The 115,343-nt window shown below is 45.5% G+C and carries 104 protein-coding genes, 1 tRNA gene and 1 riboswitch (1 of these 106 running past the window's edge); of the genes, 74 read left to right on the top strand and 31 right to left on the bottom strand.

Features of this window, described 5'->3' with window-relative positions:
- On the bottom strand, positions 1–808 hold the 5' portion of the coding sequence (locus ACL9RM_RS17630; protein ID WP_250267857.1) for an MFS transporter. The gene continues 464 nt to the left of window position 1, outside the view; the window shows 808 of its 1,272 coding nt (coding positions 1–808); its start codon is at positions 806–808; its stop codon lies beyond the left edge, outside the window.
- Positions 809–1,331: 523 nt separating this feature from the next.
- On the opposite strand from ACL9RM_RS17630, the gene ACL9RM_RS17625 reads away from it, so the two are divergent.
- From ACL9RM_RS17625 to ACL9RM_RS17615, 3 genes are all read left to right on the top strand, one after another.
- The gene (locus ACL9RM_RS17625) at positions 1,332–4,223 is read left to right on the top strand and encodes a 2-oxoglutarate dehydrogenase E1 component (RefSeq protein ID WP_250267858.1); all 2,892 of its coding nucleotides are present in this window, start codon (positions 1,332–1,334) and stop codon (positions 4,221–4,223) included.
- 5 nt (positions 4,224–4,228) lie between these two features.
- Positions 4,229–5,527, top strand: a complete 1,299-nt coding sequence (gene odhB / locus ACL9RM_RS17620) for a 2-oxoglutarate dehydrogenase complex dihydrolipoyllysine-residue succinyltransferase (protein WP_250267859.1) — start codon at positions 4,229–4,231, stop codon at positions 5,525–5,527.
- A gap of 139 nt (positions 5,528–5,666) precedes the next feature.
- Entirely contained in the window at positions 5,667–6,197 is a 531-nt protein-coding gene (locus ACL9RM_RS17615) for a YfiT family bacillithiol transferase (RefSeq protein WP_250267860.1), read from the top strand.
- A gap of 96 nt (positions 6,198–6,293) precedes the next feature.
- Here the strand turns inward: ACL9RM_RS17615 and ACL9RM_RS17610 are convergent, their stop codons facing one another.
- The 4 genes from ACL9RM_RS17610 to ACL9RM_RS17595 all read right to left on the bottom strand — a co-directional run bounded on the left by ACL9RM_RS17610 (position 6,294) and on the right by ACL9RM_RS17595 (position 10,006).
- Complete coding sequence (locus ACL9RM_RS17610) at positions 6,294–7,301, bottom strand: alpha/beta fold hydrolase (RefSeq protein ID WP_250267861.1); 1,008 nt, start codon at positions 7,299–7,301, stop codon at positions 6,294–6,296.
- A gap of 25 nt (positions 7,302–7,326) precedes the next feature.
- Complete coding sequence (locus ACL9RM_RS17605; protein ID WP_250267862.1) at positions 7,327–8,301, bottom strand: type I phosphomannose isomerase catalytic subunit; 975 nt, start codon at positions 8,299–8,301, stop codon at positions 7,327–7,329.
- 169 nt (positions 8,302–8,470) lie between these two features.
- On the bottom strand, positions 8,471–9,052 hold the full coding sequence (locus ACL9RM_RS17600; protein WP_250267863.1) for a class I SAM-dependent methyltransferase: 582 nt from the start codon (positions 9,050–9,052) through the stop codon (positions 8,471–8,473).
- Entirely contained in the window at positions 9,053–10,006 is a 954-nt protein-coding gene (locus ACL9RM_RS17595) for a TIGR01212 family radical SAM protein (RefSeq protein WP_250267864.1), read from the bottom strand.
- A 306-nt stretch (positions 10,007–10,312) separates the two neighbouring features.
- Here ACL9RM_RS17595 and ACL9RM_RS17590 point away from each other — a divergent pair, with 306 nt between their 5' ends.
- Positions 10,313–10,510 (top strand): hypothetical protein, encoded by a 198-nt coding sequence (locus ACL9RM_RS17590; protein WP_013309373.1) that lies wholly within the window; start codon positions 10,313–10,315, stop codon positions 10,508–10,510.
- Between the two features lie 104 nt (positions 10,511–10,614).
- On the top strand, positions 10,615–11,328 hold the full coding sequence (gene trmB, locus ACL9RM_RS17585; protein WP_250267865.1) for a tRNA (guanosine(46)-N7)-methyltransferase TrmB: 714 nt from the start codon (positions 10,615–10,617) through the stop codon (positions 11,326–11,328).
- A gap of 41 nt (positions 11,329–11,369) precedes the next feature.
- Here the strand turns inward: trmB and ACL9RM_RS17580 are convergent, their stop codons facing one another.
- Together ACL9RM_RS17580 and ACL9RM_RS17575 are read right to left on the bottom strand one after the other, a co-directional pair.
- Positions 11,370–12,503 (bottom strand): MGDG synthase family glycosyltransferase, encoded by a 1,134-nt coding sequence (locus ACL9RM_RS17580; protein ID WP_414126425.1) that lies wholly within the window; start codon positions 12,501–12,503, stop codon positions 11,370–11,372.
- 51 nt (positions 12,504–12,554) lie between these two features.
- Positions 12,555–13,082, bottom strand: a complete 528-nt coding sequence (locus ACL9RM_RS17575; protein ID WP_250267866.1) for a phosphatase PAP2 family protein — start codon at positions 13,080–13,082, stop codon at positions 12,555–12,557.
- A 610-nt stretch (positions 13,083–13,692) separates the two neighbouring features.
- Here ACL9RM_RS17575 and ACL9RM_RS17570 point away from each other — a divergent pair.
- The 9 genes from ACL9RM_RS17570 (at position 13,693) to ACL9RM_RS17530 (ending at position 22,110) form a co-directional block, all read left to right on the top strand.
- Positions 13,693–14,931: a glycosyltransferase family 2 protein gene (locus ACL9RM_RS17570; protein ID WP_069291469.1), complete on the top strand. Its 1,239-nt coding sequence runs from the start codon at positions 13,693–13,695 to the stop codon at positions 14,929–14,931.
- Between the two features lie 310 nt (positions 14,932–15,241).
- Positions 15,242–15,739: a translation initiation factor IF-3 gene (infC, locus tag ACL9RM_RS17565; protein WP_013309378.1), complete on the top strand. Its 498-nt coding sequence runs from the start codon at positions 15,242–15,244 to the stop codon at positions 15,737–15,739.
- Positions 15,740–15,759: 20 nt separating this feature from the next.
- Complete coding sequence (gene rpmI / locus ACL9RM_RS17560; protein ID WP_013309379.1) at positions 15,760–15,960, top strand: 50S ribosomal protein L35; 201 nt, start codon at positions 15,760–15,762, stop codon at positions 15,958–15,960.
- A gap of 52 nt (positions 15,961–16,012) precedes the next feature.
- A complete protein-coding gene (gene rplT, locus ACL9RM_RS17555; protein ID WP_007429517.1) occupies positions 16,013–16,372 on the top strand; it encodes a 50S ribosomal protein L20 in 360 nt (119 codons plus the stop codon).
- Between the two features lie 378 nt (positions 16,373–16,750).
- Positions 16,751–17,788 (top strand): BMP family lipoprotein, encoded by a 1,038-nt coding sequence (locus ACL9RM_RS17550; RefSeq protein WP_061829124.1) that lies wholly within the window; start codon positions 16,751–16,753, stop codon positions 17,786–17,788.
- A 141-nt stretch (positions 17,789–17,929) separates the two neighbouring features.
- Positions 17,930–19,468 (top strand): ABC transporter ATP-binding protein, encoded by a 1,539-nt coding sequence (locus ACL9RM_RS17545; RefSeq protein ID WP_250267867.1) that lies wholly within the window; start codon positions 17,930–17,932, stop codon positions 19,466–19,468.
- Positions 19,461–20,540 carry an ABC transporter permease gene (locus ACL9RM_RS17540; protein WP_039269736.1) on the top strand — a complete coding sequence of 360 codons (1,080 nt, stop codon included), beginning with the start codon at positions 19,461–19,463 and terminating at the stop codon, positions 20,538–20,540. The genes ACL9RM_RS17545 and ACL9RM_RS17540 overlap by 8 nt, the downstream gene beginning before the upstream one ends.
- 1 nt (position 20,541) lies before the next feature.
- Positions 20,542–21,501, top strand: a complete 960-nt coding sequence (locus tag ACL9RM_RS17535) for an ABC transporter permease (protein ID WP_010349245.1) — start codon at positions 20,542–20,544, stop codon at positions 21,499–21,501.
- A 261-nt stretch (positions 21,502–21,762) separates the two neighbouring features.
- Complete coding sequence (locus ACL9RM_RS17530) at positions 21,763–22,110, top strand: hypothetical protein (protein WP_023987757.1); 348 nt, start codon at positions 21,763–21,765, stop codon at positions 22,108–22,110.
- A gap of 34 nt (positions 22,111–22,144) precedes the next feature.
- Here the strand turns inward: ACL9RM_RS17530 and ACL9RM_RS17525 are convergent, their stop codons facing one another.
- Positions 22,145–22,585, bottom strand: coding sequence for a GNAT family N-acetyltransferase (locus ACL9RM_RS17525; protein WP_250267868.1), 441 nt, complete (start codon positions 22,583–22,585; stop codon positions 22,145–22,147).
- Between the two features lie 613 nt (positions 22,586–23,198).
- Between ACL9RM_RS17525 and ilvB the strand changes: the two genes are divergently transcribed.
- The 15 genes from ilvB to zapA all read left to right on the top strand — a co-directional run bounded on the left by ilvB (position 23,199) and on the right by zapA (position 44,893).
- Entirely contained in the window at positions 23,199–24,944 is a 1,746-nt protein-coding gene (gene ilvB, locus ACL9RM_RS17520) for a biosynthetic-type acetolactate synthase large subunit (protein WP_061829126.1), read from the top strand.
- Position 24,945: 1 nt separating this feature from the next.
- Complete coding sequence (gene ilvN / locus ACL9RM_RS17515) at positions 24,946–25,431, top strand: acetolactate synthase small subunit (protein WP_023987760.1); 486 nt, start codon at positions 24,946–24,948, stop codon at positions 25,429–25,431.
- Positions 25,432–25,594: 163 nt separating this feature from the next.
- Entirely contained in the window at positions 25,595–26,587 is a 993-nt protein-coding gene (gene ilvC, locus ACL9RM_RS17510) for a ketol-acid reductoisomerase (protein WP_013309387.1), read from the top strand.
- A 124-nt stretch (positions 26,588–26,711) separates the two neighbouring features.
- Positions 26,712–28,253, top strand: a complete 1,542-nt coding sequence (locus ACL9RM_RS17505) for a 2-isopropylmalate synthase (protein ID WP_025724101.1) — start codon at positions 26,712–26,714, stop codon at positions 28,251–28,253.
- A 204-nt stretch (positions 28,254–28,457) separates the two neighbouring features.
- On the top strand, positions 28,458–29,534 hold the full coding sequence (gene leuB / locus ACL9RM_RS17500; protein ID WP_076158045.1) for a 3-isopropylmalate dehydrogenase: 1,077 nt from the start codon (positions 28,458–28,460) through the stop codon (positions 29,532–29,534).
- A gap of 321 nt (positions 29,535–29,855) precedes the next feature.
- The gene (locus tag ACL9RM_RS17495) at positions 29,856–30,395 is read left to right on the top strand and encodes a peroxiredoxin (protein ID WP_023987763.1); all 540 of its coding nucleotides are present in this window, start codon (positions 29,856–29,858) and stop codon (positions 30,393–30,395) included.
- Between the two features lie 261 nt (positions 30,396–30,656).
- Positions 30,657–31,073, top strand: coding sequence for a hypothetical protein (locus ACL9RM_RS17490; protein ID WP_013309391.1), 417 nt, complete (start codon positions 30,657–30,659; stop codon positions 31,071–31,073).
- Positions 31,074–31,410: 337 nt separating this feature from the next.
- Complete coding sequence (locus ACL9RM_RS17485) at positions 31,411–32,514, top strand: ATP-binding protein (protein WP_061829128.1); 1,104 nt, start codon at positions 31,411–31,413, stop codon at positions 32,512–32,514.
- A gap of 341 nt (positions 32,515–32,855) precedes the next feature.
- Positions 32,856–34,997: a bifunctional diguanylate cyclase/phosphodiesterase gene (locus ACL9RM_RS17480; protein WP_322162686.1), complete on the top strand. Its 2,142-nt coding sequence runs from the start codon at positions 32,856–32,858 to the stop codon at positions 34,995–34,997.
- A 107-nt stretch (positions 34,998–35,104) separates the two neighbouring features.
- Positions 35,105–35,175: transfer RNA gene (locus ACL9RM_RS17475), tRNA-Gly, on the top strand.
- A 309-nt stretch (positions 35,176–35,484) separates the two neighbouring features.
- Positions 35,485–36,486, top strand: coding sequence for a polysaccharide lyase family 1 protein (locus ACL9RM_RS17470; protein ID WP_231109407.1), 1,002 nt, complete (start codon positions 35,485–35,487; stop codon positions 36,484–36,486).
- A gap of 365 nt (positions 36,487–36,851) precedes the next feature.
- Entirely contained in the window at positions 36,852–38,702 is a 1,851-nt protein-coding gene (gene abc-f / locus ACL9RM_RS17465) for a ribosomal protection-like ABC-F family protein (RefSeq protein WP_414126431.1), read from the top strand.
- A gap of 449 nt (positions 38,703–39,151) precedes the next feature.
- Complete coding sequence (pheS, locus tag ACL9RM_RS17460; RefSeq protein WP_323873148.1) at positions 39,152–40,183, top strand: phenylalanine--tRNA ligase subunit alpha; 1,032 nt, start codon at positions 39,152–39,154, stop codon at positions 40,181–40,183.
- A gap of 28 nt (positions 40,184–40,211) precedes the next feature.
- The gene (gene pheT, locus ACL9RM_RS17455) at positions 40,212–42,659 is read left to right on the top strand and encodes a phenylalanine--tRNA ligase subunit beta (RefSeq protein ID WP_250267870.1); all 2,448 of its coding nucleotides are present in this window, start codon (positions 40,212–40,214) and stop codon (positions 42,657–42,659) included.
- A 209-nt stretch (positions 42,660–42,868) separates the two neighbouring features.
- The gene (gene zapA / locus ACL9RM_RS17450) at positions 42,869–44,893 is read left to right on the top strand and encodes a cell division protein ZapA (protein ID WP_250267871.1); all 2,025 of its coding nucleotides are present in this window, start codon (positions 42,869–42,871) and stop codon (positions 44,891–44,893) included.
- Between the two features lie 150 nt (positions 44,894–45,043).
- Here zapA and ACL9RM_RS17445 read toward each other — a convergent pair whose 3' ends face one another.
- Positions 45,044–45,403 (bottom strand): phage holin family protein, encoded by a 360-nt coding sequence (locus tag ACL9RM_RS17445; protein WP_023987773.1) that lies wholly within the window; start codon positions 45,401–45,403, stop codon positions 45,044–45,046.
- A gap of 152 nt (positions 45,404–45,555) precedes the next feature.
- On the opposite strand from ACL9RM_RS17445, the gene ACL9RM_RS17440 reads away from it, so the two are divergent.
- From ACL9RM_RS17440 to ACL9RM_RS17425, 4 genes are all read left to right on the top strand, one after another.
- Positions 45,556–47,925, top strand: a complete 2,370-nt coding sequence (locus tag ACL9RM_RS17440) for an endonuclease MutS2 (protein WP_250267872.1) — start codon at positions 45,556–45,558, stop codon at positions 47,923–47,925.
- 58 nt (positions 47,926–47,983) lie between these two features.
- Positions 47,984–48,397: a DUF350 domain-containing protein gene (locus ACL9RM_RS17435; protein WP_013309402.1), complete on the top strand. Its 414-nt coding sequence runs from the start codon at positions 47,984–47,986 to the stop codon at positions 48,395–48,397.
- A gap of 54 nt (positions 48,398–48,451) precedes the next feature.
- Positions 48,452–49,159, top strand: coding sequence for a hypothetical protein (locus tag ACL9RM_RS17430; RefSeq protein WP_250267873.1), 708 nt, complete (start codon positions 48,452–48,454; stop codon positions 49,157–49,159).
- Between the two features lie 116 nt (positions 49,160–49,275).
- A complete protein-coding gene (locus ACL9RM_RS17425) occupies positions 49,276–50,529 on the top strand; it encodes an MFS transporter (RefSeq protein ID WP_250267874.1) in 1,254 nt (417 codons plus the stop codon).
- Between the two features lie 71 nt (positions 50,530–50,600).
- On the opposite strand, the gene ACL9RM_RS17420 is transcribed toward ACL9RM_RS17425, so the two are convergent.
- Positions 50,601–51,839, bottom strand: coding sequence for an NAD(P)/FAD-dependent oxidoreductase (locus ACL9RM_RS17420; RefSeq protein WP_250267875.1), 1,239 nt, complete (start codon positions 51,837–51,839; stop codon positions 50,601–50,603).
- A 114-nt stretch (positions 51,840–51,953) separates the two neighbouring features.
- Between ACL9RM_RS17420 and ACL9RM_RS17415 the strand changes: the two genes are divergently transcribed.
- The 12 genes from ACL9RM_RS17415 to ACL9RM_RS17360 all read left to right on the top strand — a co-directional run bounded on the left by ACL9RM_RS17415 (position 51,954) and on the right by ACL9RM_RS17360 (position 60,683).
- Entirely contained in the window at positions 51,954–52,190 is a 237-nt protein-coding gene (locus tag ACL9RM_RS17415; protein WP_061829136.1) for a hypothetical protein, read from the top strand.
- 31 nt (positions 52,191–52,221) lie between these two features.
- Complete coding sequence (locus ACL9RM_RS17410) at positions 52,222–52,608, top strand: spore coat protein (RefSeq protein ID WP_029516490.1); 387 nt, start codon at positions 52,222–52,224, stop codon at positions 52,606–52,608.
- 143 nt (positions 52,609–52,751) lie between these two features.
- Positions 52,752–53,252, top strand: coding sequence for an Lrp/AsnC family transcriptional regulator (locus tag ACL9RM_RS17405; RefSeq protein ID WP_013370105.1), 501 nt, complete (start codon positions 52,752–52,754; stop codon positions 53,250–53,252).
- Positions 53,253–53,264: 12 nt separating this feature from the next.
- Positions 53,265–54,476: an aminotransferase class I/II-fold pyridoxal phosphate-dependent enzyme gene (locus ACL9RM_RS17400; protein ID WP_061829137.1), complete on the top strand. Its 1,212-nt coding sequence runs from the start codon at positions 53,265–53,267 to the stop codon at positions 54,474–54,476.
- A 114-nt stretch (positions 54,477–54,590) separates the two neighbouring features.
- Positions 54,591–54,797 (top strand): aspartyl-phosphate phosphatase Spo0E family protein, encoded by a 207-nt coding sequence (locus ACL9RM_RS17395; protein ID WP_061829138.1) that lies wholly within the window; start codon positions 54,591–54,593, stop codon positions 54,795–54,797.
- 101 nt (positions 54,798–54,898) lie between these two features.
- Entirely contained in the window at positions 54,899–55,468 is a 570-nt protein-coding gene (locus ACL9RM_RS17390) for a hypothetical protein (protein ID WP_069291480.1), read from the top strand.
- An 18-nt stretch (positions 55,469–55,486) separates the two neighbouring features.
- Positions 55,487–56,050 carry a cob(I)yrinic acid a,c-diamide adenosyltransferase gene (locus tag ACL9RM_RS17385; protein WP_061829140.1) on the top strand — a complete coding sequence of 188 codons (564 nt, stop codon included), beginning with the start codon at positions 55,487–55,489 and terminating at the stop codon, positions 56,048–56,050.
- A gap of 21 nt (positions 56,051–56,071) precedes the next feature.
- Positions 56,072–57,031, top strand: a complete 960-nt coding sequence (locus tag ACL9RM_RS17380) for an RluA family pseudouridine synthase (protein ID WP_250262098.1) — start codon at positions 56,072–56,074, stop codon at positions 57,029–57,031.
- A gap of 43 nt (positions 57,032–57,074) precedes the next feature.
- On the top strand, positions 57,075–57,440 hold the full coding sequence (locus ACL9RM_RS17375; RefSeq protein ID WP_069291482.1) for an arsenate reductase family protein: 366 nt from the start codon (positions 57,075–57,077) through the stop codon (positions 57,438–57,440).
- A 72-nt stretch (positions 57,441–57,512) separates the two neighbouring features.
- On the top strand, positions 57,513–58,409 hold the full coding sequence (locus ACL9RM_RS17370; RefSeq protein WP_080710677.1) for a 5'-3' exonuclease: 897 nt from the start codon (positions 57,513–57,515) through the stop codon (positions 58,407–58,409).
- Positions 58,410–58,631: 222 nt separating this feature from the next.
- Entirely contained in the window at positions 58,632–59,510 is an 879-nt protein-coding gene (locus ACL9RM_RS17365; protein WP_250267876.1) for an ROK family protein, read from the top strand.
- 165 nt (positions 59,511–59,675) lie between these two features.
- A complete protein-coding gene (locus tag ACL9RM_RS17360; RefSeq protein ID WP_250267877.1) occupies positions 59,676–60,683 on the top strand; it encodes an HRDC domain-containing protein in 1,008 nt (335 codons plus the stop codon).
- A 161-nt stretch (positions 60,684–60,844) separates the two neighbouring features.
- On the opposite strand, the gene corA is transcribed toward ACL9RM_RS17360, so the two are convergent.
- A complete protein-coding gene (gene corA / locus ACL9RM_RS17355; protein WP_023987788.1) occupies positions 60,845–61,780 on the bottom strand; it encodes a magnesium/cobalt transporter CorA in 936 nt (311 codons plus the stop codon).
- A gap of 551 nt (positions 61,781–62,331) precedes the next feature.
- A riboswitch (SAM riboswitch) is annotated at positions 62,332–62,457 on the top strand.
- Positions 62,458–62,575: 118 nt separating this feature from the next.
- Here corA and metA point away from each other — a divergent pair.
- From metA to mqnC, 4 genes are all read left to right on the top strand, one after another.
- Entirely contained in the window at positions 62,576–63,493 is a 918-nt protein-coding gene (gene metA / locus ACL9RM_RS17350; protein ID WP_061829145.1) for a homoserine O-acetyltransferase MetA, read from the top strand.
- Positions 63,494–63,618: 125 nt separating this feature from the next.
- Positions 63,619–64,803, top strand: coding sequence for a PLP-dependent transferase (locus tag ACL9RM_RS17345; RefSeq protein WP_250267878.1), 1,185 nt, complete (start codon positions 63,619–63,621; stop codon positions 64,801–64,803).
- Complete coding sequence (locus ACL9RM_RS17340; protein ID WP_165176141.1) at positions 64,800–65,978, top strand: aminotransferase class I/II-fold pyridoxal phosphate-dependent enzyme; 1,179 nt, start codon at positions 64,800–64,802, stop codon at positions 65,976–65,978. The genes ACL9RM_RS17345 and ACL9RM_RS17340 overlap by 4 nt, the downstream gene beginning before the upstream one ends.
- 432 nt (positions 65,979–66,410) lie before the next feature.
- On the top strand, positions 66,411–67,544 hold the full coding sequence (mqnC, locus tag ACL9RM_RS17335) for a cyclic dehypoxanthinyl futalosine synthase (RefSeq protein WP_061829148.1): 1,134 nt from the start codon (positions 66,411–66,413) through the stop codon (positions 67,542–67,544).
- A 96-nt stretch (positions 67,545–67,640) separates the two neighbouring features.
- On the opposite strand, the gene ACL9RM_RS17330 is transcribed toward mqnC, so the two are convergent.
- The 4 genes from ACL9RM_RS17330 to ACL9RM_RS17315 form a co-directional block, all read right to left on the bottom strand.
- Complete coding sequence (locus ACL9RM_RS17330) at positions 67,641–68,504, bottom strand: YitT family protein (RefSeq protein ID WP_165176725.1); 864 nt, start codon at positions 68,502–68,504, stop codon at positions 67,641–67,643.
- Positions 68,505–68,588: 84 nt separating this feature from the next.
- Positions 68,589–69,815 carry a cation:proton antiporter gene (locus ACL9RM_RS17325; protein WP_023987794.1) on the bottom strand — a complete coding sequence of 409 codons (1,227 nt, stop codon included), beginning with the start codon at positions 69,813–69,815 and terminating at the stop codon, positions 68,589–68,591.
- Positions 69,816–69,819: 4 nt separating this feature from the next.
- Positions 69,820–70,314 carry a cation:proton antiporter regulatory subunit gene (locus ACL9RM_RS17320; protein ID WP_013309426.1) on the bottom strand — a complete coding sequence of 165 codons (495 nt, stop codon included), beginning with the start codon at positions 70,312–70,314 and terminating at the stop codon, positions 69,820–69,822.
- A 206-nt stretch (positions 70,315–70,520) separates the two neighbouring features.
- The gene (locus ACL9RM_RS17315) at positions 70,521–70,916 is read right to left on the bottom strand and encodes a hypothetical protein (RefSeq protein ID WP_069291487.1); all 396 of its coding nucleotides are present in this window, start codon (positions 70,914–70,916) and stop codon (positions 70,521–70,523) included.
- Positions 70,917–71,156: 240 nt separating this feature from the next.
- On the opposite strand from ACL9RM_RS17315, the gene ACL9RM_RS17310 reads away from it, so the two are divergent.
- The 12 genes from ACL9RM_RS17310 (at position 71,157) to ACL9RM_RS17255 (ending at position 83,920) form a co-directional block, all read left to right on the top strand.
- Complete coding sequence (locus ACL9RM_RS17310) at positions 71,157–72,038, top strand: putative sporulation protein YtxC (protein ID WP_165176137.1); 882 nt, start codon at positions 71,157–71,159, stop codon at positions 72,036–72,038.
- A 61-nt stretch (positions 72,039–72,099) separates the two neighbouring features.
- A complete protein-coding gene (locus tag ACL9RM_RS17305) occupies positions 72,100–72,675 on the top strand; it encodes a 3D domain-containing protein (protein ID WP_061829151.1) in 576 nt (191 codons plus the stop codon).
- Between the two features lie 84 nt (positions 72,676–72,759).
- A complete protein-coding gene (locus tag ACL9RM_RS17300; protein WP_069291489.1) occupies positions 72,760–73,068 on the top strand; it encodes a hypothetical protein in 309 nt (102 codons plus the stop codon).
- Between the two features lie 195 nt (positions 73,069–73,263).
- On the top strand, positions 73,264–74,850 hold the full coding sequence (locus ACL9RM_RS17295; protein WP_061829154.1) for a S1C family serine protease: 1,587 nt from the start codon (positions 73,264–73,266) through the stop codon (positions 74,848–74,850).
- A 149-nt stretch (positions 74,851–74,999) separates the two neighbouring features.
- On the top strand, positions 75,000–75,689 hold the full coding sequence (locus tag ACL9RM_RS17290; protein ID WP_069291490.1) for a response regulator transcription factor: 690 nt from the start codon (positions 75,000–75,002) through the stop codon (positions 75,687–75,689).
- A 1-nt stretch (position 75,690) separates the two neighbouring features.
- The gene (locus ACL9RM_RS17285; RefSeq protein WP_069291491.1) at positions 75,691–77,169 is read left to right on the top strand and encodes a sensor histidine kinase; all 1,479 of its coding nucleotides are present in this window, start codon (positions 75,691–75,693) and stop codon (positions 77,167–77,169) included.
- 111 nt (positions 77,170–77,280) lie between these two features.
- Positions 77,281–78,237: a 4-hydroxy-3-methylbut-2-enyl diphosphate reductase gene (locus ACL9RM_RS17280; protein ID WP_013309434.1), complete on the top strand. Its 957-nt coding sequence runs from the start codon at positions 77,281–77,283 to the stop codon at positions 78,235–78,237.
- A 264-nt stretch (positions 78,238–78,501) separates the two neighbouring features.
- Positions 78,502–79,539 carry a 3-deoxy-7-phosphoheptulonate synthase gene (gene aroF / locus ACL9RM_RS17275; protein ID WP_013309435.1) on the top strand — a complete coding sequence of 346 codons (1,038 nt, stop codon included), beginning with the start codon at positions 78,502–78,504 and terminating at the stop codon, positions 79,537–79,539.
- Positions 79,540–79,810: 271 nt separating this feature from the next.
- Positions 79,811–81,235 (top strand): type I glutamate--ammonia ligase, encoded by a 1,425-nt coding sequence (glnA, locus tag ACL9RM_RS17270; RefSeq protein WP_061829159.1) that lies wholly within the window; start codon positions 79,811–79,813, stop codon positions 81,233–81,235.
- A gap of 265 nt (positions 81,236–81,500) precedes the next feature.
- Entirely contained in the window at positions 81,501–82,592 is a 1,092-nt protein-coding gene (gene serC, locus ACL9RM_RS17265; protein WP_250261956.1) for a 3-phosphoserine/phosphohydroxythreonine transaminase, read from the top strand.
- 238 nt (positions 82,593–82,830) lie between these two features.
- Positions 82,831–83,295 (top strand): tRNA (uridine(34)/cytosine(34)/5-carboxymethylaminomethyluridine(34)-2'-O)-methyltransferase TrmL, encoded by a 465-nt coding sequence (gene trmL, locus ACL9RM_RS17260; protein WP_061829161.1) that lies wholly within the window; start codon positions 82,831–82,833, stop codon positions 83,293–83,295.
- Positions 83,296–83,671: 376 nt separating this feature from the next.
- A complete protein-coding gene (locus ACL9RM_RS17255) occupies positions 83,672–83,920 on the top strand; it encodes an AbrB/MazE/SpoVT family DNA-binding domain-containing protein (protein ID WP_013309439.1) in 249 nt (82 codons plus the stop codon).
- Between the two features lie 98 nt (positions 83,921–84,018).
- On the opposite strand, the gene ACL9RM_RS17250 is transcribed toward ACL9RM_RS17255, so the two are convergent.
- Positions 84,019–85,086, bottom strand: coding sequence for a phosphodiester glycosidase family protein (locus ACL9RM_RS17250; RefSeq protein WP_250267880.1), 1,068 nt, complete (start codon positions 85,084–85,086; stop codon positions 84,019–84,021).
- Positions 85,083–85,490: a hypothetical protein gene (locus ACL9RM_RS17245; protein WP_013309441.1), complete on the bottom strand. Its 408-nt coding sequence runs from the start codon at positions 85,488–85,490 to the stop codon at positions 85,083–85,085. Before ACL9RM_RS17245 ends, ACL9RM_RS17250 begins: the two co-directional genes overlap by 4 nt.
- A gap of 275 nt (positions 85,491–85,765) precedes the next feature.
- On the opposite strand from ACL9RM_RS17245, the gene ACL9RM_RS17240 reads away from it, so the two are divergent.
- Positions 85,766–86,422 carry a response regulator transcription factor gene (locus tag ACL9RM_RS17240; protein ID WP_220027414.1) on the top strand — a complete coding sequence of 219 codons (657 nt, stop codon included), beginning with the start codon at positions 85,766–85,768 and terminating at the stop codon, positions 86,420–86,422.
- Positions 86,423–86,472: 50 nt separating this feature from the next.
- A complete protein-coding gene (locus ACL9RM_RS17235; protein WP_250261955.1) occupies positions 86,473–87,726 on the top strand; it encodes a PLP-dependent aminotransferase family protein in 1,254 nt (417 codons plus the stop codon).
- A 20-nt stretch (positions 87,727–87,746) separates the two neighbouring features.
- Here ACL9RM_RS17235 and ACL9RM_RS17230 read toward each other — a convergent pair whose 3' ends face one another.
- The gene (locus ACL9RM_RS17230; protein WP_069291494.1) at positions 87,747–88,580 is read right to left on the bottom strand and encodes a DUF2161 domain-containing phosphodiesterase; all 834 of its coding nucleotides are present in this window, start codon (positions 88,578–88,580) and stop codon (positions 87,747–87,749) included.
- A 283-nt stretch (positions 88,581–88,863) separates the two neighbouring features.
- Between ACL9RM_RS17230 and ACL9RM_RS17225 the strand changes: the two genes are divergently transcribed.
- Together ACL9RM_RS17225 and ACL9RM_RS17220 are read left to right on the top strand one after the other, a co-directional pair.
- Entirely contained in the window at positions 88,864–90,759 is a 1,896-nt protein-coding gene (locus ACL9RM_RS17225) for a PrkA family serine protein kinase (protein WP_165176125.1), read from the top strand.
- Positions 90,760–91,054: 295 nt separating this feature from the next.
- Positions 91,055–92,077: a globin-coupled sensor protein gene (locus ACL9RM_RS17220; RefSeq protein ID WP_061831409.1), complete on the top strand. Its 1,023-nt coding sequence runs from the start codon at positions 91,055–91,057 to the stop codon at positions 92,075–92,077.
- 38 nt (positions 92,078–92,115) lie between these two features.
- Here the strand turns inward: ACL9RM_RS17220 and ACL9RM_RS17215 are convergent, their stop codons facing one another.
- The 7 genes from ACL9RM_RS17215 to ACL9RM_RS17185 all read right to left on the bottom strand — a co-directional run bounded on the left by ACL9RM_RS17215 (position 92,116) and on the right by ACL9RM_RS17185 (position 98,916).
- Positions 92,116–92,994, bottom strand: a complete 879-nt coding sequence (locus ACL9RM_RS17215; RefSeq protein WP_250267882.1) for an arylamine N-acetyltransferase family protein — start codon at positions 92,992–92,994, stop codon at positions 92,116–92,118.
- A 245-nt stretch (positions 92,995–93,239) separates the two neighbouring features.
- On the bottom strand, positions 93,240–94,136 hold the full coding sequence (locus tag ACL9RM_RS17210) for an aminoglycoside phosphotransferase family protein (protein WP_250267883.1): 897 nt from the start codon (positions 94,134–94,136) through the stop codon (positions 93,240–93,242).
- Between the two features lie 18 nt (positions 94,137–94,154).
- A complete protein-coding gene (locus ACL9RM_RS17205) occupies positions 94,155–95,165 on the bottom strand; it encodes an aminoglycoside phosphotransferase family protein (protein ID WP_250267884.1) in 1,011 nt (336 codons plus the stop codon).
- Positions 95,166–95,569: 404 nt separating this feature from the next.
- The gene (locus ACL9RM_RS17200) at positions 95,570–96,121 is read right to left on the bottom strand and encodes a PepSY domain-containing protein (RefSeq protein WP_414126424.1); all 552 of its coding nucleotides are present in this window, start codon (positions 96,119–96,121) and stop codon (positions 95,570–95,572) included.
- Positions 96,122–96,240: 119 nt separating this feature from the next.
- A complete protein-coding gene (locus ACL9RM_RS17195) occupies positions 96,241–96,834 on the bottom strand; it encodes a PepSY domain-containing protein (RefSeq protein ID WP_250267886.1) in 594 nt (197 codons plus the stop codon).
- A gap of 22 nt (positions 96,835–96,856) precedes the next feature.
- Positions 96,857–98,218 carry a sensor histidine kinase gene (locus ACL9RM_RS17190; RefSeq protein WP_250267887.1) on the bottom strand — a complete coding sequence of 454 codons (1,362 nt, stop codon included), beginning with the start codon at positions 98,216–98,218 and terminating at the stop codon, positions 96,857–96,859.
- Positions 98,215–98,916, bottom strand: a complete 702-nt coding sequence (locus ACL9RM_RS17185) for a response regulator transcription factor (protein ID WP_076294949.1) — start codon at positions 98,914–98,916, stop codon at positions 98,215–98,217. Before ACL9RM_RS17185 ends, ACL9RM_RS17190 begins: the two co-directional genes overlap by 4 nt.
- Before the next feature lie 326 nt (positions 98,917–99,242).
- Between ACL9RM_RS17185 and ACL9RM_RS17180 the strand changes: the two genes are divergently transcribed.
- From ACL9RM_RS17180 to ACL9RM_RS17150, 7 genes are all read left to right on the top strand, one after another.
- Positions 99,243–99,938, top strand: a complete 696-nt coding sequence (locus ACL9RM_RS17180) for an AroM family protein (protein WP_235307895.1) — start codon at positions 99,243–99,245, stop codon at positions 99,936–99,938.
- Positions 99,939–99,964: 26 nt separating this feature from the next.
- Positions 99,965–100,915, top strand: coding sequence for an aminopeptidase (locus ACL9RM_RS17175; protein ID WP_235307896.1), 951 nt, complete (start codon positions 99,965–99,967; stop codon positions 100,913–100,915).
- Positions 100,916–100,931: 16 nt separating this feature from the next.
- Positions 100,932–101,558 carry an aspartate/glutamate racemase family protein gene (locus ACL9RM_RS17170; protein WP_250267888.1) on the top strand — a complete coding sequence of 209 codons (627 nt, stop codon included), beginning with the start codon at positions 100,932–100,934 and terminating at the stop codon, positions 101,556–101,558.
- Between the two features lie 258 nt (positions 101,559–101,816).
- Positions 101,817–103,352 (top strand): PucR family transcriptional regulator, encoded by a 1,536-nt coding sequence (locus tag ACL9RM_RS17165; protein WP_250267889.1) that lies wholly within the window; start codon positions 101,817–101,819, stop codon positions 103,350–103,352.
- 34 nt (positions 103,353–103,386) lie between these two features.
- A complete protein-coding gene (locus ACL9RM_RS17160; RefSeq protein ID WP_250267890.1) occupies positions 103,387–104,073 on the top strand; it encodes a response regulator transcription factor in 687 nt (228 codons plus the stop codon).
- Positions 104,070–105,653, top strand: a complete 1,584-nt coding sequence (locus tag ACL9RM_RS17155; protein ID WP_250267891.1) for a sensor histidine kinase — start codon at positions 104,070–104,072, stop codon at positions 105,651–105,653. Before ACL9RM_RS17160 ends, ACL9RM_RS17155 begins: the two co-directional genes overlap by 4 nt.
- A gap of 126 nt (positions 105,654–105,779) precedes the next feature.
- Entirely contained in the window at positions 105,780–106,961 is a 1,182-nt protein-coding gene (locus ACL9RM_RS17150) for a WD40 repeat domain-containing protein (protein WP_250267892.1), read from the top strand.
- Here the strand turns inward: ACL9RM_RS17150 and ACL9RM_RS17145 are convergent.
- From ACL9RM_RS17145 to ACL9RM_RS17125, 5 genes are all read right to left on the bottom strand, one after another.
- The gene (locus ACL9RM_RS17145; protein WP_250267893.1) at positions 106,948–107,979 is read right to left on the bottom strand and encodes an aromatic ring-hydroxylating oxygenase subunit alpha; all 1,032 of its coding nucleotides are present in this window, start codon (positions 107,977–107,979) and stop codon (positions 106,948–106,950) included. The genes ACL9RM_RS17150 and ACL9RM_RS17145 overlap by 14 nt on opposite strands.
- Before the next feature lie 215 nt (positions 107,980–108,194).
- Complete coding sequence (locus ACL9RM_RS17140) at positions 108,195–109,637, bottom strand: SpoVR family protein (RefSeq protein ID WP_250267894.1); 1,443 nt, start codon at positions 109,635–109,637, stop codon at positions 108,195–108,197.
- Positions 109,634–110,800 (bottom strand): sporulation protein YhbH, encoded by a 1,167-nt coding sequence (yhbH, locus tag ACL9RM_RS17135; RefSeq protein ID WP_025723949.1) that lies wholly within the window; start codon positions 110,798–110,800, stop codon positions 109,634–109,636. Before yhbH ends, ACL9RM_RS17140 begins: the two co-directional genes overlap by 4 nt.
- Positions 110,801–111,159: 359 nt before the next feature.
- Complete coding sequence (locus ACL9RM_RS17130; protein WP_039269810.1) at positions 111,160–111,483, bottom strand: AzlD domain-containing protein; 324 nt, start codon at positions 111,481–111,483, stop codon at positions 111,160–111,162.
- The gene (locus ACL9RM_RS17125; RefSeq protein ID WP_061831425.1) at positions 111,480–112,205 is read right to left on the bottom strand and encodes an AzlC family ABC transporter permease; all 726 of its coding nucleotides are present in this window, start codon (positions 112,203–112,205) and stop codon (positions 111,480–111,482) included. The genes ACL9RM_RS17130 and ACL9RM_RS17125 overlap by 4 nt, the downstream gene beginning before the upstream one ends.
- 388 nt (positions 112,206–112,593) lie before the next feature.
- Between ACL9RM_RS17125 and ACL9RM_RS17120 the strand changes: the two genes are divergently transcribed.
- Positions 112,594–112,923, top strand: a complete 330-nt coding sequence (locus ACL9RM_RS17120; RefSeq protein ID WP_250267895.1) for a hypothetical protein — start codon at positions 112,594–112,596, stop codon at positions 112,921–112,923.
- A 284-nt stretch (positions 112,924–113,207) separates the two neighbouring features.
- On the opposite strand, the gene ACL9RM_RS17115 is transcribed toward ACL9RM_RS17120, so the two are convergent.
- Positions 113,208–114,224, bottom strand: coding sequence for a TniQ family protein (locus tag ACL9RM_RS17115; protein WP_250267896.1), 1,017 nt, complete (start codon positions 114,222–114,224; stop codon positions 113,208–113,210).
- A gap of 453 nt (positions 114,225–114,677) precedes the next feature.
- On the opposite strand from ACL9RM_RS17115, the gene ACL9RM_RS17110 reads away from it, so the two are divergent.
- Positions 114,678–115,055, top strand: a complete 378-nt coding sequence (locus ACL9RM_RS17110; protein ID WP_250267897.1) for a hypothetical protein — start codon at positions 114,678–114,680, stop codon at positions 115,053–115,055.
- Positions 115,056–115,343 lie beyond the last annotated feature (288 nt).

Here is a 115,343-nt window from a genome sequence, read left to right as displayed (position 1 = left end):
TCCAAACCATATACTGCTCATAGTTGCCTGGAGCTAGCTTATATTTAAGAATAAACATCGGTAAAACGCTAAAACCACCATTTAAAATACCGAACATAAAAAAGCCTGAAACCAACCAAAGCAATAGTCTGTTGCGTAGTATGTAAAGAAACCCTTGTTTAAAATCGATCATGACAAGTTTGAATTTTAATTGTTTGAATTGATGTGCCCCGTTCGGAAGGCGTACTTCCTTTGGGATTTTGCAGGAACGAATAAGCAGTGCAGACACAATAAAAGAAATAGCATCAATTAGGATGGCTCCAGTAATTCCAAAGTGCCAGTAGACGACGGCCCCCAGAGTTCCTCCAAATAACATGAAAAGACTCCCCATCATTTGATTGAGGCCTGCGGCAATGGTGTAATCATCTTCGCTTAATATCCCCTGTATAATGGCACTTTCGGCTGGGAAGAAGAATTTGGAGGCAGCACTACGAATGAAGAGGAGGGCAAATATCAAAGGAATCGAATCGACCCAAATAAAAATAAGCAAACATAAGGATAAAAAAGCGCTGATCCAGTCACAATTAACAGCAATTTTTTGTCTGTCCATCCGATCTGCCAGCACTCCAACCACGAGAAATACTACCAGCATCGGGAGCGAATACATTAACTCGGCAAGCGTTGCATAGTATGGCTGATTTGTAAACCGTTTCAACAAATAAAACATGAATGCAGTAACCCCGATAATTCCTCCCATTTGTGAGGCGAAGGTTGCCAGAAAAAACCTGATATAATTCTTGTTTCTGAGTACTTGTTTTAATCCAGTCACAGTTCCATCCCTTTCGCTTTCAAAGCGGTTTTTAGATGCCTAATTAAAATAATAGTGAAAAGTAGGAATATTGTACAGAAAAGTGACTTTAATGTCACTTTAAGTTTGAATTTGCATCGTATAGGACCCTCTGTCTTTCAAATTCTGCTGTTAACGATAATCATAGTGGGGTGGACTGGGAAGTTGTTTTCAAAATGGTTTGGCGTAGTATGAGGAGCAATATAATCTTAAATAACCAGCCGGCGGTAGAGATCCGACGGCTGGTTATTTAAGTTGCCAGGTGTTTGATTACAGATTAGCCCGATTCATCTCATTTACGCATGGATATGTTGAGAAAAAGGAAATGCTCATAGCTAGAAAACTTTATACAATGGAAGAGGAATAAGAATTGTGAAATTCGACTTTTGATGAAGGATTTCATATAATGTGATCATATTGTGAACAACTTAAATTGAAGACTTAATAAAAAATGAAAATGATTTCCGTCCAGCTATGAATTTCAAAATTTGACGGAGGGAACGAGATGACAATGGAAGAGAGCAGCAGACAGGTACCTTGGCAGGCGTATTATGGACCTAATCTAGGTTATGTGCAGGACCAGTATGAAAAGTATGTAGCGGACCCCGGAACGGTTGATCCGGCTTACCGCGAGCTGTTTGATCAATGGGGTGAGCCGCCACAATCCGAATATTCGGCTGCTTCCATGATAGACAACAAATTGCAAGGCCCCCCCACAAGTGCTTTGGGGCACCTTGATTCAAACACATTACAGAAAGCGGTTACAGCGGGGAAAATGGTGTGGAATATCCGTGAGTACGGACATTTAGCCGCCCAAATCGATCCGCTGGAACTGGATGCAGAGCAGGATACACGCTTGCTTAATCCAGCATCTTACGGTTTAACTGAACAAGACTTGAAGGCTTTTCCAGCCTCTTTAATATGGGATAACGCTCCTGCGGGAACACTTAACGGATGGGAAGCCATTCAACGGTTACGTGTAGCATACACAGGTCCGATTGCCTATGAATTTAGTCATATTCATAACGAGGAGGAACGCCGCTGGCTGAACAGCTATGCAGAATCTGGCTGGTCCTCCAAGCCACTTACAACACAGGAACGCAAGTCGTTGCTAGGCAGATTGGTAGAAGTAGAACAGTTCGAAGAGTTTTTGCATAAAACATTCGTCGGACAGAAACGTTTTTCCATCGAGGGTAATGATGTGCTTGTCCCTGTTCTCGACGAGATTATTCGTCTAACGACAAATGCGGGAGCAAGTCATGTCCTGATGGGTATGGCGCATCGCGGCCGTTTGAATGTACTGGCTCATGTGCTGGGCAAGCCTTACAGTAAAATTTTCTCTGAATTTCATCATTCGCCGAATAAGGATTTGATCCCGTCAGAAGGTTCCACAGGAATTAACTACGGCTGGACTGGCGATGTGAAATATCATCTGGGTGCTGATCGTTTTGTAAAAGATGGGGAAGCAGTGCAGGCCCGTCTGACATTGGCGAATAACCCGAGTCACCTGGAATATGTAAATCCGGTAGTACAAGGATTTTCACGAGCTGCACAGGAAGACCGCAGTGAGGCTGGTTATCCGAAGCTGGATGTGAGCAAGGCAGCTACAATTATTATGCATGGTGATGCGGCTTTCCCAGGTGAAGGTATCGTGGCAGAATCACTTAATTTCACAAATTTGCGTGGCTTCCGTAATGGCGGCACGGTCCATATTATTGTGAATAATCGTTTGGGTTTTACGACAGAGAGTGTCGATTCACGTTCGACCCGTTATGCCAGTGATTTGGCTAAAGGCTATGAAATTCCAATTGTACATGTGAACGCGGATAATCCTGAAGCCTGCATTGCAGCGGCACGTATGGCTGGTGAATATCGCAATCGTTTCAAGAAGGATTTTTTGATTGATCTGATTGGTTACCGTCGTTATGGTCACAATGAATCCGATGACCCGGAAACAACACAACCGCTTGTATACCGTAAGGTGAAGAATCATCCGACGGTGAGCAAATTATATGCTCAAAAGCTGATGAAGCAGGGTATAGTGGATGAAGCGTTTAGTGCCGGTCTCATTGAAAAGGTCCAAAACAGACTGAAGGAAGCGCATGAGCATGTGAAGAATCAACCGGAACAAGAGCCGGAAATGAGTCCTGTGAAGGCGAAAAAGAATCAGAATTCTATGGTACGTACTGCAGTGGAATTGAAAAAGCTGCGCCAAATCAATGAAAACTTACTCAAATGGCCACAGGCTTTTCATGTATATCCGAAGCTGGATCGAATTTTACAGCGTAGAAAAACCGCTCTGAACGAAGGGGAAAAGGTAGATTGGAGCTTGGCGGAGACGCTGGCTTTGGCCACCATTCTTGCAGACGGCAAGCCTATTCGTATGACAGGTCAGGATGCGGAGCGAGCTACATTTGCTCACCGTAACCTTGTGCTGCATGAGCCTGAAACAGGCCGTACACATTGCCCGTTGCATACATTGCCGGAAGCACGTGCTTCATTCAGTATTCATAACAGTCCATTGTCTGAGGCATCTGTCCTCGGCTTTGAATATGGCTATAACGTGTATTCTCCTGAAACGTTAGTGATTTGGGAAGCACAATTCGGCGATTTTGCTAACTGTGCACAGGTTATTTTTGACCAATTCATCTCCGCAGGCCGTGCTAAATGGAGACAGAAATCGAGTCTAGTGATGCTGTTACCGCATGGTAGCGAAGGACAAGGACCAGAGCATACAAGCGCACGTCTGGAGCGTTTTCTCCAGTTGTCCGCACAAAATAACTGGACTGTCGCTAATTTGAGCAGTGCCTCACAGTATTTCCATCTGCTGCGCCGTCAGGCTGCATTAAGCGAAAGTGAGGAAGCCCGCCCGCTTGTGATGATGTCGCCGAAGAGCCTGATTCGTAATAATCGTGTCGCTTCGCCTGCTTCTGAATTCAGCGAAGGAGCGTTCCGTCCTGTGTTGGAACAGCCTGGTCTGGGTGCACGTCCGGATCGTGTAGAGCGCATTGTACTGTGCAGTGGCAAGATTGCCATCGATCTCGAAGAAGCATTGGAAAAGGATAAGAATGAGGCAGAAGAGCGTCTGCATATTATTCGTGTGGAGCAGCTATACCCTTTCCCGGAAGAAGAAATTCGGAATATTTTCGGTCGCTTCCCGCATGTTAAGGAGTTCGTATGGGCTCAGGAAGAACCTAAAAATATGGGGGCTTGGAGTTACATTGAACCTCGTCTGCGGAATGTTGTGCCACAGGGAGCGGAAATTCGTTACGCAGGCAGACCAGATCGTTCAAGCCCGGCCAGCGGTTATCAGCAAGTACACAGCCTAGAACAACAGCGAATTATTCAATCGGCGTTGAAGCAGGATTCCAAAAACAATATTACACTTGGGAGGTAGCGGCTGTGAGCGATATTATAGTGCCAGCAATGGGAGAATCCATCACGGAAGGAACAATCTCCAAATGGCTTGTGAAGGAAGGGGATTCCGTAGGACAGGGAGATGTTCTATTGGAGCTGGAAACCGATAAGGTCAATCTGGAAATTAGTGCGGAAGAAGCAGGTGTGGTCCAGAAAATCCTTCGTCAGGAGGGAGATACTGTGGTCATCGGTGAAGCTGTTGGTTTGATCGGAAGCGGCAGTGGTGGTGCGGAATCAACCGGTGCTGGAGAAGTTGCAGCGACTCAAGCGCCTGAAGCACCGTCCGTAGCGACTTCACCGTCTTCCGTAGAAGGCGGCGGTAAAGCTGAAGAAAAGTCTGCACCGCCTATTTCATCGAATGGCGACGGGAATGGCCAGACGGCATCACCATCCGCCCGGAAGTTGGCGCGTGAGCGCGGGATTGATCTTGAGCAGGTACAGGGAAAGGACCCGCTCGGACGTGTTTTCAAGGAGGACGTAAAAACGCATAACAGCTCTGAAGTGTCACGTGCAGCATCTGTACCTGCGTCTCCCGCTACTAGCAAGCCTGCGCCTCCGTCTCCAGCACAAACGGAGTACAGCAAGCCTGTGGAACGCCAGCGGATGTCTCGGCGCAGAGCGACGATCGCTAAGCGTCTTGTTGAAGCACAGCAAACAGCTGCCATGCTCACCACTTTTAATGAAGTGGATATGACCGCCATTCTCGATGTGCGTAAACGCCGTAAAGATAAGTTTAAGGAAAAACATGATGTAGGCTTGGGTTTTATGTCCTTCTTTACAAAGGCAGTGGTTGGTGCACTCAAGCGCTTCCCTACCGTGAATGCAGAGATTAATGGCGATGATATCGTACTGAAAAAATACTATGATATCGGGATCGCTGTATCTGCCAAGGAAGGTTTGGTCGTGCCAGTTGTACGAGATGCTGATCGTCTTGGCTTTGCTGAGATCGAGAAAAGTATTGCAGATTTGGCTGGCAAAGCACGCTCCAATTCGCTTTCTCTGGCCGACTTGCAAGGAGGAACGTTTACTATAACCAATGGAGGTATTTTCGGTTCCCTGCTGTCTACGCCAATTCTCAATACACCGCAAGTGGGTATTTTGGGAATGCATAAAATCCAACTTCGCCCGATTGCCATCGACGAGGAACGCATGGAAAATCGTCCGATGATGTATATCGCGTTGTCCTACGATCACCGGATTATTGATGGTAGCGAGGCGGTTCGTTTCCTGGTAACGGTCAAAGAATTGCTGGAAGATCCGGAATCATTGTTACTGGAAGGATAAAATAAATCGGGCAAGTGTATCTCCTCTTTACGTGTATGACAAAAGCAGACTCTTGCGAGCCTGCTTTTTTTCCTGCATAGTTATAACATAAGGCAACTGACATTACAGGCAGTAGATGTAGAGAAGGGAGGAAACTGTTTTGGACAAAGACTTGCGCTATCCGATAGGATCATTCGTTGTTCCAGATACCATTACAAAAGAACAGCTTATCGCATGGATTCACGACATTGCTGAATTGCCTGCACAGCTGCGTCAGGCGGTGGAAGGACTGAATGAGCAGCAGCTCAATACGCCTTATCGCGAAGGGGGCTGGACGATTCGGCAGGTAGTTCATCATGTGGCAGATAGCCATATGAACAGCTATATCCGTTTTAAGCTGGCACTGACGGAGGATACGCCGACGATCAAGCCATATGATGAGGGGCGTTGGGCCGAAATACCAGACGCCAGGGAGCTTCCACTAGAACCTTCGTTGCAATTGCTGGAAGGACTGCATGAACGGTGGGTGACCGTGTTACGATCGTTGGGAGAGGATCAGCTACACCGAACATTTATTCATCCTGAATCGGGCCAGACGATCCGCCTGGAACGAAACATCGGCATCTATGCCTGGCATGGCAAGCATCACACAGCTCATATTACTTCCCTGAGAGAACGGAATGCATGGTGATTTTTAAAACTATATCCAAATGAATATAAGGCAATAAAAAAGAAACCTTCAATCCCACTTTAATCGTGGTTTTTAAAGGTTTCTTTTCTTATTTCCTCACAAGGATGATGACTTGGGCGAGGTTGAATGTCCAGGTGCCTCGGAGTCTCCAGACAATGCGGAAACAGAGGCCACCCCTGTGTTAACATGACGGTCGAGCCAGTCCACGATGTCACTCATCACCTCGTCACGGTTTGTTTCATGAAGCATCTCATGGCGACCGTCAGGATAGAGGCGATATTCGATGTCCTGAAGCTCTAGGCTTAGATACATTTCCACTAGTGACAACACACCTTTACCGAACAAACCCACTGGATCACGATCCCCGGCAAAAATATAAACTGGCAGTTTGGGATTGATGCGTTTCAGCGAGGAAGGCCAGTGGATTTCTTGTAATAGCCTGAAAAAATCCAGAAAAAAGCCTGTCGTGCATATAGCTCCACATAATGGGTCGTGCACGAATTGATCTACTTCCTCAGGATCACGGGACAGCCAGTCGAACGCCGTACGCACCGGACGGAAGGCACGGTTAAAGCCGCCAAAGACCATAGCGTTGAGCAGCATGCTGCGATGATCCATTCCTTGCAGCTTGGCTTGCAGTAGAGCAACTTGCTCTCCGAGTTTTAGGAGACCACGTCGTCCGTTGGTTCCCGATAAAATAAACCCGTGATACGTTTGCCGATCATCATACATAATTTTCTGGGTTAAAAAGGACCCCATGCTGTGACCCAGCAAAAAACGAGACTGATCAGGGAATTCCTTAGCTGCAATTTCGCCTAGCTCCAGCATGCCGTTTGCCATTCGATTAAACGCATTAGCTCCCGGCATACCCAGCTTATCAGGATCACCAGCCGTGCGCCCGTGACCGATATGATCGTTGGCATACACGCCATAACCGCAAGCAGTAAGCTTTTCGGCCAGTCGGATGTAGCGATAGGACGTCTCGCACATACCATGCGAAATTTGAACAATCCCCTTAATGGGCAAATTCTGATCAGGCAGCCAGCGGTAGGCAAAAAGCTCTGTTCCGTCATTTTCAGCGATGGTGAAGGTGTATTCCCGCATAATTAGACATCACATCCTTTAAGCATTAAGGAAGATAAGATCTAAGTACGGTCATTCCGTCATTCAGCGTGTAATCGCTCAGGTTAGCGGGCAACAGGAAGCAATCTCCAGCTTTACAGGAAAGAGACTCGGTATTATTGTTCCATGTTATGGTCCCACTGCCTTCACAAATCACGAGAATGGTGAAGCTGTCTTCCGTTGTAGAAAGTGCCCAACTTCCATCTACGATACCCTTTTCCACAACAAAATACTCACAGGCTGCCAACTGGAGCCATTTACCAGGCTGTAAGCCGTCCGTTTTCATCGTTGTTGCGCCTGCACCTTCGTAGGAGGTTACATTGAGGGAATCCTCGATATGCAACTCACGAGGCTTGCCGTCCAGTCCGGGGCGATTGTAGTCATATAAGCGATAGGTAGTATCCGAATTTTGCTGGATTTCAGCAACGACAACGCCTGCACACAGTGCATGTACGGTTCCGGCGGGGATGAAGAACGTATCGCCTGCTTCGACTGGAACCTGGCGCAAACTGCCGAGGATATCCCCACTTTCAAGAGCTGTGCGCAGACTCTCGCGGGTTACACCTTCGGTCAGACCATAAATAATCTTGGCATCTGGCTTGGCATCAAGCACGTACCACATTTCAGTTTTTCCTAATTCTCCGGCTGGAAGTCCTGCGTAATCATCTGTCGGATGCACCTGAACGGATAAGTCATCATTACAATCCAGTAGTTTGATTAAAAGTGGGAATCGTCCGCCTTTTTCCGATACACCCTTGGCCCCGAGCCAATCCTGCCCGTAGGTCTCGCGGATTTCATCCAGTCCTTTGCCTGCCAGCTCACCATTGATAACCGTTGTTGTTCCGTTTGGATGATCGGCAATCATCCATCCTTCCCCGATATGTCCTTCTGGTGGGGTTAGACCAAATTGCTCTAAGGCCCGTCCTCCCCAAACTCTCTCTTTGAACTCAGGTTGAAATTGCAGCGGGTATGGCTTTAGCATAATTTCTCTCCTCCATATTGAGTAATGAGTGCGACCTAACAGAATAGGGAAATCAATAACGTGCCGCTGTGGCAATAAACTGGGATGAATAGTGCCCAAACGAGCTTGAAAAATAATATATGTAAGGCGGCTTAAAAAGCCGCTCATAACCTGAGTTTAAAATCCGACATTATTTCTTCTCAACCGCCACTACGAAAGGCGAAGCGGCTCGTTGTAATTGACGATAAATAATGCTTTGACCACTGGAGACCGGGAGAGCAGAAGCCCATTGAAGAACGGCATCTGCTTCTTCACTGCCTCCGGCGTGTCCTGGATATAACACGGCAGTCAGAATGCCGCGTGGTCGCAGCAATTGTAAGGCAGCATCAAGTGCGACGAGCGTGCTGTCTGTATGGGTGATGACAGTAGGATCGGCGCCTTCGGAAGGCAAGTAGCCGAGGTTAAACATGACCGCAGCGACTTTGCCATGCAGCATGTCCGGAACGGCCTCCCGCATTTGCTCATGACCTTGTAGCAGTAGCGATACTTCTGCTAATGAAGGAGAAGCGTTTTCTTCCAGTCGACGACGGGCGCAATGCAGTGCTTCTTGTTGGATGTCGAAGCCATAGACACGGCCCCGTTTACCAGCAGCTTTTGCCAGAAACAACGTATCTGCTCCTGTGCCGACGGTGGCGTCTATAGCAGTATCGCCTGGCTGCACCCGCGCAGCCACCAATTGATGAGCGTAGCCCAGGACGGATAGGAAGCCCATTTAAGGTTGCCTCCAGTATTTTCCCTGCCACGTTTCACGTGACTTCAGTTCATGATCAATGGCATTAAGCACTTCCCATTTTTTAAGCGACCAAATGGGTCCCATTAGCAAATCGCGTGGGGCATCTCCGGTTAACCGATGAACGATCATTTCGGGAGGTAAAAACTCCAGCGTATCAACTATCAGCTTAACGTATTCGTCCTTTTCCAGAAAGCGTAGCAATCCCGCTTCATACTGCTTGACCATGGGCGTTTTGCGCATGAGATGCAGCAGGTGGATTTTGATGCCCTGCACATCCATAGCGGCTACCGCCCGTCCCGTATCGAGCATCATTTCATGCGTCTCTTGGGGCAGACCATAAATAATGTGGGCGCACACGCGGATATTCCGCTTGCGCAGCTTTTCCACCGCATCCAGATAGCATTGAGTATCATGAGCGCGGTTAATCAGCTCTGAGGTCGATTCATGGACAGTTTGCAGACCCATTTCGACCCATAGGTACGTGCGTTCGTTTAGCTCGGCAAGGTAATCCACTACATCGTCAGGCAGGCAATCAGGACGTGTAGCGATGGACAGACCGACAACACCGGGCTGCTCCAGAATAACCTCGAAGTATTCTCGCAGTTCCTCAACCGGGGCATACGTATTAGTATAGGCTTGAAAATAGCCAATATATTTGGCGTTTGGCCATTTTAGATGCTGCCGATCCCGAATCGTATTGAACTGGGTGACCAGATCATCACGACGACGCCCGGCAAAATCACCCGATCCGCGTGCGCTACAAAAGGTGCAACCCCCTTTAGCGATGGAGCCATCGCGATTCGGACAGGTAAAACCGGCATCCAGCATGACTTTGAACACTTTATTTTGAAATTGCTCACGCATTTCGTAATTCCAAGTATGGAACCGTTTATCTCCCCACAGGAGAGGAGCAGGCAATAAATCTGTTTTCATGGGTGTACTCCTTTTTTTACGATCACCCTATTGTAACAAAAATCAGTCTTCATTGGGAATCATTTGACCGAACTAGTCAATAAAATGTGCGTATTTTATGGCGTTGCGGATTGAAAAAGGTTACACAATGTGTTATATTGTAAGCGGTACCAGACATACAATAAAAGGACTGTTTTCGATCCTGAAGATAAAAGTTATCCGTTGCTAATGATTATTCTTCAGGGAGGCAGCTATGCTGTTTCTATCGCCTGTTTTAGGGTAAGTGCACGTCGGTTCCATCACAAATAACCCGTGAGGTGATCTTTTATGAATGCGCAGGATAAGACGCGTATGGATAAAGTTACTGTTGAGTTAACCTTTGATGAGGCGTTGGCATTGACTGGTGTCCGTTTTGGGCAGGATCGTCAGATTGGAACGACCGCACGTCAAAAAATCAGAGCGGCTTGCCAAAAGACAATTGATTTTTCACCTGCTGATGGGGTAGACTATGAACAATTAAATTAGTTGGACCCCAATCCAAATATATTGAAAAAGGAATTTCATTTCCGTATCTTCAAGCGGGGGTGAAATTCCTTTTTCCTTGATAACAGAGTATATGGAGGAGTAACATGCGTTTACGCGGAAGAAAAGGAATTCGGGAAAGTCTGGAAGAACAGCAGGACCTAGTCATCTTGGAGCCAGCACAGTATAAGGGGAAATGGCAGCAGCTTTTTGGTAATGATCGTCCCATTCATGTAGAGTTCGGTATGGGTAAAGGGCAATTTATAAGCCAAATGAGCTTCCGGAATCCGGAGGTTAACTATATTGGCTTTGATATGTATGATGAGCTGGTTCGCCGTGCAACAGAAAAGTCTCGTCTGGCCTGGAGTAATTCAGAGGTTGATACGCCGCCTAATATCAAATTGGCACTGGCAAACATCGAACAGATCGAAAATGTTTTTGAACCAGGAGAGATTGAACGCATTTATCTGAATTTTAGTGATCCCTGGCCTAAAGCCAAACATGCACGTCGTCGTTTGACGCATCCGCGTTTTTTGGACAAGTACCGTCAGCTTTTGAACAGCAAAGGACAAATTCATTTTAAGACCGATTCGGAGACACTGTTTGAGTTTTCTCTGAATTCGTTTGCCGATAGCGGTTTGCAGATGACGAATATTTCGTTAAACCTTCATCGTGAGGGGATTAACGAGGAGCATGTCATGACGGAATATGAACAAAAGTTTATGGGCAAAGGTATGAATATTCATCGAGTCGAGGTGCTGATCGGCAAAGATGCTTTGAAAGAGTACGAAAAAACACGCCTTGAAAAGTACGGGAAATAAAAACAGATCAAATGGATAAAATAAGACAGGGTGCTTCCTTATTAGGAAAGCACCCTGTTCGGTTCCAGTATATCCAAAATACTCTGTGCGCTCTGAAGAGGATAATATCGCGCTACATTATGGACGTGCTCCTGCCGCTTACGGACGATTTCTGGAAAATCGTGTAGCAGTCGGTTCATCCATTTAACGACAACATCCAGCGAAGTAATCGGTTCTCCGAAGCCTTGAGCCGTAAAGTATTGACAATTTTCCTCCTCCTGTCCAGGGAGAGGTTTGTGAAACAGCATCGGAATCCCTTTGGCCAATCCCTCGGTGCATGTCATTCCGCCGGGTTTGGTGATGAGCAGATTCGATACCTCCATTAATTTGTCGATTTCCCGTGTAAATCCGAAGATATGAATATTTGGATGATTAAACCTGGGATCCAACTGCATTTTACGACGAATTTTATCATTATGCCCCAAACAAAAAATAAATTGAATGTTATCTCTCCACTGAGTAAGCGAACGATGTATGACTTCGTCATTCATAAGGCCCCAGCCGCCACCCATAACGAGTACGGTCGGGATGGGTTTAAGTCCAAATTGTTCTCTAATTTCATCGTGCCCAGGATGTTCCCAAAAATTTGGATGAACGGGAATACCGGTCACCTGGATTTTCGAGACGGATACTCCGCGTGCGCGCAGCTTACGCATGACTTCAGGCGTAGATACAAAGTACCGGTCAACCTCGGGACTAATCCATGTTCCATGTGCATCGTAGTCTGTAATGACAGTACAAAGCGGAACATGTAAGCCTAAGCGCTTCAAACGTGAAATTACCGCGCTTGGGATGGGATGAGTACATACCACCAAATCGGGACGAAGCTGCCGGAGAATGTTTCGGGTCTGCGTGTAGAACAGACGGTGCAAAGCGAGCGTTGTAAGACGGTTTAATGATTTTTTGTACTGATGACGGTAAACCAATCCGACTAGACGAGGCTGCGATACAACAGTCTTCTTGTATGCTGTAATAATAAGCGGGGCCATTCTTGGATTCAAAAAACTCCCCAGCTCCAGCACTCTGGTCTGCACATTCGGAGAAAGCTTTCGCAAACTGCTTGAGAGCGCGTAGGCAGCTTGAGTATGTCCGGCACCGAAACCTTCCGATAATAATAACACTCGTTTTTTAGCCACTCTCATTTCACCTGTTCCTGCTGGGATGTTCTCAATCATACCATATCGGCTTTAAGGCCAGAATGCAACCGTTCCTATTGCTGCAGACGTTCCGATGACCGCTCCTGCGAGTACATCCGTTGGGTAGTGAAGACCCAGATAAATTCGAGAAAAACCAACAATTGTCGCTACAGGCAACAGCAGCAATGTTAGCATCGGTGACTGTAGCATGAAAGGCACGGTAGCTGAAAAAATAGCGGTCGTGTGCCCTGAGGGAAAAGAATGGTCCGACAAGGGGTTGCGGAATGTATTTGTACCTGGTAGCGCCAAATACGGGCGAATCCGCGGGTACAGCTTTTTAACGATAGCTACGGGGATGTGACTAACCCCGAGAGCGATGGCTCCCTTCATACCGGTATCTTTCCACGGATTCGGAGCGAGCCACCAAATAAGGAGTGTGGAGGCTATAGTAGAGGTAGCCCCGCCTAAATGTGTGAGATAATAAAGCCAGAAGTTCAAAAAACGGTTGTGTAAGCGTCCGTTGATCCATTTGAACAACTGCTGCTCCAGATTTACAAGTTTTACGACTAGACGTTGCATTTGGTTTCCTCCGGTTGCCGGTTCAGGTCAGTCGGCAAATATTTTGAGTCATTTTGACATAATCAGACCATAAGTAATTATTCTCTTGCTCTCATCATATTTTTAAACGCTGTTCATTTCAAGAATCACTAAAGATTCAAACTTACTTGGTTCAATTCTACACAAAAATGTTAATGGAATATAAGCCAAATTGTATAACTTTCTTTGCGTTCATCCGTCTAATAAGATAGAGTGTTTAGAAGTGGTTGCTAATTGGCCCACAAAAAGGAGGGACCAAAGAAATAAAAAGTTAGCAAATGGATGAAAATAAGACCTAAGCGTCATCAATGAGAAGACCAGCGCCGCATTCCCGGTTCAAACGGGAGTTTGTTGTGTTTTTTTGCTGCTGAGACCGGTTTAAGGGCTTTGACAAAAGATTGAAAACCAACGAAAATCGTAATGGCATTCCTGTGTCAGCCAAAAGGGGGCTGCGCACAGCCAATGAAGAAAGCAAGGGTCGGGTCAAAAACTACAGAAAAGGCGCGCAAAGCGCCGCAACTTGCGCTACACAGATAGAAAACAAACAAACGCAAGATTTTAAGGGGTATAAAAAAGGGGGTAACAAGAGATCATGTTAGACGCTATTTTTGTGACGCTCCAGGTCATACTGGCGGTGATCGCAGTCTATCAGTTTGCATTCTCCTTGTTCGGATTGGTTCGCAAGAAAAGGAAAGAGCACGCGGCTCCAGAAAAATCATTTGCCATTTTAGTCGCTGCCCACAATGAAGAACAGGTTGTCGGAGCATTGATGGAAAATTTGAAACAACTTGATTATCCGAAGGAACTTTACGATGTGTTCGTAATCTGTGATAACTGCACAGATAAGACTGCGGATATTGTTCGCGCTCACGGCATGAATGCTTGTGAACGTACGAATCCAAATCTGCGTGGTAAAGGCTACGCTATTGAGTGGATGCTCAAGGAATTATGGGCTATGCCGCGCCAATATGATGCCATTGTCATGTTTGATGCTGACAATTTGGCGCATACCAATTTCTTGAGTGAAATGAACAATGATCTGTGCACAGGTGCCCGTGTTATTCAGGGGTACATTGATACTAAGAATCCTGAGGATTCTTGGATTACAGCGGCATACGGGGTATCTTATTGGTACATCAACCGTTTGTGGCAGCTGTCACGTCACAATCTGAACATGGCTAATTTCCTCGGTGGTACAGGCATGTGCTTTGAAACAAATCTGCTTAAGGAAATGGGCTGGGGTGCAACAAGTCTCGTAGAGGATTTGGAATTCACCATGCGCTGCACACAACGCAACGTATATCCAAGATTTAATTACGATGCCAAGGTATATGATGAAAAGCCGTTGACATTCAAAGCTTCGTCCAGACAGCGTCTGCGCTGGATGCAAGGTCATTTCACGGTTGCTCGACGTTATTTCTTCCCGTTGCTGTGGCAAAGTATCAAGCATAGAAGCCTGATTAAATTCGATATGGCTCTTTATGGTCTAAACGTGTATATCGTACTGCTCACCTTCTTGATGACAGTAGCTATGTGGATAGATATAGCGTTATTTGGTGGACCTAATATCGAAAATATTTATGTACAATTCCCGGCTTGGACGGGTGTTATAGCTGTGGGTCTGAATATTACTACCTTTGTGATCGCGATGATTTTGGAAAAGGTCACGTTCAAAAAAGTATATCTGTACCTGCTGCTATTTCCGGTATATCTGGTCTCGTGGTATCCGATTACGTTCTATGCGTTCTTTACACAGAACAACAAGCAATGGAGCCATACCCAGCACACGCGTGTCGTTCGCCTGGAAGAGGTTCAGAGCAAGCAAGGTTAATTGGACGGTGAAATAGGACTGAAGATCGGTGTCATTCATTTTCTATTAAAGTGTTGACACCTCGATTGCACCGTGATAAGATATTCGAGTATGTTAATTGAAAAGTATGGATTAACAAGTAGAAGGTCCGACTTCTCACCTGCCCGGTATTGCCGGCTGGTCATGATCCAATGATTTGTGAATTGAACTTTCATGATGAATTGAGTATCAGACAGGGATGTCGGCTGTATAGTCGTCATCCCTTTTTTGTGCTTAAACACAATACAACAATAACAGGTTCTGGAGGTGGAGGGTTATTAGTAAGGAACATATGATCAATGATGAGATTCGGGTGAGAGAAGTACGTCTAGTTGGTGCGAATGGGGAACAAATCGGGATTACACCGACGCGTGAAGCTTTGCAAATGGCGATTGACGCAAACTTGGATCTCGTAAACGTGGCGCCTCAAGCGAAGCCGCCCGTGTGTCGGATTATGGATTACGGTAAATTCCGCTATGAGCAACAGAAGAAAGAAAAGGAAGCCCGTAAAAACCAGAAGATCGTTGACATCAAAGAGGTATGGTTCCGTTCCAACATCGAGGAACATGACTACCAAACCAAGTTTCGCAATGTGGTAAAGTTCCTGAATGAAGGGGACAAGGTGAAATGCTCCGTTCGTTTCCGCGGTCGTGAAATTACCCATGCTAATGTGGGTCAAAAAATTCTCGAACGTGTGAAATTGGAAGTTGCTGATCTTTGTACCGTGGAGCGCCAACCCAAGCTCGAAGGACGCAGCATGATTATGATATTGGCTCCAAAGAGTCAATGACAAATTAAGGAGGAAGTTCAATGCCTAAAATGAAAACACATAGCAGCCTTAAAGGCCGCTTCAAAATTACCGGTACTGGTAAAGTAATGCGTTACAAAGCTTACAAAAACCATTTGCTTTCCCACAAATCCAAACGTGCAAAACGCGTTCTGGGTACTAACCCTGAGATGGCACCTGGGGACGTTAAGCGTCTGAAACAAGGTCTTGCTAACCTGAAATAGCACTAGCACTGCAATGAATGAAGCATAAACATTATTTGGGAGGTCTATTGATATGGCAAGAGTAAAGGGCGGATTCGTCGTTCGTCGTCGTCATAAAAAAGTATTGAAGCTTGCTAAAGGTTATTTTGGTTCCAAACACCGCATTTTTAAAACAGCTAACGAGCAGGTAATGAAATCGCTTGTTTACGCATACCGTGACCGTCGTCAGACGAAACGTAACTTCCGCAGACTGTGGATCGTGCGTATCAACGCAGCAGCTCGTTTGAACGGTTTGTCTTACAGCAAATTGATGCACGGCCTGAAATTGGCTGGTGTGGACATTAACCGCAAAATCTTGGCTGATCTTGCAGTCAATGATATTAATGCATTCAACTCTTTGGCAACTGTTGCTAAAGGCAAAATCAACGCTTAATTATTAATAATGAAGGCGTGGAAACCGCGAAAGCGGTAAAAAGGTATCCCAAGCAGTACGCTGTGTAGGGATGCCTTTTTTTGTACATACTCAATGTTACGGAAAAGACTTCGTTTTCTCCAAAATACGAATAAATATAACGTGAGATGGAAGAATGTATGTTTTTTTTAACTTTGTAACGCTTACATTGATGAGATTTTAAAAAAAATTGACCCAAGGTTATTAATTGTCTAGATTTTAGCCGATCATAATTGTATAATCTCTAAAGTAAGTCTTCTGTACGATCTGTCTCGTCAGTAAATGACATGCATGAGCATGTACATGTTCATAGAAAAGAGACAGTCCAGGGATCTAACACTAAGGGGGAACAGTATCAGCATGAAGAAAATGTTCAGTATGTCTTTGGTTATGCTGCTGGCGATCTCGGTCATTCTCGCAGGCTGCGGTAACAAAAATCAAGGTGCGTCCAACGCAAATGGTGGAGACACAGGTGGTTCTGCCAAAACATCGAATGTCCAAATCGGCATGGTTACAGATGTGGGTGGAGTAAACGACAAATCGTTTAACCAATCTGCTTGGGAGGCACTACAAGCCACTGAGAAAGAATCGGGCGTTAAAGTTAAATACCTGCAAAGTAAATCCGATCAAGATTATATTCCTAACCTGAACCAATTTGTTAAGGGTGATTTTAACCTGACTTGGGGAATCGGTTTTAATCTGGCGAATGCGATTGGACAAGTAGCGAAAGACAACCCAAGCAAGAATTTGGCGATCATTGACAGTGTAGTGGATGCGCCTAACGTAAAATCGGTTGTTTTTGCTGAAAATGAAGGTTCCTTCTTGGTGGGGGTTGTAGCTGGTAAGCTTACCAAAACAAACAAAATTGGTTTTGTGGGTGGACAAGACAGCCCATTGATCAAACGTTTTGAAAAAGGATTCGAAGCAGGAATTAAAGCTGTAAATCCAAATGCAAAATTGGAAGTTAACTACACAGGTGCATTTGATAAGCCGGACCTGGGTAAAGCAGCAGCAGCGACGATCTATAACAGTGGTGCGGATATTATTTTCCATGCAGCTGGCGGATCTGGAACAGGTGTATTTAATGAAGCACTCGCACGTAAGCAACAAGGTCAGCAAGTATGGGTTATTGGCGTAGATAAAGACCAATCACTTGAGTTTGGTGACGACGTAACATTGACTTCGATGGTAAAACGTGTAGATGAAGCTGTAAAACGCGTATCTAAAGAAGTAATTGATGGTAAATTTAAGGGTGGTGTCGAGACACTGGCTCTGAAGGATAATGGTATTGGTTTGGCAGACACATCAACGAAAAACGTACCTAAAGACGTGCTTGATCTTGTAGAACAATACAAGCAAAAAATTATTAAGGGCGAAATTACAGTTCCTTCGAAATAAGTTTTGGCTTGAAGAACATAGAAGTAGCGACAAGGCTGGTTCATAAGACTAGCCTTGTTCTTACGTCTGGAGTTATATGGATTATAACGGGCAAAATCAGCTCATTGGAGCACATACTATAAAGTGTATAAGGGTGATCTCATGGATGCAGCGACCCCCGTCGTTGAGTTAAAGCAAATTACAAAACGATTCCCCGGCATCGTTGCCAACGACTCCATCAGCATCAAGCTGCATAAGGGAGAAATTCATGCCCTTTTGGGTGAGAATGGCGCGGGTAAATCTACGCTTATGAATATTCTTTTCGGACTGTATCAGCCGGATGAAGGGACAATTGAAATCGGAGGTAAACCCGTACAGATTGATAGTCCAAATAAGGCGATTGATCTGGGGATTGGCATGGTGCATCAGCATTTTAAACTCGTACAGCCGTTTACCGTTACCGAAAATATTGTCCTGGGCTCGGAGCCACGTAAGGGTCTGAAAATCAATTATAAAAAGGCTGCCGCAGAAGTACAGCGGTTGTCTGAGCAGTACGGTCTTCAGGTAAATCCGAATGCCAAAATTGAGGATATATCTGTTGGTATGCAGCAACGTGTAGAAATTATCAAAACGCTCTATCGCGGTGCAGATATTCTGATTTTCGATGAACCTACAGCTGTACTGACACCGCAGGAGATCACTGAGTTGCTGGACATTATGAAGCGCTTGGTCGCTGAAGGCAAATCAATTATTCTTATTACTCATAAACTTAAAGAAATCATGCAAATTGCAGATACCGTTACGATCATTCGCCGAGGTCAGGTTATTGATACGATCAAGACGTCTGAAACAACACCAAATGAGCTGGCTGAGAAAATGGTGGGCCGTCGCGTGTCCTTTAAAGTGGACAAGCAGCTTGCGCAACCAGGACAAACAGTACTGGAAATGAACAATGTAATTTCTAAAAACAAGGATGGCATTAATGTTCTAAATGAGTTGAACCTGCAGGTCAAGGCGGGCGAGATTTTGGGGATTGCCGGAGTAGATGGAAATGGACAGAGTGAGCTGATTGAAGCTTTGACAGGCTTACGCAGGGTGGATGGCGGAAGCATCCGTTTGCTCGGACAAGATGTGGCCAATCAGCCACCACGCAAAATTTCAGAGGCAGGCGTTTCACATATACCGGAGGACCGTCATAAGCATGGGTTGGTGCTCGATTTTTCTATGAGTGAAAATATGGTGCTGGAGACGTATTACCAGGCGCCTTACAGTAAAAATGGCTTCTTGAACAAAGATGCTATAGAGAAACAGGCCAAAAGTCTTATCGAAAAGTTTGATGTAAGGACACCGGATATTCACACGAAGGCAAGAGCGTTATCTGGTGGGAACCAGCAGAAGGCTATCATTGCGCGTGAAATTGATAAAAATCCAGACCTTCTCATTGCAGCACAGCCTACACGCGGTCTGGATGTCGGAGCTATTGAATTTGTCCAGAAACAACTGATTGCCCAGCGGGACCAAGGTAAAGCAGTGTTGCTCATATCTTTTGAACTGGATGAAATTATGAATGTATCCGACCGAATTGCTGTCATCTATGAGGGCAAGATTGTCGGGGAAGTGCTGCCAGAAGAAACGAATGACCAGGAACTGGGACTGATGATGGCAGGAAGTGCAGTGAAGAAAGGAGTAGAGAATGGCTAATCTATTGAAAATATTCACAAAAGACTCCTTTGTACTGGCGCTGGTCTCTATTATTTTGGGTCTCCTTCTGGGTGCTATTGTGATGCTGATTGGCGGGTATGACCCTATTGTGGCCTATTCTGCTTTGTTTAGCCGTGTATACGGAGATTCTTATAACTTTGGAGAGGCTATCCGTGAGATGACTCCGCTGGTTTTAACGGGGTTGGCATTTGCTTTTGCGGCCCGCGCCGGATTGTTTAATATTGGCGGCGAAGGTCAGTTTCTGGTAGGTATGACAGCTGCTTCGATTGTGGGCATTAAACTCCATGGGTTGCCAGCTATCATACATGCACCGTTGGCTGTGATTGCAGGTGCAGTTTTCGGAGGCCTGTGGGCTGCGATTGCTGGCTATTTGAAGGCCAAACGAGGCGTGAATGAAGTTATTACATGTATTATGATGAACTGGATCGGTCTGTATTTGGCTAATTTGGTGATCAATCAGTTCGCACTTATGGATGGTGAAAATCGTTCTGTGGATATTCAGCCTTCTGCTTCAATTTCCATCGAATGGCTGTCCCAGATGATGGGGAATGCTCGGGTACATTGGGGTACGGTTATTGCTGTGCTGGCGGCAGTCTTTTTCTACATTTTCATGTGGAAAACAAAGCAAGGCTATGAGCTACGGGCTGTCGGATTTAATCAGGATGCATCCCGCTATGCAGGTATGAATGTAAATCGTAATATCATAAAAGCGATGTTCATTAGTGGAGTTTTTGCCGGATTGGCAGGTGCCTTTGAAGTACTGGGAGTATTCCATTATCAATCTGTTATGGCAGGATCACCGGGAACCGGCTTTGACGGTATCGCTGTAGCTCTGATTGGGATGAATAACCCCTTCGGTGTGCTGCTCGGTTCTGTTTTGTTCGGAACGCTTACGTATGGTTCTGCGGGGATGAGCTTTAGCGCAGATGTACCGCCCGAAATTATCCGGGTTGTCATTGGCTCGATTATTTTCTTCATTGCGGCCCAAGGTATTGTACGTTGGGTTGTGAAGCCGCTCTACTCCAAGCGGAAGAAAGAGAAGGTGTTGTAAAATGAGTTGGTTAACACTTGGTGAATTAATCCATACAACGCTCGTTTTTGCGACGGCGATTATTTTTGCGTCTCTCGGCGGAGTTTTTTCAGAAAAATCCGGTGTAACGAACCTCGGGTTGGAAGGACTTATGGTATTCGGAGCGTTTGCAGCGGGTGTTGGCGGATTTTATGCCGAGCAAGCTGGACTAGGAGGCACCTCTGCGGCTTGGGTAGGTGTGCTGTCAGCTGCGGTCTTCGGTATTCTGGTTTCGCTAATTCATGCTGTAGCCTCTATTACGTTTAAAGCCGATCAGGTAATAAGTGGTATAGTTATCAACTTTTTGGCAGCAGGTAGTACACTGTACATGGTCAAGCTTTTATTTGAGGGTGATGGTGACACGGGTCGGATTCAGGGTTTCAACGAAATATCCATCCCTTACCTTGTGGATATCCCGATTGCAGGAAAAGCCTTTTTCCAAGCCTATCCAACGACATACTTAGCCATTCTATTAGTTATTATTGGCTATTTTACTTTGTATAAAACACCGTTTGGCTTGCGTTTGCGTTCCGTTGGGGAGCATCCAGGAGCGGCCGATACAGTGGGTATTAAAGTAAATCGTCTTCGGTATATTGGTGTTATGATCAGTGGGGCGTTGGCTGGGATTGGTGGAGCTACCATCACCCTGACTACAACCAACATGTTCTCGCACAATACAGTTTCGGGGCAGGGATATATTGCTATTGCCGCTATGATTTTCGGTAAATGGAATCCGCTCGGCGCTTTTGGCGCAGCAGTGTTTTTTGGTTTTTCACAAGCCATTCGCAACTATGTGCAGCTGTTCGCATGGTCCCAAAGTATTCCCCAGGAAATTATTTTTATGTTGCCATATCTCCTGACGATTATTGTACTGGTAGCGGCTGTCGGACGTTCGCGTGCTCCGGCCGCTTTGGGTCAACTTTATGATCCAAGCAAGCGTTAAAACTTATAAATAGCTGATGTGTATGTTTTGAAAATGTACATTGGTGTATAAAAAATCTGGTATCTGCATGTGCAGGTACCAGATTTTTTTATATTGTGCAGGCATTTAAACATACGCCACTGGCATGAATGGAATAGACTGTGCTATGCAGATTGGACGGGACGCTCGGCCCCTGTCAGCTCCGGTCTATTTTGTGGTGGTGATGAGCTATCAAGGAGCCGTTCAATCTGTCCATCCGTTGAGAAAGAAGGAGGAAATACGATGAAACAGGCAGTAACCAGAAAGCAGGTGGAGAAGCTTGTTGGCAAAGTCATCTTTGCTACTCGCAAGGATGGTTCCCAGGTCAGCGGCAAGCTGATTCGCATTTCGGGTAACCGACTGGTTCTTCAACCAAACCGCAAGAAAAAAGTAAACACGAAGGCGATTATTCCTCTGGTGCTGTTTGACTTGCTTGCCATCGGCACAGCTCCATACATTGGTGCCTATGGTGGGGGATATGGTGGCTACGGTCCAGGTTATGGAGGACCAGGATATGGTCCGCAGCCAGGCCCGTATACAGACGGGGGGTACCCCGGAGTAGGATATCCGTATTACCCTAATTTATTTTAGTCATACAAAATCTTGAGCTCGAAAAAGATACTTTTTACAGTGACTTTTCGAGTTCGTGGCATCGGCTCAGAGCTACGTAGCGCAGCATTTGATATTGATGACGCAGATAAAAATGGATCCCCCTGATATTGTCTTCGTCCACCATAACTTTAGCCCGCTTGCAGCGACGCAGTCGTCCGTAGTGTTCGGCATGCTCCAGCAGTTTTTTTCCGTATCGCATACCTTGATGAGCCGAAGAGATTGCGATCAAATCAATGTATAATAGTTCGCCATGCAGCATAACATGAATAAAGCCAACAACCTGTGCATTATCCGGTCTGCAAGCTACAAAAGTGATGCCCCGGTTTAAGCGCCGGGGTAATTCTTTGCGTATTTGTTCCATTTCTTGGGCACTTAAATGCGATAGAGGGACAAGCTCTTGCTCGATGAGACGAAAGATGATGGTGTCATCTTGATAGCTGCGTTTTCGAATCATAAACGGGCCTCCTTTTCTACCCTTTTAACAAGATAAGACGTGGCTTTGGAGGAGTGCACTGTCTCACCGTGTGGTCTTTTTTATAATATGCGGGTACCTCTTACAAGCGTGCGACTCTGAGGTGCTTCAGAAAAGAAACATGAATTTTTATGAAATATGGGTATTGACTATCCCAGATGAGAGACATATAATGTGTCTAAACATTTGAAAGAATGACATGAACTCAACGGCAATGAAGAGGACGAAGTGATTAGGGCTCTTTTGTTCAGAGAGTGAGGCATTAGCTGCAAGCTTCACCAAAATCCCTTTTTAACGAGCTCACCTTGGAGCTGTTTTCCTGAAAAGTATTTGGGCCCGATGATATTAACGGTGCGCTGAATCACCTATTAGGGAAAATCGTACGGTCTACGTTACAGACGCCAGATATGGAGATCCTTTGTGATTTCTGTACCTGCCAAGGTTCGATATTGCGAAATATCGGGCAAACACGGGTGGTACCACGGAAGCTACAGCCTTTCGTCCCTCAGTAACAGCAAGTCTGTTCTAGGGATGAAAGGTTTTTTTGTTTTTACAAATGTCAGATGTATGTAAATTTTGTAAAGGAGGATGACCAATGAGTGCACAAATTCCTGAAGTTAGGTCAACCAATGAATTACGTGAAAAGTGGATGAAGCCTGAAGTGATTACAGGTTCGGAAATTTTACTCCGTAGCCTGTTGCTGGAGGGAGTAGATTGTGTCTTCGGATATCCTGGTGGTGCAGTGCTTTATATCTATGATGCCATGTATGGCTTTAAGGATTTCAAGCATGTCCTCACTCGTCATGAGCAAGGAGCTATTCATGCGGCAGATGGTTATGCACGGGCGAGCGGTAAAGTGGGTGTCTGTATCGCCACTTCCGGACCTGGAGCGACAAACCTGGTAACTGGTATTGCGACGGCTTTTATGGATTCGGTGCCGTTAGTGGTCATCACGGGTAACGTTATATCTTCCCTGATCGGTACGGATGCTTTCCAGGAAGCCGATATCACGGGAATTACAATGCCGATTACGAAGCACAGCTATCTGGTAAGAGATGTGGAGGATCTGCCGCGAATCATCCATGAGGCATTTCATATTGCCAACACAGGGCGCAAGGGACCGGTGCTGATTGATATTCCGAAGGATATTTCTGCAGCCCAGACGTTGTTTGTTCCACAAACAGAACCTGTGACCATGCGGGGTTATAACCCGAAAGTGATACCCAACAAAATTCAACTAGACAAGCTAACTCAAGCTATTTCCGAAGCAGAACGTCCATTCATTCTGGCTGGTGGAGGAGTTGTATACTCCGGTGGACATGAAGCACTTTACGAGTTTGTTCGTAAAACGGAAATTCCTATTACGACAACATTGCTCGGATTGGGTGGTTTCCCAAGTGGACATGAACTGTGGACGGGGATGCCGGGGATGCATGGAACATACACCTCCAATCAAGCGATTCAACAGTCAGATCTGTTGATCTGTATCGGAGCCCGCTTCGATGATCGGGTAACAGGCAAGTTGGATGGGTTTGCTCCTCAAGCTAAAATCGTCCACATTGATATCGACCCTGCTGAAATTGGAAAAAATGTTGCAGCAGATATTCCTATCGTGGGTGACGTGAAGGCAGTGCTGGAATTGCTGAATCAGGATGTGAAACGTGCGGATCGAGCTGATGCATGGAGAGCGCAAATTCAGCATTGGAAGAAAGAGAAACCTTATTCATATAAGGATTCTGAAACAGTGCTTAAACCACAATGGGTTGTTGAGTTGTTGGATGAAACTACCAAGGGCGGCGCAATCGTAACGACGGACGTGGGACAGCATCAAATGTGGGCAGCACAGTATTACAAATTCAATCAGCCACGTTCATGGGTCACCTCTGGTGGACTCGGTACGATGGGATTTGGTTTCCCTTCTGCAATCGGTGCTCAGATGGCCAATCCCGACAGATTGGTAATATCGATTAACGGGGACGGCGGTATGCAGATGTGTTCGCAGGAATTAGCCATCTGTGCAATCAATAACATTCCGGTTAAAATCGTAATTATCAACAACCAGGTTCTTGGAATGGTTCGTCAATGGCAGGAATTGATCTATAACAATCGGTATAGTCACATTGACCTGGCTGGAAGTCCGGATTTTGTGAAACTTGCCGAAGCATACGGAGTTAAAGGACTGCGTGCTACGAATAAGGAAGAGGCACGTCGGGCTTGGCAGGAGGCGCTTGATACACCCGGACCGGTCGTTGTCGAGTTTGTAGTCAGCAAGGAAGAGAATGTATATCCGATGGTGACGCAAGGTTCGACAATTGATCAAATGCTGATGGGGGACGAGTAAAATGACAACAAAAAATACCATTGCTGTACTGGTAAATGATCAACCCGGCGTTTTGCAACGTGTGTCCGGCCTGTTCGGTCGCCGAGGCTTTAACATTGAGAGCATAACTGTGGGACAATCGGAAGAAGTTGGATTATCCCGTATGGTCATTGTGACTGTAGGGGATGAGAACAACTTGGAGCAGATTGAAAAGCAGCTTTACAAGCTGGTTGATGTGATCAAGGTCATCGATCTCAGTTCCAAGCCGATGGTAGCTCGGGAATTGGCGATGATAAAGGTAAAGGCAGAACCGCCTCAGCGGCCAGAGATCATGGGTGTGGTAGAAACATTCAGAGCAGCTGTAATTGATGTTGGAACGACGAGCTTGATCGTACAGGTCATTGGCGATACAGAAAAAATTGATGCCATGATCGAGTTGTTGAAGCCTTACGGTATTCGGGAGTTGACTCGAACCGGGGTTACAGCTATGATACGTGGCAATGCTTAATATGAAGCTTTAACGAATTACCGCTTATAGCGCATTACATCAATAAAGAACCGCCCGCATAAGAGCGGGGGCTCGAAGAGATTTTTGGATACTGAGCACGAGGGAAAGTCTCTTGGGGTACCCGCTCATTATGAAGGGTCCAATTAAAAGGAGGAAATTAACCATGGCAGTTACAACGTACTACGAAAAAGATGCAGAACTCAGCGTATTGAAAGGAAAGACAGTGGCCGTTATTGGTTACGGTAGCCAAGGACATGCTCAAGCACAAAACTTGCGTGACAGTGGTGTGAATGTTGTTATTGGTTTGCGTGAAGGCAAATCAGCTGATGTCGCAAGAAACGACGGTTTTGAAGTTCTGAACGTAGCTGATGCAACAAGCCGTGCAGATGTGGTTCAAATTTTGTTACCTGATGAAACTCAAGCTTCTGTGTACAAAAATGAAATTGAACCTAACCTGAAAAAAGGCGCAGCTCTTTTGTTCTCCCATGGTTTCAACGTTCATTTTGGACAAATCGTAGCTCCTAAAGATAGCGATGTATTGCTGGTTGCTCCAAAATCCCCAGGACATATGGTACGTCGTACCTATGTAGAAGGGTTTGGAGTACCGGGGTTGATCGCAATTGAGCAGGACGCAACGGGTCAAGCCAAAGAAATCGGTCTTGCATACGCAAAAGGCATTGGCTGTACACGTGCGGGCGTAATTGAAACCTCCTTCCGTGAAGAAACGGAGACGGATCTGTTCGGTGAGCAGGCGGTATTGTGTGGCGGCGTGAGCGCACTCGTAAAAGCGGGCTTTGAAACATTGACTGAAGCAGGATATGCTCCTGAGATGGCATACTTTGAATGCTTGCATGAGCTTAAGCTGATCGTTGACCTGATGTATGAAGGTGGATTGGCAACGATGCGTGATTCCATCAGTAATACAGCGGAATATGGCGATTATGTAACTGGACCACGCGTGGTAACGGAAGATACGAAGAAAGCCATGAAGGATGTATTGACTGACATTCAACAAGGTAAATTTGCTCGTGACTTCATCCTTGAAAATCAATCTGGACGTGCATTCCTGACGGCTACTCGTCGTAATGAGGCTAACCATCCGATTGAAGTGGTGGGCGGACAATTGCGTGAAATGATGCATTGGATCAAAAAGTAATAATCTTTTGTACTATGAACTCGACAACATGAATTATTTATAAATATTAATTACAATGCGGCCCTGCTTATTGCGTGAGCCGCATTGTAATTTAAGGGTCCTAATCCTGAGGAGGTGCGTTAGGTTGCGCAAAATATATATATTTGACACAACGTTGAGAGACGGAGAACAGTCACCTGGCGTGAACTTGAATACTCGTGAGAAAGTGGAGATCGCTCATCAGTTGGAGAAGCTGGGAATCGATCGTATGGAGGCTGGGTTCCCGGCTGCTTCTCCGGGTGATCTGGCGGCTGTTAATGCAGTAGCAAAAGCTGTGAAAAATTCGACGGTTATTGGTCTTTCGCGTGCAAGGGAACAGGATATTGATGCGGTTCGCGAGGCACTCAAGGGAGCTCAGGACCCGTGTATCCATATCTTTTTGGCAACTTCTCCTATTCACCGTCAGCATAAGCTGCGGATGGAGAAGGCACAGGTATTGGAAACTGCTCGTGCTGCCATACGCTATGGGTTGAAATATTTGCCTAAAGTGGAGTTTTCTTTGGAGGATGCAGGTCGTACAGAGCTTGATTTTGTGGTTGAAATGGTCACCATGGCTGTACAAGAAGGGGCTTCTGTTGTCAACATTCCAGATACGGTAGGTTACTTGACACCCTACGAGTATGGGAATATATTCAAACACATTAAGGAAAATGTGGTCGATGTGGAGAAGATTCAATTGAGTGCACATTGCCACAATGACCTGGGAATGGCTACTGCTAATACACTCGCTGCCATCCTGAACGGTGCGGATCAGATCGAGGGAACCATTAACGGTATTGGTGAACGCGCTGGAAACACGGCCATTGAGGAAATCGCCATGGCACTGGAGACGAGACAAGAATTTTTTCAGGCCAAAACATCTCTGCAATTGTCTGAAATTGCGCGCACAAGCCGTTTGGTTAGCCGTTTGACGGGGATGGTAGTGCCGGGCAACAAGGCGATTGTTGGAGCCAATGCTTTTGCGCACGAATCAGGTATTCATCAAGACGGCATGTTGAAAGAGAAAACGACTTATGAAATCATGACACCAGAAAGTATCGGTCTGAAAGAAAGCAAGCTGGTACTGGGCAAGCATTCAGGACGGCATGCTTTCCGTGAGCGTTTGATCGAGTTGGGCTACGAATTGAACGAAGAAGATCTGAATCGCGCTTTTGGGCAGTTCAAGGATCTGGCTGATAAGAAGAAGGAAGTTTCGGACGATGATATTTTGGCATTGCTGGAAGAAAAATTGGCCGATGCACCTGAAGTTTTCAAGCTGGAAACGATTTTTGTTACCTATGGAAACAAAGCTACGCCTTCCGCACAAGTGCGTCTGGTTAACGATGAAGGTCAGGTTATCGAGACAGAAGCTGAAGGAAATGGTTCAGTCGATGCGATCTACAATGCGATTGACCAAGCCAGCAGCGAAAGCGTTGTACTTTCAGATTACTCCATCAAGTCAGTTACCCATGGTAAGGACGCCCTGGGTGAAGTCCATGTAGTGCTGACGCAAAACGGACTGTCTGTGCAGGGACGCGGGGTAAGTACCGATATTCTGGAAGCAAGTGCTCGGGCTTACGTAGATGCGCTAAATGGTTTGATCGACAAGCGTAAAAATTACAGTAATCGCGTAGATTATAAATCTTAATTTTATGCAGACTTAAGAGTTGGATATATACAGGATCGGATATTTCCGGTCCTGTTTTCTTTTTCTCTGATGAAAAAATCAACTTATAGGCTGTGCCTATTGAATTGATAGATTCTATATCTTGGTCAAAGTCCTGCCATGTATGTTACAAAGAAGGTATGAAAAATACGGTTGTATAGCTGTATAACAAGAGGAGTGTACGTGATGGCAGACGTTAAAAAGATTGCGGTAATAGCGGGAGATGGAATTGGACCTGAAGTGGTCGCAGAGGCAGAGAAAATTTTGAAACGTACGGAAGAAGTGTTCGGCCTTTCATTTGAAACGGAGCATGCGCTGTTCGGCGGGATTGCGATTGATAAGAAGGGCACACCATTGCCGGAAGAAACACTGGCAGTATGTCAATCTGCAGATGCCGTTCTGCTGGGAGCGGTAGGAGGACCACAATGGGACAACAATCCAAAGGAGCTTCGTCCTGAAACTGGACTGCTGGGCATTCGTAAAGAGCTCGGTCTGTTTTCGAATCTTCGTCCTGCTGTCGTCTTTGACTGTCTCAAGGACGCATCTACATTGAAACCGGAAGTGTTGGAAGGAACGGACCTGATCGTGGTGCGCGAACTGACGGGCGGCATTTATTTCGGTGAGAAGTTCAGACGAGAAAGTCCTCAGGGTGAGGAAGCAGTCGATACTTGTGCATATAATGTAACAGAAGTAGAGCGTATAGTGCGCCAATCTTTCGAAATTGCACAAAAACGTCGCAAGAAACTAGCATCGGTGGATAAGGCTAATGTACTGGAAACCTCCCGTTTATGGCGTGAAGTCGTTAACCGGGTTGCTGTAGACTACCCGGATGTCGAGCTGGAGCATGTATTGGTTGATAATTGCGCCATGCAATTGCTGCGTCGTCCATCTAGCTTTGACGTCATCGTGACGGAAAATATGTTTGGTGACATTCTCAGTGATGAAGCGGCTATGCTGACCGGATCCATCGGCATGCTCTCCTCCGCATCACTTGGAGAAGGCAGCTTCGGCCTATACGAGCCGGTACATGGCTCGGCGCCTGACATTGCAGGTCAAGGGCTGGCGAATCCCATTGCAACGATTTTGTCCGTTGCTTTGATGTTCCGCCTCACCTTCGGGTACGAGAAGGCAGCTGATGCCATTGAGAAAGCGGTAGCTGAGGTATTGGATGCAGGGCACCGTACGGCGGATATTGCGGTGGATAAATCTCAAGCGATCTCGACAACTCAAATGGGAGATCTGATCGCAGCAGCTATTCGTTAAAAGCTCCGCAAATCACCTGTTCTGAAAAAAAGCTTCCTATTATATAGTAAGGTTATACAGTACAGCCTTTTCGACAAATGTTTAGCACAGTAGCTCCTGAGCAATCAGGAGCTACTTGTATATTCAAAAGTTCAAAATGTGAATAAAGCGTGAATTTTTAAGCTAGTTTAAAATAATTATAAAAAAGTAATGGTTATAATATTGACTTTGATTTCAGCGAATGATAACATTTATCAAGTAAGTTGTTCATTACAATACAGATGATTGAGGAAAACACATTCGGTGTTTTTCTTACATATTTTAAAGGAGGATTTCATTATTATGGCAGAAAGATTGGTAGGAAGACCCGCCCCTGATTTTGCATTGGAAACAGTGACTGGAGACGGTCAAGAATTTGGTTCGGTGAAGCTTTCCGATTACCGTGGCAAGTGGCTCGTATTTTTCTTCTATCCACTGGATTTCACTTTTGTGTGCCCTACGGAAATTACAGCGTTGAGCGATGCTGCTGACCAATTCAAAGAGCTGGATACTGAAATTCTGGGTATCAGTGTAGACTCCGTGCACAGCCACAAAGCATGGATCAACACAGCTAAAGAAAACAATGGTCTGGGCAAACTGAACTTCCCATTGGCTTCTGACATCACGAAGAAAACAGCGAGCGATTATGGCGTTCTGATCGAAGAAGAAGGCGTTGCATTGCGCGGCTTGTTCATCATTGATCCAGAAGGCGAATTGAAATATCAAGTGGTTAACCACAACGACGTAGGCCGCAGTGTGGAAGAAACTTTGCGTGTGCTGCAAGCTTTGCAATCCGGTGGCTTGTGCCCAATGAACTGGAAACCAGGCGATCAAAATCTGTAATATAAGCTTCACAAGTTGAAATTAAACAAGCAAGCCCCCAACTAGCGGTTACTCTGCCGTTATTGGGGGCTTGCTTGTCTGCTCTGTGCCAGCGCAAGATGTGAGGATATCCTGTTTAAATAAGACAATATAGAGTGAAGTAACAAATAATTATGGAAATGTTGTTGTGTTCTGGAGGAATTTTGCCTGATGAAAGCGAATAAGGTATTGTAGAAGATAAACAAGGCAGAACAGGTTTTGTTCAGAGGAGGCTGAGCCCGGATGAGTTATTGCTGTGGAGCAAGCATGGTAGGAACCAAGGGAACGCTGAAGCATTACCGCACCCAAGTTCATAATGTTCCTTTGCTGTTTTGCCCGGTATGTCGTCGCATTGAAGTTCATTATAAAGTCGAAAATGAGTATGAAATTCTGGCTGAATATGCACATGGAGATGGGGCAACCGAGATTGATTTTCAGGATTATGTCATGGAAGACGATGATACGATATTTGAAAATTGTGTGAATCGTGAAAGTGAAGATGCCTTTGAAATTGTGAAGCGTCAAATTGACATATCTCTGGATTTATTGATGGTAGCCAAACAGATGAATGATGAAAAATGGCAGGGAGAGCTTAAGAGAAGACTGGCCGTTATGAGCCAAAGACGATCCCGACTTCAACATAATAAGAGCGGCAGTTGACATCCTACACACCAAAGAAGCTCTCAATTCTGGAGAGCTTCTTTGGTGTGTAGGGCGCTTGTTCCTAACGTAATCTTTCATTTTGGTAATGTTGCGCAGATATTATGACGAAAGAAAACAGGATAAAAATTTGGATTCGACACTTTTTCCGATTGACTGCGATCCTTAATCTTGTCTATCATAAAATAAGACTCGAATTGGAAAGAGATGGTCGGATTTCTGTGAAACTGTTTTCTACATCATTGAAGGGTAGTCGATAGATGCCTTTCTCTTCTTCAAGATTATTACGCGTCCGAAACGGCCAGTTTGTCATTCCGAAACAAGGGGGAAGCCTGGCATGATCAGTGAATTCCAAGAAGCCTTGCTTGATACCGTGGGAGCTTGTCCTTCCACACAGATCGCCAATAACAAGTATGAAAATGTGCTGGAGAACCTGGATAGTGGTATCATGCTGTTTGACAGTGACGGGGTACTGACCTTTATTAACGTGCAAATGGCGAAATTGCTGGAGCTACCACGGAGTTCGCTAGCAGGTCGCAATTTGATGCAAATTTTGCATCATCCTGAGTTAAGTCGGTTTAAGAAGAAGAAAATCATGCGGATTTATAAAGAAACTATCTTTCATAGAAAGCGCTATCACGAGTTGATTGATGAGTATGGTCGGCATTGGTTGATAACAGTGACCTATGGTGATCAGATGGATGGGGATTTTTTGTTTAGCGTCAAGGATGTGTCGGATTATAAGCAGATTGAGCAGACGGCGTATCAAAACGATAAGCTGGCGATGCTGGGACGCATCTCTGCCTCTATCGCCCATGAAATCCGTAACCCGCTTACCGCAATTCGGGGCTTTATTCAATTGCTTCGGCCACATTTGGTGGAGTTGGGCAGGGACGAGTATGCCCGCATTATATTAACAGAGATTGATCGTGCGAACGACATTATTTATGAGTTCTTAAATTCGTCCAAGCCTTCGGCTCCGCAAAAAACAGCTGTATCTGTGATGGGCTTGCTGAAAGAGGTAGTGATGCTGACAGAAAGCGAAGCATTAATGAAGGGTTGCCAGATTGCATTGGACGAAAATGATGAGCTCATGAAGGTTTCCATTGATGTGAAGCAGATTAAGCAGGTTATCCTCAATATGATTAAAAATGCGATGGATGCCATTGAAAGCATCAGTGGGGAACGAGAGGGCTTCATCGATATCCATACAGTGCTTGAGGGTAATTATGTCCACATTTGTATTGAAGATAACGGATTAGGTATGGATCACAATACATTGGCGCGTTTATTTGATCCTTTTTTTACAACAAAAGAAAGTGGAACCGGATTGGGATTGGCTGTGAGCTATCGAATTATCAAAAATCACGGAGGCTTCATACATGTAGACAGTAAACATGGAAGTGGCACACAATTCAAAATCACGCTTCCTGTAGTTTAATATGGGGAGGTTTTCGCAGAGGGGTCCTGTACATACTATTTCTTTTATGTTGTGCAGCGTTGGGGTATAGGTATCACCTTTTTGGAAAAGGTTGTCTGAAGCGCATAATCTGACAAGATGATGCGCTTTTTTGGTGCTGTAAGCTCGGTTATTTGCGTAAATGCGAAAATGAATTCATGAATTTAAGACAAAAAAATGATTCACCTTTCACAGATTAAATGCTATTATATACCAGAATACAACATTATTTTTGATACTATAGACTTAAACAACGGCTTCCAAAGCTGTCAAACGTCTTAGATGATCGGAATCTCCGATATGCAGGGGGCTGAAGAGGCTGAATGAGTATACGGCTGGAAGTAAAAAAAACGATAGGTATCGGCATTGCTTCGATAGTTTTGTTTGTCTTGGTTCAGTTATTTCACGTAACTTTGAATAAGATATACTCCCATAATGTTTTTTTCTTGTTATATCCGATTGTAGGATTTTCCTGTGCTGCGATTTGTTTTTCTATTTTTTATCAGTCCTGGTCCGTTTTACTGGAACAGTTATCCTTGCAGAGACTTTTTATTGCCCCGACGTTTTTGGTGGCTGGTCTGCTTTACCTTGTTCATATTGTTTCGTTTAGTTTCGTAAGCCTGACGGACTTTGCTTTGTCTCCGGGCATTTCGTTATGGCTGCTATTTGTAAATCGTGCCGTTACTTCTGTCTTGCTCTTATGTGTTTGTTTCCTCCCGTTTAGCAAGACGAAGTCTGAATACAAGACAGTGGCTTTGTGGGCAGGGATAGGCTGCACTTTGCTGATTCTAGGAGTTATTAAGACATTTGGTGCAGACTTACCGGATCTACGTATACGATACGAAATAGGCAACTTAGGCTGGACATTAAATCTGGCTGTCATGTTACTGCTTGTGCTCACTTTTATTTTCGGGGTGCGAAAATATCGGAAAGCCCGCCCGGCGGAGTTGGGCATGTTGCTTATTGTTCGTGGGATTGGGCTGTGTGTTGTGAGTCAGTTGTTCTATTTATTTTCTGAGCAAATGAGCGATATTAATCACCTTTTGGGACTTTTGACCAACGCGGTAGCATTTTATAATATGTTGAGCGGGCTGGTTCGGTTGATGGTTCTGGTTCCTTATCGTGAAAAGCAAGCAGCAGAATCTGAGTTTAATCACATTGCCTATAATGATGATATAACAGGACTCCCCAATCGTCGTCGCCTTTCCCAACGCTTAGATAAAATATTGCGCAAATCATTGAAATCGGATGAGACAGTAGCGCTTTTAGTGCTAAATATTGATCGTTTCAAGGCGATTAATGACTCGCTTGGACATATGGCAGGGAATTATTTGCTGTATGCGGTAGGCGAACGCTTGGGGCATTTTAGCCGTGAAGGGGAAGCAGTCTTTAGCATGGGCGGAGATGAATTTGCCTTTCTTCTAACGGGATACGAAGATACAGATGCTATGAGAAATCGTATTGATGATATGGTGAAGCTGTTCGATCAGCCTTTCGATATTAATGGCGAATCCTATCATGTGATGGTGAGCGTTGGTATAGCTTTATACCCGTTGGATGCGAATCAGAGCGAACAGCTTATTCAGCAGGCGGATACGGCTGTCCATAGTGCCAAAGAGCAGGGAGTGAATTTTCAGCGGTATGCTAGCGCGATGCAGATGCGAGCGCATGAAAGACTCCAGCTGGAAAATGATCTGCGGCGAGCGCTTGAAAATGAGGAATTTTCATTGGTATATCAACCACGTGTCCACCTGCAAAGTGGCGAGCTAACGAGTTTGGAGGCGCTGGTGCGATGGAATCATCCTCATCGTGGGATGGTGATGCCGGGCGATTTTATTCCGGTGGCTGAAGAAAGTGGTTTAATTGTGCCCTTGGGGGAATGGGTATTAAGGGAGGCCTGTCTGCAAAATAAGCAATGGCAGGAGCTCGGGTACCCACCCATCCCGATTTCGGTCAATTTATCCATGCGCCAATTTCAGCAAAAAAAGCTGGTGGATGTCATTCGGGGCATTTTGACCTATACGGAACTTGAAGCACGCTATCTAGAGCTTGAGATTACCGAAAGTATGACCTTTGATAAGGATCGGGCCTTTGAACAGTTGAAAAAAATAAAGGCTATTGGTGTCGCAATCAGTATTGATGATTTTGGAACTGGCTATAGCTCATTGCATTATTTGAAGAATCTCCCGATTGATCGTCTAAAAATTGACCGTTCCTTTGTAAATGAGGTACTGGTCGACAGCAAAAATGCGGCAATTGTATCTACTATTGCCTCCATGGCTCACCATTTGAAGCTGAAGGTTACGGCTGAAGGAGTGGAAAATGAGGAGCAGCTTCATTTTTTGCAGGCACAGGATTGTCATGAGGGTCAGGGATATTACTTTAGTCGCCCCATTCCTGCAGAAGTTTTTGAAAAATTGTTTTTACGTAAACCTATGAATTGGCTGGCTCAGGATAGTATGTAGTATGCTTGCATTTTGCTGAAAGGTAAGTTATACTAAATAACATCCTGATTCAGCTGGTTGACGATAGGTTAAGCGTGTCATACATAAGAATCGAGATGTTATAAAATGCGGGTGTAGTTCAATGGTAGAACTTCAGCCTTCCAAGCTGATAGCGTGGGTTCGATTCCCATCACCCGCTTACTGTTTTAAAAAGTTCGAAACCCTTGTGACGCAAGGGTTTTTGTTTTGTTTGGAGCTAGATAAATGCATTATAGCCGGGGTGCCGACGGGGTATCACGGCTTTTTGCGTTCTTACGAACTATTTTTACATTGCTACACAAAATAAAATATAAAATATTTAGCTTAGATGCTATAAATAAACAGATAAAAAGAACTATTTACCAATTACTAAAAAATAAGTATAGTCGCATTGTCGGGATTTAACTTAAAAAAGGATGGTGTAGCTGCAATGAGGAAAATTTCTTCTCTGTTTTTAGCATTAACTTTGATGCTGTTTACTTTTTCAGCAAGTTCTACGTTCGCCGCTGCTGATTTTCCAAATACGTCGACGAATGGAATGACTGGTTTTGCCGGACAGGCTAAAAGTGAAAATGGAGCTGCAAAGCCTGCCACAACGGGGGGGAAAGGCGGTCAGGTCATTTATATCAATAATCTAAACGATTTGAAAAACCAGTTAGGGGATTCAACTCCTAAAATTCTGGTAATCGAAAAAAATATCTCTGCCTCCTCTAAAACCGTGGTTAACATTGGTTCCAACAAATCACTCATTGGTTCTTACGCGCAACACAAGCTGGTTAACATTCATTTGAAAACAACAAATAATTCGGGAAATGTGATCTTTCAAAATTTAACTTTTGAGCACAGTGCCAACATTAACGGTAACGATGACATCCAACTTTATCTCACTGCAGGTACAAATTATTGGATTGATCATGTTACATTTGCAGGTCACAGTTATAATGCGAATGGCTCGGATCTGGACAAACTTTTGTACATAGGCCAATCGGCTGATTATGTAACCATTAGTAACTCCAAATTTGCTAATCATAAATATGGTCTCATTTTGGGATACCCTGATGATGGCAATAAAAATTATGATGGCATGCCCCATATCACGATCGCCAATAATTACTTTGAAAACTTACTTGTACGTGGCCCAGGGCTTATGAGATATGGATATTTTCATGTTAAAAATAATTATATTAATAATTTCCAGCTTGCTTACACCATTGCTACGAATGCAAGAATCTATTCTGAGTACAACTACTTTGGAAAAGGTAGTGAAAAGGGCGGTATTCTTGATGATAAAGCCAATGGCGAGTTTAAAGATGTGGGAAGTTTTCCCGCCATCAACAACCAAAAATCGCGTGTAACCAGCTGGAATCCAAGCAAAAACTATAGCTATCAGGTTCAGACTCCTGAATATACTAAAGAGTTTGTAACGAAATATGCAGGTTCGTCCAATACAACTTTGGTATTTGGAAAATAACGCGGGTTATTTGCAAATGTGCTGTGATCTGCTATACTGACTGCAAGTAAGTATCCCATGAAAAGGAAGGTAACCATACGTCCGATGAAGTAAGCACACTGATTTTCCCACTTAACTGCACAGTTACTGGCAGGCGGCTGTAAGCTGCAACGGGAGAAGTGTGTCTGAAAATGAATATAGGGACGTATGCGTATATTCCGGAACGGGATTTGGCTTATTCGTTTACGGTATTATTTTTCATAAGCGTATGTTCTGAGACGATTCATAACAGTCATTCTATATTCCTTGTATGCAAGCCGCAGCCTTCTGCGGCTTTTTTTATTGCTTCCGGGGTCAAAAAACCGGACTGGGAAAGGATGATCGGTATGAGAACGATTTTGCGTATTCGCAATGTAGTAAAGGATTGGAACGGGACATCTTTATTTGAGAATGTGTCGTTGGATGTGATGGAAGGAGAACGGCTTGCACTGTTTGGAAGAAATGGAGCAGGTAAAACGACGCTATTGCGAATATTGCTGGGAGATGAAGCGCCAACCTCTGGTCAAGTAGAGCATGATTTGCCACTGGAAGAGCGGGGCTGGCTGAAGCAGCAGGATACGGTGGATTGGTCTCGAACCGCACTGGAGGCCGCACAGCAGGCCAGCCCTCGACATTGGCGTCTCAAGCGAGCGTTGGGACAGCTGGAAGCTGACCTAGCCGATGCTGGGGAGGATATGGAGCATCATCTGGAGCGTTACGGCGAACTGATGGATGAATACGAACGCCTGCAAGGCTTTGCCTGGGAGTCTGAGGTGGAAAAGGCGCTCACTCGAATGGGAATGCCTGTTCAGACGTGGTCCATTGCTTATGGTGACCTGAGTGGCGGACAGAAGACGAGAGTGCGATTAGCCGGACTCATGGTCAGGCAGCCGAAGCTGCTGGTGCTGGATGAGCCGACCAATCATTTGGATGCCGAAAGCTTGCTTTGGCTGGAGCAGTGGCTGTCCACGTATCCGGGAACACTGCTGTTTGTATCGCATGACAGAGCCTTTTTGGATCGGGTGGCTACGAGTATAGTTGAGCTCACTTCGACGGGTATTGGGCGCTATAAAGGCGGCTATAAGGAATATAAAGCGCAAAAGGAGCGAGAGCTGCGAGAGCAGGAAGCCAGCTATCGGAAGCAGGAACTCGCGAAACAGGCGCTGGAGGAAACGATTCGAAATTACAGGGAATGGTTTCATCAGGCACATCGTGGCGCATCCAAGGTTGAGATGGCCGTCACGCAGAGCTTTTATAAGGCCAAAGCTAAAAAAAATATTTCCCGTTATCATGCGAAGGAGAAGGAACTGGAGCGACTGGAGGCCAATAGAGTAGAGCAACCGCGTGAGGCTGCGTCTTTGCACATGAAATTAAGTGACAGCGGGTTTCAGGCAAAATATTTGCTGCGTGCTGAGCAGGTTGACTTTAGCTACAACGACCGTGTCATTGTGAAAAATCTAAATCTGATCGTTGCACGTGGAGAGCGACTGGCTGTTCGCGGGCCCAATGGAATTGGTAAAACCACGCTGCTTCGGTTATTAACAGGTCAACTGGAGCCACAGACAGGAAAAATCACAACCAACCCACAGTTGAACATCGGATATTTTTCACAGGAGCTGGAGCAGCTTCCGGAGGATCAAACGTTGCTGGACAGTCTGCTTGCACTCCCGACAATGACTCAAACAGAAGCAAGAACGGTGTTGGGCTGTTTTCTTTTTGCGAAAGAGGACGTATTTAAAAGGATCGGGACACTCAGTATGGGAGAAAAATGCAGGGTAGCTTTTCTGCGTCTGTACTTTAGTGGAGCCAATCTGCTGGTGCTGGATGAACCCACGAATTATTTTGACATTGAAACCCGTGAAATTGTAGAGGATTCTTTGCGTAACTATGATGGAGCACTGGTGCTCGTCTCACATGATCGGGAGCTGGTGAGGTGCACGGCAACTCGATTACTCGATATGAAGCCGGAGGGCGGATATGAAATTTATGAGGGGACAGCCGACGAAAAGCAAGAAGATGAGCGGAGCCGTCAACGGGAGCCAGAAGACCAGGAGCGGCGTGAGGAACGGCTTCGATTACAATTGCGTCTTACAGAGTTGATGGGAATGACGGGCACGAATGACGAAAACGAGAAGTTGTTGAGCGAAATCAGGCGCATTCGTGCAAATCTGGAGCGGTTGGATGATCTCGATATCTAAAGAAATGAAACGTATGCCCTGCTTGCCAAAGCGCGGTAGTTTGCATATAATAATGAACAATAGTTCGAATTTTTGAAAATGTCTTGATGGAGAAGAGTAGACAGTGTCCGATTGAACAGGGAGGAAGCGCCGTAGGATTGAGAGCGTTTCTGCAAATACTGGGCTGTTGAAGTTCGCTCCGGAGCAGTTCCTTGAACCTCAGACGCCATGTGAATGGCGAATGTGCAAGTAGGGGATACCGGTTCACGACCGTTACAACGTGTAGAGCGAGACGATGATGCATAGCATGAAAATCACCTGTAACTAGTTGCCGTAAGGCAGAATGCTGGGTGAGCTGAGCTTATTGTCTAACGAGGGTGGTACCACGGTCTTTTCGTCCCTTACCGGGAGAAAAGACCTTTTTTTGTTGTCTGAAAAGCTGGAAATGAAGAAAGGGGACTGAACAGGCGATGAGCGAAACCATCCAAATGAAGGAACATTTGCTGGCCTTGAAGGAAGAAGCACTGGAAGTATTGGAGAAGGTTGCAACACCCAAGGAGCTGGCTGATTTACGGGTCAAATATTCGGGGAAAAAGGGCGCATTGACTGAAATCTTGCGCGGTATGGGCAAGCTGAGCGCGGAAGAGCGTCCAGTTGTTGGACAGGTAGCCAATGAGGTGCGCGAGGCGATTGAAGAAGTCGTTAACCGTAAGCAGGACGAGTTCACGAAAGCAGAAACAATTGAGCGTTTGCAAGCGGAAAAGATCGACGTTACGCTGCCTGGACGCGCGTTGCCGCAAGGTGGACTGCACCCGCTCAACAAAGTGATTGAGCAAATCGAGGATATTTTTACAGGTATGGGCTATCGAGTGGCTGAAGGTCCACAGGCAGAGACGGATTATTATAACTTCGAAGCATTGAACCTGCCTAAAAATCACCCAGCACGGGATATGCAGGATTCATTTTACCTGACCGAGGATCTGTTGATGCGTACCCATACGTCACCGGTTCAGATTCGTGCAATGGAAGCGATGAAGGGCGAAACGCCTATTAAGGTTATCTGTCCGGGTACGGTTTTCCGACGTGATGATGACGATGCAACGCATTCTTTTCAATTCCACCAAATTGAAGGGCTTGTCATTGGAAAAGACATTCGTATGAGTGATTTGAAAGGAACCTTACTTCAATTTGCACGCGAAATGTTCGGAGAATCGACCGAAATCCGTTTGCGCCCAAGCTTCTTTCCGTTCACAGAGCCGAGCGCTGAAGTAGACGTGACTTTTGTGAAGAAAAATGGCGAACGTGTATGGATTGAAATTTTAGGCTGTGGCATGGTCCATCCGAAAGTGTTGGAGATGGGAGGTTTTGATCCCGAGGTGTACAGCGGCTTTGCATTCGGTATGGGTGTAGAGCGGATTGCTATATTGAAATACGGTATCGACGATATTCGTCATTTTTATAACAGTGACCTGTCGTTCCTGAAACAGTTTGCGCGTCAATAAACAACTATATCAAGGGAAGTGAACCCATATGAAAGTATCATTCGAGTGGCTGTCCGATTATGTATCGCTGGATCAGGTAAGCGCGGAGGATCTAGCAGAGAAAATCACCCGTTCGGGCATAGAAATTGATGAGGTCGAGCAGCGCAATCAAGGGATTACTGGTGTCGTTGTCGGCTATGTTAAAAGCAAGGAAAAGCATCCAGATGCTGATAAGCTGAATGTATGTATTGTCGATGCAGGTCAAGAGGAAGATCTGCAAATCGTGTGTGGTGCTAAAAACGTGGATGCAGGTCAAAAGGTTCCTGTTGCAGTTGTAGGTGCAAAGTTGCCGGGAGATTTCCACATTAAAAAGGCCAAGCTACGTGGTGTTGTATCCATGGGCATGATCTGCTCGGCCAAAGAACTGGGCATGAATGACAAGCTGCTTCCAAAGGAATTGCAAGAAGGTATTTTGGTGCTGCCTGAGGATGCTGAAATTGGTATGCCAATTACGAAGCTGCTGGCGCTGGATGATCAGGTGCTGGATTTTGATCTGACACCCAACCGTTCGGATTGCCTGAGCATGCACGGAGCAGCATATGAAGTGAGTGCGATTCTGGGACGTGACATTTCCCTGGCTGACCCGGCTAAGGATCTGGTTGAAATTAGCGATGCAGCGGCAGATCATCTGTCCGTGAAGGTAGATACTCCTGAACTGTGTACGCACTATGCGGCCCGTTATATCACAGGTGTAAAAGTGGGGGCTTCCCCGTTATGGATTCAAAACCGTCTGATGGCGGCAGGTGTTCGTCCGATCAACAACATCGTAGATATTACGAACTACGTTATGCTGGAATACGGTCAGCCGTTGCATGCTTTTGATGCGGATAAGCTGGAAAATGGAAATATTGAAGTTCGACTCGCTCGTGCAGGCGAAACATTGGTTACACTTGACGATCAGGAGCGTAAGTTGGAGCCGCATATGCTGCTGATTACAGACGGTGTGAAACCCATTGCATTGGCAGGCGTGATGGGTGGAGCCAATTCCGAGGTTACGGATGCGACGGTCAGCATTGCGCTGGAATCTGCCAAGTTTGACGGCGGTACAGTTCGCAAAACATCCCGTCAACTTGGACTGCGTTCAGAAGCAAGTCTGCGTTTTGAAAAAGAGGTTGATCCAGGCGCTGTTGTGCCTGCTGTGAATCGTGCAGCTGCGCTGATTCAGCGTTATGCGGGAGGCGCTGTACACCAGGGCATCGTAGAATCAGCGTCTGCAAAAGCTGAAAACCGCATTATCAAGCTGTCGCTAGATAAAATAAACCGATATTTGGGAACCGAACTGTCGCTGCTTGAGGTGAAAACGATTTTCGGTAGACTTCATTTCGGATGTGGCGACGCAGAGCAAGGTGTACTGGAAGTTCAAGTTCCTACACGCCGTGGAGATATTACCATTGACGTGGACTTAATCGAAGAGGTAGCTCGTCTGTATGGTTACGACAATATCCCGACCACGCCGATTGAAGGTCCTACAACTCCGGGAGCTTTGACAGCATCGCAATCATTGCGCCGCTCCCTGCGCAGATTGCTGGCTCATGGTGGTTGGCAGGAGACGATCAGCTACTCTTTTGTACATCCGCAAAGTACAGGGTTATTTAATGCCCTGACAGAAGGTAGCCATCCGGTACGTTTGGCTATGCCTATGAGCGAAGACCGTAGTGTTTTGCGTACGAGTATCATTCCACAGATGCTAGATACAGCGGTGTACAACATGAATCGCAAGCAAGACAATCTGGCGATTTTTGAGATGGGAACAGTATTTTATACAGAGGAACAAACATTAACCCGTCAGCCGCAGGAAATTCAAGTGCTTAGTCTACTGCTGACTGGGGTACGCCGTGAAAAACAATGGAATATTGGTGCTGAAAAGGTTGATTTCTTTGATATTAAAGGCGCGCTTGAAACGGTGTTTGACTATTTCGGATTGAGTGCCAGCATTCGTTATGTGGCTGACCAACCACAAAGCTATCACCCGGGCCGTTCTGCTTCGGTATGGCTGGATGTGAATGGAAACTCTCAACGGATCGGTACCATTGGGCAGATTCATCCGGAGCTTCAACAATCTTATGGGCTGAATGATACGTATGTAGCGGAAATTGCGTTGCAACAGGTCGTTGAACACGCCAACTCTCATATTCAGTTCAGAGAGCTGGCTCGCTTCCCATCCGTGGAACGTGACATTGCCCTCGTGGTAAATAAAGACGTCGAGGCAGGTGAACTGCTTCGTGTTATTCACGCTGCAGGCGGAGAGCTGTTGCAGGATGCACGAGTGTTTGATGTATTTACAGGCAGTAAGCTTGGTGAAGATAAGAAGAGCGTAGCTATCTCTCTGACCTATCGTCATTGGGAACATACGTTGACGGATGAAGAGATCAATGCGGCGCATACTCCTGTCGTTACGTCTCTGGAACAAACTTTTGGAGCGGAATTGAGAAAGTAGCAGGAAATGCGGGAAGCCGTATCGAATCTTAGTGACAGAGGTTCGATACGGCTTTTTGGCCTATCATCATAGAAGCTCTCTTACTCTGATATTTACCCGCTGCGGGGAAGCCGGACTAATAAGGTTGAACGCTTCACGGAAGGCGGGTTACCATAGTACCGGACACACCTTAGAATCAACATACAGTAGTATTGAAGGAGGGCATAATTGTGACTACACCAGATCGTACTCGCGTCACTGTAGAGATCTACGGTACTTCTTATAAACTCGTCGGCAGCAATACCGATTATATGAAGCAGGTTGCCAATTACGTGGATGAGCGCATGCACAGCATTTCTCAAGCTCATTCGCGTCTGGATATGCCCCGAATTGCCGTGCTGGCTGCGGTTCATATGGCAGAAGAAGCTGTACAAATCCAGGAAATTCAGAGTCATATGAACCGCTTAGCAGCGGAACGAGCAGAACTCCGGGGAGATCTGGCGCAACTCCAGACAGCACTAGGAGAACAGCAGCAAAAAAATACAGATCTGCATCAATCTTTTATTCAACTAAAGGAAGAAAAGGAAGCAACGCAGAAGAAGCTGATGGAAACCGAATCTGTATCAGCCAAAGAGATTGCCCAATTGAAGGCAAAGCTGGAACAGCAGGAGAAAAAAGCGACTGAACTTGAAAATGGACAAAAACAAGCTAAACGTGAATTGGAGGAGTCTCGTCAAGAAGCTTCTCGCAAGCTGAAAGAGCAGCAGGAGGCGGCTAATGCCCGTATCCGACAAATAGAAGAGCAGATGAAGAAGGAAGTAGCTGAAGCGACTAAACAGGCTGAAGCCAAGCTGTCAGCTGCAGAGAAGACTCATCAGGAGCAAAAGCGTACAGAACTGGACAAGCTGCGATCTGCTTTGCAGCAAGAGCATAGTAAGAAGGTAAGCGAATGGCAGACCAAGTGCTCAGGGCTGAATGAGCAGCTGGAGCAGGAACGTAAACAGGCTGAATTGGCGTTGAATGAAGAAAAGCTCCAGCATCAGGAAGCTCAGAAGCGAGCTGATGAAGCTGCACTGGAGCAGGAGATTCGGGTTGAGGAGCTTCAGGAACAATTAGAACAAGTACAAGCAGGCAGTACAGAGCTTGTTTCTCGTCTGGGAGAGGCTCAAGAACAAGCAAGAGTACTGAAGCAACAACAGTCCGAGCTGGAGTCTGTGCTGGAAACACAGCGACAGGCTGCGATAGAGCGAGAGCAGGCAGATACGCTTGCGCGTGAAGAACTGCAAAGCCGATATGATCAATTAGCGGCTGAAGCCAAGGCTACGCAGCAGCAGACGGCTAAGCTGGAGGAAGAACAGCGGCGGATGCAGAAGCTGCTGGAGCAAGCTCACGTATCTTCTCGCAAACTGCAAAGTGAGCTGGCTACGCTAGCTGAAAGCGAGAAGTCATGGAAGAAACTCGCAGAAGAACGCCAGTTGGCAGTTGATGAGCTGGAGCTCTCCCTGCTGGAAGCACGTGAACAGAAGGAAGCGATACAGGAGCAATTACAGCACGCAGAGGCTGAGCTCGAAGCTATTAATGATAAATTTGCTTCACAACAGCAACGGCTAGTTCAACTCGAAGCGAGAATCAAGGAGCTTTCACCTGAGCTGATTCGCGTTCAGGATGAGCTTGAGAAAGCCAAAGTCCGAGAGCAAGAGGGAGCTAAGGCGTATCAATCGCTTCAGGAGCAATATGGAAGCATGAAGAGCCGAGCTGGACAGCTGGAGCAGAATATTAAGCAGCTTCAACAGGAAGATCACGAACGGCGGAGTAAACTGGAACGTGCTGAGGAAGAATCTCTAGAGTGGCAACTTAAATACGATCAGTTGAAGGCAGAAGCGGAACGTCTGGAAGCTGAAGATGCTGCCCGTAAGGAAGAATTTGCATCTTGGGAACGGGAAATAGCGGTAACCGTTGAACAAAAGGAACAGCTTCAGGAGGAGACTCGTTTGGCGGTTGAAGCTGCCAAAACAGCGAAAGCTGAACAGCAGTCCATAGAGCAGGAACGAATGGCCTTGCAGTCTGAATTGGACGAAGTGGGTCAAAAATATGAAATGGCGGCGCATCAGCTTCGTCTGTTACAAGTACAACAGGACGTAGATCGGGAAAATACGGAGAAGATTTCTACAGAATTACGTCAATTACAGGAAGAATACACTAAGCTTCAAACGGAGTACAATGAATGGATTGAACTTATCGAACAGGATCAGTAGATATGGATTAAAAATGTAAGGCAATCCCCGGCTGCTCATCGCCGGGGATTGTTTGCTTATTGTATCCACTCAGAAGTTATATGACACAAAGCTGTCCTTTGGCAGACGAAATCTGCTTCGGGACAGCTTTGTCGGGAGTGTCTATTGAAGTTATTTTCCGTCTTTGCGACCGGCTTCAAACGGTGTCGATACCGGAATAAACAGGTCGATAATCCCGATAACCAATGCAGCTAGCAATGCGCCCAGAACGGAAACACTGACATTGGTCACCACATATTGAGCGATCCAGATCACCAGAGCGCTCACAAGAAAACCTACGATACCGCGTCCAAATGGAGAAACGCGTCGGCCGAACACTGCCTCGATAATGTAACCAACCAAGGCAATGACAATGGCAAGAATCAGCGCGCTCCAAAAGCCGCCTACACTAAATCCGGGAACGATCCAGCTTACGACCATCAGCACCAGAGCGGCAACGATGAAACGTACAATGTGCCCGAGAATGCTCACGGAATAACCTCCTTTGTTTTTTGAATTTACAGGGTTAGACAAAGGTTAGTGTGTGGCATGAAGAGCTTTCTTATGTGTAAAAGAGAGTTGGCAAATAGCGTAAGTTTGCTGCTTTCGGTATAATATAGATATATGTGAAAGGAGTAGTGAAGTTGGACTCTAAAATTTTTAAAACCCTTGAATATCAAAAAATTCTAAATAAACTAAGTCACTATGCTCAAACGGCAACGGGACAACAGACAGCCCTTCAACTACAGCCCAGCGATGATTTGGAGCATATCAAGAAAATGCTGAAAGGTACGGATGAGGCCTATGCTGCTGATCGACTCAAAGGAGTGCCTTCATTTAACGGAGTAGTGGATATCACTCCGGCAGTGAAGCGTGCCCGTATTGGCGGAACGTTAAGCCCGCAGGAGTTGCTTGGCATTCGGACAACAGTTCAGGCTGCACGCCGTATACAGGTATACGTGGCAAGTTTGCATGAAGAAAATCCTGTCGAAACATTGCTGTATTGGAGTGAGCAGCTTTCGGAGCAGAGAGGTTTAGAAAACTCCATTAAAGGCTGTATTGACGAAAATGCAGAGGTGCTGGATTCTGCCAGCACAGAGCTTTCTCAAATCCGTCGGGAGCTGCGCTCGGGAGAAGTGCGTATTCGTGAAAAGCTGGATTCCATGATTCGTTCCTCAACTGTATCCAAAATGCTTCAAGATCAGTTGATAACGATTCGTGGAGATCGGTTTGTGATCCCAGTTAAGGCCGAATACCGTTCTTATTTTGGCGGAATTGTTCATGATCAATCCGGGTCTGGTGCAACATTGTTTATCGAGCCTGAATCCATTGTAGCCATGAACAATAAGCTGAGGGAAACAAGGCTGAGAGAAGAGCGTGAAATTGAAGTCATTTTACAAAAGCTGACCGCACTTGTCGCAGAACAAGCAGATATGTTGCTGTATGATGTGGACATATTGGGCAATCTTGATTTTATTTTTGCAAAAGCGCGTCTCGCCCGTGAAATGAAGGCAACCTTGCCTTTAATGAATGACCGCGGGTACTTGAAGCTGAAAAAGGGCAGACATCCCCTAATTCCGTTGGAGCAGGTTGTTCCCATTGATGTGGAGTTGGGCAATTCATACACCTCCATTATCGTTACCGGACCGAACACAGGGGGGAAAACCGTTACCCTGAAAACCATCGGCCTACTTAGTTTGATGGCGATGTCTGGACTGTTTGTACCTGTTGAGGATGAAAGCCAGCTGTGTGTATTTGATGCAATCTATGCCGATATTGGTGACGAGCAGAGCATTGAGCAAAACTTGAGTACATTTTCCAGTCACATGACCAATATCATTAGCATCCTGAAAAATATGACGCCCAAAAGTCTTGTATTGCTTGACGAAGTGGGGGCAGGAACGGACCCCGCGGAAGGTTCGGCTCTAGCTGTATCCATTTTGGAGCATATACATGCCATGGGTTGCCGTATGGTTGCTACGACTCACTATAGTGAATTGAAGGCGTATGCCTATGAACGTAAAGGAATTATTAATGCAAGCATGGAGTTTGATGTCGCTACATTAAGCCCGACTTACCGCCTTCTGGTCGGTGTTCCCGGACGAAGTAATGCATTTGCTATTGCCGAGCGATTGGGATTGCCAGGGCGTATTTTAGACTATGCCCGTGGTGAGGTAACGGAAGAAGACCAGCGCGTCGAGCACATGATTGCGTCACTGGAGCAGAACCGTTTAACAGCTGAGCAAGAACGGGAAAAAGCGGAGCAGCTGCGTAAGGAAATGGAAGCATTGCGTAGCCGTCATCAGACGGAGTTGGATAAGCTGGAGTCCCAACGGGACCGTATGCTGGAAAAAGCTGAGGACGAAGCAAGAGTTCTCGTGGATAAGGCTCGTAGTGAAGCAGAGAAAATCATTACTGATTTGCGTAAATTGGCTCAGGAAGAAGGGGCCTCGGTTAAGGAGCATAAGCTGATTGCAGCTCGTAGAGAACTGGATGAGGCTGAACCGAAGCAACGCAAGAAAAGTACCGTCAAACGCCCGACAGCTACGCGTACTCGTTCTATCATGGCTGGCGATGAAGTATCCGTTCACAGTCTGAATAAAAAGGGCCACGTGGTTGAACTGTCCGGTACCAAGGAAGCTGTGGTTCAACTGGGGATCATGAAGATGAAAGTCAGTCTGGATGATCTGGAACTACTGCAACCTGCCCAAACAACGACTCCAAGAGTTCAAAAACCAGTGACTGGCGTTAAGCGGACACGGGATGATAACGTACGAAGTGAACTTGATCTTCGGGGGGCGAACGTGGAGGAAGCCTTGATGGAAGTGGACCGCTTCATGGATGAAGCGTTTCTGGCCAATCTGGGTCAGGTACACATTATACATGGCAAAGGTACAGGTGTCCTGAGAACCGGTATTCAGGAGTACCTCCGCAAGCATAAACATGTGAAAAGCTACCGTATCGGTAATTACAATGAAGGCGGCACAGGCGTAACAGTTGCTGAATTGGAATAGCTATGGGTTGCCGGCTTTGCCCGGAAACGCTTGGTAGAACGGGAGGGACGAAGTGAAGATGGCGATTGATGAATTGCTGTCACATCCGTTGGGGATGATGCTGGGTTATTTCTCGGTGGCGGTGCTGGAGCTAATTGTATTTTTGTCGTGTTTTGAGCTGGTAACCCGCTATAAATGCTGGGAAGAGATCAAGCGCGGCAATGTTTCGGTAGCCATGGCTACGGGAGGGAAAATGTTTGGTATTTGCAACGTGCTCCGCTTTGCGATGGAAGCCAAATCTAGTGTGTATGATACGATGATTTGGTCGTTCGTTGGCTTTTTACTGCTTCTTGCGGCGTACTTTCTTTTTGAGTTTCTGACACCAGTATTTTCTATCGATCAACAGATTAAAGAGGATAATCGTGCTGTCGGCTTGTTCTCCATGATTATTTCCATATCTTTATCTTATGTGATCGGTGCCAGTGTAACTTGACACATCTTGTATATTAGAGCTTGGTATACGCTTGGAACGGAAGGATGATTAAGCTTGGAAATGACTATTTGTCCATGGTGTAACATGGAAATTATTTGGGATGAAGAATTAGGGCCTGAGGAAGAGTGTCCTTATTGCCATAATGATCTGAAAGGGTACTCTGACATCACCGATGATGAAGATGAGTCTGTTTCTCCACCTGTGCATAGACATGCTGGTGAGCATGGACATGAAGAGACGAAACATGATCATGTGGCTTCTGTCACCCCGGCGCCCCACTCTCATGGAAAAGAAGACCTAAAGGGTTATCGTACATTGAGTATTCAGCTCGGTGATGATGAGGAGCAGGATATTTTATATGAGGCAGAGGATGAAATCGTAGTTGAAAAACCGGTTGATGCACCGTTGTTGCAGGATAATGAGCTTCATAAGTTGCCTGTGCTGCATACTTTGCAAAAATTTGAAGAAAGCGGTGCGGATCTGATGGCTTATGAACAAGGTGCTGAACAAATACTCGACAGACAAGATGAGGTTCTTGAATGTTCTCAATGTGGGGAGTACATGCTGCATGCAGGTTCGCAAACCGTAACCAGAGAAGGTTTTGAACCATCGATGTCCCCAGCGCTTGGCAAGCCTGTTCTGGATTTGCCGTTCATCTTGAATGTTTATGTGTGCCCTAGCTGCTTCCATGTACAGCAGACACTATCGGAGAATGACCGACTGCGGATGCTGGAGAAGCTCAGCAATATTTCCAACAATTAAATAGCAATCCCCCGGATAGGCCCAAGCTCAATACGGGCATCTTAAATCGAAGAAATCTTTGAACAAGCTGGCTTGAAATAAGCTGATTGGTGATTTTTCGGTTAGGGGGAACTGCATTGAAATCAAACCTGAACGGACAATCCATTCTGCTATTAAGCTTGAATGGATTGTTTGTGTTTGCAGCAGCATTGTCAGGCACATTTCTTAACGTGTATTTGTGGAAAAGCAGGCAGGATTACGCGATGATCGGCTGGTTTAATGTCAGTCAACAAATTGCACTGGGAATTATGGTCTGGGTGGCTGGAAAGTGGGTCAAGGAACATAACAAAATGAATGCCCTGCGCGTGGGGACCGCATTATCCGGCCTATTTTATCTGATCGTGTTATATACGGGACCGCAGGCTGTGAACTACATATGGCCGCTCGGGATGTTGCTGGGTGCAGCATTAGGTTTATTCTGGCTGGCGTTTAATGTGATTTTTTTCGAAGTCACGGATCAGGCAAGTCGTGATCATTTTAACGGATGGGTGGGTCTGCTAGGCTCGTTTTCCGGTATAGTGGGACCTTGGCTGTCCGGTTGGATTATTGCCCGTATGGAGGATGACGCAGGTTACCGCGTGATATTCAGTATTTCCTTGGCTTTTTATGTCGTAGGAGTGGTGCTTAGTTTCTTTCTTCGCAAGCGCAAGCCGACAGGAAATTACAATTGGAAGGAGCCCAAGCAGCGATTGTCACAAAAAGGGAGTATGTGGCGTCCGTTGTCGTTATCGCTTGTTTCCCAGGGCATCCGTGAAGGGGTATTTGCCTTCCTGATTACGCTGCTCGTGTATGTAGCTACTCAACAGGAATGGAAGCTGGCGCAGTTTTCACTTATTACATCGGCGGTTTCATTTTTCAGCTTTTGGGCTGTCGGAAAATGGCTCAAGCCACACTATCGTTCGGCGGGTATGCTGTTGGGTGCCGTATTGTTGGTGATCGCGCTTTTACCGTTATTGTGGCGTATGGAGTATAGTACACTACTGATTATGGGGATCGGCACCGCTTTATTTATGCCCTTGTATTTAATTCCCATGATTTCTGCCAGCTTTGATTTAATGGGTACGAGTAAAGGAGATGCCAATCAGAGAGTGGAACTGGTTGTACTACGCGAACTATGCTTAATGGTAGGCCGATTGACCGGAACACTCATTTTCTTGGGTGTCCTAAGTATCAGCAAGGCTCCCACGGCGATGATCTGGTTGTTGATTGGACTGGCATTGATGCCAGTGCTCGGATGGTTTTTTATGCGAAGTGTGCTGAAAATGGAACAAAAGACGAAGCAGAGCCAGTCTCATTCCCACGCACGACGCTGGCACAAGCAAACCGAATAGTCTGAAAATATATTTAAAAAGACCTCCAGACCCACTTATAGGGGAAGGAGGTTCTTTTTGTATTCCATATGTTAAACCATCGGTTCCGTTGTTTCGGGCGAGGGCTTGGTAGTACGGGTCAGAGAATAAAGCTCCATTTCAGGTCGATGTGTGCCCGTCAGTTCATCAGCCAAAAGTTGTGCGGCCATCATACTCGTGACTGCTCCATTTCCCCCGTAACCTTCCAAAAAGTAGCAGTTGGGAAAACGCGGATGTGGACCAATATACGGCAAACCGTCTTGAGAGGAGCCGAATACAGCAGCCCATGCAAAGTCGATCTGAAATGGTATACCCGGAAAAAATTCCCGTAATGTTTGTAGCAGCTTTTGCTGTTGGTGCAGCAGCCTGACTTCACGTTGATTGGCGTCCAGTACAGGTTCGTCTAAACCACCAATAATAATGCGTCCTTCCGGTGTGGAGCGCATGTATAGATAAGGACGAGCGGTTTCCCAGATGAGACACTGTTCATGCCACAAGGGTGTATCTCCGATTGGATTGGTGGCGATAGCATATGAGCTTTCCAGAACGGCTCCGCGGTCTGTTTTAATCTCTTGTGTTTCATAACCTGTTGCAAAAATAACTTTTTTCGCTCGGATAATCCCACCGCTGGTATGACAAACAACCTCATTATCGTTGAACTCAAAATGCTCAGCTTCTGTATGCTCGTATAAGCGAACACCAAGACGGCTGGCGGATCGCAGCAGTCCTTGGGCAAACAAAAATGGATTAACCTCGGCATCTTCGCGTGTGTATAAAGCTGCTGGTTTTCGGAAAGGAAATCGGGCAGCAATCTGTTGATCATCCCAGTATTCGACGGGAAATCCAAACCGGGTTAGCTGTTTGTACTCTTCCTGAAGTGTCTGCACATCCTCCGATGTACTTGCATAGTACAGGCTACTTCGGCGTGTAAAAGACGGATCAATTTCCAGCGTGGTAGACAGTTTTTCCAACTGATCCAGAGCATCTTTACACATACGGTAAAACAGTACACCGTTCGTTTCACCAAACGTATTGATGAAGGAAGTTAAGGTCTTATCATTGCTATATTGCAGCAGTCCGTTATTGGCCGAAGAACTTCCATGTACTAGCTTGCGTTTGTCAATAACCACGGCGTCTACCTGTCGTTCTCCCAACAGTCGGGAGCAGATGGATCCACCCAGCCCGCCACCGATGATCAATACATCACAATTTAAATCCTCTGACAAAGGCGGGAAATCCAACAATTTCTCCAAGGTACTCGGCCAATATGTATTCCCGCTTATCAATTCCATATAAATAGCACTCCTCATAAGGTAATATGTAGTATTTCTTAGGTGTACATAGTATTTCGACAAAAGGACAAGATAACCAGCGTGCAACAAAACATTCAAGGAGGCACAGAGATTATGCAATCTACGAACATGCAACCCTTGTCAGGTAAAGAGCTGGAGTACATCGTAGACTCCATTTCCAATGAAGAACTACTACTCAAACAAAGTGCGGCGACAGCGGCTTCTATTCAGCACCCAGCCATCCAACAAGCCTGTTTGCAACTGGCAAGAACTCATGAGCACCACTTGAATTTGCTTTCTAATGCTCTTCAACAGCATCAGCAGCTTGCCCCAATGCAACCGCAGCAGTAATTTGGGTTTACAATAAAGGAGGTTTGACAGAATGTATTCACAAAACAATATGTCATTTATGCCCGAAGAAGATTTGCTCTATACCATTCTTGCTGATATGAAACGTACGGTGCGCGAGTACACAACGGCGACGACAGAATCCAATTGCCCGTCTGTGCGTCAGATGTTCACCGACCTTACGAATGATACATTGCGTCTGCAAGGTGATTTGTATCATCTGATGAGCCAAAACAATATGTATGCCACTCCGACTAAAGCACTGCGCATCGATTTGGACAAACAGATTCAAGAAGCTCGCAAGACCCAACAAGAATGCCAACAGTTCATTCAGCAAAAGTCGGCATCTGCGGGAGTATATGGCCAATCTATGCACCAGCAAGGACAGTCTACTCATCAAAACAACCCTTATTATATGTAAACGGGATTTTCTGTTTTCGAAGCAGATTCCCATAACAGCCGTCCATCTGCCGGGTTTACCGGAGTGGACGGTTTTTCTTTGCAGGTTTAAAGTGCGTATTGTATGATGTATAGTAATCTCTTTCGATGGAGGCCTTATGTAGAATGACAGAACTGAATGAATTGAAATTAAAAGTGCTGGAATTGTTAAAAGAAGATGCAAGAAGAACACCGACTCTATTAGCTACTATGCTGGGGGTTGACGAGCAGGATGTTCGCACCTCAATTAAAGAGCTCGAAGACCAACATGTGATCGTCAAATACGCCGCTGTAGTCAATTGGGACAAAGTCGACGACGAAAAGGTTACCGCTTTGATCGAAGTACAGATTACACCTGAGCGTGGAAGAGGCTTTGAAGGGATTGCAGAACGGATTTATTTGTATCCGCAAGTTAAATCGGTCTATCTCATGTCCGGAGCATACGATTTACTGGTAGAGGTTGAAGGCCGCAATCTCCGTGAGGTCGCTAATTTTGTGTCGGAAAAACTGTCGCCTATTGATTCGGTCTTGTCTACCAAGACTAATTTTACGCTTAAAAAATACAAGCAGGACGGAATTATCTTTGAGGACCATCAGGAAGATAATCGTCTGATGATTTCGCCGTAAAGGAAGATCATGATGAATCTCAAAACAGAAGCATTTACCGACAGCAACAAAGCCATGAGTTCCTATTTGTCCCCGTTGGTGCGCGAGATCCCATCTTCGGGTATTCGTAAGTTTTTTGACTTGGTGGGTGGCAACAAGGATATTATTACCCTTGGTGTAGGCGAACCGGATTTTACAACCCCTTGGCATATGCGGGAAGCCTGTGTCTATTCATTGGAGCGAGGTTTTACCAGCTACACGTCTAATGCGGGAACGCCAGAACTGCGTGAAGCGATTAGTGATTATCTGAATGAGCAATTTGAAGTCCGTTATGATCCCAAAAATGAGATTATCGTAACCGTTGGGGGAAGCGAGGCGATTGATCTTGCTTTGCGTGCGTTAATTGTACCTGGCGACGAAATTCTCGTGCCCGAGCCATGCTACATTTCATATTCTCCAATCACTTCGATTGGAGGCGGGATTCCAGTAGGTATTGAAACATTTGCTAAGGATGAATTCAAGCTGACGGCTGAGGCACTGGAGGCAAAAATTACACCTAAATCAAAGGTGCTGATTTTATGCTATCCGAGCAATCCGACTGGGGCTACGATGACTTATGAGGATTGGCTTCCGATTGCAGAAGTCGTGGAAAAACATGATTTGATCGTCATTTCTGATGAAATTTATGCTGAATTGAATTATGGAGAAAAGCATGTCAGTTTTGCCGCTATGCCTGGTATGATGGATCGTACGATTCTCGTCAGTGGTTTTTCCAAAGCCTTCGCCATGACAGGCTGGCGTATTGGATATACATGCGGGCATCCAGATCTGATTGCCGCTATGCTCAAAATCCATCAGTACACCGTAATGTGTGCGCCTTCTATGGGTCAAGTTGCGGCACTGGAAGGCTTGCGGAATGGTTTGGGTGAGAAAGATCGTATGGTAGAAGCCTATAATCAGCGTCGCCGTCTGATGGTTGAAGGGTTCCGGGAAATCGGCCTGGAGTGCCATGAGCCAAGAGGGGCTTTTTACGTTTTCCCTAGTATTCAAAGCACGGGACTCAGCTCAGATGAATTTGCACAGCGTCTTTTGGCAGAGGCTAAAGTTGCGGCTGTACCGGGTAATGTGTTCGGTTTGGGAGGCGAAGGCTATCTTCGTTGCTCATACGCGACTTCTGTTGCTCAGCTGACGGAGGCACTGGATCGGATTGGTCATTTTGTAGAAAAAGTAAGAAAAGAAGGTTAAAATTATTTTTTTATGGGTAATTCATAAAAAATAGTCTTTTATTTCTAAATTTCTATGCTATAATTTGAAATCGGAAGCAGGAAGTTCAATTTTCCAATTGTAGGAGGAATGTTCATGTCATATGTTGGATATAATTCATCTAGTTCAATAGGATACGACATTTCCCTGGAAGATGAAATTTTGTTCCTGCGCAATGAGATGATGCGGACATTTCAGGAAGAGCAGTCCTTCACCTCTGATCTTGTTATCCAGATCAGTTGCAAGCTCGATTTGAAAATCAATGAATATATGAAGCTGTATGGTACGGAATGCAAGGTTTAACCGTATGAAGTCAGCCAAATGTAAGAAGAAGGCCGTCGGGCCTTCTTTTTTTGCGTTCACAACTTATGATATATTAATGGCATGGAAGAGGGGGCGTACATATGAGAGCAGGGCTAAAAAGGCTATCGCCATGGATCATCGGAATGCTTGCACTTGTATTATTGGCTGGATGTGGGGGACGGGACAAGGACAGCTTCTCCATTTTTATTATGGATAAAGGGGATGCCTCAGTCATCCGTGAGGAGCTGGCACAAAAGCTTAAGGATAAGCTGGGCGAACAGGCTCCGACCATTGAGATTTCGGTCAGTCCGCTGTATAACCAGCAGAAGCTGGTTGTAGAATATGCGGCCGGGGAGCATGATCTGTTTCTTTTGCCGGAAGAGGACATGAAGCTGTATGGACAGAATGGCTCGAATCTGCCGTTAGATGATGCTTTTGACAAGAAGACGTACGCTCGGGGCGTGTTCGAGGGCGGCGTATTTAAGAAGAAGGGGCAGGAGGAAGAAGGATCAGATGTAAGCAAGGAAACTCATTTGTTCGGAATTCCGGTGGAGCAGATGAAGATGTTTAAGGAGCTAAAATATAACTCCAAAACATTATTTGCTACCGTGCCGCCTCGTACAAGCAATAAGGAAGAAGCCATCAAGGTGCTGAAAGCACTTACGGAATGATAAAGGGGATGGAATGAAATGGGGATATATACTAGAACAGGTGATGAAGGACAAACTTCTGTGATCGGCGGTCGAGTGTCCAAAGATGATGATCGTGTGGAGGCATACGGTACAATTGACGAGCTGAACAGCTTTGTAGGACAAGCGATCAGCTTTGCCGAAGGGGAAGAGTTTACGGATATTCGGACTCAATTGGAAGAAATACAGCAGGAGCTGTTTGATTGTGGTTCGGATTTGGCGTTTGTTAAAATTAGTGAAAGCAAATATAAGGTGAAAGACGAGCTGGCAGAGCGTCTGGAAGGCTGGATTGATGCATGTCAGGAGGAAAATCCGAAGGTGGAGCGTTTTATTATACCGGGTGGTAGCACATTATCCTCAACGCTTCATGTTTGCCGTACAGTTTGCCGACGCGCGGAACGCCGTGCTGTTACACTAGGTAAACATACGGACATTAATCCGGCGGTACGTCGGTATTTGAACCGCCTTTCTGATTATTTCTTTGCCGTTGCTCGTACAGCGAATGTCCGTCAGGGTGTGCCCGATGTCGAATATGTGCGCAGCAAAAAAGTGTTCCGCAAATAAGGAGGCAACCGGGAATTTGTGATGAGCTTGTATTATGAACCTATCGTATATACGATCCCTCCTGAGGAGGAGGGCATGCTGTTGAAGACTATTTTACAAAAACGTATGAACATTTCTCGAAAGTTAATATCCAAACTCAAGCTGACCGAGCAAGGTATTATGCTGAACGGGACACGTGTGTACATCAGCGTAAAGGTGAAGTCCGGGGATCGAGTAGAAATTCGTATGGAGCGTGAGCGTTCTGATGATATTTTACCTGAACCCATTCCTTTTGAGATATTGTTTGAGGATGAACATCTGTTAGTGGTGAACAAGGCGGCGGGCATGATTGTCCATCCGACTCACGGTCATTACACAGGAACACTGGCTAATGGGGTTGTGCATTATTGGCAGGCCAAGGGAGAGTTGTTCCGGTTTCGTCCTGTCCATCGTCTTGATCAGGAGACGACGGGTGTGCTGGTAGTAGCCAAAAATCCGTATGTACACCAGCATATTTCTGAGCAAATGATTGCGGGAACGGTGGATAAGCGCTATACAGCTCTGGTGCATGGACGGCCTGAGCTGCAGGAAGGAAAGGTAGACGGACCGATTGACCGCAACCCGGATGATCCCCATTTACGTATGGTGACCCCGGATGGTTATCCTGCCCTTACGCTGTATAAGCTGGAGGAAGTGTGGAACGGGGGAAGTCGCATTGGGCTAAAGTTGGAATCCGGGCGTACGCACCAAATTCGAGTGCATATGACTTATATCGGTTGTCCGTTGATCGGAGATAAAATGTATCGGATTACACCCGATGACGCTGCGCAACGTGAGCGATATGATCAGCTTGATGCCAAGATGCCTCGACAGGCTCTGCATGCCTCAGAGCTATCCTTGGAGCATCCTGTAACCGGGGAGCGGCTGACGTTCTATGCTCCTCTACCTAACGATATGGCTGAAATGCAGGAGCTATTAAGAGCGCAATATCATCCAGAATAAAATATAAATAAGCGATGAAAACCAAATGGAGGTTAATCTAGCGATGAGCCAACTGAAAGTATATCAGTATTCTAAATGCAGTACCTGTCGTAATGCAGTGAAATGGCTGCAAAACAAGGGACATGAGACGGAACTTATTCCTATTTTTGAACAACCGCCCGGCCCGGAGGAATTGGAAGACTTGATTCGCAAAAGCGGGCTGGAGCTGAAAAAGTTTTTTAATACAAGCGGTGAGGTATACAAAGAGTTAAAGCTGAAAGATAAGCTTGGAGACATGAGCCGTGAAGAGCAAATTTCGCTTTTATCCTCGAATGGAAGATTAATCAAACGCCCGATTGTAACCGACGGGAACAAAGTAACGGTAGGATTCAAAGAGGAAACATTTGAGGGCACATGGGGAGCTCAATAACGCCCAATTTACCCCCACGATATGTTATACTGTGGGGGTTAAATATTATGATGAATGGGAGCAATACAATCTGTGACACAACGCAATGAACAATCCGTAATGCTGGTTGACGGCATGGCCCTGCTATTTCGCGCTTATTATGCAACCGCCGCAAACGGTTATATCCGTCGTACAAAAGCTGGAGTGCCAACGAACGCCATATATGGTTTTATTCGATATTTTTGGGATGCAGTCCAAACGTTTAATCCTACACACGTCATTTGCTGCTGGGATATGGGCGGAACGACATTTCGTGGGGAACATTTTGCTGCGTATAAGGGAAACCGAGCCGACGCACCAGATGATTTGATTCCCCAATTTACATTGATTCGGGAAGTGACGGACAGCCTCGGCATTCCCAACATTGGAGCGGAAGGTTTTGAAGCCGATGATTGTATCGGTACGCTTGCACGCCATTATTCGCAAAATGAGGACATGGATGTAATGATTCTCTCGGGAGATCATGATTTACTTCAATTAGTGGATGATCGGACACGGGTCATTATTATGAAAAAAGGGCACGGCAATTATATGGTATACACCCCGGAGACCCTGCTGACTGAAAAAGGGCTTAAGCCACGCCAAGTGGTGGACCTTAAAGGCCTGATGGGGGATGCAAGCGATAATTATCCAGGAGTACGAGGTATTGGTGAGAAAACGGCACTCAAGCTGGTGCAGGAATACGACTCTATTGAAGGCATTCTGGAGAATTTGGATCAATTAACACCCTCGGTCCGTAAAAAAATTGAGAGTGATTTGGATATGCTGCATCTTTCACGCAAGCTTGCTGAAATTCACTGCGGTGTACCTGTAGCATGTGCTTTGGATAGCTGTCTGCTGACGCTGGATCACGTGCAAATTGTAGACAAGTTTGAGCAGCTTGAAATGAAAAGCTTGTGTACATTGATGGGTGTCGCAACCGGATCATAATGAAGCTGTTAGGCTTGATACGGACAATTTAAGTGAAGTAAGTTTATAGGGATGCTGACGCTGGGTGCGTTAGTGTCCTTATTTTTATACCGTTATGTCAAGGGAGTTGTATAGTCATGTGAAGGATTATATACAATTGCGATAAGGGGATTGACCTCGGGCACATTTCAGGTGAATATAGTGGAGAGAGAACCGGATTATTGAAAGGGGACAACAGCAACTATGACAGTATTGGGAGCAATTGAGGCAGGCGGTACCAAATTTGTATGTGGAATTGGTAACGAACATGGGGAGGTACTGGAACGAGCAAGCTTTCCAACGACCACCCCAGCAGAAACAATGGAGAATGTCATCGCATTTTTTGAAGGCAAGGGCATTGAAGCATTGGGTGTAGGCTCGTTCGGGCCGATTGATCCAATCGAAGGCAGTGATACATATGGCTATATTACAACAACGCCAAAGCCACATTGGGGAAATTACAATTTAATTGGCAAACTGAAACAGCATTTTGACGTGCCTATGGGGTTTGACACGGATGTGAATGGAGCAGCACTTGGTGAGTCTATTTGGGGTGCCGCCAAGGGATTGGACAACTGTCTGTATATTACGATAGGTACAGGCATCGGGGCGGGTGCTTTGGTTGGTGGAAAGCTGATACATGGATTATCCCACCCAGAAATGGGGCATATTCTGGTACGTCGTCACCCAGAAGATACTTACGAGGGGACATGTCCTTATCACGGAGATTGTTTGGAGGGACTGGCAGCAGGTCCTGCGCTCGAAAAAAGATGGAAGGTTAAAGGACATGAGCTTTCTGTCAATCACGCAGCCTGGGAAATGGAAGCGTACTATCTGGCACAGGCTTTAATGAGCTATGTATTAATCCTGTCACCGCAAAAAATTATTATGGGCGGGGGAGTGATGAAGCAGGACCAACTGTTCCCGCTCATTCGTACCAAGCTTCAAGAACTTTTGAACGGATACGTACAGCATTCGAGTCTGACAACAGATATTGAGCAATATATCGTATCTCCGGGATTGGGTGACAATGCTGGATTGTGCGGTGCTCTGGCATTGGCAAAGGAAAAGCTGAATCATTAGAATTTATGGTTGACGGCACTCCAAGGTACGGTTATTATATAGGCAACAGCATAGTACGGCTCAAAAAGGGAAGCACCTTTCTTGCAATACGCAGGATAGGTGCTTTTTTTTGCGTTTTTGTGTTGTGCGGGACTGTCTTTCAACGATATGAGGGAGGAAGAAATCATGGAGATTGTATTTTTAAATCGCTTGTCCAAACGGAATGAACAGGGCTATGAGGACTTTGCTCAGGTATGGATTGGGCAACATGAAGGGGGATGGAGTGCAGGCTGGAGCACACACCATGTCCCGGATGAAAGTATAGACGACCTTTGGTATGAGGGCAGCTTGTGGCAGGAATTACTGCATGTATACCGTCATGAGCTGGCGCTCAAAATGGCTGAGGGCTACAGGCCCTTAATCCATGGCGTATTTCATGAGCAAGAAGGATCATCAGGACGAGGACAAACGCTGCAAAAGCTGTATTGTTACAGTGATTTGTTTCCACGTGATGAAGTGTATGAGCAGTTGACAATGTGGAGACGGCAAAAAGCAGCAACGGAACGAAAAGCGCCTTATTTTATTGCTACGAATCGGCTGCTTCGGCTCATTAGCGTCTATCTTCCCCATACCGAAGAAGAATTGTTGGAGCTGCCTGGTATGGGTCAGGGTAAGGTGTCGCAATATGGGACGGAGCTATTGGCTATTACGACACAAAATGACCGGACCACGCCATTTCCGTTGAACTGGGTAACAGAGACGCTGGAAGAAGAAGTTTTTTTGTCATGGCTATACAAGCAAAAAGAGAACCAATACAGGCAGGAGCTGAATAAATTCAGCCTAACTAGAACGATTATCGAAGGCATTTCGGACGGTCTTTCACTGGAGCATATCGGGATGAAGACAGGTTTGCATCGTAGAGAAATGATTGAAGCTGTGGAGCATTTGGACAGGGATGGTATTGATATGGAGAAGCTGATCCGCAAGGAATTGGTGAATGTATCTGAGGAGGAGCAGGCAGCCATCTGGTCTGCTTATGAAGAGTTGGGGGATACGCTGCTCAAGCCTGTCATGCTGAAAGTGTATGGGGAAGAAAAGGCGACAGAAACAGGATTGGATCAAATTTATGAGCGTCTGCGTCTGATCCGTATACGGTTTCGCCATCAGCAGTTACCCGACCGACATGTTGGATAATATAGAACTGATTGGATAAAGCTAAAGTATTAAAGTACATTCAGGGTCCAACAGACTAAAAAGCAGCAGCCAGTTCCTCATAGGACACGGCTGCTGCTTTTTATGATCAAGCTTGAAAATCGAAATAGGTATCCAACTCCGTACTTTTTCCCCCTTTCTTTTTAAACCCAGTCTTTCTTGCGGAAAATACAGAACATACTGACACCTAGTGCCACCATAATACCAATGACGACAAAATAGCCATAACGTGTATGAAGTTCAGGCATATTATCGAAGTTCATCCCATATATTCCGGTAATGACCGTCAATGGCATAAATACGGTCGTTATTGCCGTAAACACACGCATAATTTCATTGGCACGATTGGCGATACTGGATTGATAAGCTTCTCGAAGGTTACCCATCAAATCGCGGTAAGTTTCAAAAGTCTCCGAAATTTTCACAGCATTTTCATAAATGTCGCTGAAATATTTTTGCAATTGATCGTCGATGAGTCGCAAATCCCGTTTGTTCAGGGTATTGATGACTTCCTTTTGTGGACCCAGCACCTTTTTCAGCCACAGAATCTCACTTCGTAAGCCGATGATTTCGTTCAAATGCGACTTTTTCGTATGCATTAGAATATCTTCTTCCAGCTTTTCAATGCGGACCTCAATCCGGTCACCAACCAGAAAATAGTTGTCAACAATCAAGTCGACCAGCAGATACATAAAACGGTCAGGCTGGCTGACTTCTTGCTCCCACAGCATAGGCTTGAGGGTACGAAGCTCATTGATTTTCTGCTTGGTCACCGTAATGATAAAATGGCGGCCGAGAAAGATGTTCAAAGCTCGCAAAAATATTTCTTCATCATCAAAACGAATGCTATTTACAACGATAAAATAATGGCTTTCATAAATTTCGATCTTCGGACGTTGTTCTTCTTCACTCAAACAGTCTTCTACTGCAAGATCATGCATGGAAAATAAAGGTTGGAGCACTGCCAAATCATCGACATCGGCATCAATCCAATAAAAACCTTCTGCCGGTGCAGTAAGCGCCATTTCAATTTCTTCGACAGGGGTAAAAACCCCGTTGTTGACCAAACGGATTTTCATATATGTCACTCCTTATGCTCCGTCGTAACGGAAATACGTTTACCTTAAGCATAAGGAATGAACTCAGTTAGCCAGTTAGCCGGTGCGGGTAAGCGTGCATTCTCATCAAAAGCCGGAGGCTTTTGGAGCATGCAGAGCCTGGCGTCCCGTCTTTCGGCAAGCTGAAGTCATTCCTATGCTGTTGTTCAGGGATCGCCGCCTACTCGGACTCGGGTCGCCTTCCATTCCGGATTCACCTCTCAAATGTTCTTTTTTAGATTGCCACAGTATCGCAGGAAACACTCAAATCTGCACTACTGCTCCATATTTTTGCCTAATAGCACTTGTATAGTATAACGCTCGGCCTACGGCCTTTCAAGCGCAAAATCATGGGCTAAATCAACAGTAGTTGCAAGAGCTTCAGCGAAAGGAGGGATATGATTTAACCTATGGAAAAGGTAGACAAAATGTGATTGCAGGGCACAAATTTAAAAGTCCCATCTTGACGAAGCCCAGCCGATGCATTAAAGTGAACAACAAGAACTTTGTGAACCCAAAATGAATATAGCGAAATCTTATCAAGAGCAGGTGGAGGGACTAGCCCGATGATACCCGGCAACCGGCGATTTTAATCGCACGGTGCTAATTCTTGCAGGACGCGCGCTTTGTACAAAGAGCGTTGCCCTGACAGATGAGAGAGGCGCATATGGATACAAATATGACCTTTCTCTAACCAGAGAAAGGTCTTTTTATTATATGCCCGGCATCTCAGCAGGACGATTTTCGCAAAACTTACCGAACAAGGAGTGAGTTTACATGCCGATTAAAATTCCAGATACACTACCTGCCAAGGAAGTGCTGGAGGGCGAAAATATTTTCGTAATGGATGAAAGCTTGGCTTATCATCAGGATATTCGTCCGTTGCGCATCGCCATTTTGAATTTGATGCCTACGAAGGAAACAACGGAAACCCAACTATTGCGCCTGGTCGGCAATACGCCGCTGCAAGTGGACGTCACGCTGGTGCACATGAAGTCTCATGTATCCAAAAATACATCGCAAGAATATTTGAATATGTTCTATAAAACGTTTGACGAGATTAAGAACAGTCGTTTTGACGGCATGGTCATTACAGGAGCTCCGGTTGAACAGCTTGAGTTTGAGGATGTGAACTACTGGGAGGAGATCCGGCAAATTTTTGAATGGACGAAAACGAATGTAACTTCGACCATGCACATTTGTTGGGCCTCACAGGCAGGTTTATACCATCATTTCAATGTCCCGAAATACGGGCTCGACTACAAATGCTTTGGCGTATTTCCACACACCGTGATTAAACCTAAAGTAAAATTGCTACGCGGCTTTGATGAACTGTTTTATGCCCCTCACTCCAGACATACGGAGGTTCGGCGGGAAGATATTGATCATATCGCCGAATTAGAAGTTTTATCCGAATCCGAGGAAGCCGGAGTGTACCTCGTAGCCACGCTTGACGGTAAACAAATTTTTGTAACTGGGCATTCTGAATATGACCCGCTTTCATTGAAATGGGAATACGACCGCGATGTGGCCAAAGGAATGGATATTGAAGTTCCCAAAAATTATTTTCCTAATGATGATCCTGAGCGCACACCGCCCTCAATCTGGCGGGCGCATGCCAATTTATTATTCTCGAATTGGCTGAACTATTATGTATACCAAGAGACACCTTACGATATCGGGCCCCAGATTTAAAAAAGGGGCTTGTACTTTACCCTTGTACAGTACCACCTTGCAGTAGCGCAGCAGTATAGTCTTTGACATCCATTTTTGCAGGATTGGTTATAGCACCCACTATGGAAGTTAACAGGAGGATTCATATGAGTGAGAAACAGTGGAAAATCGAAAGTAGATTGGCACAAATCGGTTCAGTAGAGGAGCCAGTAACCGGGGCTGTTAATTACCCGATTTACCAATCTACGGCGTTCCGCCATCCCCGTCTGGGTCAAAGCACAGGATTTGATTATATTCGGACGATCAATCCCACGCGAAAGGTACTGGAAGAGGCTTCTGCTGCACTTGAATCTGGTGATGCAGGCTTTGCATGCAGCTCAGGTATGGCGGCGCTGCAAACGGTATTTGCATTGTTTGGACAGGGAGATCATCTCATAGTATCGCTGGATCTGTATGGCGGGACATATCGTTTGCTGGAGCGTATTTTATCTAAATTTGGTGTAACAGCCAGTTATGTGGATACGAACGATCTTGAAGCACTCGAACAGTCATGTCGACCGAATACCAAAGCTGTATTCATAGAAACACCTACAAATCCGTTAATGATGATTACTGATATTCGAGCGGTGGCTGAATGGGCATCACAACATCAGTTGCTTACCATTGTAGATAATACGCTGCTAACACCATACTTCCAGCGGCCATTGGAACTCGGCGCGGATATTGTGGTACATAGCGCAACCAAGTATTTGGGCGGACACAACGATGTGCTGGCAGGGTTAATCGTAACCAAAGGCAAAGAGCTATCAGCTGAAATTTCCTTTCTGCACAATTCCATAGGGGCCGTGCTTTCCCCGAGTGACTGCTATCAGTTGATGAAGGGGATGAAGACGTTAGCGCTGCGTATGGACCGACATGAGCATAATGCAACAGTGCTGTCTAACTATTTACTGACGCATCCGGCGGTGGCAGAAGTATTCTATCCAGCTATCGAAGGCCACCCAGGTCGTGAGATTCAAAATAAACAATCCAGCGGAAATACAGGTATCTTCTCCTTTAAAGTAAAGGATGCTCGTTATGTGGAACCTTTGCTTCGTCACATTAAGCTCATTGCGTTTGCGGAAAGTCTCGGCGGTGTTGAGTCGCTAATGACCTATCCCGCGGTGCAGACACATGCGGACATACCAGCAGAAATTCGAGATGCAGTTGGGGTAGATGACAGGCTGTTGCGTTTCTCCGTAGGCATTGAGCATACAGACGACCTCATTGAAGATTTGCGTTCGGCGTTGGAAGCGGCACGTCAAGAAGTAGAAGGAGGAGAGCTGCAATGATAGAGGATGCGAGGAGGATCGGGCAGGATTTGAACAAAGAGCGGAAGTTCGCTACTAAGCTGCTGCATTTTGGTTCTGAAATTGACAGCGTTACGGGGGCCTCGAGCGTCCCGATCTATCAAGCTTCTACCTTTCACCATCATGATATTTTTAATCCTCCCCAGCATGACTATAGCCGTTCAGGTAATCCGACACGACAAGCTTTGGAGGATTATATCGCTTTATTAGAAGGCGGGGCGTGCGGCTTTGCCTTTGCGTCAGGTATGGCGGCCATCTCCACTACATTTATGCTCTTATCCGCTGGAGATCATGTCATTGTTTCCGAGGATGTATATGGGGGAACATATCGACTGTTGACCTCCATTTTGAAACGGATGAATATCGAAACGACCTTCGTCGACATGACGGACCTCAACCTTGTGAAAGAGGCGTTGCAGGAGAATACAAGGGCTGTATATATGGAAACCCCGTCCAATCCGACACTCAAAATTACCGATGTAGCAGGAATAACCTCTTGGGCACAGGACAACGGACTTTTAACTTTATTGGATAATACTTTTATGACACCTTATTATCAACGTCCGATTGAGCAGGGAGTCGATATTGTATTGCACAGTGCGACCAAGTTTCTGGGCGGACACAGCGATGTGCTGGCAGGACTTGCGGTAGCGCGTACCGAATCGCTTGGGAGACAAATCAAGCAGCTCCAAAATGGACTGGGTACCGTACTGGCTCCGCAGGAGTCATGGTTGCTCATGCGCGGTATGAAGACACTGGAGGCTCGTATGGCTCACAGCGAAAAGAGTGCAGCCAAGCTCGCTAACTGGCTGAACGAGCGCAACGACATTGAGGCAGTATACTACCCGGGTCTGGAAAATCATCCAGGGCGTGAAGTTCATGAACGTCAATCCAGCGGTTATGGTGCAGTGATATCGTTTGATGTGGGTTCTGGTGAGCGTGCAAAAGAAGTCCTCAGTCGCGTACGTATTCCAATTGTAGCGGTGAGTCTGGGAGCTGTGGAAAGCATCTTGTCGTATCCGGCGATGATGTCACATGCGGCTATGCCCCATAGTGTACGATTGGAGCGCGGGATTACGGACGGACTACTTCGTTTCTCCGTAGGTTTGGAGGATATTGATGACCTGATCAGTGATCTGGATGAGGCGCTGCGATAGAGCGTTAGCACATCCGCAGCATCTTTGTCGTTTTCACGCCGAGAGCAAATATGTACAGTGCTAAACAGCAAGTTTCCAGTATTTCAGGAGGCTTGCTGTTTTCTATAAGAATGACATGAAGGACAGTGTGAAAAAAGGCACTTTCAGTCCTGTTTTGTTATTTCTTGGCAATACGCAATGTTGAGATAAGCTTGGCAGTTGCCTGTTTTCCTAGGTGAAAAGCAGAAAGAAGCGGGAATAAGTATGGTTCCTTACCTAAAGATATGTTAGTATTATCATTAGGTTTTACTATGCTAAATAGCACAGACAACATACAAGGCCAGTCATGAACATACATTACGGCAGGGTTCGAACGCAGGTTTGTGAAAGCATTCTCGTTCATAAGTCCTGTCGTTCATTTCGTCGCCCTGTGACAGCGAAGGAGGATACACCATGAGTGTAATCGACCATATTTTAGATAAAGCCCTACGCGGCGAACGCCTGAATTTAGAGGATACCGTTGCTTTGTTCGAATCAGACGAGGTAGAAAAAATAGGTCACGCGGCGAATAAGGTCATGAATCGCATGCACCCCGATCCCATTAAAACCTTCGTCATCGGACGAAATATTAACTATACGAACGTATGTGACGTATACTGTCGCTTCTGCGCTTTTTACCGTAGACCGGGTTCCGATGAAGGTTATGTTTTGCCGGATGAGGTGATCTTTCAGAAGATCAAGGAAACGCAGGAGGTAGGTGGCACCGAAATTCTAATGCAAGGCGGTGTGAATCCAAATCTGCCGTTCAGTTATTATACGGATTTGCTGAAAGCTATTAAGGAGCGTTTTCCCGATATTACGATGCACTCCTTCTCGCCAGCTGAAATTCACAAAATGAAGGAAAAATCCGGTCTATCCATGGAAGATACGATTCGAGCCATTCATGAAGCTGGATTGGATTCGCTTCCGGGTGGAGGCGGAGAAATTTTGGATGACCGCACACGCCGCAAAATTAGCCGTCTCAAAGGCTCTTGGCGTGATTGGATGGATGTCATGCAAACGGCTCACAAGGTTGGGATGAACACAACCGCTACGATGGTTATCGGCTTTGGTGAGTTGATGGAGGAGCGTGCGCTGCATTTGTTGCGGGTTCGTGATGCTCAGGACGAATGCATTGAAAACAAATATAATTCTGAAGGATTTTTGGCCTTTATTCCTTGGACCTTCCAGCCAGACAACACCAATCTGAAGAAGGAACGCCAGACGCCAGAAGAATATCTGAAGACCGTTGCGATCAGTCGTCTTGTATTGGATAACATTAAGCATATTCAATCCTCATGGGTAACTATGGGACCTGAAATCGGTAAAAAATCGTTATACTACGGTTGCGATGATTTTGGCAGCACCATGATTGAGGAAAACGTAGTTTCCGCTGCAGGCGCAACGTATAAGGTAAACATCGAATCCATTTTACAGTTGATCCGCGAGACGGGTCACATTCCGGCACAGCGCAATACCCGTTATGATATTATTCGTACTTTTGACAGTGCCAGCAGTATTGAACATGATTTTATCATGCAAAATTAATATCCGTTAATATATTGTTAATTACAAAACGCTTATCCATCACTAATCTATGTATAAGGATTAGTGTAGATAAGCGTTTTTTGATGTGTTACTTTGCTATGTTTTCCATCGTTTCATATACATGATCTCAGCCTGCGGGTCAGCCATTTGGATGACTGCCTTAAAACGCTGCAAATCCAACAGTTGAACGTTGTAAACGATGACCATTTGTTCTTTTTTATCCTCAGATTCGCTTTTAATCTTACCCTCTATCTGTGCAGAGCCTCCAACAGGTGTGCTGTGTATACGCAGCCTGCGATATATGGCATCCTCGACGGTTTGCTGTTTCTTGCTGACAACACAAACCATACGCGTCAGACCGGTAAACATCAGCCGGGTCGTTTCATAGGCGGCGAGGCAGGATAAGGCTGAATAGAGAGCTGGCTCCCAGCCTAACACAAAGCCGGCGGTAATGAGCAGCAGACCATTACACAGCATAACAATCTGTATTAATGGAATCTTACGGTGTGTTAGCAACAATGTGGATGGACGGCCATCGTCAGATTCGTTAAGTCCTAGTGAATCGAGCAGACCACCATGACGAGCTGCCAGCCCTGCGCCAAGACCGATACAGATTCCGCCGCCCAAAGCGCATACGACCGGATGGCCACTCACTGCCGGAAAAGGCGAAAGAATAATGGCTGAGCCCGAAAAGGCGAACAAGCCGGGTAGTGCTCGAAGCAGCATGGGTTTGTGAGTAGACAGAGAATACAGCAACATGAGTGGCAAGTTCAAAACGAATAGCAGTAACCCAAAATGCTCTTGTGTATAAAGCGACATGAGTCTGGAGATCCCCGTGACGCCTCCAGCGATCATATCATGCGGATGTAAAAACAATTCCAGACCGACGGATGCCGTAATTCCACCAATCACCGTATAAAAGACAGGGAACCTGCTCGCATCTCCTGAAGTGGGCTTTATAAGCCGCCTCATAGAGTTTCGGCATGTTTTACAGCGTGCGGCATAGCCTTCCCTCCTATGGATTGTCGTATCCAGCTTTTGCAGTTATGCCGAGTTACTTTCTTCCTTTCGTAGGCGGGGGTCCTTGAACTTAAATATTTTGTTTAACATATTAAAGATAGGTTTTGACTGCTTTGTCAGAAGGGGTCCAAGAATCGCCAGTATGAGTACATAGATAGCTGCAAAGGGTTGAACAATATCAAGCAAACCGCCTTCCTTGCCCAAGTTGGCCATGATAATCGAAAATTCACCCCGCGCCACAATGGTCAGACCGATATTTGCTGACGCTTTGGGAGATAAGGAGGCCGTACGCCCAGCCAGCATTCCTGCCCAAATGTTACCAAACAACGTGAGGACGACTGCTGCCAGCGCAAGCCATATCGCGTTTCCTCCCAGGGACAGTGGATCGATGGATAGTCCAAAGCTGAAGAAAAACAGGGCACCAAAGAAATCGCGGAAAGGAACAATTAAATGCTCGATTCGTTTGGCATGTTCCGTTTCGGCCAGTACCAGACCGACCAACAGGGCGCCGATAGCTTCCGCCACATGAATCGTTTCCGAAAAACCAGCCACCAGAAACAGAGAGCCAAAAACAACAAGTCCGAATACCTCATTGGAGCGAATACGGAGAATCCGATTTAACAGAGGGACGGCCTTACGGCCGATAATAATGACTGCAAGCATAAAGCCAAGCGCGATTAGCGCTGATAGCAGCACACCCCCGAGCGAGGATGAATCACTAAGAACCAATCCGGAGAGGATGGAGATGTATACGGCGAGGAAAACATCCTCGAACATAATAATGCCCAAAATCATTTCTGTTTCTGCATTGGCAGTCCGCTTGAGATCTACCAGCACCTTCGCAGCAATAGCACTGGATGATATTGTTGTAATTCCGGCGATAACCAGTGTCTCTGCTACAGGAAAGCCGCTCAGGAAGCCAAGAGCCAGCCCCAGTGTAAAATTGATGCCAATATAAATGGTGCCGCCCACGGCAATGGAACGGCCTGATTTAATTAACCGACCTACTGAGAACTCGAGACCCAAGTAGAAGAGAAGAAACAGCACTCCGATTCTTCCCATAAAATCAATAAATGGGGCGCTTTCGATAAAGCGAAAATCAAAATGCCATAGCTCCATCGCATGCGGCCCAACTGCCATTCCGATCAGGATATAAAAAGGGATGACCGAGAAGCGCAGTTTGGAGGAAATAAGTCCAGCTGCAGCGATGAGAGCAATTGCCAATCCAACCTCAAATACCAGATGATCCATCCAATCACCCGCTTCCGTTCATAAGGATTTGTTTAAAGCGTTTTTGCTGATCGCGTTCCCCAACAACGACTACAGTGGCATCATCGTTAATAATCACTTCAGGACCAGGATTTACATATTTCATTCCTTTTTTCTCCACAATGGCAATAACAGTGGCTCCCGAATTTTGCCTTACATCCAGCTCACCGATGGATTTGCCGACACTTGCATAGTGGGATTCCACTCTATACCATTCGATAATAAAATCATCAAACGTCATTTCTACACTTTCAAGCTGTTTGGGCTTATATGTCATACCCCCGATGATGGAGGCTACCAATCGCGCTTCCTGATCATTCAGGGTTGTCATAGAAATACTTTGTTCTAGATCCTCGTAATCAAAGTGATACAACTCGCGCCTGCCATCATCATGAATAATAATGACAATTCGGTCGCCACTCTCTGCATCTATTCGATACTTAATCCCGATTCCTGGCAAAATAGACTCTCGAATATCCATTTATAAAGCCTCCTGTACGATACGTTATTTAAATGAATGGTATGGGAAATAAATCACATACTCTGGGAGTGACATGGAAACTTTCTTTTTGTATTAAATTTTATGAATTAACGTAAAAAACCTGATACATACACTTACGTATTACAGCTATTGGGAAATATTAACAAATAGACATGCGAATGTGGTGATCTGCATGCAAAGGGAGGTTAAGCCACATAACTAGAGGTGAATTTGATGGGGAACAAGTATAATTGCTTCTTTAGTTTGCAAATGACAGGAATAAAAGGCAGACGTAGTTTAGGGATGCTCAATAACAGCACAAGCGCTATCAAAATGACAAAGGGAAGTGATTTGGCCGCAGCGATCACCAGATGAAGTAAAGGGGAGGATTTGCGTATAGCTGGTTTGGAATGGTGTTCCAGACCGTGAGAATCTGTTTCTAACGAGGAAACATCAGCATGAGGCACGACAGAAGATCCCGCAGTAAACTGGAGGGATTGAGTGGTGTCTTCCGCATGAAACGTCACAGGAAGGGACAAAATCTGAACGAGGCTCAATATGACGATCATGAATGTACGCAGCATGTTCAGCATCGTTAACATCTTATCTCCTCCCTCTTGTGAAAAATTCATATTACTATAACCTTAACATACCCCACCCTAAATATTCAAACGTCTTTCGTTATTTCCTATATCACAGTAATTGTTTATAACACGCCAAACCAGCTTTTTGAAACTTGATCATCCTCTTTTGGATATGTCTTTCTGTTTCCAGTCGTTCACTTCGTATAACCCTTTAGAGGCCGCCATATACTGAAAGCAGTGATCGAAAGGAGTGAGCCAATGGAACTGTTTACAGTGTGGACCAATACAGACGGAGATCAGGAAACCAACCGGTTTTATGAAGTGGTCAAAAGTAGAACAAAGGGACTACATATGTCACGGCGCGGATTTCGATTCACTTTCAGACAGCTGGACAACAAAGTGGCATGGACCTGCAAGGGCACAGAAAGCAATTCGGCGTTTGAAAGCTTTCTCCCCTGTGTATACAGCATCATGTCTTCGGCAATAGCGGATTATATTATCGAAGTCAAGGAGTGGGGGATGCTCAATCTCATTCTCACCAAAGCCTGTTCGCTGCTGGAGAAAGAGGATACGGAGCAAATTCGCAGTATGATTCGTTCACTGTTAAACGATGATGGCCCGAGAGGCCGTTTGAAGCGTCATGGTAAGCTGACCACTCTCCTGGAGAAGGATTTTAAGGAGCTTCATGTGATCAATTTGGAAGGACTGATTCAATTTAGGCTCCATGCGTATAAAAAAGAGCTTGAAGAAATCGTCGACTATGCCATGGAAGAATTCTGGGCAGATCGGCAATACGAAGAATTTATGGGGCTGCTTAAATATTTTGTTTTTTTTCAGGAAAGCAAAGTTCCGCTCGTACACGTACTTCACCAAGGCGGACATAATTTTACGATTCTGGATAGTGCCATGGTACCCATACCGACTCCTGATGCAGATGACATCATTGTCGAGATGCCAGGCATTGAACTAGAAATGGAGGTCGAAGATCGAATCGTAAGCACCCTTATTTCGATTTCTCCTGCTTCCATTATATTGCACACAGACGATGAGCACACCCCCATAGTGCGGACACTCCTGCATATTTTTGAAGATAAAGTGAAGCTGAGCAGACTTTATCCAGGTCAGGATGTTCAAAAATAATAATCTTTTCGTATAAACCAATGGATTTCTGGAAAGCCTTTGCCTCAAGGGGAGGTTTTTTATGAGATCCATGTTGGTATGGAAACGGATTTTGGGAACCGTGTTAATTGCAACCTGTCTGGTATTGCCCGGCAATGAAGTTTACGGTCACAAAGAACCGGTCCAGCATAAAAAATGGCAGTCCGCACCTGTTTTGGCTCCACGCGAGGAGCAGGTTATTACGACCATGACGGTCACGGCAACAGGATATACAGCAGGCTATGAATCGACTGGCAAACGGCCAAGTCATCCCGGCTACGGTATTACGTATTCCGGTGTAAAAGTGCGTCGTGACAAGAACACTCTGTCTACGATTGCGGCTGATCCCAAAACGTTTCCTTTGGGGAGCATATTGTACATTCCAGGTTATGGATACGGGATTGTAGCAGATACAGGTTCTGCGATTAAGGGCAATAAAATTGACTTGTATTTTAAAACAACCCGGCAGGTGTATTCTGAATGGGGCAAGAAAGATGTGGATGTTCAAATTATAAAAAAAGGGAACGGAAAATGTACGGAAAAGATGGTAAAATCGCTCCAAAAAGCGATAGAAACGCATAAAACCATTCCGAGTGCGACACTGGATGCTTCCATATAATCCTTGAATATTGTTTTTTCCAACATCACATACTATGTTGCGGGATAAGCTTATCCCACAAAACATACTGGGAGGTTGAGAATTATGCCAAATCAAGGCGGAAGTTCTTTCACGAACAAAGGCTTCAAGGCAAGCACAGGAAATCAGTTCAAGGCGGAATTTGCACAAGACAATACGGTAGGTGTCGTTTCACAAAAGGTAAAGCAGTCTGAACAAAATAAAATTCAAGACAACTTCCAGACACCAAATGAGAAGTATGACGAAGAATTTGCAACAGATCAAGGCGGTACAGGTGCAGTAGCGCAAAAAGTTCAAAACTCCAGCCGTAACAAAATTCAAAACAATGCTCAAACACCGAACGAAAAGTTCGACGAAAACTTTAACACGAAATAAAAAAGCATATACAATCGATAATGCTCCGGATTATATCCGGGGCATTTCGTTTTAAGTAAAAGTGATTAGGTACAATAGGTCTAAGGTTTTATCTCCTTTTTAATTGTTTTTAAGGTGGAATTAAGGTTTAAAGTGCAAAATAAAGTCAGTTAAACAACACCACCTTGAAGCATAGGGTTTGGGAGGAGATATACAATGGACGAATTTAAAAATAATAACTCCGGACGCCGGAACGACAACGATCAGGTTGATACCGATAACGCAACTCGGCAAAACGATTCGAACGGTTCCTCATATTATTATTCTTACGGCCCTTTTTCTTCAGTTCAATCGGACGGACAACGTAAGGAAGGGCAGCCGGTGGAAAAGGATGTTGAGATTACGCCACCGCAGGCAGTGAGACCTCTTCCTCCCTCTTACCATCGGGCTATGCCTGAGCAACAGGATGGTTCGGGTCGGAATGGCGGCAACTGGCAATTCAAACCGAATAAGCCCAAGTCGCAGGTGAAAACAATATTCTTATCTTTTTTGGCCGGGATGCTGGTCATTACGGTATTGATGTATACAGCTGACCGAACAAATATGTTCACACCCGAGACGGCGTTGACTTCGGCGGCAGCTGAAAGCGGAGAAACGACTAATTCAGGAACCACCAGCTCGACTCCAAGCGCAGTTCCGGCTGTGATGCCTTCAGGTACCGCTGATGTTCAATCTGTTGTGGCAAAGGCTGGGCCGGCAGTCGTTAAAATCGAAACGCTTGCCAAACAAACCAGTGGTAGCAGTGGCAGACAAAGCAGCCCTTATTACAATGACCCGCTGTATCAATACTTTTTCGGTAATCAGTATGGTGACAGTGGCAGCAGCGGTAACAGTAATGAAAATGAAGGTAGCAACAGCGGGCAGCTGACTCCGCTTGGTATTGGTTCTGGTTTTATTTTTGATAAATCGGGTTACGTCCTAACCAACAACCATGTTGTTGAAGGCGCGAGTGTGGTTCAGGTTACAGTAGAGGGAACTAATAAGCCTTATGAAGCCAAAGTCTTGGGCAAAAATGCTGATCTTGATTTGGCGGTACTTAAAATTGAAGGCAAAAACAACTTTCCGACAGTAACTTTGGGTGACTCCGATAACGCTAAAGTCGGCGAATGGATGGTCGCAATCGGCAACCCTGAAGGCTTTGAACATTCGGTAACAGCCGGGGTGCTAAGTGCGAAAGAACGTACGATCACTATTAATAGTGAATCGACTGGAAAACCGACGCAATACAAGCATCTCATTCAGACGGATGCGTCCATTAACCCTGGTAACTCTGGTGGACCGCTGTTAAATCTGCAAGGGCAGGTTATCGGTATGAACGTAGCTGTTAGTGCAGACGCACAGGGAATCGGATTTGCGATTCCGTCCAATACGATTTTGGAAGTGGTCGATAAGCTGAAAAATAACCAGCCTATTCCGAAAGAACCTGTACCTTTCATTGGTGCAAGTCTGTTAAATTTGAGTCCTGAAGTAGCCAAAGAACTGGGTACATCCCTGACCGAAGGCTCGGTTGTACGGGATATTATATACAAATCACCAGCTTATCAGGCCGATCTGCGTCCTTACGATGTGATTATCGGAGCGAATGGCACGCCTTATAGCACATCACAAGAGCTGATCCAGTTCATTCAAAAACAAAAAGTGGGTACAGCGCTGACACTTAACATCGAACGAGCTGGGCAGAAAAAAGATGTTCAGCTGAAAATTGGCAACAAAAATGACTTTAGCTCGACGCTTCAGCAATAAGATGAAAATTCTACAAAAATGAACAAGTGCACGTAAGAAACGGAAGGAAGATCCCTTCCGTTTCTTGCTGTATGAAGCAGCCAGATGCTACACGCGTCTACTCCTGCTACAATAGAAGGAAAAGAAGAGATAAAGGAGTTCGATCGTGTATGCGTTCTACTATTCTAATCATTGATGACGATGAAAAAATTGTTTCCATGCTGCGCAGAGGGCTGGCATTTGAAGGCTATGAAGTGCTGACAGCCGCCAATGGAGCAGAAGGATTAAATAAAATGTTGACAGCTGAGCCTGATGTGGTCGTGCTAGATGTAATGATGCCGCAGGTCGATGGTTTTGAGGTATGTCGTCGTATGCGGGAGGGTGGAAGTACAGTACCTGTCCTGATGCTTACAGCCAAGGATGAGGTTGAGAATCGGGTTAAGGGCTTGGATCTAGGGGCCGATGATTATCTCGTTAAGCCGTTCGCTCTAGAGGAGCTGCTGGCGCGAGTGCGAGCGCTTTTGCGGCGTAAAACCGAACAACAGGACAATAACGGAAATCGGCTTACCTTCGAGGATTTACAACTGGATAACGAATCCCGCGAAGTGGTTCGTGGCGGCAAACGTTTGGAACTGACGGCCAAAGAATTTGAACTGCTCCATTTGTTCATGCAAAACCCGAAGCGTGTTCTGTCGCGTGATCTGATTATGGACAAAATTTGGGGCTATGACTATAGTGGAGAATCGAATGTGCTGGAAGTATATATTGCCATGCTACGACAAAAAACGGAGCAGGATGGCGGTAAACGACTCATTCGTACAATTCGTGGAGCTGGCTATATTTTAAGAGGTGATATGTAATATGTCTATTCGGTGGCGGCTGACGGCCTGGTATTCGAGCATCTTGGCTATAGTACTAGTCATTTTTGGTCTGGTTACTTACGGACTAGTATATTACTACACATATAATGAAGTGAAAAGTCAGCTTATGACTCAGGCGCCACAGATTAACAAGCAATTACGCCTTATTATAAAAGGGGGATTGTTTGAAGTCCCCAACCTGGATTTGGGATTAGAGCAGGGACGTGGAATAGATGACTCACAGCTCTATGTACAAATTTACAATTATACGTCTGGTGTAACGAAAACGACCCAAAATATGAAAGACCTCAATATCACCTTCCCTGTTCCATCTACAGCGGCAGGAGCAGTTCAAAATGAGGGAATTCGACGTGTGAACGTCAATGGGGATTCCTTTATGATTATTCAACAGCCGATCAAATCCGAGGAGCTGGGCTTGGTGGTCGGGCTGCTACAGGTAGGACAATTCACGGGCTCTCAGGACCGACTCATGAACAGGTTACAAAATGTGCTTGTATACGGCTCGTTGTTTGCATTACTCGCTGCTGCGACTTCAGGTCTCTTTCTGGCTCGCAAGTCTATGAAGCCGCTGGTCAAGGTCATTGAGGGGGCTAATCAGATTCAATCCAGTAATGATTTGAGTGTTCGGATTGAATATGACGGACCACATGATGAAATTGGCCAATTAATCGGGACGGTTAACAACATGCTGGGGCGCACAGAGGTGTTTTACAAGGAGCTGGAAGATGCGTACGGTGCACAGCGCCGTTTTGTGGCTGATGCTTCCCATGAGCTTCGTACGCCGCTAACGACGATCCGTGGCAACGTTGATTTTTTGCTCAAAATGTGGACTACCGAACCAGGAGAGCGACCGAATATGGATGAAGAGATGATTCGCGAGCTTTCTATGGAGGCATTAAATGACATGGCGGATGAAGGCAAACGGATGAGCCGTTTAGTGAGTGATATGTTGTCACTCGCGAGAGCGGACACAGGGAAAACGTTCGATAAGACTCCCGTTGCGCTGGAACCACTTGTAAGTGAGGTTGCCCGTCGTGCTCAGTTTTTAGAGCGAACGGCCGAATGGAATGTGGGAGATTTTTCGTTGCTGAATGGTATTTATATGGATGGCAGCAAGGATTATTTGCAGCAAATGCTATTCATTTTCATTGATAATGCATTCAAATACACACCTGAGGGCACAGTCCGATTTGATGCCATTGTTTATCAAGGACAGGTGGGCCTACGGATCAGTGATACGGGCATTGGAATGGACAAGAGTGAGGTTCCCTTTATTTTTGACCGCTTTTACCGGGCAGATGAGTCACGCGGGGTGACAGAGGGAATTGGGTTGGGGCTATCTATTGCCAAGTGGATTATTGATGAACATCACGGGTCTGTGGAAGTGGTTACGCGCCAAGGAGAAGGAACGACATTTGTCATCTGGCTCCCGGTTAGCTTTTCCGCGCCTTTGGAATAGGCTATAATAGGAAGGCAACTACATCATAGAATTGGCCGGTAAAGGCTAGGATGCCCACAGCTACCGAGTTATCGGAGCTGTATACTGTGTCGAAGAAAGCGGGGGCTCATTTTGGAAGTACTCAGAATTTCGCCCCGGGGTTACTGCTACGGCGTAGTCGATGCCATGGTATTGGCTCGTCAGGCAGCCAGAAATCTGGACTTACCCCGGCCTATTTATATATTGGGCATGATTGTGCATAACAGTCATGTCACCAATTCCTTTGAAGACGAAGGGATTATTACACTGGACGGCCCGAACCGTATGGAGATTTTAAGCCAGGTAGAGAGCGGCACTGTAATCTTCACTGCTCATGGCGTATCACCAGAGGTTCGGAAGCTGGCACGAGACAAGGGGCTGACTACGGTAGATGCGACTTGCCCTGACGTCACAAAGACGCATGATCTGATTCGGGAGAAGTCTGCCGAAGGCTATCAGATTGTTTATATTGGCAAAAAGAATCATCCAGAGCCAGAAGGAGCTATCGGTATTGCTCCTGATCATGTTCATCTGATTGAAAAAGAAGAAGAGATCGACAGTCTTACGTTGCCAGCTGGCAAAATTCTTATCACGAATCAGACGACCATGAGCCAATGGGACATCAAGCACATTATGAAGAAGCTGCTGGAGAAGTTCCCGGGTGCTGAGATACACAATGAAATCTGTTTGGCGACGCAGGTACGTCAGGAAGCGGTAGCTGAGCAGGCTGGACAGGCGGATCTGGTGATCGTTGTCGGTGATCCGCGCAGTAACAATTCAAACCGATTGGCTCAGGTTTCGGAGGAGATTGCTGGTACAACAGCTTATCGTATTTCTGATGTAACCGAGCTGAAGAGAGAGTGGCTTGAAGGTGTAGCCAAAGTGGCTGTGACTTCTGGGGCTTCGACCCCGACACTGATTACCAAAGAGGTTATTACGTATTTGGAGCAGTATGATGCGGCTAACCCGGATACGTGGGAGATTCAGCGAACCATAGATATGAAAAAACTACTGCCTCCTGTACGAGAGAAGTCAAAAACAACGAAATAGTATATGATTGATTACAGCCGTTATTCGGATACAACCATCCGGATAGCGGCTTTTTAAATTGTTTTAATTTGTAGATATTTTCCGGTTAGCTTCGCTAAGTTAGAATATTGAATAATTCGGGATAATTAAGCCTTGACGAGTATAGCTAAAACAGGTATAGTTGCTTTAACGAATAAAAGCTTAAAAGCGAACAAGCGTCTAAGTGTCATAATATTAACCTGTATGTTGGTTTATAAAATATGTTTTATAGAGAGGAAGAAAAAAATGATCGTTATCGCTGGTGTTCAAACACCTGAAGAGCATATTCAAGCTATTGTTGAAGTTATTGAGAAAGAAGGATTGCAGGCTCATGTATCAAGGGGATCGGATCGCACGATCATCGGACTGATCGGTAGCGTAGAGCCCAAACTGGCTGAACATCTGCGTCAAATGAAAGGCGTAGAAAATGTGGTTAAAATATCGAAGTCCTATAAATTGGCCAGCCGTGATTTTCATCCGGAAAATACGGTTATCTCTATTAAAGGTGTAAATATCGGCGGGGGCGAGCTTGTCATTATGGGTGGACCATGTGCTGTTGAGTCTGCTGCACAGATAGATGAAATTGCCGGATTGGTCAAAGCTGCAGGCGCGCAAGTTCTCCGTGGGGGTGCTTTTAAGCCGCGTACAGGGCCATACAGCTTCCAAGGAACGGGTGTAGAAGGTTTAATCATGATGGCTGAGGCGGGGCAAAAGCACGATCTCTTGACCATCACAGAGGTCATGACACCTGAATACGTAGACATCTGCGCGGAATACGCCGATATTCTGCAAGTAGGTACACGTAATATGCAAAACTTTGATTTGCTGCGCAAGCTGGGTACTTGCGGCAAGCCAGTATTGCTCAAGCGCGGTTTCAGCTCGACTTATGATGAGTTCTTGAATGCTGCTGAGTACATCTTGGCAGGCGGCAATCCGAATGTTATGTTGTGTGAGCGCGGTATTCGTACATTCGAAACCTACACTAGAAATACGCTCGACTTGTCCGCGATCCCTGTTTTGCAACAGTTGAGCCATTTGCCGGTCATTTCTGATCCTAGCCATGGCACAGGTAGACGTGAACTGGTTGTTCCTATGACGAAGGCTTCGGTAGCTGCCGGAGCGGATGGTTTAATTATTGAGATGCATACAGACCCTGACAACTCGATGACGGGTGACGGCGTACAATCCCTGTTCCCAGATCAATTTTCAGATTTGCTAAAAGATTTGGAAATATTGGCTCCTGCTGTGGGGAAAACATTTCACACGCCTACTACCATTGCTTAAAACCAATGTTTAACATTAATGCATAAAAGTTTTGCTGCAACGCAGTAATGAGATTTAAATTGCCTAAAAGCCCGATGTTTCGGGCTTTTTGTGCTATTCAAATGTTATCAAGGGCGTAAGCATATCTAACATTAGTTTAAAAAATACCTTACATAGCTATTGACCCGTGTCATGTTTGAGATTTATAATGACGACAGAAAAAAACATTCGATCATGAACATTTCAGGGTTGTATAAGACTTAATGTTCGGAAAAATTGGGAGGAAGAAGACATGTCCGTTGAAAACGTATTGAAAACAATTCAGGAAAATAATATTGAGTGGGTAGATTTTCGTTTTGTAGATTTGTCTGGTCGTGCTCACCATATTTCATTGCCAGCTTCCGAAGTAGATGAAGAGACATTTGTTAACGGTGTTGCTTTCGACGGTTCTTCCATTCCCGGCTATCGTGGCATTGAGGAATCCGACATGGTTATGCTGCCCGATCCAGAAGCGGTTTTTATCGACCCTTTCACTCAGCATCCTACACTGAATATCCTGTGTGACATTGCTACGCCAGACGGCGAAAAATACGACCGCGATCCTCGCGGCATCGCAAAAAAAGCTGAGGCATTTCTGCAATCGGCAGGAGTGGGCACAGCAGCATTTTTTGCACCTGAGTCCGAGTTTTTCATCTTTGATGATGTACGCTACGAAAGCGGCATGAACAGCTCCTCCTTCTTCGTAGATTCCGAGGAAGCAGCTTGGAACACGAACCGTAAGGAAGAAGGCGGCAACCTGGGCTTTAAAGTGGGGGTGAAGGGCGGATATGTACCTGTAGCGCCAGTAGACACCCAACAAGATATCCGTAGTGAAATGTGCCGTTTGCTTGAAGAAGCAGGTCTGAGAATTGAGCGCCATCACCATGAGGTAGCTACGGCAGGCCAAGCGGAAATCAACTTCCGTTTTGATACACTCAAGAAAACAGCAGACAACCTGCTCGTTTATAAATACATTGTACACAACACAGCTCGTCAATATGGTAAAGTGGCAACATTCATGCCGAAACCAATCTTCGGAGACAACGGAAGTGGTATGCACGTTCACCAATCCATTTTCGATGGCGACACTCCTTTGTTCTACGAAAAAGGTGGTTATGCTAATCTGAGCGAAATGGCTCTTCATTACATTGGCGGTATTCTGTACCACGCACCTGCGTTGATCGCTTTGACCAACCCAAGCACCAACTCGTTCAAACGTCTCGTTCCTGGCTACGAAGCACCAGTTAACCTGGTATTCTCCAAAGGTAACCGTTCTGCGGCTGTACGTATTCCAGTAGCAGCTGTTACTCCAAAAGGCTGTCGGATCGAGTTCCGTACACCGGACTCCACAGCTAACCCTTACCTTGCCTTCTCAGCAATGCTGATGGCGGGTCTGGATGGCATCAAGCGCAAACTGAACCCAATCGAATTGGGATATGGTCCACTTGACAGCAACATCTACGAGCTGTCTGACGCTGAAAAAGGTAAAATCCGTAGCGTACCTGGTTCATTGGATGAGGCTCTGGACGCTCTGGAAGCTGACTACGAATTCTTGACTGAAGGCGGCGTATTTACGAAGGACTTTATTGATAACTATGTAGAGCTCAAACGTTCTGAAGCTAAATCGGTGAATATCCGTGTTCATCCACACGAATACAGCCTGTATTTTGACTGCTAATAAGTCGATAGCATAGCTGCTTTGAATAACAAGCATTAGCTTACGGGTAACAGTTGTTATTCAAAATAGGTCTCCGGTCTTATGCCGGGGACCTTTTAATATTAAAGTGAAAATCACAGAATAAAGATGTTAAATATGTTAACATTCACAACTCTGTCACATCATAAATGAAATTGAAAACATTTTTATACAAGTCTTGAACGCATTTATGAATACTGCTATCATAGCGATAATATCCACACCAGAGTAGAGAAGGGATGGGAATTTGTTGAGTAAGAGAGCCTACAATTTTAATGCAGGACCAGCGGCATTGCCGCTTAAAGTACTAGAACGTGTACAAGCTGAATTCGTAGATTTCCAGGGAACAGGGATGTCGATCATGGAAATGTCTCACCGTGGAGCTGTGTATGAATCTGTTCATAATGAGGCGCAGGAACGCCTGTTATCTCTGCTGGGCAATCCACAAGGCTACAAGGTGTTATTCCTACAAGGTGGTGCAAGTACGCAGTTTGCGATGCTGCCTTTAAATTTCTTGCGCGAAGGACAGACTGGGAGCTATGTAATGACAGGTAGCTGGTCGGACAAGGCATATAAAGAAGCCAAGCTACTGGGCAAGGCTCATGTTGCTGCATCCTCCGCTGATGAGAAGTACATGCGTCTTCCGAATGTGGATTCCTTGGACTTGCCTGAGAATACTGCTTATGTGCATATGACGTCCAACGAAACGATTGAAGGTACACAATTTAAGCAATTCCCGGATACGGGTTCCGTACCCTTGATTGTGGACATGTCCAGTGATATTTTTTGCAAGCCTTTTGATGTTACTCAATTTGGATTGATTTACGCTGGCGCACAAAAAAATCTGGGACCTTCTGGTGTGACGGTCGTGATTGCCCGTGAAGAGTTGCTGACTTCCTCACCGGACAATATTCCTACGATGTTGCGTTATAGCACATATGAAAAAAATAACTCTCTCTACAATACTCCCCCATCCTTTGCCATATACATGGTGAATGAAGTGCTGAAATGGATTCAGGAAGAAGGCGGTTTGGAAGGCATTGAGCGTGTGAACCAGCAGAAAGCTGCTTTGCTATACGACCGTATTGACAGTAGCGAAGGCTTCTATCGTGGTTGTGTGGACAGCGCTGATCGCTCTATCATGAATGTAACCTTCCGCCTCGCGAATGAGGATCTGGAAAAACAATTTATTAAGGAATCCGAACAGGCCGGATTTATCGGACTGAAGGGACATCGCAGTGTAGGAGGGCTTCGCGCCTCGATCTACAATGCTGTTCCACTGGAGAACTGTCAAGCATTAGCCGAGTTTATGGACGGATTCAAGCAACGTAACAGTTGATTACACGGACATATATTTCGATACACGATATTTGAAATCGAAAATGTAAATGTAGAGCCTTCCCTGAATGTGTATAGGGGAAGGCTTTTAGTGGTGTGGGTTGAAATTTTTGTCGTTTGATGTTCATATCTGTCTGATTTTGTTAAAATAAAAGAATGTGTATGTTTTCAATGTATACACTTTGGTTAAACTGTAGGTTATTTGTCTGATGAATTTAAAATGAAGGGAACGAAACGTGATGCCATTACATATTGTGCTTGTCGAGCCGGAAATCCCGGCTAACACAGGGAATATTGCTAGAACGTGTGCTGCAACCGGAACTCATCTACATCTGGTAAAGCCACTGGGCTTCCGTACCGACGATGCCACGTTAAAACGGGCCGGACTTGATTATTGGTATGCTGTCCACATTGAATATCATGAGTCTTTTGCTGAAGTGCAGGAGAAATATCAGGAAGGTCGCTTTTTTTATGCGACGACCAAAGCGAATCAGCGATATAGTGATATTGCATTTCAGGATGGAGACTTCTTGGTATTTGGTAAAGAAACGAAAGGTTTGCCGCCAGAGCTGCTAGCTGCTAATCCAAATACATGCATCAAGATGCCTATGTCAGATAAAGTAAGATCTCTAAACTTGTCGAATTCCGCTGCGATTATCGTATATGAAGCGTTGAGACAAATGGATTTTCCAGGTTTATCGTAAAGAACATCGAGTGAACAAGTATAAATGCGAATAAAGAACCAGGACCTTAGTTGGTAATAAAAGTTTCACCTATATTGCTCAAATCTATATGATAGTGGAACTTAAATAAAGGTTGTACGGTCAAAAATTTGCGAAATTTCTCAGCGAGGGCTAATGATAATTGGCTTTCCGGTCGATAAAAATATTATAGACATTCTGTACCATACTTTGATATGGTTCATGATTTTATGAAAAAATGTAATAAAATTTCCTGTGATCAGCAGGATTCGACAAAAAGACAGCGAATACTACATAAAGAATAGTGTCTTTGTACCTAGTTTTTCGCATGGAAAGAAAATTGTAAGTTATTACTCAATAGGAGAGGTGTACGATCACGATGAAACCTGCCGGTGTGGTACGTAAAGTTGATCAGCTGGGAAGAATAGTTTTGCCTAAGTCACTGCGTAAAAGATATCAAATGAATGAGGGAGATCCTGTCGAAATTTTGGTTCAGGGTGACCACATTATTTTGGAGCGTTATCGTCCAAAATGTGTATTCTGCGGGTCAGTAGAACAAGTGAACGATTTCAAAGACCGTTATATTTGTGCTCAATGCCTGACAGAAATGACACAGTATTCCTCCTAAATGAGGCAAAAGCATCACGACATTCGTTCGTGATGCTTTTTTTCGGATAGAGCCGTACGTCGGCAAGCATATTTAATTTGTTAGCAGACTACACATAGCTATTTATAGAACAAAAAATGAGTAGGGACTGGACGCAAATTACCATCTGACGGTTTGTTTACGACTCGACCGTTAAGTATAAGCGACGAGGAACCGCCTCCGTCCAAATTATAGGCATCTTGAACACCTAGATTGTACATTTTTCCTTGCAGTTCTTCGAGCGTCGCGCCCGAACCCCCGCTTTCATTGTAGCCGTCTACGACAATAATGAGTAACTGATCATCTTTATAGTTGCCAATGACCGTACGTGGGGCCCGCTTGGGGGAGACTTTCCATTTGTCAGGAATAGGCATTTTTTGTCCTCTTTGCAGCAGGACGGGAACGAAGGTAGCACCAAAGGCAGGCTTTAAGCTGTCAAGAGCACCTTGACTGTAAAATTTGCCACCGATAAGCTTGCCATCGTTACTCAGTCCGACGAAGGACAAATCCTTAAAACTGGACTGAAAGCCAGTAAGGTAGTGGCCGTTCAAGACAGTAGTGCTTAATGGATAGCGTTTGCCGTCTCCATCCGCAAAGCCGCCTGCATTGATGCCTGCAATAGCTCCGTGTCTCAAGACTGCACGCATGGTGGTTTCCGAGCCACCCAATTTGTCACTTCCCAAAGACATTTTCATAGCAGTAGGATCTTTAAGTTTGACCTTCATAGCGTAGCCATGATAAATTCCCGGGTTTACCTTAAATAATTCAATGGTAATCCGATTGCTATCTACCCGCTCATAGGGAACCCCCAGTTTGGCGGTGATGCGTCGATCATAGATGATCGCGGGCCGCTTGGACTGCGTAGAGGCAGTCACGACAAGCTGATTCATCGTTTGAGTCGTTTGCTTGTATAGCTCAGAAGTCCGGCGAATTGTAGACAAGGTGTATGTTGCCGTTTGCTTGGCTTCATCAAGCTGCTTGCCTACTAATTGCATTTGTAGAGTGACTTCAGCTTTTTGCAAACTCAAAGAAGTAGACCCAGGAAAGCTCAATGAGGGATGCACTAACAAAATATACCCCAACAAGCCGATAAAAGGAGCAAGGGCCAACATAAAGAACCGGTTCACTTGTTTTGCGTCTACATTCATTTTAGCAAGTCCATTTTTTTCTGAAGTGTATTGAGCTGCTGCTTGACTTCGTTTAATTGGGTATACAGTTTGTTGCTGTTATCGGTCTTATTGTTTGCATTATCCTTAGTAAAGGTCAGTAGTTCATTGAAGGACTGGACTTTTCCCTGCAATCCGCTAACTTCCTTGGAAAGAGCAGTCAGTTGCTTTTCATAGTCAGATTTGAGTGCTTGAATCTGTTGGTCTGTATGGGTCTGCATCTCGTTTAGCATTTGCTGCTTCAAGTGATTGCTATACAGATAGGTTGCGAGAGCACCTAATATAATAAGAATGAACCAAAATAGCAGAAAAGCCTTTACGGGTAACCCCTTTCTTGAATTACTCCGCCGAGCTTCGGCAGGAGGACGTTCAGGTGAAGCTTGCATACGATTTTCAACTCCCGTGTAAAGTCAAATTTCCAGTCTTTATTTGCAGTACCAATTCTATCATGGGCCTATTTATTTCGCAAAAGCGAAATAGTCGTATAAAAATATTGGAAAAAGAGATTGCATCGGAAGGAAGTCCTAGGATACAATTTCCTTAAACGTTTTTCGCTTCCTATACGTTCATATTCGCGCAATTTCTACATATGCAATCCCTAATTTTAGAATTATTTTCGCTACTAACTATGTATTTTTTTGTAAACTCAGGAGGTTTAGATATGAGAAAAGTATGGCAGGTGGTCATCATAGATATCCATCCTACAAGTATGCTGGGAACAAAGCTTATTTTGGAAGACCAGCAGGATTTGCTTGTCAGAGGGATGTCTTCCTCCGGAACGGAAGGCTTGGAGCTGGCTTGCTCCATTCGACCGGAAATCATTTTAATGGACTACAGGTTGCCTGAGGGAACGGCGGAACCATTTTTGACACAAATGCGGGCCTTGTCTCCGGACAGCCATATTGTTATTATGACGGATGAGGATAATATTACGTTGTTTCAGCAGTTAATTTCGCTTGGAGCAAATGGAATGTTATCCAAACAGGCATCACCGAGCCAGTTAATCCATTTGATCAACGGTTTGCGCGAAGGATTTGCTTCTTTACCAATGGATTGGATTCGGTGTGGAAACTGGCCCTTTATACCGTTAATGGCATCCGAGCCTTTTGACGAATTGACACAAACCGAAGTGTTTATTATGGAACGTATTGTACAAGGAATTACATATGACAAAATTGCTATCGAGATCGAAGTTAGCCGGCGCTCCATTGATAATTATCTACGTAAAATTTATGCGAAATTAGGCGTGTCCAGCCGGGCGCAGGCGATTGAACGTTATGCCTTATATGCGCGTCAGATGAAGCAGCTATATGCCTGATGCGTCAGCCCGGAGATCATGACCTATTTTTCAGGAGAAGGAGGATGTTCATGCAATATTCCTTTGCTTCACGAACGGCTGCGATGTTGGCTTCTCCAGTGCGTCATATCCGGGAAAATGCGAGAAGACACTCCTTTATATCTCTGGCTGAAGAACTACCTGCACAAGAGCTGTTTCCGGTGAAGCTGCTGGAAGAAGCGGCCCATGATGTGTTTGGCTCCGGCCCTGACGCCCTCCAGTATGGTGAACCGGAGGGCTATTTCCCTTTGCGAGCATGGCTTGCGGGAGAGTGGGAACAGCGTAAAGGAGTAAGAGTACCACCAGGTCAAATCCTCCTCACGACAGGCAGTCAGCAGGCCATTGACCTGATCATAAGGCTGATGGTGGATGAGCGTGATCCGGTATTGGTCGAAAACCCTACGTCTCCTGGATGTTTACAAGTGCTATCTATGCAGGGTGCTCAGATCGTTCCTGTAGAATCAGATGGGGAAGGTGTCATTCCTGATAAGCTTGAAGCTTTAATGATCCGTTATCGACCCAAGCTTTTTTTTGCCACGCCGACGTTTACGAATCCGACGGGCTCCTTATGGAGCGCGGCTAGGCGGCAGGAAATTTTGGACCTGTGCAGGCATCATGAGGTGTTAGTAGTTGAGGATGATTCTTATGGTGAATTGCATTTGAAGCAAAAAAATGAGTTCCATGACAAGAGTCCACATGGTCAGAGTCGAAAATTTGCAGAGACTTACCCCTCTCTATTTGCGCTGGATCATGCGGGTCAGGGCGGCCAAGTGCTCTATATCGGTTCGTTCAATAAAACAGTTGCTCCTGCGCTCAGAACGGGTTGGGCTGCTGGTCCTGCGCCGCTGATTGAAGGAATGTACGCCTTGAAGCAGCTGGCTGATATGCAATCCAGTACGATGAACCAACGGTTGTTGTTCCAATTGCTGACCAGCTCGCGTTTTCAATGGCACGAGCACTTAGCGATGCTGAACAAGGAATATTCGACTCGACTTCAATTAATCTTGGAGCTGCTCAAGCGCCCGTTTTGGAAAGACGTGACGTATCTTATTCCGTCCGGTGGCATGTATGTATGGGTGCAGTTGCCCGATGGGCTGGACAGCGCATTGCTGCTAAAGGCGGCGTTACCCAAAGGCGTAGCCTTTATGCCAGGTGCACTATGTGCGGTTGGCAGTGAAGGCGCGTCCCATATTCGCCTTAATTTTAGCCATCCGGGCCGTGAGCAATTGCTTATGGGCATGAATCTGATCGGTGAAACGATTAGCGAATTTACTGCGCGGAGCTAGCGAAAACCATCCGCCCCATGTCAGTCATCCTCCGCTTCCACAACAACGGTGGAGTAAGTGATTGGCGCTTCCGCAATCTGGAGCTGTCCACTGTCCTCGTCAAGCTCTGCGTCTATTTCAGCGGCCGTTTTTATGCCATGCTCTTGCAGTACTGCCGCATACTCGTTCAGGGCAGCTTCGCCAAACGGAGTCAGTCGATAGCGGCCGCGGGATACGCGCTCAAACCAGCCGTAGTAGTTGTGCTGAAGTACGGCAGCAGCTGTGCTGACGGCTGCTATGCGAGCGAGCTGCGCCGGGGCAGCTTCCCCCAAGCCCTGCAAGGCTGCGGCTACGCGCAGCGCTTTTTCCCGGTAGGCAGTGACCAGCTTGCGTCGGGTGCTGCCGCCGGTATTGTGGTCACCGCTGCGTGCGTGAAATTCCCGCAGCAGCTTTTCCTTGCGCGAGCCGTGGCGTACCGTTGCTGCATTGTGGACATTGTCGCTATGCGCCGCAGGCTTACACAGTACCTCAACGAGCGGCGGCTTCGTTTTAAAATGGGTGACGGTGAGCAAGCCAAGTCCCAACTGGCGGCACAGTCCGACCAGCTCGTTCCAGCGTTGATTCACGGCCCCTTTTTTGGCACGATTTCGTTCTACAGCTACATATACATTGCTGCTTAGTTTCAAACGCTGCATGCCTTGCAGCACAAGCGCCAGGTTAAACGTCTTTTTGATCTCCACAATCAATGGTGTCTGTTGCCCTGGCTTGATACCCACCAAATCGCAGTTGCGCACCTCTCCTTTGACTTCATATCCCAAGTTCTCAAAAAAGGCTTTCACCGGAGCGTACAGCTCCGTCTCATGCCGAACCGCCATGACTTCTCCCGCTCCTTTATCCCATTATTCCGAGCTTATATTGTACCATAATGCGTCAGGTCCGCGTTGTTGTTGTATATTTTAGCACAGTGTATCCCTTGGTTTTTTCGAAAAAGCAGAGAGACCTGTCACAAAAAATAGGTCAATTCTGAAATCAATCTGCATAGGTATGTATTACACTTTTTTTAAGGGGATTGCATCATATCCTGAAAGGCGTGACGAGTGTAGCCATAATCATCAGGAGTGGAGGATAGTCATTACGCAGTCATGGGAGGAACCGAGCATGAATATTTTTGAACGCGTTGCGGAGTACCGGGCGGAAAACAACCGTCTGGCCTGGAGCGGCACTTTTAGAGAGTATATTGAGATACTCAAGAAAGACCCGACGCCGGCGATGACAGCTCATGCACGGGTTTACAAGATGATTGAATCTTTTGGTGTAGAAGAGGTTGGGGGACATAAGCGATACAAATTTTTTGAGCAGGAGATCTTTGGACTGGATCGAGCGCTGGAAAAGTTGGTGGAGGAATATTTCCATTCCTCAGCCAGGCGGCTCGATGTTCGCAAGCGTATCCTTCTTTTGATGGGACCCGTTAGTGGGGGGAAATCGACACTGGTCACGTTGCTAAAACGTGGTCTGGAGAAATTTTCAAGAACGGATCAGGGAGCCGTATACGCGATTGAAGGCTGCCCCATGCACGAGGACCCGCTGCATCTGATTCCCCATGAGCTGCGTCCCGATTTTGAAAAGGAGCTGGGTGTACGGATTGAAGGTAATCTCTGCCCATCCTGCCAGATGAGATTGCGCACGGAATTTGATGGTGATATTGAAAAGGTCCGCGTGGAGCGGGTATTTATATCGGAAGAAAATCGGATTGGTATTGGTACGTTCAGTCCTTCTGATCCGAAGTCACAGGATATTGCTGATTTGACGGGCAGCATCGACTTTTCCACGATTACAGAGTATGGTTCGGAATCCGATCCGCGTGCGTATCGGTTTGACGGAGAATTGAACAAAGCGAATCGTGGACTGATGGAGTTTCAGGAAATGCTGAAATGCGATGAGAAGTTTTTGTGGAATTTGCTTTCTCTGACCCAAGAGGGAAATTTTAAGGCTGGGCGGTTTGCGCTCATCAGTGCAGATGAACTGATCGTGGCTCACACCAATGAATCCGAGTATAAAAGCTTTATTGCAAACAAAAAGAACGAGGCGTTGCAATCACGGATGATTGTAATGCCGATTCCTTATAACCTGAAAGTATCTGAGGAAGAAAAGATTTACGCCAAGCTCATTGATCAAAGTGATATGAGACATATCCACATTGCGCCTCATGCGCTGAGAACGGCTGCCATTTTCTCCGTGCTTACCCGCTTGAAGGAGACGAAGAAACAGGGGATGGATCTGGTCAAAAAGATGCGCATGTATGACGGTGAAGAGGTCGAAGGATACAAGGAAGCCGATCTGAAGGAAATGCAAAGTGAGTTTCTGGAGGAAGGTATGTCCGGGGTAGACCCGCGGTACGTCATTAATCGTATTTCTAGTGCATTGATTAAGCAAAATGTGGAATCCATCAATGCCCTAGACATTTTACGAGCAATTAAGGATGGTCTGGATCAACATGCCTCCATCACAAAGGAAGAACGGGAGCGGTATCTGAATTTCATTTCCGTGGCTCGTAAGGAATATGACGAATTGGCGAAAAAAGAAGTGCAGAAGGCCTTTGTGTACTCTTTCGAGGAATCAGCCAAGACGCTGTTTGACAACTATTTGGATAACATCGAAGCTTTTTGCAATTGGGCGAAAATTCGCGATCCGCTCACAGATGAGGAACTCGACCCGGATGAGCGGCTCATGCGCTCTATTGAGGAGCAAATCGGGGTATCGGAAAATGCGAAAAAAGCGTTCCGTGAAGAAATATTAATCCGTATTTCCGCGTATTCTCGCAAGGGACGAAAGTTTGAGTATCATCATCATGATCGGCTGCGAGAAGCCATTGAGAAGAAGCTGTTCGCCGATTTGAAGGATATTGTGAAGATTACGACTTCGACCAAAACGCCTGACGCTAATCAGCTCAAACGGATGAATGAGGTGATTAAGCGACTGATTGAGGAGCACGGCTACACAGGAGCCAGCGCCAACGATCTGTTAAGGTATGTAGGTAGCCTCCTGAATCGGTAAGACGAATAATAAACAAGTACAGTATGGTGAAACCATGGGTTGATCTGGATGGTGTCATACGGTTGTGAGGTATCCGATGAACGTGTTTCGTAGAGGGAATTCGGCAAGCACAGGGGATTTCAGGTGCTGCCGGATTCTTTTTTTGTATCATTAAGCAGTTGAGTTTATATATAATTTTTCTGAAATTGCTATGAAAAAAATCATAATCAATCTTCTGCTTTTTTAACATTTTCTAAAAAGTTGCCGATAAATATGGTAATGTAAAATCTATGTAAACTATTATTTGGAGGAACTTATGATTCATGTCGCGGAGAGTAGATTAAAACAGATACAATATATTGGTATTACTGATGATGATTTGGCTTTATTGCATCATTATCAGGGACTATTCCAATCTATTGTGAATGAGGTGGTCGATCGGTTTTATGAGCATGTAGAAAAGGTTCCGCATCTCATGTCGATTATTTCCAAATGGTCGAATATTGAACGACTAAAACAAACACAACGTGAATACTGGCTTTCTCTCGCAGATGGAAAAATAGATGATCAGTTTATCGAACACCGTCTTTTTGTGGGGCAGGTACATTCCCGAATCGGATTGTCTTCCGATTATTATTTAGGCACGTACATTGCTTATCTTGATATTGCAGTCGACATTTTAAAACGTTCGGGGATAGAGGATTGGTTTTCTATTGTGCATGCTCTTTCCAAAATGTTCAACCTGGATTCCCAGCTTGTACTGGAAGCTTATCAGGAAAAGGAAAAGGAACAAATCAACGAGCTGGCCGACGAACAAACGCAGGTGTTGACCGTTGTGTCCCGAATTGCGCAAAATTTGACCGGGATGATTGCTGAGCTTAGGGAAAATACGGATAATATCGCGGAGAGTGCCTGCAACACTGCTTCTTCGCAGGAACATACAGAGGAATTGGTACAGCATTTGAGTGACGAGATTAAGCATATTGAGCAGATGAGCGGTACGATCCGGGAACTGTCCGATCAGACTCATCTGCTGGGACTGAATGCGGCGATTGAAGCTGCCCATGCGCAGGAAGCAGGGCGCGGGTTTCAAATTGTGGCACAGGAGGTGCGAAAGCTTGCATCTAATTCGAAGCAAGCACAGGAGCAAATTCAGCGCAAGGTGCTGGATATTGCCCGTATGCTTGACAGTGTGCAATCCGAAACAGCTGTCACAACAGCCAGTGCCCGGCAACAGGCTTCCAGCTCAGAGGAATTGGCTTCGTTCACTAAGCTGATCGAAAACATGGTGAAGGAATTGGAAATGCTGCAGCACTCCTCGGAAATGCTAAAGGTGTAAGATGTGGCTTGAAGGCTATCCTTACGTTGGAGGCTTCACTACTGTAACGATTCAGTCATAGACTTTTTCCATTCTATATGAGCCGCAAGTACTCTTTTCCATAACTCGTCCCGTTCCTGGCGACTGTAGTTAACGAGCGGCTCGCCAAATACATCTGCCAACACTTCTAGCCACTGCGACTTCTTATCCAGTTCTATTTTTTCCAAACTGTGTAGCCCGCGTCTTTTCCAAATACATCCTCTGAGTTCATTCGCCTCTAATGCTTGCCTTTGCCGAATCAGAAACAGGTTAAACCATGGAGATTCCGCTGAGCGGCTATAGAAATGATGTTTCGGCATAAATTCTTCCAAATCCTGAACAACCGCAGGGGAAAAATCAACGCCAACAAATGAAGCAAGTGAGTCATGCTCTAAGCGCCAACCTTTTGTAACAACTCCGGATTCCATAACTTTATAATGAAGAGGGGCTTGTTCATAAGTCCCCATACGGAGTGGAAGAGGCTCATATGGCATATCGCCCAGCCCGACATCAACGATCCATACTTCATCTTCATGATGCTCATTTAGCAAGTTCACTGTTAGTCCAAGATGAAATGAATTAATGCGTGGTTCAGCTCCCAGAGGTTGTACCCCGGCACGATGCAGAGAGACTTTGTACCCTAGTGAATATAGTAGTGCACTAAAGGCACCATTCAGATGAAAACAATAACCACTTCTCCCATGTAGAATGAGTTGAACGGATTCTTGAAAGCCAATGGCTGCCGGCTTCCTTGCAAAAATGTCCAATGTTTGCCATGAAAGATGTTTTACATGAGCCTTATGCAGTTCAACTAAATAGGAAAGGGTAGGAGACTGAATTTCGGGAATTCCAATTCTGTTTAAATAAGCTTTTATTTCTTCTTTTGTCATGGTGTACATGTACAATCACCTCTATTGTTAGTTTCCCAAATTCTCTTCTCGAAACCATTGAGCATTGAGTCTTAGCATCATTGTAGAAGGGGGAAGTGCTGTTTACAATGCTATATATTTTTGGTTGTACCGGTACAGTCAGCAATTCGATTGGCTTTAGCGGCTTGCGCTTTTCCTGTAGTTGGTTGTCAGAACACAAAAAAACAGACCGCTTCATCGGGTCTGTTTTTTTGTTTAGTTCCAAGCTGACAGATTTATAAGAGTGATCTAAGTTCACGTCGGTATTTGTTCAAATGCGCGAACGACGGAATGACTCGCTTGGCAGAACGGAAGCCGCCTATTCTGATATTGCGGACCACATGATAGGGAGAGATCAATAGTGCGTGAAGCAGATGCAAATCATGGGTGCTCAATGGACGATATCGTTGATAGTAATCTATCGCGCGCAGCATCTTTGTCCCATTCCAAAGACAATTCCGATGAAGAAGATGGGAGAGATCTTTCATCCTTACATGTAGGGAGCAATTTTCAAAGTCGATCATATGGATTTTGAGCTGTTTGTCTTTAATCAGATTGGGATAATTATAGTCGCCGTGTATAAATGCGGCGACTTTTTGCTCCTGAGCAATGGCTTCTCTAACTTTGGGCTGCTGTAGGCGATGGGACACTTCCTCACAAAGAGCTACGAGATGTGCTGTGCCTCTGTATGGGATGAGGCGTTTTTTGTATCCAGCTATTTCATCGCTCAAGCCTTCATAACGGATTCTGGATGGCGGAGCTTCAGTGACAGGAAAGCCCACGGCACTGGAATGGAATTTGGCTAAAGTAGCAATTCCCTTTTTGAAGTCTATTCTCTTGGTGAATTCTGGTCTGAGTCCATGAACCCAATTGGTTAATGTATACGAAACACCTTCATAGGTCATGTAAGCCGCTTGTTGTACTGTTGGATAGATCTTTTGGCTGCGTGTAAACCCGCGCTCATCCAAGTAGGACAAGACACGTGTAATAAAACGGATCTCTTCTTCCTGGAATTTGTAGGGTTTTAAGCAATAAGTCGTATTAGCGGTCTCAATCTTGTGAATGTCCTTCATTTGACGGCTACGCTGAATTTTGATTCCGTACATCTGCTCAACGTTCGATAAAATCGACATTTTGCTCCTCACTTTCTTTTATACATGAGCCCACTCCTGCAAAATATGGATGATTTGTAATCGAAGAGGCCACGACTGATCCCAATTGTCCAGGATTTCGCGATCTCTTGAACGATTCGGGTGTCGGGAAGCATGCCAGGCTTCTCGTGGTAGTTTATATAAAGCTGTAACAATCTTCCGTTCAGTACGGCTTAGCGGTTTGCGTTTTTGGTATCCCTTCAGCATGGATTGCACAAATTCAGGGTTGAATTGAGTCGTATTCATAAGGGCCTTTGCCAAATCAGCATAGGCTGAGCCGATCTTAACCCGATCCCAATCAATGATTTTGAGATGACCGTCATCCGAAATAATGACATTCGGGGTAGTGATATCACTGTGTATCAAGGAGGGATGCCGATGTTCCATCCGAAGCATCCTTATAATGGATGCATCCTGCAAATCCTTCCATGCTCGCCTGGATAAACGTTTGCAGTCTTCGCCGTGAGCATTGTACCAATTGCGGTACGTTTTATCATGTCGACTGGTTTTTGTCATTTTTCTTTGAAAGAGACGATCCTGGTTTTTCCATATCCGCAATTGTTGAATGGTCGGAGGGGACTTTCCTTTATCCATCTGATGCAAGCCGGTGGAGGTGGCGTGAAGTGTGGCAAGTGCCCGCCCCAGCTTTTCGAAATCTTCAGCGGTCTCCAGTCCCCGTCCTTTGATCCACTGACTTACATAAAATGGCGTTCCCTGATACAGAGTCCATAACTTGCCGGAATGAGTGGGGAGCCATGCGGGCATGTAGGTATACTTTCTCTTTTTCAAAAGCCTGATATGGCTCGCAGCTCGTTCCATCTGTTGAATCGTATTTGAACGGACCATCTTTGTACGACTAAAGGGTTTTAATGCATAAGTTCCCTTTTTCGTTTTCACCTGGATCACTGCATTTTTTCGGTATAATGATGAGACTAAGCTTGATTTTAACGGGATCAGGCCGAAACGACGGGTGATTTTGCGAATCTGTGCTTTAGTATAGGATTTCGCCATAAGAACCTCACTTGACTTTGGATTGAAGAAAAAAGGTAATCCTCTGTTAGTTATCAGTCTATTCATGAAGAAATAATAGGTGCAGTTTTATGGAGCCATCTTCGTTCTTTTCCTGTGTCACATGGGTCAAAAAAACGGAGCAGCGAAAGTTCGCTGCTCCGTCAGGCTGTCGAGAAACCCCCTGTTTTTTTGCAGGGGGTTTAAAACTGTCTTAGTGGTCTAAAAACTAGGGTCCTCAGATCGTTTTAAATCGATTTTTGTTTTAAAAGATGCGTCTCCCCATATAAAAATAGAAGTGTCGAAAAGTCCTCTGGACTTTCTCGACACTCTGACGGAGCAGCGAAAGTTCGCTGCTCCGTTTTAATTAGCTCTGTATTTAGTTACCCTAATTATGACCTGGTTAATTAATATTCGTTGTCATCATCATCATCGTCTGTATCCACGATTGCGCCAGATGATGCATGGATATCAAGCTCAACGGTTCCTTCGTTGGTGAGTACCTTTACCTCGTAGATGAATTGTCCATCTTCCTTATCCAATTTAGAAGACAAAAGGGTACTCCCGGGCACGTGCTTAAGCGCAATTTGTCCAGCCTGTTTTTCAGTCAGGGTGATGTCATTTGGCTTGTTAAGGGAGGACTCGTCATTCGAGTCATGATCAAGCTCAGAATGGGAACGGATGGTTTTCCCGGTATGAGCATCAATGTCTATATCCCAATCTTTATCCCCTTGCTGGAGATCCACCTCATAGTAGACTTTTCCGTTCTTGTGCTCCAGTTCGACATCTTCAACTTGTGCATTATTCCCCACAGCCTTCTTGGCAATGTTGGCAGCGGCGGTCGCTCCAATAAGGCCCGTAGGTTTAGTGGCCCATACGGCATTCGCTGAGACACCCGTAACCGTAACTCCAAGCAGAACCGTAGCTGCCATAATTCCTAATGTATAGTTTTTTTTCATTACATTATTCCTCCTTGTGCTATTAGCATGAATACAGCTTATCTCTTGAACATGAGAGGAACATAATAGAATCATGAGAAAACCATGAGAAAACATGAGCTGAGATGATCATCAAGTCTTCATGATTCGTCGTGCTCCTGTTTTGCTTTTTCCCACGTTATAGAGTCGATAGAGCCCGATACTGCATTGACCTGTACCACTGCTTCACGCCCATTTTTCACCTCAACCTCAACCAGATAATAGAGGCCTTTGCCGTTGCGGTGAAGCTCAATATCATCGGATGTTCCGTTAACTGCTTTGGCAGCAAGCTTGGCTGCTTCTTTCTCTGTAATAACGAGAGAAACCGGGTCAGGTTTATTAGCTGGATTCGATGTGTCTTTGGTTGGTGAGTTACCGGGATTGTGGTCTTGGGGCTCCTGCTTCACATCTGTATAAGCTTGTGTCCGCTTAATGGAGTCGATGACACCGTCATAGGCATTGGCTTTTATATCGTACTTCCCTTTGGCGCGTTCCAGCCTGATCAGATAAAAATCACCCAAGCGTTGGGATTCGAGCACCTCGCCGGGATACTGATGCAAAACGGATTGGATGACGGCCTTTTCTTCCAATGGAGAAGCTGCTAACGACCGTGCCCAAGGCCACTGTAAAAGACAAATTGTAATCAATACAGCCGCCAGCGTACCCCCAATCATCCACACATAGATGGCTTTCATCGTTATTCCCTCCTTTGGCTTATTATTTTGGAACGGTAGGGAGGATGATCGTTGCCGTTGTTCCGCTCCCCTCTACACTTTCTAGCCCAATTTGAGCATGTATAGCTTGTGCAATTCCTGTAGCCAATGATAAGCCTAGTCCAGTCCCACCTTCCTCGCGGCTTCTGGCTTCATCCACACGATAGAAGCGGTCGAATACTTTAGATAACTTTTCTTCTGGGATTCCAATTCCTTGGTCTGTGATTCTTATGCAGGGTTGAGCTGTATCGCCTATCGTATCAATCATCAGGTGTATCGGCTCGTCACTGTATTTGCGTGCATTATCCAAAAAGATAAATAGGAGCTGCTTCAGCTTATTTTCATCGGTATAGCCAATGCAGTCTGCCTGTACATCCAGTTGAATTTGTCGGGCGAACGCATTTTCAAATGTAGCCTTTAATTCTGTCGCTATTCTGGTCAGGCGTACAGGCTCCAGCACGATATTCCACTGTTCTTCGTTTCTGGCCAACAAAAGAAGCTGCTCTGCCATGTCCTTCATTCGGATCGCCTCGGAATGGATCGCTTCAACGGATTCGGCAAAAATCTTGGGATGCTGCAACCCCCGCCGTTTGAGCAGGCTGGCATAACTTTCAATAATGGTGAGCGGCGTCTTCAATTCATGGGACGCATTAGATACAAATTGTTCTTGCCTGACGAAATTTCGCTCTAGCAGTTCAATCATGTCATTAAATGTTTCACCCATTTCGACCAGTTCGTCGCGTGATGATGAATGGAGCGGAAGACGTTTAAATTTCCCGCTGCGCTGAATTTCTTTCATCGTGCTAATCATAGATGTAATTGGACGTGTAATCAGTCTGCCGAGCAGTCTTCCCGATACCACGACAGGAATGAGCGCAATTCCAGTGACAGCAACAAGTACGATTCTGAGTACCTGTAGCGTCTGCATCGTCGGTTGCAGACTTTCGGTCACCTGAAGATTGACAACCTCGCCATTGGTCCAAATCATGGGGAGCGATACAAGAATGTAACGGTTGCTTTCATAGGTAATGATGCGAACCTGCCGTGTTTCATCAAAAACGCCCTTCATCAAGCTAAGAGATTGCTCGGAAGAAGAGGTGATAGGGGGAAGAAAGTCGCCTTCTGGTTTCATTAGCCGAAGCATGCCATCCAGCGGTACATAGGCTCGGAGAAGATCCTCAGCGGCTACGGATACCGGAGCACGTTGAATCCCACGAATCATGTTTTCTGCTGCGGCCTCTACCTGGTCTTTTCGACTGTCTATCGAAAGTTGGCTGAATAGGAAATAGACTGAGAAGTTAATGGCCATAAGTAAAATCCCGAATAATAACGAGGTATACGTATGGATTTTGTTTTGTAGCTTCATAAGGATTCTTTCAGAACATAACCAATTCCGCGTACAGTATGGATCAGCTCAGGGAGCTGGCGCGTAGGGTCGATTTTATTGCGCACGTAGCGAATATACACATCGACCACATTGGTATCGCCCATATAATCTATGCCCCATACATTCTCCAGTAATTGTTCACGGCTAAGTACCTGCCGCTGGTGTCTGAGTAAATGAACGAGCAAGTCAAACTCTCGCGGTGTAAGCTCAATGTTGTGCTCTCCCCGAAGAACTTCACGAGTACCTTCATGGAGACGTAAATCCCCGGCACTAAGCCATTTATCTACCACTTGTGGAGCCATGTCTTTCGTTGCACCCACTCTGAGTGCGGCCCTTACACGTGCAAGCAGCTCTTCGATCACAAACGGTTTGGTAACATAATCATTGGCTCCCAAATCGAGTCCCTCGACCTTATCTGCAATGGAACTTTTAGCCGTCAGCAAAATGACAGGAACGTTCGCATCATGCTTACGAATCCTCCGAAGTAGCTCGATGCCATTGAGACCGGGAATCATAATATCCAACAACACTAGGTCCCAATTGCCTTTGCAATACGTCTCCAGCCCATCAATTCCGTTTTTTTCTTTACATACTTGATAGCCTTCAAATTGAAGTTCGATCTCTAGAAGCCGGGCAATCTTTTCTTCGTCTTCTACGATCAAAATAGATTGTTTCATGATCATGCCCTCCTGTAGGCGAATAGCCGATACGGAAGTATTTTAGCATATACGGACAGGTAAGACACTTCAAAGCGCAGGGCAGTGAGGGAAGAGATATTTATACTGCGTTATATTTCTTGACATTAAAAAGGGATAAAATGTAATGATAGCGCTATGATTTTGTTTTTTTATCCTTTATGCACAACAAATAAGCCTTTGTTTTGGTCAGAACGAACATTGTTTATGTTAGGAAAGTTGCAGTAACATAAGTTAAAACTATTCACCAGAACCGAAATAAGGGCAGACCGCGGGCTTGCTCTTTGTCGCCAGGAGCGTAAAATAAAATGAAGCGAAAGCAGGGGTTCAAAATGTATAAGCTTGGGATGATTACGATTGGGCAAGCCCCTCGGTCAGATGTGGCCCCTATCGTAGAAAGGGCATTGGAAGGACGGGCAGAGCTGGTACAGGCCGGTGCGCTGGATGGGCTCTCATTGGACTATATACAACAGCATCTATCACCGTCACCGGGAGAATATGTATTAACCTCGCGCTTGACGACCGGGGAGTCGGTGGTCATTTCACGCGAAAAAATCCAGCCGCTGCTCCAGGAAAAAATCACACATTTGGAGGAGCAAGGCATACGTACGATTTTGCTACTCTGTACCGGTGTGTTTCCTGGATTACATACCCAAAGCGCTTTTCTAATTGAGCCAGATCAAGTGCTTCCTCCTGTACTAAAGGCCATGTCCAGCGGAAGAAGACTGGGTCTCATTGGACCGCTCGAAGAACAGAAGAATAACCTCAAGCTTAAATTCAGTCCTTATGGATTGAATCCAGAGTTTGCGGCGGCCTCGCCTTACAGTGGCAGTGAGGAAGAATTTTGCCGAGCAGCCGGACAGTTCAAGAATCAAGCCGATCTGATCGTGCTGGATTGCATGGGCTATACGGAAACGCATCGAGAGCTAGCGGCGCATTACTCAGGGATTCCCGTTGTATTGTCCAATGCCTTGATTGGCAAACTGGTATCGGAAATGGTGTAAGGAGCTAAAAATTGGAGGTAAGAACTATGAGTCAACAACGTATTGAAATCAGTAAAAATGTATTGCAAAAATGTTTGGGACTTACCGCTGGGGAGACGCTTCTGGTCGTAACCGACGATGATAAAAAAGAATTGGGCGAGTCCATATATGAGGCTGGCAAGGCACTGGGAGCAGAAGCAGCTATTTTGACGATGAAGGTTCGCTCCAAATCGGGCGAGGAGCCTCCAGTCCCTGTTGCCGAAGCCATGCTTCGCTCCAACGTTGTTGTATGTGTCACCCGGTATTCGCTGACACATACAAGTGCCCGTAAGCAGGCCGCAGCTGCTGGAGCACGCCTGGCGACCATGCCTGGTATGACAGACGATATGTTCATGAATGGAGCAATCGCTGCTGATTATCCGAAGGTCAAGGCGCTGACCGAAGAGGTAACCGCATTGCTGACTGCTGCCAAGCAGGTACGGATTGAAAAGGATGGATATAGCCTGAACTTTACCATAGAAGGGCGCAACGGCGTTCCCAGCACAGGTATGTATTTGAATCCTGGCGAATCGGGCAATCTGCCTTCCGGTGAAGCGTATATTGCTCCACTGGAAGGAACGGCACAGGGTCAGATTGTGGTGGACGGTTCTGTAGCAGGAATCGGTGCCTTACAAGAGCCGCTGCTGCTGACGGTGCAAAATGGCAGATTAATCGCCGCAGAAGGGGAAGCCGGACAGTCCCTGTTGGATATGCTCGGCGAAGGCGATGGTAGAATGCTGGCCGAATTTGGTATTGGAACGAATGATAAAGCCCGCATTACAGGTGTTGTGTTAGAGGACGAGAAAGTGTATGGCACGATTCATGTCGCTTTTGGCAGCAATAATACCTTCGGGGGAACTGTCGCTGCGGGTGTACATATTGACGGAGTCGTACAAAAACCGGATGTATATCTGGATGATCGTCTAATGATGAAGGCTGGTCAGTTGCTAGAGAGATAAAAGGGAGGAAGTTATCATGCTTGGAATGATCAGAGTGCTTACCATGCAGGACAAAGCAGCTATCGACCTTCACGGCCGGGTCATTGAGCAGCGCTACGGGCTGCCTGTCACCAGTGTATGTATCCCTGATCAGCCGAAAGGAATCTACGATGATATCACAGACCGGGAAGCGGTGCCTAAAATTGTGCTTGCGGCGCAACAACTCGTTGAACAAGGCTGTACGTCTATCGGTATTAGCTGCGCGGCTGATCCGGCGCTAGAGGAAACTCGTCAAGCTGTATCTGTACCTGTATACGGGGCGGGGTCTTGTGCGGCACTCTTGGCTCTGACATCGGCCAGCCATGTAGGCGTGTTGACCATTTTGGAGGAGGCTCCGCCGCTGATTCGCCACATTTTGGGCAATTCCTATATCGGTACAGAGCGTCCCATAGGTGTGCATACGACACTGGACTTGAACACTCCACAAGGTAAAGAGGCGGCTATAGCAGCAGCGCTGCGGCTTCAGGAGAAGGGAGCTGAGGTAATCGTACTTGCCTGCACAGGTTTTGTAACGATGAACTTTGCGCCAGAGCTGGAGCGTACACTGGGTATTCGGGCTATTGATCCGATTGTGGCGTTGGGTGCAGCCGTGTCGGTACGCTAGCAGTTGCTTCGTGTGGAGAACAAGCAGGATAGTTCTTAAACCTCATTATAAATAGTTGAATATTAAAATAAACCGCCTTTTCCAGAAAAGGGCGGTTTATTTAGGTTCCATTGAGCTCCTAAAGATAGGAATGGGCTGGTGTGGATAGACTTGACCAAGCGGTAAAAGGTTTTGTTTTGTACACTTTTTTGGTACACTATCCTGAAAATTAGATGAAGTAAGGATTTTGCAAAATAAATAGCAGGGTGGTCTGTCTTTATGAAAATACCGGGTGTAACAGTTCAAGAGCTCATGGCAATACCCGTGTTGAAGGAGGCGAAGGTATTAAGCGGAGAACAGGGGCTAAGCCGGGTTGTCCGGTTTATTGACATTATGGAAGTCCCTGACCTGAAAGGCTGGGTCCGGGAAGGTGTATTGTTGATGACAACGGCTTATTCGATCCGTCATGAGCCTGAGGTATTGTGCCAAATTATTCAATTACTGCATCAGGGCGGAGCGGCGGCGCTTGTGATCAAGCCTACCCGCTTTCTCACGGAAATCCCTCATAGTGCGCTGGAAGAAAGCAATGCCTGCGGCCTTCCTGTGATTGAGATTCCAGCCGATATTCCCTATACGGATATTACGCAGCGTGTCATGGATATGGTGTTGAACCGACAGGCAGAGCTGCTGCGACGTTCGGAAGAAATCTATCGAACGTTAACGACGATGGTGCTGGAGAACAGTGGCATACAGGCTGTAAGCGATAATATAGCAGAGCTTTTTAAAGCTCCGGTTGCTTTGATTGATAATGGAGGTCAAGTCATTGTCACTTCACCACAAGAATGGGAGTGGGCGAAGGTACAAGATGCTCGTCATTTTCCCATTAGTGTGGATAAACGTACAGTTGCCAAGTTGGTTATTGCCCGCAATGAGCTGGATGATATGGAGCAGGTTGGTATTGAGCAGGCACGGCTGGTGATGGCGTTGGAACTCATGCGTGAAAAGGCGGTAGAAGATACGGAAAGCCGACTACGGGGGAACTTTATAGATGAGCTAATGACACCTCCGTTGCCGCTGCGGCATGAGGTTGAGCGGAGAGGTCGTCAATTGGGATTCAACCCGGAATATGACTGGGAGGTGGCTGTACTGGAAAGTGCTGCGGCTCCGCCAGAAGAGATTCTTTCTGGGTTATTGAGTATGGAATCGACCCGACGGCGTGTGGTGTCTCATATTGAGTTTCGTTCAAATCGTGCGATATTATTTCTGCCAACTCTTCAGCCGAATGATCACCAGAACGTACCTGGCTCTGATCAGGAAATGTCCTGGAGTGATACGCTGAAAAACTGGTCGACTGAAAAGGCCTGGGGTACCGCCGATTATTATTTAGGCATCGGAAGTGCCAAAAAGTTATGGGAGCTGCTGCCAAGCTACAATGAAGCACGTCGTGCCATTACTGTAGCCCAGCGGCTGTATCCTGATCAACGTGTATGCAAATACAGCGATATAGAGATGCACTACATGCTTGGAGAAGCGATGGACAAAGAGGAATTTTCAAATGTATTTGAACGCAAGCTGGGGAGACTTCAGCAATATGATCGCTCACATGGCAGTGACTTACTCAAAACGTTATTTTATTATTTGGAAAACAGAGGCAGTCTGGTAGATACAGCCAATTATCTTTTTATACATCGTAACTCAGTAAAATACAGATTAGAACGGATACGCGACATGACAGAATTTGATCTTAACGATCCACGTGAGCAGTTTATATGTCATACCTGTCTGATTCATTATTATTTGCGGGAACATAGGTAGCTGGAGTGGTTTTTTTATGCAGGGAGGGCAGGACATGGATAAAAAAGTACTGATAGCGGACGATGAGGCGAGCATTCGGAATGCGCTGGCGTATGCATTAAAGCGAGAGGGTTTTTTGGTGGAAACCGCCGTTGATGGGGAGGACGCCTTGGAAAAAGTGCGTTTGTTCCATCCGGATGTGCTCATACTGGATGTAATGATGCCCAAACTGGGTGGATATGAGGTGTGCCGCCGTTTGGAAAGTCGGAAGGGCATCGGTATTTTACTGCTGACGGCCAAAAACGATATCGTTGATAAGGTACTCGGGCTGGAGCTGGGTGCGGACGATTTTATGAGCAAACCGTTTGACCTGAGGGAGCTGCTCGCTCGTATTAAAGCATTGGTACGGAGACTGGAGCGAGAAGGAGCGCCTGCCCCGGAAGGAACAGAAGTGGTCCTCGGCCCATTACGGGTACGTCCGTCCAGCCGAACAGCTGAACTTGGAGCCATAGCGCTGGATCTGACCCCCAAGGAGTTTGATGTGCTAGCGCTGTTGGTGTCTCATGCCGGGAGGGTATATACACGGGACGAGCTGCTGGAGCAGGTATGGAGCTTCGATTATGTGGGCGGAACGCGTACGGTGGATATTCATATCCAGCGTTTGCGCAAGAAGCTTGAGCCACACCAGGCGATATTGCAGACCGTGTATGGTATCGGCTATAAGGCAGAGAGAATGACGTGAACGAACATCATTCACTCCATCAGCAAGGAAGCTTGCGGTCCACCGACCAACAGAAGCGCAAACGCAAACCTACAGGCTTGAGCCTGCGTTGGAAATTTCCGCTGGTACTGGCGGCTTTGCTGCTGTTTACTGTGGGTGTGCTGAGCTGGCTCGTGCTTACTGGTATTCGCGCTAACCAGACAGATCAAATGGAACGCAGCTTAAAGCGTCAGGCCGAAATTGTAGAAATGCGTGTAAAACAGTCTTACCTGTTGGGAGTGCGCCAATCACCGGAAGACTTTATGAAGAAGCAGGCACCTGGGCTCGCAGTGGAACTGGGCGTATCCAGTAATATGCGTGTTATTTTATATGATGGTCAGGGGCATGAGGTTGGCAATTCTCTACCGCTGGCTTTTAGAACAGATGTCAGCCAGGCGCTCTCCTATGCGATCCAAGGCAAAATTGCGTATATTACGGAAGGAAGTGCAATCACTTATTTGGCTCCGCTTCAAGGTCCAGACGGCTTACTGGGAGTGGTACAGCTTCACAGCTCAACAGAAGCACAGCAGCAGTTCTACCGGGCCATTGCCCACTTGTTTCTATGGACGGGGGGTGCGGTGCTGGTATTGAGCTTTATTTTGGGTTTAGGCTATGTCAGCCGCCAGACAAGGGACATCGGACGACTGACTCGGGCTTCCGAACAGATATCGGCAGGGCATTATCCAGAAGTCAGACTGCTGCGGCGGCAGGATGAGCTGGGAAGACTGGATGAGGGAATGCTCCAGATGAGTCATGTGATCCGGGAGAGCATTACCGCGCTGGAAAACGAAAAGCTCCGGCTGGAAGAAGCGGTTCAGCGTTTGAGAGAGCTGGAGCAGCAGCAAAAATCTTTTATTGGAAATATCAGCCATGAACTAAAGACTCCGTTAACCTCTATTCAAGCTTATGCTGATTTACTGGATATGTATGGGGACGACCCTGAACTGCTGCGTGAAGCAAGAGAAAGTATCAGTAAGGAAACAAAACGGCTATACGAGCTTGTCGAGGACTCGCTGCGGCTATCTGTGCTGGATAAATATGATTTTGAATTGCATACGGAGGATGTGGAACTGCATTCGTTACTGGAAGATGCGGGGAGCCGTATTCGAGGGAAAGCGGCGGCGCGTGGACTGAATTTTTCAATAGATACCGTTCCTGCCCAGGTGTGGGGAGACCCTAAGCATCTGATGCATATTGTATTGAATTTGCTAGATAATGCAGTGAAGTACAATCGGGATGGTGGATGGATTACGTTATCGAATCGGGTAGAACAGGACACTGTGATGGTGTATATACGTAATTCCGGTCCATGGATTCCTAGGGAGCAATGGAACATGATTTTTGAGCCGTTCGCTACCTTAAGTCGTGATCGATCTCGTCAGGACAGCGGTACCGGACTCGGTCTTCCTCTGGCACGCAGACTGGCGGAGCGCATGGGGGGAGAGTTGCAGCTTACAGCTTCAGATCATAGTGGGTTGGAAAATGGCAACGGCCATACGAATGTAAGTGGGAATGAATTTTCGCTTAGACTCCCCCTCTTGGTTCACGATGGCTCCCTGTAAACGGCCGATTGTTAGCACAGGGCTAGATAGAATGATGTCTTGTTTACAATTTGGAAACAATTCGATGTATTCATGAGATGTTCGGCTATTAAACTGGGGGTATCGTTAACAAGGAGGCCGTTGTATATGATAAAGAAAAACATAGACAGCTATAGGCATAAGAACGGCTTCTCTCATCGCGAAGGTTCCCGTACAAGAGTTTTGAGACAGAAAGCCACGGGGGTGCTCATGATCGGCTTGATCGCCGGGGGATTACTCAGTGGTTGCGGCATGAAGAGCGCAGGAGAGACAAATCCAGCATTCGGTATGAAACCGGGCCAACAACTTACTGTGATTGACACGGATACAGCCCAGAAGCAAGTAACGGACGAGCTGGTGGTATCGTCTATCGACAGACTGGGGGATGTCTACGCGAGGTCTTGGCTGAGCGACGAAGAGCTGATTGTCGAGCGTAAAACCCAGCTGTGGATTCATAATGTAGAGACAAACAAGGAGCGGATTTTAACACCAGGTCGTAAGGCTCCACAGTTACTTGCTGTGGTATCACCGGATCAGCGCCATGTCTTTTTTACTGAAGGTAGCACCCGCAGCAAATATGATATTCAGGGCTACATTTTGGAACTAAGCAGTGGTAAGGTTACACCGATTGGCAAGCTGGATATGACTAACGAAGTGAGCTGGAGCGATGAGAATGATCTCATTACAGGCACACCGGATGGTAAAATCCAGCTGATTGGTCTGGACGGCAAGGCTGAAGAATTGAGTTTTCAAGATCCGAATCGCTCTGAATTGATGTCTCATGTCGAAAAAGTGGGTAACGCCATATTTTATACAGGCAGTGATAAACAAGGGTATCCGGTGCTGAATCGGTTCACCCTCAATCATCCTCAGGCTGTGACCATTGCAGAGGGTGTCATGTCCTTTGCCGTGTCGCCTGACGGTAAGTCTATTGCCATTGAAAAGCGGAAATGGAATACATCCGAACCAGCCCGTATGATCATTTTGGATGAACAGGGCAAAGAGAAAGGAATCGTCGGTCAAGGTACTTTAATGAGTCGTGGAAGCTGGTCCAATAACGGGTCCAAGCTTGCTTTTTCCATTTATGATGAGGATCAGCAAGGCATGAGAGGGCTGTATGTGTTTGACCAGTCCACGGGTAAAACCACTCCGGTTACGACCGATATCCAATCCTATGACAGCCCAACGGTATGGAGCCCATCCGCCCGGTTTTTATCCATGTACCAGAACATTTCGGAAGGTGGAAAACAGCTCAATCAAAGCTACATCGTCGAATTTAAGGGGAAGTAGTTCCTGGATTCAGTCGTACACGAGGCTCATCGTTGACAAGGAAATCATACCAGCGGTTGCGAAACCGAACCTGAGGTCCATCAGCAGGGACGTGTGCCTCCATTCGCAGCGCTTCTGGGATTGGACGCGGATGCTGACTTTCCACCACGGCCCGATCCTCTTCCAGTACCTTGCCACTGTATCTGGAGAAAATATGGCTTATGCCCGGTACAAATCTGGCAAAATTACGACCAGCCAGTCCGTAGATGGCCGTTAACTCTTGCTCAATCGGAGTGAAGGTGACGAAATTAATAAACTTGCTGCGTCCTTCCTTGGCGGGAGTCAAAATCCATTGCTGTGGAAAGGCATATTGCAATAGACCTTTCCCGTTTTTCACTCGAATATGATTGTCATCCGCTTCAAACTCGATATGAATGTCGGTGGAGGATTTTTTACCGATCGTTTTGTTATGAACAATTGGCAAATGAGCGACATCCAACACGCTTTCCACAACTCTCGTCAGATGTGCCTTCCACACGGAATCGTAAGGAGACAAAATGAGAGAAGGGTCCTCCAGCTCGGAAAAAATCTCCAGAGGAGGTGGGGATGTAGATGTCCCCAACCCTGAGTTTATCTCAGACTTTGAGCCCACGGCCTGAGGATATACCCACAGCAGACCGGCTTTTTCAATCGCGGGATAGGCATAGGTATGAGCAAATTCAGGAATAGCCCTTCCCGGATGTGCCGGAATATCCACACACTGCCCACTCTCATCGAAAGACCATGCATGATAAGGGCATGTGATGTGCCCGTTTTGACAATAGCCGAGCGACAAATCAGCTCCACGGTGCGGGCAATAAGCATGGATGGCATGCACCTGACGATGATCGTCACGGTACAGGACAATATCTTTGCCAAGCAGTCGCTTTTTAAGCGGTTTATTTTTTAGTTCCTTGGACCAGCCAACGGCGTACCAGGCGATTGGGAATACCTGCTGGTCACTTTCACGTACTTCACGAAAGCTGGGATGGGTGTTCATCTATATCAACGCTCCTCGTTCTGCTTCTCATGTATGACCCGTGGGTCATTTATTATAATAGTATAATACACCCCTGATCTAAAACGAAACAGGCGTCCTGAAATTGGCAAGAAATGAAGGTTGCTTAAGGTTGTATGAAATACTTAAAAAAAGGCGCATATCCGTTTTTTCGGAATGCACCTTTTTAAATTAGGATGGCTATTGATTTTATATATCTATACAAACTTGCGATGATGTTTCTTACCGTCATATGAGAATAAGGCGAGCTTACCCTCAATCATGGTTTCCAAATGAACGGTGCGCCCCCACAGCTGATATACATACGGAAGTGTGCGCTCCATATATTTTAAATCCAGCTCAATGCCTTCGTACTGGTGCTTGAGCTTCAACTCGCCCGTATGCAGGTAATCTCCATCCTCGACGACGATATAAGGGGAGCCTCCATTCACACGTGAAAACACAAGCTGATCCCGTATGTTTTCCCAGGATTTATCGGTAATTTTCCAATCGGGTCCCCGTTTCTCAAACACGTACAGATCCAAATCCTCTGTCAGTTTCTTGGTCATGTAATTGCGTATAAAAGAGGTGTCTGAGTCGAATTCTCGTACCTCGAACATTTTAGCTCGACCTTCGCCCGATCTGCGTCCTTGTCGCTCTTGTTCCTCACGGGTTGGGTTATCCCATCGTTTTTCAATATCCTCAAATATTTTCAGCCCCAAATAGTACGGGTTTAGGCTTTGCTTGGAAGGCTGTACGACTGAAGCGTTCAACATCGCAAATTCAACGGTTTCCTCCCCGGTCAAATCCAGTTCCCTTACAATCCGCTGGTGCCAATAGGAGGCCCAGCCTTCATTCATGATTTTGGTCTCCATTTGGGGCCAGAAATACAGCATTTCGTCCCGTAGCATCGTCATAATATCCCGCTGCCAGTCCTCTAGCACCTCCGAGAATTCCTGAATAAACCAGACGATATCTTTTTCAGGTTCCGGTGGGAACTTGCGTACCTTGATGCCCTCGGTCTCGGCGGGATCATGCTGCTTCACTGTGTCCAGTGACCACAGATCATCGTAAGGCCCAGGGGGACGGTGGCGTTTTCCAGGTTCTTTCTGCTCCCGAATTTTGAGCTCCATGTAGCGCTGCTTATCCAGATGCCTTGGTTTGATGATCTGTGGATCCACATGCTCTTGTATCGCCAGTACAGAGTCAATGAAGGATTCCACAGCCTTTGAACCGTATTCCATTTCATAGCTGTTGATTCGATCTGCTGTGGCCGACATACTCTCCACCATATTGCGATTAGAAGCTGAAAAGCGGGCGTTGTGTTTGAAAAAATCACAGTGTGCCAGCACATGGGCAACAATTAGTTTATTTTGCACCAAAGAATTTCCTTCCAGCAGGAAGGCATAGCAGGGATTGGAGTTAATGACCAGCTCGTAGATTTTGCTCAATCCAAAATCGTACTGCATTTTCATCTTGTGAAACGTTTTTCCAAAACTCCAGTGGCTGAAGCGCGTGGGCATACCATAGGCTCCGAACGTATATACAATATCCGCCGGACAAATCTCATACCGCATCGGATAGTAGTCGAGCCCGAATCCATCTGCAATCTCCATAATTTCTGATATCGCATATTCTAGCTCCTTCTGGTCGGTGCTCATCCCACCGTTCCCCCTTCCCGTTTGCGAAAAAAGGTACGTAAGGCTTGGTATACCTCACCTTTTTCCTTGATGACATAGTACATAAACTGATCCTTTTTAATATTCTTGTAGGCTGACATCAGCGTGCTGCTGCGATTATATTGATTCACTTCTCCATAGCCGAACATATTGCTTCGCTTTATAAGTTCCTCGATTAGCTTCACACACCGCTCATTGTCCGAGGTCAGGTTATCGCCATCCGAGAAATGGAAGGGATATATATTGTAGCTGGAAGGAGGATATCGTTTGTCGATAATCTCTAGTGCTTTCAGATAAGCCGAAGAGCAGATCGTGCCGCCACTTTCTCCGCGGGTAAAAAATTCTTCCTCCGTAACCTCTTTAGCCTCGGTATGATGCGCGAGAAAGACAATTTCCACCTTTTCATACTGACGGCGCAAAAAGCGGGTCATCCAGAAAAAGAAGCTGCGAGCGCAATATTTTTCAAAAGAGCCCATCGAGCCTGATGTGTCCATCATGGCTATAATCACCGCGTTGGATTGGGGAATGGTCTTCTCTTCCCATGTTTTGTAGCGAAGATCGTCCGGACTAATATGATGAATGCCCGGTTTCCCCTCACGGGCGTTGCGGCGCAGATTTTCGAGAATGGTTCGTTTCTTGTCAATGTTCGCTTGCATGCCTTTTTTACGTATATCATTGAACACGATAGATTCAACCTCAATTTGATCCTTATCTTTTTGCTGTAAATTCGGTAATTCCATTTCCTCGAACAGCATATCTTCCAGTTCTTCTATGCTGACTTCCGTTTCCATAATATCGTGTCCCGGCTGGTCGCCGGCTTTCTCACCTTTACCAGGCTTCTGGGAGGCAGGATCACGTCCGATGACATCCCCCACCTGACTATCTCCATCCCCTTGGCCTACATGCTTTTGCTTTTGATAGTTATAAATGAAGCGATATTCATCCAGACTGCGAATCGGCACTTTAATAATCTGTTGACCGTCCGACATAATAATATTTTCTTCCGTTATCAGATCGGGTAGATTTTGCTTAATGACATCTTTGACCTTCTGCTGATGACGTTGCTGGTCCTGGTACCCTTTGCGATGCAGCGACCAATCTTCGCGGGATACGACGAATGAATATGGCTGGCGTGGTTCCGGCATTATTAGGCACCCCCCAAGTGGATACACGGCACAGTTTGGCCTTGTTGGTTATTAAGTATATTCACGGGGATGAACGATATGTGATGGAACTCGATTTAAATTCTGCCCGTTTGCTTTTATAATGAAAGTAAAAAATGTAAAAAAAGAATGGAGAACCTTGGGTTAATATTGATTGATTGTGCTTGAAGATATGCTTACTGATAGTAGAGGTATGCGTCAGATGCGTCAATTTACGGATTGCCACATTCTTCGAGAACGTGGTTTTGAGGAAGAAGATCTGTCGCCCTCGTTAGTAAGGACGACAGGTGGATCATAAGAAATGGCAGATGCCCTCCTATTGTAGGAGGGCATTTTTATCTTCACCACAATAGTCGAACTACAGCCATACTCACAATACCGACAACGACGGTAGCCAGCAGGTTTTTGCTCCACAAGGCGGTCACTAGCGTAGGAAAGACAGCCATAAGTACTTGCCCATTAAGAGTGACTGAGGATTCGGTTCGGACGAGCAGATTTTCCATCACGAGGGCTGTGAATATGCAGATGGGAATATAGGAAAGCCATTGTAGCACTGGCTTGGGAAGCGCCAGTCTTTGCAGCACGACAAAAGGAATGATCCTTGGGATCGCCGTGACAATCATGGCACCGATAATGATATACAGGACATTGGGATTAATGCTCATTTGTCGGTTAACACTCCAATCGTTGCGGTGATCATGGTTGCTACAATGACGGAGATATGTGATGGCACCCACCAGGACAAAAGGTACATCAGAACAGCCATACATAGCACAAGCAGCAGACGATGCTTGAGTTTGGAGGTCTGGACACTTTGGAGCTGGGAAATAAGCAGGGCAAGGAACATCGCAGGCAAGGCAAAGTCCAGACCAAAAGCCTCCGGCCGGGAAATCCAGTTCCCGAGAACCCCTCCCGCCACACAGGATGCAATCCAAGCGAGATAAGCTGTAATATTAAGCCCGTTCATCCAGCGGTCACTGACCTGCCCGCCTTTAGCCAATTTATCCGACGCTACTCCAAAGGATTCGTCCGTCAAAAGAGCGCCGATGCCTATGTTTTTCCACAATGAATATTTAGAAAAGTAAGGAGCCAGCGACGCACTTAACAGCAGATGACGAGCATTCACAATGAATGTCGTTAAAATAATGACGGATGGAGGACTGGCTGCAGCCAGCATCGAGCACATAATAAACTGAGAGGCTCCGGCGTACACAAGCGCTGACATGAAGGCAATTTCCATGGTGCTAACCCCTGATGAGGCACCCACAATGCCTGCCGCGAACCCAATACATACATAACCGAGCAATGTAGGAATACAATCTTTAACCCCATGTAAAAAGCTGAGTGAATCGGGCTTCGTTCCGCTCAACTCCGAAGCTATGGACATTTTAACCTTACCCCCAGTGTATAAATTTATAATAGTATATAACGTAAGTTGTAAAGTATCAATATATTATACGTTTGTATGTTATATTGAATAATGTCTATAGCGAACACACAGGGAGAATGTCCGTTGTAATTAGTTTTGTCATTATATAGAATATGTTTTGTCATTAAACTTGAATTAGATGTCAGTGCCTGCGACCTTGATGGTTCAGGCATTTTTTACTTTCAGTTATTTATTTTCTTGATTAACGCTAACTTTTTTCGGCAACAATGGCTTATAAGAATGCAATTAAAACTTGATAATAAAATGTCATTTTAGAGGTGATAGCAGTGAACTGGGTCGGTAAAAGATCATGGTTACATGAGGATGAACTTTATTCAAGAGTCAAATGCCAGAATTAATAAATTGGTATATCCAAAGGAAAGAAGAAGTAACCCAAATAAATAAAATTGAAACAGAACGTATAAGACTTGAGAATGCAATAACAGCCATATGTAAATTATATAAAGAAGGGGTTTCAATATCGCATCAAAGAATTACTGAAGAAACCGGTATAGAAAGAAAATATTATAGAGTACATTCTCTTACAACTATTATGAATTCAATAATTTATGATCTTTATAATTCAAAAATAACAGTGTATGAGCTCGAAGTGCTTTTGCAACAGAATAAAAGTGTTGAGGATTTGAAATCAATTTTTATTAAGCATTTAGCCTAATATCTAATTGAGCTAAAGCAACTTTGTCAATGTTTCGATATCGTTTAAGATTTACTTTAAACAATAATGTTTTCTTTAGGCATTAACTTTTATTATCAATTTTTAAAAAACTATGAGCAATTATTTTCTTAAGTGGCTTTTTTTAAATTATGAATTAATTGAAAGATATTGTACTTTTTCAAACTGTATGCGTGGAAGTGCAGTAGCTGAAATATATAGATCAAACTCATTTCTTGATTTCTCGTCATATATTATTACTTTTCTTTAAACATAAGTATGAAACATCAATTGAAAATCGATAAATCTTTTTTGATCGTACCTTCCTCACATTTTTGTAGTAAAAACGACCGATAAGCTCTTTCTAACCAAATAAATTCCGAGGATTGAACAAAAAACTCAAATTTTTTTAATCTAGGGTAAAAATTTCTGCTGCCTTTGTTTCTTGAAATAAAATCATTTAAAACAAAATAAAAGTTGTATGGGAAGTTTTTGTACATCCAATAAACATTTGCATAAGCAAGTGCCTGATCATAACCATTTTTGCGATGATTACTTTGATTATAAAAAGCTATAATAACACCTTCCTTCATTCCTATAAAATGCTTAGCACCAATTAACAAGTGAAAACTTCCATACGCCAATTTAAGATATTCAGAGAAACTATCAATATTCGGCAGAATTAAATTTTGGTTTAGCAATGCTTCATATATTCTTTTCTGAGATTCAAGAAGCAACGCATTTTGGCATATCTCAAAATTTGCATTCTCTAATTTGGAATTACAAGCTTCACATTCATTTCTTATAAAAGTGCTATGAGTAATAGGTGAAGAGCAAGTCGCGCAACAATCTTGCAATCTAGTTTTATGTATTAAACATAAATGTAAAGAGTGAATTCCCCAATGCAAACGATGATAGTGCTTTAAACTAATACAGACCGGACAGTATTTAATTTTATTTTTCAGTAATACTTTATTAAACCAATCACTGGTAATTAATCTGAGTCTCCAAGCATAAGTGTGCTTGTAATAAGGATAATTCTGTGTATTTGTTCTAATTGATAGGTTTTCAATTGCTGAAAGAGGAAAGTCACTGTTTACAGCCTGAGTATAGGATAAACCTAATTCCTTTATCAATGTGTTTGCAGAATTAAAACAATTTTTATATACCAGCCTAAAAAAATATCCTGATATACTTTCGTCCTTTTCTATGGTAGGTCGTAAAGGTAGATGATTGATTATATTGCACATCTTTTTTCTTCCTATCTTTATGAATATTTTTTTAAAAACCATAAGACCATTCATTCAGCTCACTTCTCGCTCAGTATAAACATATTCCAAATAAATAATACCTACTATATAAAAATTTGATATGTTTATATAAATAATAATTTCCTTTTTGATTATAGATATATCTCAAAAAAAGTACTTATGATTGATACAATTACTAAACATAGTCGGCCAAAGATTCGTAATTTCAAAAAAAATAAATTATCTCAAGAACTTGGTCAAAAAGCTGTTCTTATTTTCCATGAAAGTTTCTGACTTAAAAAGTTTCATGTGCTTCTACCTAAAGTATTCGATAAAAAATAACCGCTGTCCTCAGAAAGAGCAGCGGTTATTTTTTATCAATTATTATTGGATTAATTATTTTTATTCATGGCGGGGAATGGAATAGCGGATCAAAAGCTGATATCGAGTACGCCAATCGACGTTATGCAAAGGGGGGATATTACCGCTAACATTGATTATTCTCTCGTGAAAAGAAAAGCAATAGGGGGCACTATGAACAAGATGCTCGATGATTTTGAAGCAAGCATCAAACATATCAACGAAAAGACTACAGAACTTGGTTACCATGTAAATAAACTAGCCTTGTCTAACGCTTCCGATGGAGAGTTGGGCTATTCTTACGAAGTCTGGTCCCAGCGTCTTTTAGCTCAGCACGTTCGTAAATACGCTTTGACTGAAGGTTATGAATGTTTCTCCCCGTCGAAACGCCGCGCTGTGAAGCCTCAAAGATTCATGGTACATATACGGTATATAATGAAGAAAAAAATTCAAAAGTATATGAGGAGTACAGTAATAGAATTGATTTTGATAAGTCACTTACTAATTTGTATAATTTACATGTAGTAATCAGGAAACCTAAATGATATATTATTTATCCGGCCGTAAGATAGGCTGTGATGCAATGGTTAGATGGACTTCAAAAATTCAAGGGATCACCTACAGGTATTATTTACCAGTAGTATGGATCGAAAAAGTATGATATATTATTTATCCGGCCCAAGAAAAGCCAAATTAAAATTTGATCTTTGAAAACTGAACAACGAGTGAGTAAATTGATTTTGTTCGCAAAATCAAACAAGAGATATTTTATCTCGTCAGTTTCAACATGAGCTTATCGCTCTTTCTATAAAC

It is taken from the genome of Paenibacillus sp. S29, from assembly GCF_049319765.1.
GTDB classification, from domain to species: domain Bacteria; phylum Bacillota; class Bacilli; order Paenibacillales; family Paenibacillaceae; genus Paenibacillus; species Paenibacillus polymyxa_B.
Note: the sequence above shows the minus strand (reverse complement) of the source record. Positions and strands in the feature narration are given on the sequence as shown.

What these genes read in the sequence shown, in the direction of transcription:
- ACL9RM_RS17625 (WP_250267858.1), top strand. Translation starts at nt 1,332, where the DNA reads ATGACAATGGAAGAGAGCAGCAGACAGGTACCTTGGCAGGCGTATTAT.
- ACL9RM_RS17610 (WP_250267861.1), bottom strand. Translation starts at nt 7,301, where the DNA reads ATGCGGGAATACACCTTCACCATCGCTGAAAATGACGGAACAGAGCTT.
- ACL9RM_RS17605 (WP_250267862.1), bottom strand. Translation starts at nt 8,301, where the DNA reads ATGCTAAAGCCATACCCGCTGCAATTTCAACCTGAGTTCAAAGAGAGA.
- ACL9RM_RS17600 (WP_250267863.1), bottom strand. Translation starts at nt 9,052, where the DNA reads ATGGGCTTCCTATCCGTCCTGGGCTACGCTCATCAATTGGTGGCTGCG.
- ACL9RM_RS17595 (WP_250267864.1), bottom strand. Translation starts at nt 10,006, where the DNA reads ATGAAAACAGATTTATTGCCTGCTCCTCTCCTGTGGGGAGATAAACGG.
- ACL9RM_RS17590 (WP_013309373.1), top strand. Translation starts at nt 10,313, where the DNA reads ATGAATGCGCAGGATAAGACGCGTATGGATAAAGTTACTGTTGAGTTA.
- trmB (WP_250267865.1), top strand. Translation starts at nt 10,615, where the DNA reads ATGCGTTTACGCGGAAGAAAAGGAATTCGGGAAAGTCTGGAAGAACAG.
- ACL9RM_RS17575 (WP_250267866.1), bottom strand. Translation starts at nt 13,082, where the DNA reads ATGCAACGTCTAGTCGTAAAACTTGTAAATCTGGAGCAGCAGTTGTTC.
- ACL9RM_RS17570 (WP_069291469.1), top strand. Translation starts at nt 13,693, where the DNA reads ATGTTAGACGCTATTTTTGTGACGCTCCAGGTCATACTGGCGGTGATC.
- infC (WP_013309378.1), top strand. Translation starts at nt 15,242, where the DNA reads ATGATCAATGATGAGATTCGGGTGAGAGAAGTACGTCTAGTTGGTGCG.
- rpmI (WP_013309379.1), top strand. Translation starts at nt 15,760, where the DNA reads ATGCCTAAAATGAAAACACATAGCAGCCTTAAAGGCCGCTTCAAAATT.
- rplT (WP_007429517.1), top strand. Translation starts at nt 16,013, where the DNA reads ATGGCAAGAGTAAAGGGCGGATTCGTCGTTCGTCGTCGTCATAAAAAA.
- ACL9RM_RS17550 (WP_061829124.1), top strand. Translation starts at nt 16,751, where the DNA reads ATGAAGAAAATGTTCAGTATGTCTTTGGTTATGCTGCTGGCGATCTCG.
- ACL9RM_RS17545 (WP_250267867.1), top strand. Translation starts at nt 17,930, where the DNA reads ATGGATGCAGCGACCCCCGTCGTTGAGTTAAAGCAAATTACAAAACGA.
- ACL9RM_RS17540 (WP_039269736.1), top strand. Translation starts at nt 19,461, where the DNA reads ATGGCTAATCTATTGAAAATATTCACAAAAGACTCCTTTGTACTGGCG.
- ACL9RM_RS17535 (WP_010349245.1), top strand. Translation starts at nt 20,542, where the DNA reads ATGAGTTGGTTAACACTTGGTGAATTAATCCATACAACGCTCGTTTTT.
- ACL9RM_RS17530 (WP_023987757.1), top strand. Translation starts at nt 21,763, where the DNA reads ATGAAACAGGCAGTAACCAGAAAGCAGGTGGAGAAGCTTGTTGGCAAA.
- ACL9RM_RS17525 (WP_250267868.1), bottom strand. Translation starts at nt 22,585, where the DNA reads ATGATTCGAAAACGCAGCTATCAAGATGACACCATCATCTTTCGTCTC.
- ilvB (WP_061829126.1), top strand. Translation starts at nt 23,199, where the DNA reads ATGAGTGCACAAATTCCTGAAGTTAGGTCAACCAATGAATTACGTGAA.
- ilvN (WP_023987760.1), top strand. Translation starts at nt 24,946, where the DNA reads ATGACAACAAAAAATACCATTGCTGTACTGGTAAATGATCAACCCGGC.
- ilvC (WP_013309387.1), top strand. Translation starts at nt 25,595, where the DNA reads ATGGCAGTTACAACGTACTACGAAAAAGATGCAGAACTCAGCGTATTG.
- leuB (WP_076158045.1), top strand. Translation starts at nt 28,458, where the DNA reads ATGGCAGACGTTAAAAAGATTGCGGTAATAGCGGGAGATGGAATTGGA.
- ACL9RM_RS17495 (WP_023987763.1), top strand. Translation starts at nt 29,856, where the DNA reads ATGGCAGAAAGATTGGTAGGAAGACCCGCCCCTGATTTTGCATTGGAA.
- ACL9RM_RS17490 (WP_013309391.1), top strand. Translation starts at nt 30,657, where the DNA reads ATGAGTTATTGCTGTGGAGCAAGCATGGTAGGAACCAAGGGAACGCTG.
- ACL9RM_RS17485 (WP_061829128.1), top strand. Translation starts at nt 31,411, where the DNA reads ATGATCAGTGAATTCCAAGAAGCCTTGCTTGATACCGTGGGAGCTTGT.
- ACL9RM_RS17480 (WP_322162686.1), top strand. Translation starts at nt 32,856, where the DNA reads ATGAGTATACGGCTGGAAGTAAAAAAAACGATAGGTATCGGCATTGCT.
- ACL9RM_RS17470 (WP_231109407.1), top strand. Translation starts at nt 35,485, where the DNA reads ATGCTGTTTACTTTTTCAGCAAGTTCTACGTTCGCCGCTGCTGATTTT.
- abc-f (WP_414126431.1), top strand. Translation starts at nt 36,852, where the DNA reads ATGAGAACGATTTTGCGTATTCGCAATGTAGTAAAGGATTGGAACGGG.
- pheS (WP_323873148.1), top strand. Translation starts at nt 39,152, where the DNA reads ATGAGCGAAACCATCCAAATGAAGGAACATTTGCTGGCCTTGAAGGAA.
- pheT (WP_250267870.1), top strand. Translation starts at nt 40,212, where the DNA reads ATGAAAGTATCATTCGAGTGGCTGTCCGATTATGTATCGCTGGATCAG.
- ACL9RM_RS17435 (WP_013309402.1), top strand. Translation starts at nt 47,984, where the DNA reads ATGGCGATTGATGAATTGCTGTCACATCCGTTGGGGATGATGCTGGGT.
- ACL9RM_RS17420 (WP_250267875.1), bottom strand. Translation starts at nt 51,839, where the DNA reads ATGGAATTGATAAGCGGGAATACATATTGGCCGAGTACCTTGGAGAAA.
- ACL9RM_RS17415 (WP_061829136.1), top strand. Translation starts at nt 51,954, where the DNA reads ATGCAATCTACGAACATGCAACCCTTGTCAGGTAAAGAGCTGGAGTAC.
- ACL9RM_RS17410 (WP_029516490.1), top strand. Translation starts at nt 52,222, where the DNA reads ATGTATTCACAAAACAATATGTCATTTATGCCCGAAGAAGATTTGCTC.
- ACL9RM_RS17405 (WP_013370105.1), top strand. Translation starts at nt 52,752, where the DNA reads ATGACAGAACTGAATGAATTGAAATTAAAAGTGCTGGAATTGTTAAAA.
- ACL9RM_RS17400 (WP_061829137.1), top strand. Translation starts at nt 53,265, where the DNA reads ATGAATCTCAAAACAGAAGCATTTACCGACAGCAACAAAGCCATGAGT.
- ACL9RM_RS17395 (WP_061829138.1), top strand. Translation starts at nt 54,591, where the DNA reads ATGTCATATGTTGGATATAATTCATCTAGTTCAATAGGATACGACATT.
- ACL9RM_RS17390 (WP_069291480.1), top strand. Translation starts at nt 54,899, where the DNA reads ATGAGAGCAGGGCTAAAAAGGCTATCGCCATGGATCATCGGAATGCTT.
- ACL9RM_RS17385 (WP_061829140.1), top strand. Translation starts at nt 55,487, where the DNA reads ATGGGGATATATACTAGAACAGGTGATGAAGGACAAACTTCTGTGATC.
- ACL9RM_RS17380 (WP_250262098.1), top strand. Translation starts at nt 56,072, where the DNA reads ATGAGCTTGTATTATGAACCTATCGTATATACGATCCCTCCTGAGGAG.
- ACL9RM_RS17375 (WP_069291482.1), top strand. Translation starts at nt 57,075, where the DNA reads ATGAGCCAACTGAAAGTATATCAGTATTCTAAATGCAGTACCTGTCGT.
- ACL9RM_RS17365 (WP_250267876.1), top strand. Translation starts at nt 58,632, where the DNA reads ATGACAGTATTGGGAGCAATTGAGGCAGGCGGTACCAAATTTGTATGT.
- ACL9RM_RS17360 (WP_250267877.1), top strand. Translation starts at nt 59,676, where the DNA reads ATGGAGATTGTATTTTTAAATCGCTTGTCCAAACGGAATGAACAGGGC.
- corA (WP_023987788.1), bottom strand. Translation starts at nt 61,780, where the DNA reads ATGAAAATCCGTTTGGTCAACAACGGGGTTTTTACCCCTGTCGAAGAA.
- metA (WP_061829145.1), top strand. Translation starts at nt 62,576, where the DNA reads ATGCCGATTAAAATTCCAGATACACTACCTGCCAAGGAAGTGCTGGAG.
- ACL9RM_RS17345 (WP_250267878.1), top strand. Translation starts at nt 63,619, where the DNA reads ATGAGTGAGAAACAGTGGAAAATCGAAAGTAGATTGGCACAAATCGGT.
- ACL9RM_RS17340 (WP_165176141.1), top strand. Translation starts at nt 64,800, where the DNA reads ATGATAGAGGATGCGAGGAGGATCGGGCAGGATTTGAACAAAGAGCGG.
- mqnC (WP_061829148.1), top strand. Translation starts at nt 66,411, where the DNA reads ATGAGTGTAATCGACCATATTTTAGATAAAGCCCTACGCGGCGAACGC.
- ACL9RM_RS17325 (WP_023987794.1), bottom strand. Translation starts at nt 69,815, where the DNA reads ATGGATCATCTGGTATTTGAGGTTGGATTGGCAATTGCTCTCATCGCT.
- ACL9RM_RS17320 (WP_013309426.1), bottom strand. Translation starts at nt 70,314, where the DNA reads ATGGATATTCGAGAGTCTATTTTGCCAGGAATCGGGATTAAGTATCGA.
- ACL9RM_RS17315 (WP_069291487.1), bottom strand. Translation starts at nt 70,916, where the DNA reads ATGTTAACGATGCTGAACATGCTGCGTACATTCATGATCGTCATATTG.
- ACL9RM_RS17310 (WP_165176137.1), top strand. Translation starts at nt 71,157, where the DNA reads ATGGAACTGTTTACAGTGTGGACCAATACAGACGGAGATCAGGAAACC.
- ACL9RM_RS17305 (WP_061829151.1), top strand. Translation starts at nt 72,100, where the DNA reads ATGAGATCCATGTTGGTATGGAAACGGATTTTGGGAACCGTGTTAATT.
- ACL9RM_RS17300 (WP_069291489.1), top strand. Translation starts at nt 72,760, where the DNA reads ATGCCAAATCAAGGCGGAAGTTCTTTCACGAACAAAGGCTTCAAGGCA.
- ACL9RM_RS17295 (WP_061829154.1), top strand. Translation starts at nt 73,264, where the DNA reads ATGGACGAATTTAAAAATAATAACTCCGGACGCCGGAACGACAACGAT.
- ACL9RM_RS17290 (WP_069291490.1), top strand. Translation starts at nt 75,000, where the DNA reads ATGCGTTCTACTATTCTAATCATTGATGACGATGAAAAAATTGTTTCC.
- ACL9RM_RS17285 (WP_069291491.1), top strand. Translation starts at nt 75,691, where the DNA reads ATGTCTATTCGGTGGCGGCTGACGGCCTGGTATTCGAGCATCTTGGCT.
- aroF (WP_013309435.1), top strand. Translation starts at nt 78,502, where the DNA reads ATGATCGTTATCGCTGGTGTTCAAACACCTGAAGAGCATATTCAAGCT.
- glnA (WP_061829159.1), top strand. Translation starts at nt 79,811, where the DNA reads ATGTCCGTTGAAAACGTATTGAAAACAATTCAGGAAAATAATATTGAG.
- trmL (WP_061829161.1), top strand. Translation starts at nt 82,831, where the DNA reads ATGCCATTACATATTGTGCTTGTCGAGCCGGAAATCCCGGCTAACACA.
- ACL9RM_RS17255 (WP_013309439.1), top strand. Translation starts at nt 83,672, where the DNA reads ATGAAACCTGCCGGTGTGGTACGTAAAGTTGATCAGCTGGGAAGAATA.
- ACL9RM_RS17250 (WP_250267880.1), bottom strand. Translation starts at nt 85,086, where the DNA reads ATGAATGTAGACGCAAAACAAGTGAACCGGTTCTTTATGTTGGCCCTT.
- ACL9RM_RS17245 (WP_013309441.1), bottom strand. Translation starts at nt 85,490, where the DNA reads ATGCAAGCTTCACCTGAACGTCCTCCTGCCGAAGCTCGGCGGAGTAAT.
- ACL9RM_RS17240 (WP_220027414.1), top strand. Translation starts at nt 85,766, where the DNA reads ATGAGAAAAGTATGGCAGGTGGTCATCATAGATATCCATCCTACAAGT.
- ACL9RM_RS17235 (WP_250261955.1), top strand. Translation starts at nt 86,473, where the DNA reads ATGCAATATTCCTTTGCTTCACGAACGGCTGCGATGTTGGCTTCTCCA.
- ACL9RM_RS17230 (WP_069291494.1), bottom strand. Translation starts at nt 88,580, where the DNA reads ATGGCGGTTCGGCATGAGACGGAGCTGTACGCTCCGGTGAAAGCCTTT.
- ACL9RM_RS17225 (WP_165176125.1), top strand. Translation starts at nt 88,864, where the DNA reads ATGAATATTTTTGAACGCGTTGCGGAGTACCGGGCGGAAAACAACCGT.
- ACL9RM_RS17220 (WP_061831409.1), top strand. Translation starts at nt 91,055, where the DNA reads ATGATTCATGTCGCGGAGAGTAGATTAAAACAGATACAATATATTGGT.
- ACL9RM_RS17215 (WP_250267882.1), bottom strand. Translation starts at nt 92,994, where the DNA reads ATGTACACCATGACAAAAGAAGAAATAAAAGCTTATTTAAACAGAATT.
- ACL9RM_RS17210 (WP_250267883.1), bottom strand. Translation starts at nt 94,136, where the DNA reads ATGTCGATTTTATCGAACGTTGAGCAGATGTACGGAATCAAAATTCAG.
- ACL9RM_RS17205 (WP_250267884.1), bottom strand. Translation starts at nt 95,165, where the DNA reads ATGGCGAAATCCTATACTAAAGCACAGATTCGCAAAATCACCCGTCGT.
- ACL9RM_RS17200 (WP_414126424.1), bottom strand. Translation starts at nt 96,121, where the DNA reads ATGAAAAAAAACTATACATTAGGAATTATGGCAGCTACGGTTCTGCTT.
- ACL9RM_RS17195 (WP_250267886.1), bottom strand. Translation starts at nt 96,834, where the DNA reads ATGAAAGCCATCTATGTGTGGATGATTGGGGGTACGCTGGCGGCTGTA.
- ACL9RM_RS17190 (WP_250267887.1), bottom strand. Translation starts at nt 98,218, where the DNA reads ATGAAGCTACAAAACAAAATCCATACGTATACCTCGTTATTATTCGGG.
- ACL9RM_RS17185 (WP_076294949.1), bottom strand. Translation starts at nt 98,916, where the DNA reads ATGAAACAATCTATTTTGATCGTAGAAGACGAAGAAAAGATTGCCCGG.
- ACL9RM_RS17180 (WP_235307895.1), top strand. Translation starts at nt 99,243, where the DNA reads ATGAAGCGAAAGCAGGGGTTCAAAATGTATAAGCTTGGGATGATTACG.
- ACL9RM_RS17175 (WP_235307896.1), top strand. Translation starts at nt 99,965, where the DNA reads ATGAGTCAACAACGTATTGAAATCAGTAAAAATGTATTGCAAAAATGT.
- ACL9RM_RS17170 (WP_250267888.1), top strand. Translation starts at nt 100,932, where the DNA reads ATGCTTGGAATGATCAGAGTGCTTACCATGCAGGACAAAGCAGCTATC.
- ACL9RM_RS17165 (WP_250267889.1), top strand. Translation starts at nt 101,817, where the DNA reads ATGAAAATACCGGGTGTAACAGTTCAAGAGCTCATGGCAATACCCGTG.
- ACL9RM_RS17160 (WP_250267890.1), top strand. Translation starts at nt 103,387, where the DNA reads ATGGATAAAAAAGTACTGATAGCGGACGATGAGGCGAGCATTCGGAAT.
- ACL9RM_RS17150 (WP_250267892.1), top strand. Translation starts at nt 105,780, where the DNA reads ATGATAAAGAAAAACATAGACAGCTATAGGCATAAGAACGGCTTCTCT.
- ACL9RM_RS17145 (WP_250267893.1), bottom strand. Translation starts at nt 107,979, where the DNA reads ATGAACACCCATCCCAGCTTTCGTGAAGTACGTGAAAGTGACCAGCAG.
- ACL9RM_RS17140 (WP_250267894.1), bottom strand. Translation starts at nt 109,637, where the DNA reads ATGAGCACCGACCAGAAGGAGCTAGAATATGCGATATCAGAAATTATG.
- yhbH (WP_025723949.1), bottom strand. Translation starts at nt 110,800, where the DNA reads ATGCCGGAACCACGCCAGCCATATTCATTCGTCGTATCCCGCGAAGAT.
- ACL9RM_RS17130 (WP_039269810.1), bottom strand. Translation starts at nt 111,483, where the DNA reads ATGAGCATTAATCCCAATGTCCTGTATATCATTATCGGTGCCATGATT.
- ACL9RM_RS17125 (WP_061831425.1), bottom strand. Translation starts at nt 112,205, where the DNA reads ATGTCCATAGCTTCGGAGTTGAGCGGAACGAAGCCCGATTCACTCAGC.
- ACL9RM_RS17120 (WP_250267895.1), top strand. Translation starts at nt 112,594, where the DNA reads ATGCCAGAATTAATAAATTGGTATATCCAAAGGAAAGAAGAAGTAACC.
- ACL9RM_RS17115 (WP_250267896.1), bottom strand. Translation starts at nt 114,224, where the DNA reads ATGAATGGTCTTATGGTTTTTAAAAAAATATTCATAAAGATAGGAAGA.